The sequence below is a fragment of the Citrobacter sp. C13 genome (genome assembly GCF_014596815.2).
GTDB lineage: Bacteria > Pseudomonadota > Gammaproteobacteria > Enterobacterales > Enterobacteriaceae > Citrobacter > Citrobacter portucalensis.
This window is the reverse complement of the sequence record NZ_CP115026.1, coordinates 1-108,873: the sequence shown is the minus strand read 5'-3', so window position 1 is coordinate 108,873 and position 108,873 is coordinate 1. Positions and strand designations below refer to the sequence as shown.

Below are 108,873 nucleotides of genomic sequence, written 5' to 3'. Positions count from 1 at the left end.
TCCAAGTGTCTCTTTTTATTCGACCGCTTTGGTGGCCTTTGCTGATTACAGTGGATAGTAGCACTCATCACAGCGGTTATCCTACCGCCTATAGTGGTTTTTCTACTCTCTACAGTGGTTGGCTTGCTCTTCATAGTGGCTGATCTTCTCTCTATAGTGGATAGTGATCACCGCTAAAGCCATGTGGCACAACGGTTTGCGGGGTGCGGGGATCTTTTTGGGTCTTTGTGGGTCTCTTTGGTTCTCTTTGGGATCTGAATTACTGGATCGGGCCTGTGTATAAAAATCAGGTAATTGCAAAACCAGCCATCACTCCCCTTCTGGGGATAATGTGTGCTCGAAACAAACACGCCTGAACGCAAAACTTCCAATATCTCTTTGAATATCAGCCACCTGTCGTAGAAAAACAGGCACTGAGTTATCCAGTTAAGACAATGTCTCCTACTCACTACAGTGGATACCGACCACTCTCCAGAGAGGTTGTTTTGCTCTTCATAGCGGTTATTATGCTCTCTACAGAGGTTACTTTCCTCCCCATAGTGGATAGTAACCCCCTCTCAGGCCAGTAACCGCAACGGCTGGAGACGATCGGGGATCTCTTTTGATCTTCTGTAGGATCTCTCTGGGGATCTAATCATTGGATCGGTCCTGTGAATAATGGGTATAAGTAAAACAGGCATTTGCAAACATCGGTGCGCCTTGTCAGTTATCGTTGCCCCGGACAAAACTATTTGAATAAGAATTATGGATCTCAAACGCACGCGCTGGGTTCGCCGTCTTGAAGATGGCTCCTACACCATTGAATCGAACACTAGCCTGAACAAACAGAAGTTGCTCTGCGACCTGTGTGGCATTGCGTCGAAGTGCCCGATTAACGAAACCCGGCTCAAACTCCACGACGCCGGTGCGCACTTCCACCTGAACAGCTGCATACGTTACGTGCCACTGCTGGCATTTCGTAAACCGATCATCGGATTAGACGCACCCTACTTCAACACACTCCGCTCTGGTGTAACATGGCGAGACCGGGTCGAACTTGGCAAGCTCGTTTGTCTGGTTGAGGCTGATACTGGAAATATCATCCGGTTCGGGAGAGTCGATAAGGTCTACTCCGGCCCGGTGGATGAGATGCTGCGGAAACACAGCCGGTTTAACCATCTCTGCATGGGTGGAGAGAAGATCGAGAAGGTTGGCGAAGTGATCCGCAAATCCTACGGACACTTCCTGAACGACGACAGCCTTCTCACGGCCATCTACATTCGCCATGTCGATCGGGAGTTCGATACGGAGTATCACAGTGCTGAAGAGTTGAATCTTGTCGACCCTCGCCCAAAAGCTGGGGTAATCGACATCAGCGTAGCGCGTCAGAAGCCCCCTGAGACGTTTTAAACGTAAACTCATGGTTTTACCGGGGCATAAAATATGGTGTCTTAGAAAGACACTGAGAGCTTTAGGGATTAATACATGAGTGAATTTTATTCAAGGGCAGCAACTGTGGCAGACATGCCATTTATCATGGGTGAGTTCGAAGACGGCGCACGCAAGGGTCACTTCTACGAAGAGATCCTCACATCAAAGGGTGGTAAAACCTTTGAGAAGCAGACCAGCCTGGCCATCCAGACGAACGAGCAGGGCCAATACTCCGGGCATTATATCTACATCCTGCTGCGCCGTTCTGATGACAAAAAAGCAGGGCTAATCTGGTTCTGTGCCGCACTCGATCCAACCGGTGCGCCACGACTTGAACTCCGTGCCGTCAGTATCGTCAAAGAGCTGCGCGGGAAAGGCTATGGGTCAATGCTGGTGTCCGACATGATCGATTCAAACCCGAGCCAGCCGATGATGGCGAAGTGCTACGTCAAATCCTCGCAAATGGCCGACATGCTAAAACGCAGAGGTTTTCACCTTTTCGACACGTCCCCCAAAGGCACGCAGATGCTGTTTCGCGATCCGAAGTAATAAGCCCCCATACGGTTGAGATATTGTCACCACCATAAAAATAAGTAGGTATTTACTTATATATTTTGTCATAATCGTGTGCCTGTAGATTTTCTTCTGTGCCGTGTTGTCTGGGTTGCTCGCCTCTCAAACACGCTTAACATCTGTATCAAAATAACCACAAAGGAAAAGACACATGACATTGCCATACGGGGTGATATCAGATCCCCATTATCATCGTTGGGATGCTTTTGCGACAACAAACGCTGACGGGTTGAACTCTCGACTGGAGATCCAACTGGACGCCACGAAAGAAGCAGCCAAAGCCATGAAAGCTGCGGGCTGTAAGTACATGCTGGTGGCTGGTGATACTTTCCATGTTCGTGGTGCTATATCACCTTCCGTCCTGCATTTCGTGACTGAAACTTACGAGTGGATCATCAAAGAGTTGGGCCTCGAAGTGGTTATGCTGGCCGGCAACCACGACCTCGAAACCAACGATTCCGTATACAGCGCCAATGCAGCGGCCTCTCTGCGCTCAATCGGTGTGGAAATTGTCTGCGGCAAACGTCCTCACTCCATCAAAATGGGCGACGTAACCGTCCACCTGATTAGCTGGCGTAACAACCACGCAGAGCTTATTAGCGACCTCAAAACACTGCGTTCCGGGCTGGATGGCGACAATCACGATGTCGTTGTGCATACCTCGATCAACAAAGCGATCCCCACCATGCCAGATGTCGGCATCGACGCACAGGAACTGAAAGATATCGGCTTCCGTTTGTTGCTGTCCGGACACTACCACAACCACAAAGAAGTGCTGCCTGGAGTGGTTAGCATCGGGGCGCTGACGCACCAGAATTGGGGCGATGTTGGTTCGCTGGCTGGCTTCATGATCGTCAATCCTGACGGCACATTCACCCACCACGAAACCTCCGCACCCAAGTTCGTCAACCTTGAGGACGATGTGGAAGACGACCAAATTCGCGGTAACTACGTGCGCTTCCGTGCCGTTGTGGAGAGCGATGAAGAGGGAATCAAAATCCAGAACGTCCTGAAAACAATGGGCGCGAAGGGTGTCGTCTGCAACTTCATCCGCAAGGCATCGATGATGGAAGGCACTGCCAGTACTGCGGAGACCAGCAAAATAGACAGCCTGGGCGAGTCCGTCGCGGCGTACTGCAAGATTGTTCACGACACTGACGGCGGCTTCGACCTGAGCAAGCTGGACATGCTGTGTCAGGAGATCCTGACCGAAGCGGAGAGTGCGGAGGCAATGTGAGTACGAGCCATTCTGGGAGCTTTCGGGACTTCATCTCCACGATGAAAAGACTTGAACGAGGCCAGACGGTGATGTTCCACAAGCCCTACCCACCTGACGGAAACCCTGTGGCGTTTTATCTGGGAAGACTGAGCAAACAAGGCGTACTGAAACGCAGATCTTTCCCAGCCCACACGGAGTTTCAACTGCGAAAAGGCCAGCATTTGAATCAAAAAGTTAGAGGCATTGTATGAAATTTCTAAAGCTCCAGGTTGAGAACTTCATGGCGTTAGCCAGCGCCGAAGTTGAGTTAGACCAACGCGGTCTGGTGCTCATTCAGGGTGTTAACAGTGGCGACTCTTCCGCTGCCAGCAATGGCGCGGGCAAATCGACTTTGATGAACAGCCTGATGTGGTGTCTGTATGGCGAAACTGCGCATGGCGTCAAAGGTGACGACGTGCTCTCTACAGGCCACGAGAAAAACTGTCGCGTGATGGTGACTGTTGAGGATGAAGGAAAGCGTTACGCCATCATTCGCCACCGCAAACACAAAGAGTTCAAGAACCGGCTGATCGTTCGTGGCGAAGACGGTGATATGACCAAAGGCAAAGACACACTGACGCAGGAGTTCGTTGAACGCCTGATTGGTGCATCGAAAGAGGTGTTCATGGCGTCCATCTACGCCAGTCAGGAAGCAATGCCTGATCTGCCGGGTATGTCCGACAAGAACCTCAAAACCATCGTTGAAGAAGCCGCTGGCGTCGACCGGTTAACGCGAGCCTATGCCATTGCTCGCGAGCGTGCTAATGCAGCTGCCGCACGCATGGATGTTACCAAATCCAAAATGGACGCCTGTCTCACGCTTATCGAGACCGCGCAGTCAGAGATTGAGGCGGCCAAAGCGTCCTCTGATAGTTGGGAGCGCGATCGCGGCGAACGTCTGGACAAGGCCCGCGTCGATTTGGCTGGCGCGGAGGTAACGCTGTCTGAAGTCGTGATGGAAATTCGCTCGCTGCCGGAACAGATCCGGGATACGGAAAACGCGATTGCTGGCGAACGCAGCAAGCTGGCCTCCAAAGAAGAGCATGACGCCAAACTGCTGAAGGTGCGCGGTGCGATTACGGAGATCCGCTCAAGCATCCGCACTTCAGAAGCGGCACAGAACGAGTCCATGAACCGTGCTCGCTCGTTTAAAACCAAAGCAGAAGAGGTCAACACAAAGGTCGGAGCACCTTGTGTTACGTGCGGAAAGCCCTACTGCGAAGAAAATTTGTCCACCGTGAAGGAGAGTTTCATTGAACAAGCGCGTAATGAGATCGGCCAGGCGCAGGCATCAGCAGCGGCAGTGGCTCAACACAAAGCTCGTCTTGAGAAAGCGCTCGGCATCGAGTCTGCACTGGTCGCAGCCACACCCGACGTCTCAGAAATCATCGCCAGAATCGAACGCCTGACCAATGAGCTAAGTGCGCTGCGTCATCGAGAACGTGAAGTTGTGGCCGTCGAAGCGATGGTGGCGCGGGCGCGTACTGACGTGAATCGCATCATGGCAGAGGTAAACCCATTTCTGGCTGTCATTAAGCGCCATGAAGACAACCTGGCTGCCAATAAATCTAATCATGCAGTACTTAAAAAAGAGTTAAAAAGCATTCAGGAACAGGCTCTGTTGCTGGAGAAAGCTCGCCAGGTTTACTCCCCAGCAGGCGTGCGTTCACACATCCTGACGTCTGTTACGCCTTTCCTGAACATCAGGACTGCGGAGTATCTCAACACGCTGTCGGACGGCAATATCGTTGCCGAATGGTCGACAATGGAGACAACGAAGAAAGGCGAGTATCGCGACAAATTCAATATCAGCGTAACCAAAACAGGCTCCAGCAAATCCTTCCAGACGTTGTCTGGTGGCGAGAAGCGTAAGGTACGCATTGCGTGCTCTCTTGCCTTGCAGGATCTGGTTGCCAGTCGCGCCAGTAAGAATATCGAGCTGTTTATCGGCGATGAAATTGACGACGCGCTCGACACTGCCGGTCTGGAGCGTCTCATGGGGATTCTGGAAGCCAAAGCGCGTGAACGCGGCACAGTGATGATCATCTCCCACAAAGAGATGAAATCGTGGTTCCGGGAAACCATCACAGTCGAAGTCAAAGAGGGTCGCAGCTATGTCGTTTAACTTGAGCCGCACGCAGTTTTTGCAGATGTTTGCCGTGATGCAGTCTATAAAGCTGATAAACCACCATACGGCAAAAGCAGCTGCGCCTGCACTTTTGTGGAAAAACGAAAACATCAATGACGACCAGTTCTCGGTATTAACCAGTCTGTTGTCATCGACTCCGTTGATGCCGAGTTTGTCTATGCTGCCGTCAGGAAGCACTGCGCCGATCCTTATTAATCCATTTACGGAAGGTGGATATCTCCCACATTCTGGGCCGGGGTTCGTTGTGATTCCTGAAACCGGAACGCTGAACATCCAAGAAAATGCGCTCTTCAATGCGATGGAGACGCACATCAGCACCGCATTCACTAATCTGATTCGACACGCTAACGCACGCGCGGATCACGTTGCAATGCCTGGTGCTGCTTTCGCCAGCTTCTCTGTTGACTATGACCGACACGCGCCAATTTCAAAGCGGGCGAAACTCTGCTTTTACGAGGAGGGATGTGAAGTAGCGGTTATTGAAGTTCTTCTCCCCCATGTATTCAGCGCGAATGAAACGGCTGCACGCCATCTGATCGACATCATGCGGCATTTCATCGGCCAGAGCATGATTGATGCAGATATTGCTGCAGGCGTTCTAACCAACGATAGCATTCATGTTGTTAGCGACATTCCGAAGCCGCCAACTCGCGAGCCGGAGAAGACACTTGAACAGAAACTAATGGAATGCCCAACCTGGGCTACGTGGTAAGGAGACCAAAAATGAGTAAAACCATTCGTGTGGTCGGCGTCGACCCTTCAATGAGCAATTTTGGCCTGGCGATTGGCACGCTGGATCTGGAAACGGATAAGCTGGACATTCATGGCCTGACATTGGTGGAAACCAAAGCTGGTGGAAACAAGAAGACGGTTCGCGTTAACAGCGACGATCTGCGCCGCGCTAACGAAATCTGGCGTACCGCCAAGCCCATAATCGAGCAGGCTCATATGGTGTTTTGCGAGTTGCCGGTTGGTAGCCAGTCCAGTCGCGCACAAACCTCATACGGCATCTGCATTGGTGTACTGGCGTGCGTGGATAAGCCACTGATACAGGTCACGCCAAACGAGATTAAGCACTATGTCGGGAATAAGCTGACCACGTCGAAGGAAGAGATCATTCAGTGGGCTACGCAGAAGCAGCCAAACGCCCCGTGGTTGCGCCGGAAGCAATCTGGTAAGGAAGTGCTGGTGAATAAAAACGAGCACCTTGCGGACGCTGTCGCGTCGATTTACACCGGTATGCAAACTGATCAATTCCGTCAGGTTCGCGATGTTCTTGCAGGAATTTTATAAGTCGGTAATTGATAGGTAAGTACTTATCTATTAACATGAGGCCACTATATTTAGTGGCCTTTTTTATTGGGTGATACATGATAAGCATCGTAAAACGTAACGGTTCCACAGAGCCGTTGTCAGAGGAAAAATACAACCGCGTTGTGATGTGGGGAGTCGAAAACATTCGCAACGTTAGCGCGTCTGCTGTCGCTATGGGCGCCGCTGCCAGCATTTTCGACGGAATGACCACCTGCCAGCTGCATGAAGCGCTGGTGAAGTCCGCTGCCGATCTGATCTCTCCGGAAACCCCGAACTACTCGCAGGTTGCCGCGCGACTGAGCCTGTTCAAGATCCGCAAGGACGCCTTCGGGCAGTATGACTACCCGAATTTCTACAATCACATCGTCAGCAACGTCAGTCGTGGCGTTTACGATGAAGACCTTCTCAAGTACTACTCTCAGGAAGAAATTGCCGAGCTGGGCGTGTACATCAAGCCTAAGCGCGACGAATACTTCGGCTATGCCGCCACCGTGCAGCTGGCGAGCAAGTATCTCGTTCAAAACCGAGTAACTGGCGCTATCTACGAAGGGCCACAGCAACTCTATATGCTGGTCGGCATGTGCCTGTTCCAGAATTGGGAAGATGGCTGCGCCGGTAAGACGCGTCTGGAGATGGTCAAAGGCTTCTACGATGTGACCAGTACATTCAAGCTGTCTCTGCCAACGCCAATTATGGCCGGCGTGCGCACCCCTACTCGCCAGTTCTCCAGCTGCGTGCTGATTGAAGCTGCTGATAGTCTGAAAGGGATTAGCGCTGCGTCTTCCGCAATCATTGACTACGTGTCACGTCGCGCGGGAATTGGTATTGGCTTTGGGCGTCTGCGTGCGCTGGGAAGTGAGATCCGCAATGGCGAGGCCACCCACACTGGCGTTATTCCATTCCTGAAACACTTCCAGACAGCTGTGAAATCCTGCTCTCAGGGCGGTGTTCGCGGCGGCGCTGCTACAGCGTTCTATCCGATCTGGCACTTGGAAGTAGAAAGCCTGCTGGTGCTGAAAAACAACCGTGGCATTGAAGAGAACCGCGTTCGTCATCTCGACTATGGCGTGATGATTAACCGTCTGATGTATCGCCGCCTGGTGCGCAACGAAAACATTACGCTGTTCAGCCCACACGATGTGCCGGGCCTGTACGACGCGTTCTTTGTTGATCAGGACAAGTTCGAAGAGCTGTACCTGAAGTACGAAGCCGACGAGAGCATCCGTAAGAAATCTATCCCGGCCGTCGACCTGTTCTCTACGCTGATGCAGGAGCGTGCCTCTACTGGTCGTGTTTACATTGCCAACGTCGACCACATGAACGATCACGGCGCATTCGTTCCGGAAATTGCACCGGTACACCAGTCCAATCTCTGCATGGAGATCACGCTACCGACCAAGCCACTGGCGTTCACTGACGATCCGAACGGGGAAATCGCGCTTTGCACTCTGTCTGCGTTTAACCTGGGCGCGATCCGCACGTTGGACTCACTGAAAGACGTGGCGTTCTACGCTGTGGCGGCACTGGACTCTCTGCTCGACTATCAGGACTACCCGATGGCTGCTGCAGAAATCCCGGCTAAAGCACGTCGTAGCCTGGGCATTGGCGTAACCAACTTTGCCTACTATCTGGCGAAGAACGGCTTTAACTACTCTGACACTGCGGGCAACCAGCTGGTGCATGAGACCTTCGAAGCCATTCAGTACTACCTGCTCGATGCGAGCTGCCGACTGGCCGAAGCGAAAGGTGCATGTGATTGGTTCTCCCACACCAAATATGCACAGGGCCAGCTGCCAGTCGACCACTATCGCAAAACGCTGGATACCAACCCGGAGACCTCTTTCGAGCTGAAAATGCCGTGGGAAGAGCTGCGTGGCCGTATCCGTGAGCATGGTCTGCGTAACTCCACTCTGACCGCCCAAATGCCGTGCGAGACGTCCAGTCAGATCACCAACTCCACCAATGGTATTGAGCCGCCCCGCGGCCCGGTGTCCGTGAAGTCGTCCAAAGACGGCATCGTGAAGATGGTCGTTCCGGACTTCGCGCAACTGAAAGACCAGTACGAGTACCTGTGGGATATGCCGGACAACCGCGGCTATCTGACTAAGGTGGCCATCATTCAGAAGTTCTTCGATCAGGCCATCTCTGCGAACACCAACTACGACCCGACTCGCTTCCCTGGCGACAAGGTTCCAATGATGAAGCTGCTGGAAGACCTGCTGTTTGCGTATCAGCAAGGTGTGAAGACGCTTTATTACCACAACACGCGTGATGGCGCTGGTAAGCGTGATGACGACGATCAGGTGTCAGAACCTTCCGCTGCGGAGGTTGTTGAGCCAGAAGATGAGTGCGATGGTGCGTGCAAAATCTGATGAGCGTGGGGGGAAATCCCCACCTTTTCATTGAGTTGAGCACCTTGTTTAAACCAATAAGATAACAATTTGTTTAAAGCCACTCGATAACATTCAGAGGGAAACACATGACTTATTCTACTTTCCGTTTGGGCGCTAACGACGCAACGAAGGAACCTATGTTCCTCGGCCAGTCTGTCAACGTAGCACGCTACGATCAGCAAAAGTACCGTGACTTCGAAAAGCTGATTGAGAAACAACTCTCGTTCTTCTGGCGCCCTGAAGAAGTCGACATTACCACTGACCGCATCGACTTCAATACCAAGCTGCAAGAGCACGAACGCCATATTTTCCTGAGCAACCTGCGTTACCAGACGCTGTTGGATTCCGTTCAGGGTCGCAGTCCTAACGCAACACTGCTGCCGCTGATCTCCATTCCTGAGCTGGAGACATGGGTCGAGACCTGGTCGTTCTCCGAGACGATTCACAGCCGCAGCTATACGCACATTATCCGCGGTATGGTGGATGACCCGAGCATCGTTTTCGACGGCATCGTCACGGACGAAGAGATCATCAGCCGGGCTGTAAGCATCTCAAGCGAATATGACAGGCTGTACGAAATGACCTGCGCTCGCCAGCATCTTGGCGAAGACGAATTTGAACGGCTGTATGTCAGCGAGTTTGATGGCAAGCCCTACCCTCTCCAGCGCCAGCTGTTCCGAACACTGGTGTCGGTGAATGCACTGGAGGCGATTCGCTTCTACGTGAGCTTTGCGTGTACGTTCGCCTTTGGTGAGCGGAAGCTGCTGGAGGGCAACACGAAGATCATGCGCTTTATCGCGCGCGACGAGGCTCTACATTGCGAAGGTACTGAACGCATGATCCGCTTTATGCGTACCGGTCGTGAAGGTCTGATGTGGAAGATGATTGCCGCAGAAGAAGAGAGCTTCATCTATCAGACCATGATGGACGTGGCCGGGCAGGAAATGCGCTGGGCTGACTATCTGTTTAAAGACGGCTCAATGATTGGCTTGAATGCCGACATCCTCAAAAGCTATGTGAAATACCGCACCAACCTGGCAATGCGTCGTCTTGGGCTGCGACCGCTGTTCCCGGAAATCAAAGACGATCCACTGGTATGGATGAACAAATGGCTGCTGTCAGACACCCTGCAGATCGCTCCGCAGGAAGCTGAACAAAGCAACTACCTCGTTGGCCAGATTGACTCCGCTGTCGATCGCTCCGGCCTGAGCCAGTTCGCAGACCTTTAAGCCGAGTTTAACCACTTTGTGGCCTGGCGCTGCTGGGTCACAATTGACGTATCAAATGAAGTCCAAAGGAAAGAAAGAAGACATGAAATTTACGAAACTGACCGATCATCTGAAACTTGCCGCAGACAAACTCGTGGGATTTAAGCCAGAGCCTTACGAGTTGAATCCCGGTTTTGGCAAGGCAACGGAAAGCATCTACCTGATGGTTGACCAGTTCCACACACTGTTTCAGCACCCACGCCGTGCCATTCCAGATCCGGTACTACTGCGTCTGCGTGCCAAGCTGATCCACGAAGAAGCTGTTACCGAGGGCATCCCGGCAGCTAAAAACGGGGACATGACGGCGCTGCTGGATGCGATGGCTGACTTCCTTTACGTGGGCGTCGGCACAATGGTGGCCATCAAAGGCGGTATCTCTACAGGTATGAGCTACTACACCCAAGAGCAGAGTGTTGATCGCTTCATCCACACCATCATGGTTCCGGGCAACACGGTCTTTGACGATATGGCCATCCCGTTTGAAGAAGCAAAAGAAGCCGCATTAATGCTGAATGCGCTGGCTGACAAACTCGAAGCGAAGCCGATAAGCGATTCCGAATTGGTGCAGGAGCTGCGCCGCGTGATGAACAAAATCTACGTTGCCTGCATGATGACCTACCGTCTGGCTGATTTTCTCGGTATCGATATTGTTGAGCTGGTGGCAGAAATCCACCGTTCCAACATGACCAAGCTGTGGCCGGCTGACGGCGAAGAGCGTCGTGTGGCGGTAGAAAATTGCAAATACGACAAGGAAGACCTGGGCTTCCGCCATGCTGAAGGGACTGACATGATGATTGGATTCAGAATTTCTGATGGCAAGATCCTCAAATCCCCAACCTACAGCGATGTGGATCTGACTCGCTTTGTTGAGAAGGCGAAATCCTCATCTCTTTACGAGATGGTAAAAAAATAATTGTAAGTATCTACTTATCATTATATATTACCTGAGCGTGTTTTATTGTCCAAGTTCTTAATTGCTCATTGCAATGGTGGCCTAAGAGCCACCATTTTTTTTACTCCCCTCCTAGCCTTACACACTTCTGATAGATAAACTTGTATAAAATAATATGTATGCACTTACTTATCTTGTGTGAGGTTGATTTTGTCTATCCTACTGAATCGAGACTTTACGAACGGTCAGTTTGCCAGTGGTTCGTATGCCAAAGTGGTTGAAACAGTGCTCAACACTGGCGTTCACGCGGGTGATCGCACCGGAACCGGCACAAAAAGCGTTTCTTATGTCCCTTCCTTCTACATGCTGACGGGCGGCTCTGTTCCACTTATCTCCGGAAAAGCCGTCAATCTGAAGCCGTTACTAGTTGAGCTGGAGTGGTATCTCAAAGGAACGGGCAACATCCAGTTCCTGAAAGACAATGGCGTCAAAATCTGGGATGCCTGGGCTGACGAAAATGGCGATTTAGGCCCGGTCTATGGCAAACAATGGCGTCGGTGGGAAGACACCCGCATCGTGAGCCATAGCGAGTATTTGAGCAAAATCGACACGTTCCGTGTGCGCGGGTACAAGGTCGAGGGGTATCTGGGCGTAAGTGAAGATCGCGTTGTGTTGTCCCGTGAAATCGACCAGCTACAGCGTATCGTTCACACGCTTCGCACCAACCCGACAGATCGTCGCATCCTGCTGAATGCCTGGAATGTTGGTGAACTGGAAGATATGAAGCTGCCGCCATGCCATTTCGTGTTTTCACTGTGGAGTCGCGAGCTGGACTTTGAGACCCGACTGACGATGGCCACCGACATTGGCATTCAGCACAACCGCCACGGCCACGAGTCCATCTACACCCAGATGCTGTGTCTTCTGGAAAGAGATGGCGGCATTACGGAGAACCTGCTGGACGAGCAGGGCATCCCGAAACGCATCCTGAACTCATGCCTGGTGCAGCGCAGCGTCGATACCTTTGTTGGTATGCCGTTCAATATTGCCGGTTACGGCATTCTCACCCACTTCCTCGCGAAGATCACCGGCCACATGGCTGGCGCATTCGTGCATTTTGGCTTTGACGTTCATCTCTACGACAACCACATGGAAGGCGTTGAGGAACTGATGAAGCGCGAGCCGCCCAAAGAGTCCGACCCGGTTGTCATTTTTCCGCATGAATGGGCCGAACTGGACGACTTCAAATGGGAAGGTGTGCAGGTGTGCGGCTACAGCCCTCTTCCGTGGATCAAGGTTCCAGTGGCGGTGTGATATGGCCAGAGGGATGTATGTGTTGTGTGAAATTGAAGGTGTGCTGGCGAGAGCCAGCCATCGCAAAGCAGTGCCTGATGCAGATGCAGGCGCTCTCATTGCCGGTGATGAACTCATCTTCCCCACCAGCCGCATGTTGCGTGGTTTTGCTCGCTCCGGTGCTGAAGTGGTGCTTATCAGTAGTCGTCCGGAAGCGCTTGAAGGCCCAACCAAACGCTGGCTGAAGGACTTCGGCATTGATTATGACTGGCTCCACCTGGTTCCGCGCGGTGTCAGTTTTGAAACCCATATCAAGCGCACGCTGGCAGAGCACAAAGGCGACTTACTTATCGCCGCACTGGTTCATGATCCGCGTCTGCGTTCTGTGCTGGCAGATTCTCACCAGCGACCAACCATCTATGAGGTAAGCCAATGAAGATGATTGCAGCTGTCGGCCGCAACTATGAAATCGGCATTGGCAACGAACTTCCCTGGCGTTGCCCGACCGATCTGAAACTGTTCAAACAACTCACCAAAAACGCCACTGTCGTGATGGGACGTAAGACGATGGAAAGTCTCAAGCGCCCGCTGCCAGAGCGCCATAACCTCGTTTTGACGCGCTCTCGTGGCTATATCCCCAATGGGTTCTACCCCGCTGGCATCGATGACGTTTTGAGACTACCAGATCCGGTCTGGGTGATTGGTGGCGGGCAGATTTACTCGCTCTTTATGCCACACGTAGAAGAGATCTGGCTGTCGCATATTGGCGTGGATGTGCCGGGCGCGGATGCGTTCTTCCCGGCGCCAATGATGCGTTCTTTAGGGTTCGTACCAGTCGAAACGGCTTATACCCAACGTGCAAATGAGGATGAGCCTGGCTTTTTGCAGATCGTATACAGAAGGTCGTAATGGATTACCGGATTGGAATCACTGGCGCACAGGGCAGTGGAAAAACAACCCTGGCAAGGTACATCGATGCGCATTATGGCATTCCGTATGTGGATGCCGGCGTTGGTAAGCTGATGAGCAGTCTGGGGGTGAAGGTTGGCGAGCGTTTGCCCCTTTACGAACGTCTTCAGGTTCAGATGGAGATTGCCAGACACATCGAGATGATCACCCGCGGCGTTGAAGGTTTTGTTATCGACCGCACGCCAGCCGATGTCATGGCTTATACGCTTGACCTGGTCGGCCAGACCAACGAAGACCGCTGCATCGAGCTGGCTCTCGACATTGAGCAGTTTTGCCACAAAGCGGCCATTTCCAACTTCAATGCTATCGCAGGTCTTCGCCCGGGCGTTGAGCTTTCCAGCAAAGATCTCGCGCGTCCCCAGCGAGGATCGCTTGACCGTCTCTATGTTGCTCGAATCGATGCACTTATGTGCGGTGAGCTGACGAAAATCAACACGCTTCCCCAAACCGGCGATCTGCAGGTGTTCGTTATTTCTGAAAAGTGCCGCACGGTTGAAGCGCGAGCTAGATCGGTATTGCGAGTGCTGGACAGAGCCGCTGAAAACATCGAGCGCCGTATAACAGGACGAGTGACCTTCCACTGAATGTTGCTCCCCTGTTGGGCAGTGTGACAATAAGACACGCGAAATGAATCGAGGAAAAACAGAATGATAGACGAACTTCCCCTCTCGGATGAATTAGATCGTAAAGCGATTGAAGCACTGATCCGCATTGCCGACGAACAATCCCGCTCTTTGATGAGTGAACGTGAAGCACGTCTGGCTATCCGCGCAGTGTTTGAGTCCGTTCAAGGGCTTGTTGGGGAAGAGGTTGGCGAAGCCATCAATGTGGCGATGTCGCAGTTCAATGGCGGCACCAAGCGCCCTCTGTTTCCTATGCACCTCAAACTCTCAGGCGGTACGGTTCTGTACGTGTCCGTTTGCCTGGAGACCAACCAAATCCAGATCCTCAACACATCAACGGGCGAATGGCGCGAGCCGGTCGTCTGCGAAAGTGGCGAGGACGCACTGAAAAAGGCTGCTCAGTTTGTGCGTGGCGCACTGCTGAAAGGCGCGAAGAAGCTGTAAGGAGTACGAATGACCACGATTGTCGGTGGCGTCGATATTGAGTCCACAGGGCTGGACTTCACATCCGGCCACAAAATTATCGAAATCGCGATAACCCGTTATGAACTGGAAACCCAGAAGCACATCGACAGCCTTGAGATGCGCTTCAACCCGCGTCGCAGTATCGATCCGAAGGCGCAGGCAGTGCATGGCATTTTACTGGAAGATCTGGCGACGGAACCGCTACTGGCTGACCACGCAGGCAAGATTGCTGCGTACATGGGCGCATGTAGCGCGTTAGTCGCCCATAACGGAGAGGCTTTTGACCTTCCGTTCATTCGCCACGAGTTCGGTAGCTATGGGGTGAAATTGCCAGATATCCCTCTGGTTGACTCCATGCTAGATGGCTTGTGGGCTACCGAGGATGGGAAGCGCCCACGCCTGGAAGAGCTGGCGTTCTCACTTGGGTTCACTTACGACCGTGAGAAGGCTCACAGCGCTCTCTACGATACTGACCTGATGATGCAGTGTTTCTTCAAAGCCCGAGAGAAATACGGCTTCTTCAAACTCCCATTCGAAAGCGCCTGATGGCGCTTTTTCTTTGCCTTCAGTTCTTCTAACTGCCTGTAATTATGACTTTTCCGCCTGATAGGTTTTGCCAGAATACGCTCAACCAAAACGCGGAAACGCACCAACGAAAACATAAGGAGTTAAAAATGAGCGCAGTTACAAACACTGTTAAAAACGATGACCTGGACGAACTGACTGCAATGTTGCAATCTCTCGACGAACCAGTGCAGAAAGCTGCGAAAATGAGCGGTGTCGACGAGATCGACGATCTTCTCTCTGGTCTGGATGATGCAATCGCAAAACCAGTCGAGGCGGTGGCGGATGAAGTCATGAATGCCAGCTCTACCGGCGATCTGAGTAGCGTTCTGGAAGAGCTTGAGATTGAGCACGAATCGGTGAAGGTCGAGGAACCAGAGCGTGACCTTGTTGCGGAGATAGTGAACGAGCCAGCGCCTGAACTTGACGCTCGAAGTACTGAGACTACCGGTACAGATCCAACCCCTTTACCTTCAGTGGCGTCAGAGCCTAAACCTGAAGAAGAGCAGCCAAAACGCCAGAAGGCAAAATCAGAGCGTACCCCGGCCAAACCTCGCTTCACGCTGGAAGGTAAGGACGAATCGTTCTATGCGACAGCCGGTCTGGAAAGTGAGAGCTTTACTGCCGCATTCGAAGGGGCGCCAGTCAAAGCGAAAGACAAGATCTTAAACCTTTTGAACTGGTTTAGTGGTGGGCCGGAAATCAGCGTCTACACGGTAATCGCAATGCGCCATATCCTTGACGCGAACACGGCGACCAGCAATAGCATTAAACTGGCGCTAATGAGCAACCCGGAGAAACCATATCCGCTCAACACCGCTTCGACTCAGGCTGGCCAGATGATGGCTGTGTTTCCAGCTACTGGCATTGCCACCAGGGAAGGTGGAAATCTAACCCTTAATAAAGAGTCGCCGATCGTCAAAAAATTCATAGCGGAGTATTCCATTGGATGATGTTCCCCTACCCGATCTAAAGCCCCCTGACAGCTTTAGGACGCTGGGTAAGCTAATTGCATACCCAGCATCGATAAAACGCGCCAGAGAGCTTCCCGTTTGCGAATCTGGCGCGTTCTTCTTTGTTTGCTATCCGTTTGATTAAATGAAAAAATAGGAAAGTATTTACCTATCAGAGCAAAATAATGATCGCAGCCGAAAAAATCAAAAAGCGAGAGCGTGATGCCTCTCTTCGCGACCTTTGGCGCACACCGCAGTGGTTGTTTGTCGCCATCCAACGTTACATAGGCGTAAAGTTCGATGTGGACGTCGCCTGCAACAAAGATAACGCTCTCCTGCCGAACTTTATCGGTGTTGAGCGCGATGCGCTCAAGTGCTGCTGGGGAGAAGCTGGCACTGTGGCGTTCCTCAACCCGCCCTATTCCAAAATCACCCCCTGGATAGACGCAGCCATTCGCGAGCAGGCGCGTGGAGTGACGACGGTCATGCTGATACCACAATCCCTCGATACGCAGTGGTACGAGCGTGCGGCTGAATGCGCCAACGAAACCGTCATCTTGTCTGGTGGCCGCGTGGCGTTCGTTGAGCCAGATGTTGAATTTGGGCTGGTGGAGGTGAACATCAACCCTGGTGGCAGCATGTTGCTTATCTTCCGTGGCTACTGTCAGGAAGCTGGGCACACCATCAGCAAGATACCGCTGGCGGTGATGAAAAAGCTGGGTGGTTATGATCCTGCCAATGTTGTCAGGAAGAAGAGACCACGTAAAAAGGCAGCGTAAACACCAGTCTGGGAGTTAGTTTGAGAACCTGCTTCCGTATATATAAATAACTAAGTACTAATTATTAATATATACAGACGCAGGCTTTTTAAGACGTAATTTCCAAACAACTCCCAGACCGTTTTACACCTCCAGAACCCACTGGAACCCCTCTCCAGACGCTCTAGAATCGATTTTATGAACCACAGTAAGGAAAACTATCATGGTATACCCGACGAACGTCGTAGCGCTTGTTGAGAGCGATTTTCTGGCCAAAGTACGCGACATGATGAAAGATCGCGATAAGGCTTTCAATCTCTACGAATGGTCGCTCAAATGTCTTCATTCAGGCGAGCACAAAGAGCTGGTGGAGCAGCTGTTAGGGGAACTCATCAATGAGGTGTTTGCCCTGAACGTCCAGCTTCATGGTCGAGAAAATAATCAATCGAAATAATCGGTAAGTACTTACCATTTAAAACGCAAATCGCCAGTGATAAAATCTACCCGCTTTCCGGATTGATTCCGGCAGCTCGACCTGATGGGTGGGGGATAGCGTCACTGGCGTCAGGTTTAAAAAAGCTCACTACCAGCGTAGAACCGGCACCGTTTAGGGGTTGGGGAAGGGGGAACCAAAGTGAGCAGAGAGAAGGGTCACTTTATGATTGTCGAGTCTGGAGTGTTTCGAGAGGTTGAATCCAGTACTCCCCTTCATAAAGTGTGGGAAGATCTCGGTTCTGGGGTGCTGTCATCCATAACTTCCCAAGCCTAAGCTGGCAGTAGACTTAGGTCATAACTTTTCAGGTTATGTTACGACCAGGTTGGTGAGGAAATTTTGTACTCACCTCCCTGGGAGAGTATTACCTGAAAAGACAACCTCTCACTTCGTTCGAGGTGAACTTCACTCACTTCGTTCGTTCAGTTCAGATTTTAATAAAACCTGTTCTGGGAAGTAAGTTTTTATTTTCTAAACATTTTTAATATTTACGCGCGCGAGAGAAAAAAATCGCCCATCGCAATGTCTTCAATGTGCCAAAAGCGGAAGTAGCTAACAACAGCCTGTGTTGATTCACGGGGAACAGGTCACTGGGTTAAACTAATTATGCCCTTTTAGAACCTTTTTTCTTAAGTGAATATATTCTCACATTATTTTCTACTGCCTCAGTCATAAAGTTTATTTTTTGGCTTTTGACATCATGAGAAGAAAATATGAAGGGTGGCTCTTTATTCCTGAAGAATGGCTTGTTATATTAAAAACATCTTTTAGAATCGTAAAAGCTCCTGTAGCCAACGACACTGGGTTTGGTGCACCAATAAAACCTATCAATGATGGCGCAATGTTAAGAAAAAGTTCTTTATTACTTTTCCGCTTATAGGCCTGTATTTTTTGCTCAATATCCGTCAATCCTTCATCCCATACGCGCTCGACAAAATGTTGATTTATCAGTTGTCTCTTATATGGGTCACTTTCTGCTTCTATGTCATACGCAGCTTCACGTAGTACAGAGCGGAAGGCATTAAAACTCGACTCGTAGTCAGTTCTAATTTTGTAGAGTTCGCTTGGAGTAAGTCCCTCTAAAAATGGAACGTCAATAGAGAGTTTAACCCTCTGAACTTCATTCTTTTGATCAAGTTTACGGAGAATCTCTCCATGAAATGGGCAATATGCCCCCAGGGACGCTCTACATGAATGCGCTTGGTTAAGATCAGTAATAAGGTTTTTATAATGAAAGAGAACTGTACGGTTTTTTGCTCCCTGCACCCACCGTTCATAACTTTTTTTTCCGCTATGATTTCCCATGACAAGTTCCATAGACATGGTGCCGTCATCATTATCAATGGCATTTTTTATATGTTGATACATATATCCATTTGTATACGAGCTTTCGCAACCTTTAATTTCCAACATGATTTCATTCGTTAAAGCATTTTTGTTTAATATCCGTATTTTATTTGTATTGCCCAGACGTTCTATATTCTTTACGGATAGTCTATTTTCATACAGACGGGCAACATTAGGGGGGAGATATCGAAATATAAAATTAGCATCAGGGTTATCGTCTAAAATTCCATTAGCTCTCTCCGAATCTTTAATAGAAGATTCGCTTCGTACAAAAACGATAAACTCTCCACGGATAAGATCAAAATTTTCTTTAGCAAACCTGATAAACCTAGCAATTTCCTTCCTGAGATGTTCAGCCTTCTCATTGCTATCGCTTTCAAAAAATTTTTCAAATACGTTTTCTGAAAGATTCACCCTGTATTGTATGCTCAATGAATACAGAATGTCATCAAGAATGACTCTGTCCATTGAAAACAAACCACTCTTATACCTTTCAATATTACGATTCCCCGCCATGTAAACATTCAGCCGAGACTCCTGTACAGAATTTGTTTGTTCGATAATCAGTGAATCTATCCTTTTATTATATTCAGCTAACTCAATTAGCAACTCGTTCAATCCGATATTTTCATATTCCTGATCTAAAAGTCGATCAACCCAAAAAAGGCTTTCTGTGAGGGCATAGAGGTTGTTGTACATACTAGTTCCTTTTTACTAGGCTTCAGTACTGTGTTCCCAAAGTTTGTCAGTGGTTTCACACAGAGTACATATCATTTTACATTTAAATGTACTTCCAAGCATCCTGCTGTTAGTGCCGGATTACAGCATCTATCAACCGTATGTTTGGAAAACAAACTGCGCATAATCCTTGTGAGTTGTGATGTCCGCTTCACGCCCTGAGACATTCGACAAGCTTTTTATGGCTTCAGTAAGGGCGAGTGTCTCGCTTCGAGAGCCAGCAAATATTTCGCTTCGTCATAACAGGTTCTGGCCTTCCAGCAGCGGTAAATGATCCTTATCCATTTGAACGCCAGTGCCCGGATCGCAGACTGATGAGATTTGCCCTTTTCTCTGAGGCCCTGATAATACAGTTTGGCCCAGTATGATGAATTAACCGTCTTGGCAGCCCATTCAACAAAGGTCTGCCTGACGAACTTGGCACATTGCCATCGCCAGTGAACCCAGGATTTTTGGCCGCTTCGTTCGGTCACCGGTGCTATACCTGCGTAGTTTTGAATTTCTTCAGCGCTGTTAAACCGGTCACGGTTATCACCAAGTGCAGCAAGCATCCGTGGGCCCATGCACGGTCCCATGCCCGGAAGTGATTTGAACAGCCCCGCATCTGGCAATGTGTCAAACAGCGTTTCGATTCGTTCGTCATAGGTTTTGATGATTTCACTCACGACTTTAATTTGTGTCGCCAGTGCTGCTGCCATCAAAGCATTAGCCTCTATAACACTCGGGTCTGTAGTCAATGGGATCGCATTATCAATACTCGCAACACGTTGCTCGGTAAGGGCAGTAAGCGAATATCCGCATTGTCGGGTTCAATAGCTTTTATCTTCTGGGGGTAACGCAGCATTAACTCTAATGCCAGCTCGGCATCCTGCGGATCATCTTTAGCGCCGCTGGGCGAGAAGGCTTGCCGATAACGAGCCAGGGACAATGCGTGGACGGGGAAAACGGTGATAAAGGGGTATTTTTGAAGAGCATATACCACGGGGCCCTTCTTCAGTTCGAGAGCTATTGCGATTCTACCTTTTACTTTCTGGTGTAACTCAGTAAGCCAGGCATCAAGCGCTTCTGCTGTATGTTCAATCACATCGAATACGCGTTCACCGTTTTTAAACTGAACACAGACATCGTGTTTTTTATCAGCCCAGTCCAGACCAACGTGCGCAGCAAATTGATTAGTCACAGTCATCACCAACTCCTTTTTATCGGGGATTGGTATGCATTCCACGCTCTTCGAAAGAAATATAGCCAGCAGTTTATCTGCATGCCCTGAGTATTCGTTAGCGAACGTGGAGCACCTACTGGCTCGAAAGAAAAGCGGCGATCATCACATGATTCTCGCTCAATATTCGTAACCAGTAAGCGCATACCCTGAATCACTTCAAAGTGTAATTCTCAGGGTACGAATGACTATACCTCGCTCAAAGCCGACTTAATGTGTGATCGCCTGTCGAAGATCGCCGTCTACTCCGCAGCTGATATGCCTCACAAGCGTGATATTGGATTTTTGTCACAAAATGATAGGTAAGTATTTACCTATCATTTTAAATCAGGTATCTTACCGTTCGTCAGGATGACGAAGTACCGGTTAGGTACTGTTCCAGGATGGAACGCCAAAAGGCGGCTGGCCAAGCCAGCCGCAACTCTTTCTGACACTGAATGGAATCCAAATGGCACGTCAAACGCCTTTCACTTCTTTCAATAAACGTCCCCGTTCAATTCGCCTGGTTCTGGCCGAGCTGTTTAGCGGTCGTGTTTCTGCACGCCTTGCGGAACTGGAAGAACGAGTGTTTGAGCTGGAGAAGCGCATTGATGCGCAAGCTACCGCCATAGCAAATCTGGGTGCGACAGTAGGCATGGAGAAGGTGCGTGATTCCGTCGCCTCTCGTGTGTTGCGTGAATCCCAGACGCACAAGGACAGTTCTCATGGAAAATTTTCAACGAATTCGACTGAAGCCAATGGCCTACGGAGTAATTTTAGCAACCCTGGCAGCGGTAGCCGTACCAGCCGGTCAGAGTCTGTTGATACCGGACACAACTACTTCCACCACAACCTTGCAGACGACACCCCTGCCAGAACGACCTCCTGTCTCTCTGGATGGGATGCTGTTGGACACGATTCCAACTCGACCTGCAACTCCGGATCTTCCTTCTGCTGTGACTGAGGCTATTGCATGAAATGGACCTTCCGGAAAGTCACCGCGATGATTGTTGGCCTCGCCATTTTTCTACTTGGTGGCTGGATCATGAATCTGGTGAAACTCGTGAACGGTGGTGATCTTCAGTTTGATGCCGGAATGACACTTGCGCGTGTCGTGGGAATTTTCGTTGTTCCGGTGGGCAGCATTCTCGGGTTCTTTTGATGCCGAATCCATTTTCGGCACTGTTAAAACAAATTGTTTAGCCAATTAACCAATGAGAGTTAACAACAAGGGCCACTGACGGCCCTTTTTACACTGAATGGAGAATGTATGTTTGAGATGACTACTTTATCGATTCCCGGTGTGCTCCCGGACAGACCATTGATGTCCTCAAAAGAAATCTCAAAGCTGACCGGTAAACGACACAGCGACATTCTTCGCGACATCCGTAGCGTGCTGAATGAGCTGTATGCCGACGATTACCATAACGCAAAATTGCGTTATGAGAAAAATCAGTTGCTTACAATTGTTGAAGGCATTGTTGTCAACATCGATTACCGGGGAATGGAAGGCGAGTACATGCTCGACCGAAAGCATACCGATGTTCTCATTACCGGCTACTCGTTGAAGTACCGCGCTGCTGTCATTGAGCGCTGGCATGAGCTGGAAATGAGTGTTTCAAGCGGGGCGCTTTACGGTGCCTACCCCAGCATCCCGGAAACCTTTTCAGAAGCACTTCGACTGGCAGCCGATCTTGAAGAACAGCGTGCTGATCTTGAGCGCAAGCTGTCGGTGGCAAGGCCAAAAGCCATTCTCATGGACACCATTTGCGGCACTGCTGATGAGCTTTATGGGCTGAATGAAGCTGGTCGCATTCTCGGAACGTCCGGGGCTGTTCTGGGTGCGCTGATGGACTCGCTGGGTGATGTGTACGTTAAGCGCAAATACACCACTGTTAACCGCCAGTTCCTCAAGATCTTCATTGACCGCGGATATGGCAAAAACGTTGTCATCGGAAACGGACGCAACCAGGCCAAGTTCACCTTTAAAGGACTTTGCTTTGCTGCCGTGAAGCTAATTGCTGCCGGGAAAACTACCGCCAGCGCCATTGAGTATGAGCCGTGTCGTGAGCATGTCGAACGTGAAATGAAGGAATCCAAACGTCTTCATTAACCGTCAGTGTGGGCGTCCGCCTTTACGTAGCGTTTGCCCACCTTTTCAGTCACGCCACAATAACGCCATCGAGAAAACAACTTGTTTAAAAACATAAGGAAAAAACACATGTGCGAAAAATGCAAAAAAACTAATGCCAAAGTTGAAAACGTGATTAAAAAAGTTGGTGCGGCCGAACTGGTTGAGATCATGGGTCTTGTGGTTGGTCATGAAGACGACGCCTCCCCTATCGACCGCCTTTTCAGCGTTCTCAAGTTCTCAAGCATGATTGATGATCCGATTGAAATTGTGATGCTGGCGCGTCATTTCGGCGAAGCGTATCTGGAAGAGAAAGAACGCGCCGACAAACTTCAGGCAACTCTGGAAATGGTAAGCAAGCCGAAGTGCTCACCGGATTCAGTCAAGGCAGATGAAACCAACGCCAGCAAAGATCGCGAAATCGCCGGACTGAAGTCTTCTCTGGCGATGTTGCTGGCCGCCTTCAAACTGATGTCTTCCCAGGCTGGGTTCAAAATGCCTGATCTGAACAGCGACGATCCGATGGCCGTTCGCCAGCTGCTGGGGGCAATGGCCGACCAGCTTGACGACACCAAGAGCCGTCTTGAAGACATGATGCGCGAGCTGACCCATCGCCACGACCTGAACAAACAGCCGCACAAAACGCAGCACGTACACCACTAATTTCTCACCTGCCGACAGGGGGCGAAAGCCCCCTTTTTTACGCCTTAAATCAGCTGCAACGCCTGTGAATGCTGCTTTTACGCCTTTTCAACTTTGGGGGAATAACACCAACAAGAAAACAATTTGTTTAATGGTGCAATCATGAATACAGCCCTTTCCATCATTGACGCTATCACCCCAAACACTGATATCGACTACCGGCAGGAAATGAACGTCATCCACGAAATTGTGGCCGAGTGCGAGAAAGAGATCGCATTCATGCATCAGGTTCACGACTTCGTTTATGGCGACGAACGCCACTGGAATAAGTGTTTAAGATTTGTACTACGTACATTGGAGGTGGAAATTATTTGGTAGGGATATAAGATCATATCCCTAAGCTCTTTTAAGAAAAAACTGCTTAATAACCTAATGTAATTTAAATCCTTCCTCCAACCCCTTTAAATTTTTCGATAAACGCCCCAATTTTTTGGAATACGGTCTGCTTTTTCGTTTTGTACTGAGGATTCAGTGGACTGAGTTTTGGTAGCGTCTCATTTAACTCCGTTCCATTTTCGGTAGCATATTCCCGTTTGAGTGATGTACGGATATAGCGCCTTGCCGCCTCTTCATTGAGGTTTTCTTCCTTAATCAACGCTTCCGCTTCCCGCTGCTGTTCACGCTGAGCATAGGTAAAGAATGCATCAATGATACTGGCTTTATCCGGCATATCATCAAGGTTAGTTTGCTGAATAAAGTCAACAATCAGACCTTCTTTGGCACGGTTGCCCAGACTTGAGCGGATTAAGCGCCTGACCTCTTCAGTCAGGGCTTCTTTACCCTTTTTCTCTCTGTTGTGGTCGAAAATCAGGCCAAGAATGTAGTCCAGGTTAATTTCCTGCGACTTGAGCAGGTCAATTTCAAACACCACGTCATCCCAGTCTGTGGTTGATTTATCCCTGTCGTTTGCTGCTTTTTCGCGTCGCTGCCAGTCCCGGATATCATTGTATGCTGAGCGATAATCCTGAACTTTACGTTCTGCCGGGAGACGAATGGTTTGTAATTCAGCAAATTTTTCATCATCCACATAGTGCTCTGCTTTAAAGGTTTCTACCGCTTCCGGGTCACTAGTATCAACCTTCTGCAGGGCTTTCAGCGTGGCAAATTCATCGTAGTTTTGCAGGATGTTTTCTGCCCGCAGATATTCACCAAACAGTTTGACGAAGGCTTTTTTCTCTTTTTCACTGTCGATACTGGCCGGGTCAGGGAAGCGCTGCTCCAGCTCCGAAACAACAGCCATAAAACCTCGTTTAGCTTCGCCGGTTGCCGCATCGGTAAAGCCCTGCATGTACTCTTCGTAGCTTTTTTCCAGTACCACATTCTTGGTGTTTTTGTCGCCAAAAAGTGTGATGGCATCAATGGTCGGACGCTCCAGGTCCCTGAACGTCACGATATTGCCGAAGGTTTTGGTTGCATCATAGATACGGTTGGTGCGGGAAAATGCCTGCATCAGGCCGTGATAACGCAGGTTTTTGTCAACAAACAGAGTGTTCAGTGTCGGAGCATCAAAGCCGGTTAAGAACATTCCCACCACGATGAGAAGGTCGATATCCTGATTTTTCACTCGTTGAGCTAAATCGCGGTAGTAGTTCTGGAAGCCGTTACTGTCGGTACTGAAATTGGTTTTAAAGTGGTTGTTATAGTCATCAATGGCTGAATCCAGGAATTCCTTTGCGCTGCTGTTCATTGCGCTGGTATCAAAGCTTTCGTCGGTAATATCACCAATAGCGCTTTGCTCTTCATTTGCAGCAAAGGAGAAGATGGTTGCCACCCGAAGGCATTTATAGCTGCCAGATTTCTTCTCTGCTTCTTCCTGTAGCATTTTAAACGTCGTGTAATAAGCTTTTGCCGCGTCCACGCTGCTAACTGCTAACATGGCGTTAAAGCCCTTGGCTCCCGGGAAGGTTCGGTGCGTTTTCTGACGGAAGTTATTGAGAATGTATTGCGTTATTTCCTGGATACGCAGCGGGTGCAAAAAAGCCTGTTGGTTTTCAGCCGCGCTGAGTTTTTTCTCGTCTGTTTCCGTTTCAAGAGACTTAAAGTGTGGGCGGACATCGTTATAGTCCACCTTAAACTTCAGCACTTTTTCATCACGAATCGCATCAGTAATTACGTAAGAATGTAATTCACGCCCGAATACGCTGGCGGTGGTTTCTGCTCCCAACGCGTTTTCCGGGAAAATAGGCGTACCGGTAAAACCAAACTGATAAAAGCGTCTGAATTTCTTTTTGAGGTTTTTCTGGGCCTCACCAAACTGGCTGCGGTGACACTCATCAAAGATAAACACCACCTGCTGTTGGTAGACGGGCAGGTCAGCTTCAGATTTCATCAGGTTATTGAGTTTCTGAATGGTTGTGACGATGATTTTGTTATCGTCTTTATCCAGGTTTCTTCTGAGGCCTGCTGTATTATCCGAACCATTGACACTGTCCGGAGAGAAGCGCTGATACTCCTTCATGGTCTGGTAATCGAGGTCTTTCCTGTCGACCACGAAGAAGACTTTATCGATAAAGTCCAGCTCAGTAGCCAGACGTGCGGCCTTAAAGCTGGTCAGGGTTTTTCCTGACCCTGTGGTATGCCAGATAAATCCACCGCTTTCGGGTTTTGACCAGTTCTTCGCTTTAAAAGAGCTGTTGATTTTCCAGAGAATGCGCTCGGTGGCGGCAATCTGATAGGGGCGCATGACGAGCAGCGTCTGGCTGCTGTCAAACACGCTGTAATTAAACAGAACATTCAGCAGAGTATGCTTCTGGAAGAAAGTGGCGGTAAAGTCCTTCAGGTCCTTAATCAGAGTGTTATCCGATTTTGCCCAGTTCATGGTGAAATCAAAGCTATTTTTATCCCGTTTAGTGGTACTGGCAAAGTACCGGGTATCAGTCCCGTTGGAAATCACGAAGAGTTGCAGGTATTTAAACAGGGAGTTATCGCTGTTAAAGCTTTCCTTGCTGTAACGGTGTATCTGGTTAAAGGCTTCACGAATCGCCACGCCACGCTTTTTGAGTTCGATTTGCACCAGCGGAAGGCCGTTGACCAGAATGGTGACGTCATAACGGTTAGCGTGTGAGCCAGTCTGCTCAAACTGCTGAATGACCTGCACCTTATTGCGCAGCAGGTTCTTTTTATCTATCAGATAGATGTTTTCCAGACGACCGTCATCAAACGTGAAATCACAGATATAGTCGATATGGATTTTACGGGTTTTGTCCAGGCTGCTGTCACTGGGGCTATCGAGATACTGCTCTGCGAAACGCCGCCATTCACTTTCGTTAAACTCCACACCATTAAGACGCTGAAGCTGGTCCCGCACATTCGCCAGCATCGCAGTCGGTGACTTAAAGGATATAAACTCATAGCCCTGATTAAGAAGGTTCTGAATCAGTTCCCGCTCAAGGTCCAATTCGCTCTGGTAGCTGTCACCGGTATCCATAACTTTTGTGTATTTATCAAGGACGATAAAGTTATTGGATTCAGCAATGGTGTGTGTCTGTTGTGTCATGGTGCATCCTGTGCGTCATCTGGCAAAGTCCGGAAGGGTATCAGAAGCATCTTCCGGCATTCATAAAACCTGATACCGGGCGGGTGAGAACAAACCCTGCCGGTATCAATGGTCCGTCAGTTGCTAGTTGTTTCGTGCTTCGGGAAGCTGAACAACAAGTCGCGATAGTACTCGTATTGCTTCTGGCGTAGTTCTATTTCACGGGGTAAGCCTTCGGTGATAGAGCTTGTTAATGTGTCGAATTTATCGAGTATATTGACGATACGTAATTGTTCATTAAGCGATTTTTCAGGGTTTTCTGCAAAAGGGACCGGGATTTTTATATTTTTAACAATCTGCGCATTTATGTTCGTCTGGGAGCCAGTCCCAAGTGACTTAATATATGCGTACTGACTGCATAAGAAATGAAACACATATCTGTAATGTACAATTTCTTCGTCAAGTTGAATATTTGCGCATGCTTGATTAGTTGTCATTGGGATTTTATTAATGCCAATTTTACCAACAGTTGCTCCATACATAGCAATTATGATGCAATCCTTTGGTATCCATTTCGCGCTTGAGGTTTTCAAACCTTCTTCGGTGATTTTTATCTCCGTGTCCCATATCTCCCTAAAATCCACTTCTTGGGTTCTCAGCCAAGGGATAGTGCCATCATAATATTCAGTCACCCCAGTTTTTGGGGTTCCTCCGGATGAAATTTTTCTCGAAATTTCCCCCAATGTTTTCCACGCAACGTTACCCTCTTTGAAACTCAGTAATTGATCGCGATAGTAGTTGTACTGATTTTTTCGCATGGTAAGCTCAGCTGTAAGCTCAGCTGTAAGCTCAGCTGTAAGAGCAGTAAATTTATCCAGAATTCGGACGATTTCAGACTGGATGGTCAGAGACTTTTCTGGATTGTTTGAACTGGGAATTGGAATTTTAATTTTAGATAAATCGCCACTGGAAACCCGTCGGACTTTAGCTCCAGTAATATATTTCATTTTTTGTGTTTGAAATATTTCGGACTGGAAAAAATAGGCGAGATATTTAACATTTTGCTCGTGGCGAAATAACATCATATCTCCGGAAATAGCAACGTTATCGCCAAGCCAGGCTAAAGGTTTTACTACATCTTCATCGTTTTCTGATGTTGTTGCTAGCAATAAGTCATTTTTTTGAGCCTTTCTCAGCTTATTGGCTAGTTCTGGAAGCACGTAAGTAAATGTTTTATCAGCTGATAACCCATACCTTGTATAAATCTGACCGTAATGTATTGCTGGAAAACCACTTTCAACGAAATCTTTTTTCTGTAGTCCATTGCCACGTATGAAATCGCCAAGCTCTCCCAGTGACAACCATTCAACATCAACTCCATCCAGCAATTTGTTCAGAAAGTTCAACCCACTCATGATTGCGCCTCGTCACCTTCAATCTTTGCCACAATTGAGTCGATATCCTTACGTAACTGTTCGATTTTGCCGACGGTGATTTTTAGCTCGGCATTCAGTTTGGAAATATCAATTATTTCGCGAGTATTCAAGGCTTCGACGTAGCTGCTGACTGACAGGTTATAGTTATTGGCAGCAACTGTTTCTTGAGGTACGGTTTTCGCCAAATGGTCAACGTCTGTTTTGCTGGCAAAGACCTGCATAATCTGTTCAATATGACCATCAGTCAGGATATTGTTATTGGTTTCTTTCTTAAACAACCCGCTGGCGTCAATAAACTGAACACTTGTGTCGGTTTTGTGCTTGGACAACACTAGTATGTTAACGGCAATGGTGGTGCCGAAGAACAGATTTGGTGCCAGAGAAATCACCGTTTCAACATAGTTGTTGTCGACCAGGTACTGGCGGATTTTCTGCTCTGCTCCGCCACGGTAGAAAATACCGGGGAAGCAAACTATTGCTGCACGCCCTTTAGCTGACAGGTAGTTTAGTGCATGTAGCACAAACGCAAAGTCAGCTTTTGATTTCGGGGCCAGTACGCCAGCAGGAGCAAAACGCTCATCGTTAATCAGGGTCGGGTCATCACTACCAATCCACTTAACCGAGTACGGTGGGTTAGAGACAATAGCATCAAACGGTTTTTCATCGCCAAAGTGAGGCTCAGTCAGGGTATTCCCCAGTCTGATATCAAATTTGTCGTAGTTGATGTTGTGCAGGAACATGTTCATACGCGCCAGGTTAAAGGTTGTATGATTTATCTCCTGACCATAAAAACCGTCTTCAATGATATGGTTATCAAAGTGCTTCTTCGCCTGAAGCAGCAGTGAGCCAGAGCCTGCAGCAGGGTCATAGATTTTGTTGACATGAGTCTGACCGTGCATCGCAAGCTGAGCAATCAGCTTAGAGACGTGCTGAGGTGTGAAGAACTCCCCTCCAGACTTACCGGCATTCGCCGCATAGTTTGAAATCAGGAACTCGTAGGCATCACCGAAAAGGTCAATCTGGTGCTCATTAAAATCCCCGAGCTTTAGCCCCTCAACGCCTTTCAGAACGGCAGCAAGACGGCTGTTTTTGTCTTTGACGGTGTTACCCAGTCGATTGCTGGTCGTATCGAAATCGGCAAAGAGGCCTTTGATGTCGGCCTCGGACGGATAGCCGTAGGCAGAGCTTTCAATAGCGACGAAGATACTGTTTAAATCAGCATTCAGCCTGTCGTTGGTGTTCGCTTTAGCGGCAACGTTGCAGAACAGCTGGCTCGGGTAAATGAAATAGCCTTTAGTCCTGATGACATCGTCTTTGATGTCATCAGTAATGATGCTGTCATCAAGTGCTGCATAATGTATGCTCTCATCCCCTGCTTCCATGTAGCTGGAAAAATTCTCACTGATGAAGCGGTAGAAAAGTGCACCGATTACATACTGTTTAAAATCCCATCCGTCTACGGAGCCTCTGACATCATTGGCAATGGCCCAGATTTGACGGTGTAGCTCGGCACGCTGCTGAAGGCTTGTCATTTTGTATCCTGTTGTATGATTCTTAACTACTTTTATTGGCCCAATTTTATCGCAATTTCATATTGATGACAGGTTTTGTATGTCATGCGTTGCACTGAGAGTTCGTTTGCCCGGTTGTGTAGCCAACGTTCTTTCAGTCAGGCCAGTAGAAACGTTGCGCTGACGATAAATACTGAAGCCCCAACACTATCTGGGCTGAACGTTCAGTCGGTGAGAATTTCTTCATCCGTATCCATTGTGGATGGTGATGAATCTATTTTTGTTGTAAGAAGCACCCGATTCAGTAGTCTTTGCTTCAGGGCGCTTCTTCGCTGATTGTAGAAATCAGGGAAGCGACTGAACTCAATATTCTCATCTGAAACTAACAGCATTGATGGTGTATAGTTGTTTGATACATGAGATAGCCATTGTTTCAGGGAAGTGTTTTTCGTTCGGGTAGACTTGCATTGCGGATGCACAAAGTGATGAAACCTGTCTTGCTATGTTTTTACCAAAGTTAACAAGAAGTCCATGCTTTATCTTCTCGCTATCTGTTATGTCTGCCAGGTCATTACCAAACGTTACGCTGGCAGCTTTGTGACGCGTGATTTGGGGGGATGAAGCGTGGCTACGCGTACAGACTCCCAGACGACAGACTAATCAACGCGTTGACATTGGCGGTCACTAATTGAGGATTTCTATAAGAACTCGTTGATCGCCCCTCTTCCCTACCCGCCAACCTCATATACTCCAGGTGCGGCAAGGCTTTTACGCACATAACACCCACAAGAAAACAAATAAATAACACATCAATGAAAAGTCAACGCTTTACCCTGATTTGGTCTGAAAAGTTGATGTTTTCGCACGCCATCTCTTATACCCAAATTCCTGCGCACCAGAATCCATCTCCCTGCGACCAAAACGTCAAAAACGACTCGTGATACCACCCAAAAGCAGACACGCTCAGAAGCGCTCCCGTTGCGTTATGTTGGACATCTAAACAAGTTGTTTTCAGGCACAAGAAAACAAGTTAACCACACCCACAGGAAACCCAGAGACGCCATTACCTACAATCCCGGAAACACCCACCTCTTCCTGTCAGGCTACCGAAAAGACCCACCTCTTTGCCCCAGGCTACAGAGCACCCACCTAATCTCCCCAGGCAACCGTGAACGCAGCTCGCGCACGCAAACCCCTATATGCCATTACCCAATACACGGAGAAGAACAGCCAGAACGAAACCCCGGACAAACCCAGACCAGAACAGGAACCGTCGCAATCTCCTTTACCCACCATTACCCCGAAAGAGAGCGCAAATTCCTGAATAGCAGGAAACGCCATTACTTCATATGCGGAGAACAATAAAAGCGCCCTACTGCCATTACCCACACTTCCACCATTTCACGTAAACGAAGAGAAAAGTGCACCTGCCATTACTCCATACACGGAGAAGAACACTCACCAAAACGACGAGAGCAACCCAGACGAAAACACAGAGAAGAGCCATCTCAAGAACAACGAAACCACATACGCCGGTAGAGAGAACAAACCGCCCATTTCACCTAAAGGAATACTCGCCGTACAGAGCGTTATCAGGGGGAAGGTATATGCCCCCATAAGAGGGAAAATCCGCAGAGATTTAACTGGAGGTATAAGTGGGAAGGGGAAGAGAGTTATCGCTACTTTCTCCGTAGAAATTCAAGCCATAGTTTTCATCCCCCGTAACGTCCCTATCCACCCCTTCGGTCAGCCTTCGGGCCATCCAGGGAAAAGGTCATGTCCCTTTTCAGGAACGGGAGCGTCGCCGCAGGGAAAAGGCTGGAGGTTTTCAGGGAAACGGTGGGAATCCCGCTATACGAACCGGGAAAAGGCTGGCTGCCGGTCGGGAAACGGGTACATCCCGGTTCAGAGCGAGGGACGGCTGCGGGAGCATGCCTTTTCCTCATTCACCTGAATAGTGCGGGAATTGGTGAATCCCGCAGTTGAGCGTTGGAACCAGATCAGCTTCGCACGCTCATATCGGGAAGCCAGATCTAGTGTAAAGGGTTACGGGTTTTGGTGGTGAAATCGCCGAGGACGTTTATTCGAAAATCTCACTGCCCTGATTCGCATCGTCCCTGTTGTCCCACAAATCATCGAGCGCCTCTTCTCTTGTCCCGAAGGGGCCGGAGACGACAGGTGCGTTTGAACTGGTATCGTCCAGCTCTGTGTAAATCTGACCGTTAACCAAAATGACGCGTCCGACAGCGATGCCGCCATGTAGCAACTCGCCTCTTTCGGCGTCGATGCTGAAGTACCCGTCTGTGTAGTCTTTAGTGCTCATCACATTCCCTCTGAGTTAGCCAGATACATACATAGCAATAAATCGGCACAAGCACATCAGCCTTTAAGGAATTCTTTTTCCCCGATTTCTTATTGCGATAATAACACCAACAAGAAAACAACGTGTTTAGACAATGGAGAAACACATGTACAAGCATCTGAATATCAGCATCACCCTCTGTGGCGAGGAAGAGTCCCCCGAGTGTGAGATCTCCCTCGATGACGTTATCCGTTCCCAGGATGTTGCTGGTCGCGTGGCGACGCTCATCTCTGAAGGATATAGAAAAGGGACGTTTGATTTCCATATCGAGGACAACCCAATGTCCGTCGCGTGGAACTGCACGACGTCAGAAACGAAGTTAGGGTGAAGAGATGATTAAGATGCCTGTGATGGTTGAGGTGTGGGGCGTGGATTCACTGGCTGAGTGTCTGGATGCTGTGGGGCCGGAGTTGTACCGCAAGTTGTGGTCTTTCGTCCCGGCTGAAGGGGAATCACCCAAAGGGAAGGATATCTGGCATCTGCTCAGTGAAGATGAACAGCGGGAGCTGGTGGACGCGGTACACATCGAGTTCCCGGACGACGAAGATTAAGAGTGAGACCACCAGCACGGTGGCTTTTTGCTGTTTGCAACCTCCGGGGCAGCGCAGCACCGTAACGCTATGCTTTGTAGCCGTTTTCTCGCTGGTATTATTTACACCAACAAGAAAACAAGTTGTTTACGGAGTGAATTATGAAAAACGCGATGATCACCAAACTGAGCGCGGGCCAGCCACGTAAAGAAAAACCAACCGTAATGAGCCAGCTGACCCTGCTCGATATCATCGCCAACGGCACTGCTATTCGCCTGTTCAAAGAGACGCTGGTCTCGTTCGACAATGGTTCCCGCACGCGTTACGTAATGAGTGTGCGTCGCCAGAGTGGAAGAGGGTGGATGGCAAAACAGATCATCTGGCCGGAAGGAGAGCTGGAACAGGCGCTACTGGAAGCGAACAAAGTAGCCCAGCAAGAAATCCAGCGTGCCTCTCTCCTGGCGACAGCCTGACATGTGCAAAAGCGATTAGTCGTCCCTACGACAGCCCCGTCCATCCTTCGGGGCTTTTTTGCTTACCTGTATTGTAAGTGCTTACCTACGACAATAATATAATCAGGTCAACAACAGGGAGACCAAAAATGACTGTAATTCGTGAAAACCTGGTTCTTGATTTGTACTATGCGTCAGAAACAACCTCAGGCGGAAAAGTTGCAAAACTGACCGCTATTCTGCGTGACAGCACGAACGGGACTGAAGTGCTCACCACCACCCTGATCCGCACCGGGACAGAAGAGGATGGGGTGTACACCGTAGGCTTCCAGAGCATCAGCAACGCATCCGAACCAATGCTGCTGAAACTGGAAACGTATTTCCGCGGCGTAAACAAAGAGATGTTTGAGAAGATGATGGTGAAAGCAGACGAGCTGTACACCTCCTACTTGAACCCGAGCAACACCTGGCTTGGACAATACGGTCTGCGCATCGTGTCCAACGAACCGGTTGAAAACTACATCCCGGAAAGCGTATTCGCTTAATCCCTCCAATGGCGCGTACCCCGCGCCATTTTCTTATTCCCGATAACAAAATGTTTTTTGCCTTATCCACATTGCGATAATTACACCAACAAGAAAACAAGATGTTTACGCATGGAGGATATGCACATGACCGATTTCACCATCTCCCCTAAAGCTGAAAACGTATGGCTGGAATCCTGGCTCGACCTGTCGCCGGAAGAGCAGCAGGAAATGGATCACGTTGAACAGGACGAACAATGTGATGCCCGTTTCTTCCGCTTTGAGGACAGCGTTTATGACATTGCCGACTTCATGCGCGATGACCGCTTCCCGGACTGGCACGCAGGCTACCCACTAAATGCCTTCGCCATGCTGATGATCCGCGTGGATGGCTCCGGCGATACCATCGACGTCGGTTTGCTCCACTAAGAGAACGAGGCCACCCACGCTGGTGGCCTTAAATGACCATCCTGTTTCCCGCAGGCTAAAAACACCCACCTCTTGCCGCCAGGCTACCGAACAACTCTCCGACTCCCTGCCGGCCACCAGCTGCCGGAACAGAACGCTTGGACACCTTATGCGCGTAGCGATAATTAAACCAACAAGAAAACAAGTTGTTTAAAGGATTGATGATATGAATTTTATCGCTACTGTTAACACCCCTGCGCATGGCCATATTTCTGTGACGTTCTCTGATAACGAGAAAAGCGTGCTGGGCGCCTGGCGTGACAATGTAGCCATCGAGCTGTCCGGGAAAGAGAAACAGCAGATCACCAATGACATTATCTGCAACCGTCGCCATAAGCGCGTATTTGAGAAAGCGTATGTCTCCACCTCGGGATTTGGCGTATTCATCTTCGCGGTACGCAGCGGTCGCTTCTGCCAGTCAAAACTCATCGAGTTCGCCACGCAGATCGCGCTATGGGTTAAAACAGAATCCGGGTTCGACTTCAGCGAACAGGAAGCAGTGGGGGAGGGAATGCGCATCGCCAACAACGCCATCAAGTGCAAAAACGTCATCTATGAAGCAGGAATCGACTCGTGGAGTATCTCGTGCGGGGACTACGTGAAAGAGGTGTACGGAAAGAACCGCATTCACATCCTGGCTGGCAAGTAAGAGGGGAGGGGCTGGAAACGCCCCTTTCTTTTCGTCCACCAGCTGCCGCAGGGATATTCAGAAACGGCCAGAGGGCTGTCCGGGGAACCGAAGGGAAACGGCCAGGGAATTTTCGGGAAACGGCTGGGTTTGCCTTTATGTAGAAAACAGAGCGGGAGAAGCCCAGAATCCTGCCAGAAAATATCGCAGGGGCGCTGGGGTAGCGCTGGTGGGGTTTCAGCCCCTGAGCCATCCAGATAGCTTTCGCTATGTGATTATGTGAATCCGTGGGTAAACCACTGCAAGCGCGTACACGTCACGCCAACGTGCCAATGATACGCGAGCGCCCACGGATCATGCCAATATTGCCGACACGTCCCGAAGGATAGCGCGGATCACGTCGCCAGATATCGCCAGACGATCACGCCCACGACACGAAAAAATAAGCCACGCGCTAAAACGCTGTAAAACGCGCTATAACGTGTTTTTTATTGTGGGTAATGGGCATGTACCACCACACATAAAAACGCGTTAAATTGGCGCGTTTATGGCGCTTATTTTGGGTCTGTTTTGGCTGACTTCAGACAATAAAAAACGCGCCAACAATGGCGCGTTATGGTGTGCGGATCTTGAAACGAAAAAAGCGCCCACTATGGGCGCTATTGCTTAAATGCTGTTTTGTAGTTTTCCGATCATTTCAGACAAGCGCAAATATTCACGTTTGCGTTTACAGTCTCTTTTGCTGTTAAGCAAATCAGAAAACGTAAAATTTAATTTGTCACGTTGCGCTTTTAAGTCGTCGATTAATTCAAGTTTATAAGCGCGATATTTTGCGCGATACTCCGCGCGGATCTGGTCATAACTAATCATGATTTTTATCCTTAAAACTAGCGCCCATAGTGGGCGCTATATCCATCTAATTACGCTTTGAAAGCATCAGCCAGATAGTTATAAAAATCATTCTTGATAAAGCGATATTGTTGCGATCCGTTTTTCGCTGCGCCCATTCCTTTGATCTTCTCGACCAGTCCGAGACGCTCGCAAAGATTGATCAGCTGGTTGGCTTGAGTGTAGCCAGCGTCCAATTTAATTTCGTTGGCTTTTTTCGCTTCATTCATCAAATCGAAAACAGCGCCATTTGTGAATGTTTCTAATTCATCATTAATCATTTCGATTAATGCGAATACGCGAGATCCGGACATATCAGCGACGGAATAAACGCATTTACCAGACTTGATAGATTTAACCAGATAAACCAATTTTTCGAGTGAATAGCTATTGGTCATAGCTTCGCGGAAAAACACTTCTGGCGCTTGTTTGCTTGCTTTAATCGCGTAGTAAAAGACACCAGCTAATTTCTCATCATTAACAGCGTTTAAAACGTTGTTGGTGAAGTATGCAAGTTTGGTAGTCGCTGCAAGCATGTTAGCTTTATCTGCTTTTGTGTGCGTACCATTCTGATAATGATTGTTATAAGTCTGAGTAGCATTATTGGCTGCAACTTGTAATTCATTAGCGATAACTACAGCAGCGTCGATGATGGATTTTTTAGAGATAGCAACGTTAGACATGATATTAATCCTTATGTAATATTGATAACTTAATTTGTTATTTGTTTATCGTTAGCGTGTTCGCTTTCGATGTGACTAATTATCGATATACAGAAATTAAAATCAAGAGTTTTTTACACGGGAACGAAAAAAAAATTTTCTTCAACAAAAATCAAAGTCTTAGAAATAAATCGCGTTTTCTCGAAGGTGTTGCCTAAATAAATTCCCTATTCGGTCATTCACCCTTATATATTTAAAGTGGAATAGGGATTAGGGGAAATAAATATAACGGGAAGTGACACATAAAATAATAACCGGACTTAGCCGGTTATTACCCTTATAGATTTAAAACGGTAAAATCCGTTCGACCCAATCGAACATGACGACTGTCTTCCGACCGTCCCCCATGTTGAGCGTGACCTGGCAAGCGTCAACGCCTGAAGACACACCCTCAATTTCACGGCCATCCGCCATGTAGACCCTTATAGACTTCTGCATCTCATGAGCCTGGCGACAAATTTTGAAGAAATCACGGCGAGATGGCCGATTGTCCACATAGTCTGGGTGTACCGTTGTCCGACCCGTGAAATCGTGCGCAATGCTTTCTGTCACACCTGATTCAATCGTACTGATTCGCTCAAGTGGGAGCCTTATACGATTTTCTTTGTCGAACGGGGCAGGGCAAAGATCGACTTTGTTGCGCGACGACATGAGACCCTGAACGTACATGCAGAACACCTGACCATCTTCCATCGTGACCCTTACAGGAATGAGAGACTTACGCCAGAACATCAGCGCCTTCTCCACGTTGGTGTAATCGCGCGGCCAGACTTCTGCAGGAATCCCGTAGGTGATGTCAGTAATATTCGTCATATCGTCACAGTGTCGTTGGTAGGATATCGATGTCACCTGCGTTGCTGGTGAACACCCGGAAGACTTTCGTCTCGCCAGCTTTGGTGAAGGTCTCGCGTTCCTGACGAGCAGGGTTCAGTGCGCACAGCCCGGCGCCTTCCAGTGAAGCGCCAACAATCCATTGCCCGGCATCAAGATGGAACGTCGCTTTTTCACCGGTCTCAAGTTTCGCAACCGTCTCACCATTGATGAAGATGGATGCGTCACAGCCCGCACCTATCATACCTTTGTCCCTCATAACCACCAGCGTGGTTGGTGCAGACGTCTGGTATTTGAAAACTCTGGCCTGCGGAGCCGGTTTTGCATCAGCTACAGACACAGGGCGGGATGAACATGCACTCAGGAGTAAAACGGGGATGGTAATCAGTGGAAGTAGAACGTGTTTCATGGCTTGAACTAAATCCTTATCACTCAACGAACAAGGCGTCTTGCGACGCCCTTAATGCTTAATCGAGACGTTTGAGAATATCGGCCAGATCTTCTTTGGTCATGCCAGAGGATTCGTAAATCTTCATGACCTTTTCACGGGCCTTTGCAGAAGCCTCTAATGACGTAGCTGCCTTATCAAAATCAGCCATCGTCATGTTGGACAGCACCAGATTGATGATGTCTGCCTTTGACAGCTTAATATTGCGTTCACGCAGTCGATTCTGAAAGGTTTCCAGCTTGTCGTTTGCTTTTTCGGTTAACTGAACCTGGCAGTGTATAGCGCGTTTCTCGCTCATGCTTACTCTCTATTCAAAACAGTGAAATCGAATGTGCTACCCACCGGCAAAACGCCCTCGGCAAACCCAGGCGTCGTATCGATAATGTGCTTCCGCTCATATGAATGCGACATGAGATATTTGTTGCTCACGTCGATAAAGTCGGTAATAAAGCACACGTTAGCCTGATTCTTTTTGGCTCGAAGACCGCGACCAACACGTTGGCGCATCTCAACTTCGGCTTTGCCGCCACCACCCAGAATCACCGCCCCTACGCTTGGAACGTCGACACCAACATCCAGAATGGTTGAACCAATCAGAACATCTATCTTGCCTGCCGCCAGACTGTTGAGCTTTGCTTGTCGGGTAGTCTGGTTTGATTCTCCGTAGATGAAATCGACCTTCAGGCCGCTTTCCTTCATCATTTCCATCAAAATCTGACCATGACGCTTCAAACGAACCAGCGTCATACAGTTCAGACCGTGACTTTTGTACATTAACGCTTCGCGCACAATAGCCTCGTTGCGGCCCAGATTGTAAACGATGCCTAACTGATAGGCTTTCTGGTAAGCCGTACTCATTCCAACCCGAAAGTTCAGGTGTTTCGAAGCAAGTTCGGCCCTAATCCGCACCTCGTCTGGAGTGTACGCGATTTTATGATATAGAAAGTATGGTTTCGCTAAAATACCTCGATCGATCAAATATTTCTCCGTTACCTTTATCTCAATGCGACCGGCAACCGCCATGAGACGCATATTTGCTTCGGTCGAGTCCTTCATGAACGGCGTAGCTGTCAGCGCCAGACGGTAATCGGCATTGATGCACAACCGGGCGATATCGTAGAAGTTTGAACCAGATGATTCGTGTGCCTCTTCCAGAATCAGCAGAGAAACGCTGGACAGAAAGCGCTTAACCAGTTCCCGGCGCTTCAGGTGGTACTGTTTTTTCTCCGGTGATGCGTCGCGCGGTGGCTCTTCGAGAAAACTGGCCAGGGTCTGCACCGTGGCAACGTTGATATGGCGCGAGACCTGGAACTCACCAGATCCAATCACCCCAACTTTCTGACCTTTCAGCCACGGCTCGCCATTCTCCGCGCGGTAGTCGATGGATTTCTGGAAGTTCTCTGCCATCTGGAACATCAGAACCGAGCGCGTGGTTAAAAACAGCGTCATACGACCAATGCGAGCAGCTGCCTTACACGCTACGTTCGATTTACCGCCACCCGTCGCAATCTGGGCAATCATCATCCCTTCTCGCACCAGTGTTTCCACAGTCTGATCCTGATACGCATAGTCCGGGTTATACGGGAATGGGTTAACTACCGGGTTCGGCTTGCCAAGCGCGGGGGCTTTTTCCTTGCGCACATGCACGCATTTGATGCCAGCTTTCAGAAGGTTGGCTGCAACTGGCTTCGCAAACCCAGCCGGGAACGCGTTTTTGCTCCAGTTGAACATCGTGCTGGTTCCTTTCCAGTCACCAGCCTCCACTTCATAGCTCAACATCTCCTGAACGAGCCGTTTCACGTTGTCATCAGCGCCAGAAATCAGCGCATTGACTGCATTCGATACAATCCGAACTGTCATAAACCTCTTTCCTTCGTGCCTTTTGTATGGTAATTGGCTATTATAGTAAGTAAGTACTTATACAATGGATTGTATCAGAATTATGGATGTGAAAATTACGATTCTGCAGGTGGAAGTCGCGAACCTGCGTCCGAATCCCTGGAATACCAACTCCGTTGGGGCGCAAAACTTCGAAAAACTGAAAGGCTCGATCGAAAAATTGGGCTTTTTTAAGCCAATTCTGGCGCGGGAGCTGGACGGGGGCATTTTTGAGATCCTCGGTGGCGAACACCGCTGGCGTGCCGCGATGGAGCAGGGCATTTCAACGGTTCCCGTCATCTCCGTGGGCAAAATTAACGACCTGGTGGCCAAACAGATGTCTCTCGTCGATAACGAACGCTACGGCGAAGACGATCAGGTCGCTTTGCAGCGCTTAATCGAAGAAATCCAGTCTGAAATCGACTACCGGTTGTCCGATATCGCCCCGTATGACGACGAAATGGCGGCAACACTCGCCAAAGCGTCCGTTATCGATCTTGAAGCGCTGGAAGCGCTCTCCCGTGGCGATGACGAGCCGGTCGATGAGGACAAACGCGAGAAAACCGAGCGAGTCGGCGCTGAACACCAGACGATGCGCTTCAAAGTGACGTTTGATGCGTCAGATCGCGTCGCCGACACCATCAAAACCATCATCAAAGAGCAGGGAATCAATACCGGTAACGAAATGGAGAACGCCGGGGAAGCCCTGGTGTGGCTGGTCGACTACTACAAGGAGCGTATGTAATGACCAAAAACTTTGAAATCGTCTATCGAAACCCGGCAGAACTCATCCCGTATGAGATGAACGCCAAAAAACATGACGAACAGCAGATCCGCGACCTGGCGGCCGCCATCAAAAAGCGCGGTTTTGACCAGCCGATCACGGTCGACAAGCACGACGTCATCATTACTGGCCACGGTCGTCGCGAGGCGGCACTTCTGGCTGGTCTGGAGCGTGTGCCGGTCATCGTCCGCGACGATCTGAGCGAAGAAGAGGTGAAGGCGAAGCGTCTGGAAGACAACCGCCTGGCCAGCATCGACTACGACGCCATCAAATTGCAGCAGGAACTGGAATCCCTGGTGCTGGGCGACGTCGAGGTCTTCGGTTTTGAAGAGCGCGAGCTGAACGTGCTTGTCGGCAGCATGACCGAAGAGATGGAAACCGGCTCTCTGGTGCTCGATCTGGGCGAAGAGACAGAACGCCAGAAAGAAGAGCACACCGAGATCAGTCGTGAGGTGGCCTCTGAAGAAGTCCGCGTCATCGACGTATTGGGCTTTAAAACGCTCCCTGCTGGCTCTGCCATTGTGGTTGGGGATTTGCTTGCCCACATGGAAGAAATCACGGGAGAGAGCGGGGTAGACGCTTTCGTGGCATATGCGGAGAAAGTTTCTTCAGGGGAGCTGGCTGCGTGAGCAAATACACCATCAATGTATCGTTTCAGACCCGCGTGAACAAAACCACGCGCACGCTGGAGATTGCCGAATCGTTCGGTCTTGGCCTGGACGAAAAAGAGTGGACGCTTTACGACAATCTGGAGCTGGAAGTGAAGCAGGGCGATGTGGTGTACATCACCGGCCAATCCGGTTCCGGTAAATCCGTTGTGCTGCGCGAGCTGCAACGCCAGATGAAGGATGAAGGGCTTTCTGTAGCCTCCATCGATGATTTTACCTTCGACAATGAGGTTAACGTCATCGACCAGTTGGGCAAAACCACCAGCGAAGCGCTGGGGCTGCTGTCTATGGCCGGATTGAATGACGCCTATCTCTTTGTGCGCAAGCCATCCGAGATGTCTGACGGTCAGAAATACCGTCTCAAGATCGCCAAGCTGATCGAGTCAGGCGCCAAAGTCTGGGCAGCCGACGAATTTGGCGCTGTTCTCGACCGTGTAACCGCTCAGGTTGTGGCGTCGAACCTCCAGCGTGCCGCCCGAAAGGTTGGTGCGACGGTAATGGTGGCGACGACCCACGAAGACCTGAAGAAGGCGCTGCGCCCGGATATGCAGATCACCAAGCACTACAAAGAACGCGTGAAGGTGGAATATGCCTGATTTGAAGATCGTAGAGCTGAAGCCATCGAAAGAGGCTGACAACAACAACGTTGAAGTCATCCGCCTGCTGGAAGAGGCACTCCAGTACGCCAGAGAAGGCAAAAGCCAGAGCCTGGCGCTGCTGATGATCAACAACGACGGCAGTGTTCTGGATTGCTGGCATAACGGTGGGCGTCCATACGTCATGGTTGGGGCGATGGAATCGCTTCGCCTGGACTTCATCAATGCCAATATCGAGCGCAGGTGATCGACATGACAGACATCATCATCAAACGCTACCGCCCGGAAGAGTTCCCGCGTCATCTGGACTTTCTGGAGCGGATGACCGTTACCAAAGGTACGGTTGAAGACTGGCACGCGCTGAAGTCGCTGCACTACAAGACGGATGGTAAGCCGTTTGCGCCAACGTATTATCGCTGCGAACTGGACGACAGGCTGGTGGGCGTCGTGGTTATGGCTTACCCGAAACTGCTGCTGGCGCCTCGCCATCGCATGTTTCCTAAGCTGAAGCCAACCACCAATACCACCGTGGCCAACCAGTATTGGGGCCGGTACGTGAACAACAACTTTGCGGTGATCAGCCGTTCCGTTGTGGACACTCAGTACCGCGGCGTCGGCGTCTCCTATCGAATGATTAATCTGGTTAGCAGGATGCACGACCGGCCAATCATCGAGATCCAGTCGTCGATGAGCAAATACAACCCGTTCGCCATGAAAGCAGGGTTCCAGTTCATCCGTCCGGAGCGTCCGAAGAGCTATGAGAGTGCGTTGCGCGTCTTCCAGCGTCATTTCCGTTCCGACCCTGGCGACAACGAAGCGATCGTCAAAGAGCTGTTCTCCATGAGTGAGTCTCGCCGTCGTCGTGCGCTGCGTGATCTGGTCGCTGACTACCACAAGAACAGTTCCCTGGCCAAAGCCGGGCGTAATCGTGGCACGACGATTCAGGACATTGCCGACAGTCTGGTGGACGAGGCCAGCATCGTGAAGCTGCTCAAGGACATTCACAACCTGAGCTTCACGTCTCCGCTGTATGGCGTGTACCGAAACCCGGACTTTGGCCGTCAGCTGCCTGACACGCTGCCACTGCTGGCATTCGACAAACAGCCTTTGAATAAACCTCTTGAAATTGCATTACCGGCATAAGGATTTGCCATGACGTTGACCGACAAACAAAAAGACATCATCAAAACCATCAATTTAGGCCATGAGCGTGGGCATCTGCTCGATCTGGACGAGCTGCTTGAAGTGCTGCCGTACAAAACGACCAAACAGAGTATGCAGTTCTCTATCCGAGCACTGGTGAAAAAGGGGCTGGTGGAGAAAGGAATGTGCCGCCAGCGCGGTGATTCCGGCTACCACCGTCGCACGCTGGGACTGACCACGTTAGGTCGTGCCAGAGCCAAATTACTGGTGATGTAAGTCGGTCTGGGAGCCAGTTTGAGAGCCTGCTTCCGTATATATAAATACTAAGTGACTTATTAAATATATACGGAAGCAGGCTCTGAATACTCCCCAGCCCGGTTTTAAACACCCAGAAAACAAATTGGTTAGGCACAGAATTAAACAAGTTGTTTAGGAGCGCAAGGATGCGCTCTGAGTGTTTTAGAGGGATCTATGACTGTAGAAAAAGACGAGAGCAAAACTCGCCTGACGCCAGCTGAGTGGGCAGAAGCCGAAGCAAAGTGGACTTCCGGTGAATACACACTCTCCAAGCTGGAGGAAGAGTACGGCATTCGTCGTGAAACGCTCTCCAGACATTTCAAAAAGCGTGGATTAGAGAAAGGCGCGGACTCCGTTGGGAAGATGGTGCGCGAGTCGCTCAAATCCGACGCAGAGCTGCGTGCAAAGGCGCGTGCAGAGAAAATCGAAGAGCGCCGGACTCGTTACGACGATTGGGCGTTCGCACTCGGTCGAATGGTGATGCATGAGGTGGCCACAGCCAAGAAGGACGGCAAGCCACTGGCAACCATCGAAGATGACCTGAAGAGTCTCCAGCGTGCCAGCGGCACACTCGCTAAGTGCTTCGAAATATCCTCGAAAGCGCTCGGTATGGATCGCGCAGAGAACGAAGACGACGAAATCCCGAACCTGGTATTTGGCGAACTTACGCCTTCCCAGGTGGCGCAGCTGCGTAAGGAAGATGATGAGCCGGATCTGATTGATGACGATCTGCTTGAGTCGCTCGAAGAGGAAGCACTGAGCGAAGCAGAGGGCGATTCTGACGCGTCTGGTGATGAAAGTGATGGGAGCGTCTAACTATGGCCATCCCGTCGTCTCTGAGTCTCGTACAGCTGCATTCTGGGCAGATGCAAGTCTTCCAGTCACCACATCGTTTCAAAGTGGTGTGTGCGGGTCGACGCTGGGGTAAATCCCGGTTGTCGATCTCCACCATCATCCGCGCGGCAGCCAAAGAGAAAAAGCAACGTGTCTGGTACGTCGCACCGACTTACCAGATGGCTCGCCAGATCTTGTGGGATGACCTGCAGGAAGTTCTGCCTCGTAAATGGGTTCGTAAGAAAAACGACACCACGATGACCATTGTGCTGAAGAACGGCTCTGAAATCGCGCTGAAAGGTGCGGATAAGCCCGATACGCTTCGTGGTGTGGCACTGCACTTCGTGGTGCTCGATGAATTTCAGGATATGAAGCCTGACACCTGGTACAAGGTACTGCGTCCGACACTGTCCTCTACCCGTGGCGGTGCGCTGATCATCGGTACGCCAAAAGGCTTCTCCGAGTTCCACAAGCTGTGGACTATCGGTCAGAACAAAGATTTGCAACGCAAAGGGCAGTGGAAGAGCTGGCAGTTCGTTACGGCCGATTCTCCGTTCGTACCGAGCGCGGAAATCGAAGCGGCGAAGAACGATATGGACCCTAAATCGTTCGCGCAGGAATACCTGGCCAGCTTCGAAAACATGTCCGGACGCGTTTACTACCCGTTCGACCGCAATGTGCATGTGAAGCCACTCCAGTTCAATCCGAAACTGCCGATCTGGGTTGGTCAGGACTTCAACATCGACCCTATGTCATCGGTCATCCTGCAGCCGCAGCCAAATGGTGAGCTGTGGGCCGTGGACGAGGTTGTGCTGTTCTCTTCCAACACGGCTGAAGTGTGTGATGAGCTGGAGCGTCGTTTCTGGCGCTGGAAGTCTCAGGTCACTATCTTCCCTGACCCGGCAGGTGCGTATCGCCAGCACGCACGCGGTGAATCGGACGTCGATATCTTCAAGGAAAAAGGTTTCCTTCGAGTCGATTATCCGAAGAAGCACCCGCCGATCGCAGACCGTGTTAACGCAGTGAACCGCATGTTGATGAGTGCCTCGGGCGAAACCCGGTTGTACATCGATCCGAAGTGCAAACACCTCATCGACTCGCTGGAGAAGGTGATCTACAAGCCAGGCTCACGCGATATGGATAAGACTGGCGGCATCGAACACAGTGCGGATGCGTTGGGTTATCCGGTTCATCGTAGGTATCCGGTGAAAAATCGTGTTATTCTTGGCGGATCTAGATAGGTAAGTACTTACCTAAACGGAAAGGAAAAGCAAATGGAATTGACTGACAAGCAAATCAAAGACCTTGTGGCACGACGCCACCCTGAATATGAGAAGAAAAAAGAACATTGGGACTTCCTCGCCAGCACCTACGCTGGCGGGCGTGCCTGGTTCAACGACAATATCTTCCGTTACTTCAAAGAGGGCGATCAGGAGTTCAAAGAGCGCCTGGAACGCGCTTATCGCTTCAACCATACGCGCGAAGTGGTAAACCTCATCAACAAATACCTCTTCAAAGAGGTCATTCACCGCAACACTGATGAAGCACCGGAGCAGATCCGCAATTTCTGGAAGCGAGCCACGCGCCAGAACGCCTCCATCGATGCGTTTATGGCGGCTATCGATCTGCAATCATCCATTTATGGCCGTATCTGGGTTGTCGTGGACAGCACGATGAACGTCGATGTTGAGTCTGTTGCAGACGAGAAGAAAAATGATGCGCGTGCCTACGCATACTGGATTTCGCCGCAGCAGCTGCTTGATGTTGCCTGGGATGAAGACGGCAATATGTTGTGGGCGCTAATTGTTGAAATCGCGCGCGACGACGAAGATCCGTTCACTTCAACCGGACAGGAATACCAGCGTTACCGTCTGTGGACGCAAAACGAGTGGTATCTGTTCCGTGAAGAAGTGAAGAAAGGTTCCGGAAATAGCGGTCGCCGTCAGGCCAAAGTCGTTCTGGAGGATAGCGGCCAGCATAATCTGGGCGTGGTGCCGGTGTTCCCGGTGGATTGCATTGGTGAAAGCGAGTCTCCGTATTTCAGCCCGTCGTTGATTGACGATATCGCCTATCTTGATCGCGCCGTGGCCAACTACCTGTCGAACCTTGACGCGATTATTCAGGATCAGACATTCAGCCAGCTGGCGATCCCGGTTCAGTCATTGCTGCCGGGCGATGAAAACCACACCAAAGTGCTCGAAATGGGGACAAAACGCGTCTTCACCTTCGACTCTGAGAGCGGTAATCAGCCATTCTACCTGTCTCCGGACCCGAAACAGGCCCAGATGATTATCACCACGATTAAGACGGTGATTAACGAGATCTACCATTCCGTTGGCGTGGCAGGTGAGCGAACCAAGCAGGATAACGCACAGGGCATCGATAACTCTTCGGGCGCAGCGAAGATGTACGACTTCCAGCGCGTTAACAGTCTGCTGGTGACGAAAGCAGAACGTCTCGAAAGGGCAGAGCGCCAGATGATGCAACTGGCAGCGAAATGGATGGGTGTCGAACTGGATGAAGACCACTCTCTGATCGCATACCCGGAAAGTTTCGACATTCGCGGTCTGACTGACGAGTTTGCCGTTGCCGAGAAACTGTCGCTGCTTCAGGCGCCTGATTCTGTTCGTCGTCATCAGATGGAAATGCTCATCGAGAAGGTCTTCCCGAACATTTCCGATGCGATGCAGAAGGAATTTCAAAAAGATCTCTTGAAATTTCCTCCAAAAAATGATCTTAACACCCTTGAAAATAAGTCAGTACTTACTTATGATCAAGATACAGCCCAAGAAAGCGGGCATGATCAACCCCGAGGGAATGGGGACTCATCTACTCAAGAGACCGAGTGATAAGTAACGAAAAGGAATTTCTATGAATCTGTGGCAAATGCTTATGGCCCGTCGTGGCCTGATGGATGTAGCTGAAGCGCATGAGCGCGGAGGCGCTGGTGGCGGTGCTCCTGCTGGAGACAATGAGCAGGGCAATCAAGACCCAGGCAAACAGGGCGAGCAAAAAGAGCAACCGAAGGGTGACGACGACGAGTATGCCGGTATGACTCAGGAAGAGTTGCTGGCAGAACTGCGTAAGTCCAAGAAAGCCGGTGCTGACCTGCTGAAAGAGAACATGAAGCGCAAGGAGAAAGAGCGCACATTGGCCGATCAGCTGGCTCAGTACGGTGATATTGACCCGGCGCGTGCTCGCCAGCTTCTCGAAGCTGAACAAGCCGCAGAAACCGCACGTCGGGAGGCGGAGCAGGCTGAACTGGAACGCCGTGGTGAGTTCGATGCTGTGAAAAAGCAGATGATCGAAGCGCACCAGGCTGAACTGGCACAGCGCGACGAACGCTACTCCGCTCTGGAGAGCGAGAACGCCGCACTGAAGGCCCAACTGGTCGAAATGACTGTTGGCGCTTCCTTCAGCGGCTCTGCCTTCCTGCGTGACAAAGTTCTGATGACTCCGGCTAAGGCTCGCGTTATCTACGGCTCTCATTTCGAAGTGGGTGAAGACGGTAGTGTTGTGGGCTTTGATAAGCCAGCCGGTCAGAAAGAACGTGCAGTTCTGGTTGACGGTGAAGGCAAACCGTTACCGTTCGAATCCGCGATTGAGCGCATTCTGCGTGCAGATCCGGAAGCTGACGCACTGTTGCGCAGCGAAGCCAAGCAGGGTGCTGGTTCCAATAGCAAACCGACCCACAAAGTAAACCAGCCGAAGAGCAAGTCGACTATGGATAAGTTGACCTCCGGTCTGGGGAAAATCGGACTCAAGTAACATCTTAAATCATAGGGAAATGAAAGATGCCATTACTGCGTGATGAAGCTGAAAAGCTGTCTAACAACGAACTTGAGCAGGGTGTGATCGAGACCATCATCGATCGCGATGACCTGTTCGCTGTTCTGCCTTTCATGAAGATTAATTCTAAGGCATACCTCTACAACCGCGAAGCTACCCTGAGCGAAGCAACCTTCATTGATGTGAACGACACCATCACCGAAGGCGCTGCAACCTTCACCGAACACGTTGCGAAGCTGCGTATCCTGGCAGGCGACGTAGACGTCGACAAATTCCTGGCGACCACTATGTCCGACACCAACAACCAGCTGGCAATCCAGGTTCGTCAGAAGGTGAAAGGTCTGGCTCGCGCATTCCGCCGCAACCTGATTCTGGGCGACTCCAGCACCAACAACAAAGCGTTCGACGGTATTCCGAAGCTGATGCACGACGATCAGAAGATCGACATCGAAGGCGCTTCCATGACCTTCTCCATGTTCGACGAGCTGGTCGACGCGGTGAAAGATCTGGGCGCAGACTGCATCATGATGCGTTCCGAGCACCTGCGTGCTTATCGCGCTCTGCTGCGTACCGTTAGCCTCGGCCCGTCCGAAATCATGATGGAAAACTTCGGTCGTCCGATGCTGTGCCACAACGGTGTACCGTTCATCGTGAACGACTTCATCCCGACTGATTCTGGCAAAGCAAGCATCTACTGCCTGCACCTGTCCGAAGAGAACGGTGTGACTGGTCTGTATGGCGGTGAAAACGCCGGTATCGTTGTTGAGAACATCGGTACTGTTCAGAACAAAGACGCAACCCGTACCCGCGTTAAGTGGTACTGCTCTCTGGCGAACAAGCACGACAAGGCTATCGCCGCGCTGACCAACGTAAAAATTTGATCAGTATAGTAGGTAAGTAATTATCTACTGTTTAGGGGTGGGCTATACGCCCACCCTTTTTGTAGGAGCGAGAAATGCCAGAACAAAAGATGAAGATCACGGAAGAGGCGTTTGCGGATTTCACGGGGCATATGTGCCGGGCCGAATTCACCAATTCCATCTCCAACGAGCCTCTGAGCGAGCGCCAGCAGAATCATCTTGCGGCTTGCTTCCGGGCAATTCCGTTCACTCAGTCTGTCACCATTACACCGGCTGCGCCGTCCGTATTGGTGGGTAAAACCGTTCAACTTAGTGCAGGTATCACCATGAGCAAAAGCGCAGATTCATTCACCTGGACGTCGGCCAATGACCAGGTCGCCACAGTCAGCGGTACGGGTCTGGTTACTGGCGTGACTCCGGGAAAAGTGAAGATCACCGCCACCGATAAGCAGACTCAGCTTTCTGCGTCAGTCGAAGTGACCGTTAAGCCTGTCAGCGTGGAGTCCGTTACGGTAACGCCAGACTCTACCTCTGTTGAGAAGGGGAAATCGGTCAAGTTGCGCGTTGATGTACAACCGTCAAACGCAACCAATAAAAGAGTCACCTGGACTTCCAAAAATAGCGACAAAGCGACCGTTGACCAGAACGGTAACGTAGCTGGCGTAGCCGTTGGTACGGCAACCATTGAAGTGGTTTCGCAGGATGGCAGCCATAAAGCTACTGCTACGGTTGAAGTCACTGAGCCTGTCGTTGCTGTTACTGGCGTCTCTGTCGATCCGAGCACCACCAGCGTTGAAGCCAACAAAACGGTACAGCTGACCGCGAACATCGAACCGGCTGGCGCAACCAATAAGCGCGTAACCTGGGCGTCAAAAAATGCCGAGTTCGCGACGGTTGATAGCGCAACTGGACTTGTGACCGGTGTGGCTGCAGGTACTGCCACTATCGAAGTCACCACGGAAGACGGTAGCCACAAAGCCACTGCGACCGTTGAAGTGACCGCAGCACCGGCTGCGTAACCAACACATGGGCGGCGATGCCGCCCATTAAGTGAGAAGAAGAATGAAACCAGCAAAAATTCGTTTATTGGAGCCTCAATTTTTGGGGTACACGGGCATTCTCTGCGGTATCCAGTTTGTCGACGGCATCTCGGTTGCCGAACTGCCATTCATCGATCAGCAGCGGATTTGTGCCTCCATGCGTGCCACTACCGTTGAAGGCAAAAATGTATCTCCTTCTGCCGCGTACAGCAGCCGCAATGATTTAACTGCGGACGACATTGTCGAGACGGCGGCCCCGGATATTGTGCCAATGAAACGTGGTACGGCTGAAGTGGAAGCCAAACCGGTACAGCGCTTTACTCGTGAAGAGCTGGAGTCGATTGCGGACTGTGAAGGTATTGCTGGTCTGCGTCAGATCGGCAACCAGATTGGCGTGAAAGCCAAAGGTATCGTTGAAATGATCGAAGGCATCCTGAAAGCACAGGGCGGTGAGTAATGGCGCAGATCGACACGTACCGTAGCGGGGAAGCAGTTTCCCTGTCGTTTGCATTTAACGTTCTGGATATTGAGTCGGCCACGTATACCGTCAGAGATGGCGCAGGTGCGATCATCGTCGATAACGAACCTCTCGATATTACTGAGGGGCAGATGTCCATTCCGGTTGTCGTGTCGGCCGAACACAACCTTCTTTCAGATAAAGAGCGCGATCTGCGACACGTCATTGTCAAAGCGGTGGCATCCGGGCTGACGCATGAAGAGCGCAAGATGTACGTTCTGCTGAATAGCTTCGAGCTGTCAATTCCAGGCCAGTCATTCGCAACGGTCGCAGACGCCCAGATGCAAGCTATCGATATGCTGAACGGCGACACTCTGTTAGCTGATGGCGAAGGGCTGATGCGCAAACGTCTCATTGAGGCCACCAGACGCGTCAAAACGCTGCCGTTCTCAATCCGCAAAGTCCTGCGTATCGACTTCGACCGGTACGATCGCCCGCAAAACATGCTGAACGTCTATGACATTCCGTGGGGCGCTGACGGGGCATATCGTCACGATCTGATCGATTGGGAGCAGATGACGCCTGAGAAATTCGACGAGTTCCCGGACTACTTCAAACAGGCATTAATGCTGGCCGTGGTTAATGAAGCCTGCGAAATCGCTAACGGTAATGACGTAGCGGCAGCCCGCGAGGACGGCATTCTGTCTGAGTCCATTGGTGAAACGACCAATATGTACCGCACCGGCAAAGCGGCAAATGTGCATGTGGCTCGCAGTACCTGGCGACTGCTGGTCAGTTACATCAATAACCGCATGATTGTTCGCCGTGCGTAACGCCAGTCGCATTATTTACTTCTGGTCGAAAGGCTCAAGACGAGCAATCGCGCCTTCGCCTGGTAATGAGTGCGGCTGCCAACCACAGGGAGAGTGCATGAACATTTCATGGCAAGCAGAGATAGCGATTTACCGTCTGGGTTCGAAGAACGTCTACGGTGAAGCGCAATTGCAGTTCGTCAGGAAGACGAACGTCGGCGTCGTTAAGTTTGAGCAAAGTAACGAGAAATCATCGGTACGTGCGGACAGCTCCGGCAGTCGCGGTAAAGCGGATCTGGAATTGTTCGATGCTGTTCTGGTGATCCCACTTGAGGCCGCAGTACAGCTTGATGACGTTCTCATTCTGGAGGGGCAAAAGCTGAAGGTATCCAGCGTGCATCGTCGCTGGGGACTGCGTGGGTGCCCAGGGCATCTGGAAGTAGGGGCAAACATATGGGTCTGAAGTACGACGCGCATCAGTTTAAGCGTGCTGGCGACAGGCTCAATAACAGCCAGAAAGCCTTTAAGCGTTATCTCATCCGTGACATGGAGAAGCTGGCGCGTCTGGTTGAGCGTCTTGCGCGGGCAATGGCCCCGCTGGAGACTGGCTCACTCGAAAGCGCGATCTTCGCGAGAGTGGTCAAAGAAGGTTATACCGGGCTTCGTATTGAGTTATCGGTATTTGGAGCCAAACCACGCGAAGGGCATCCGGGCGTTGAGGTTGGCGATTATGCGGAGTACATGGAGTTGGGCAAGTATCGTCTCGGCTATCTCTCTCGCATGAAGAGCGTCACCAACCCGCCAGTCGCTGGTGTGAAGCCACGAGTTGGGCCTTTGTTCCTTGAGAGAGCCGTACAGATCAGTGAAAAACAGTTCACTCAGACGATAGCAGAAGCGGCAAGGAAAGCAGGTTTTACGAGAGGTTGATGTGTTTATTGAAGCATTTGCGAGCCTGATGCAGAAGGCGAAGATCGGTACAGTCGGCGCTGACATTTTCTGTCACTACATGCCAGCCAATGTGAAGTCCGGTGTTCTGTTGGTTAATCCCAATACGGGGATCGCTATTGACCATGAGTTGAAAGGCTTTTATCACGACTCTTTCACCGTCATCGTGCGTAATGCGACGATCACAAAGGCGGTGGCGAAAGCCAATAAGATCATGGATATGTTCCCGGTCGAAGAAACCGTGTCAGAGGGCGTTTACTTCCGGTTGGTTCGGCCAATGTCTATGCCGATCACTTATCCCAAAAACGAAGGCTCATTAATTGAAGCGGGTATCCCGATTGAATTTGCGGGCTATTTGTTGAATTAATAAAATAAGTAAGTATATACTTACCATTAGCGCCATGAAGGTGCTGATTTAACGGAAAAAGGAGTTTTCCAACAATGTCCAATACCCATGTAAAAAACATCAAACTTGGCGCCTGCAAAGTGTCGTTTGGTGGCGTTGATCTGGGTTACACCAAAGGCGGTGTTCAGGTTGAGGTTGCGACCGAAACTCTGAAAGTCACCGTAGACCAGCTGGGGCAGACCACCATCTCCGAGCTGGTGCAGGGTCGTAACATCACTATCACTGCGCCGCTGGCCGAGTCTGTGTTGCAGAATATGGTCGATCTGATGCCGGGATCTACCCTGAGCGAAGAAGATAACGCTGTGACCATCACTTCCGCACAGGGCATCAACCTGATCGACGTAGCCAAAGAGCTGGTTCTGACCCCGCAGGATACCACCGACTACGTTCTGACCATCCCGAAAGCTGCGACCGCAGGTAACTTCACCATGACCTACCAGTCTGATGATGTTCGCGTGTTCTCCGTTCAGTTCACCGCTTACCCGGATGACGACGGCGTGCTGGGGAAAATGAGCGGCCCAAAGCCGGTTAAAACCGTCTCTATCTCTCCGGAATCTCCGGAAGTTAAAGCCGGTGAGACCGTGCAGCTGACTGCCCAGATCACCCCTGCAGATGCCGGCGATAAAACCGGTGTGTGGGAATCCGACAATCAGGAGAAAGCAACCGTTGACCAGACTGGTCTGGTTCGCGGAGTAGCTGAAGGTTCGGCAAATATCTCCTTTACCAGCAATAGCGGCGGCAAGAAAGCGACCAAAGCAGTAACGGTTAATTCTGCCGAATAATCGCGACGTAACTAAGCAGAGGCTCAGGAAGAGCCTCTCTTTTAAAAGGACTTTAACCAATGACCAAATTACTCGATCTCGACTCCATTCTGCCTCCGAAGAAAAGCATCAAGTTCGGCGGTCAGGAATACCCCATCGTTGAAATGACTGTTGGCCTGTTCGTCTCCATCAAGCAGATGGAAGGCAAAGACCTTCAGAACATGTCGCCTGTTGAGCAGGTAACTGCTTACGCCGACCTGGTTCGCAAGGTCATCCCATCCGTGCCGGACGCTGTACTGGAAAAACTGACTGTTCCGCAGCTCCAGCAGATCTTCACCTTCGCTATGGAAGTGATTGATGAAGAGAACGAAAAAGCGGCTGGTGAAGGGGCAAAGTAATTTCCCGCGATGAATCCGGGGTAAAGACCGTATCGATAGATCTCGGATTCTATTTCAGTCGTGTAGTTGCTCACTACGCCGTGTCGCCATTAGAGCTGCTGGGCGTCCCTCTAACGATGTTCTGGATGCTCAGTCGCAACATCGACCGTCTGCGCGCGGAAGAGGATGTCCGCAACCTGCAAGTCGCTCGCGCTGCCCAGGCAGATGGCGAGGGCGTGAAGGCGTTCATGGAGGGTTTGCAACTCAGGATTGGAAGACCAGTCGTAACCGATAAAGTCTACGATCCACGCAAGGATAAGGCAGACCCTGACGCCAAAGAGCAACTGATGCAAATTTTTGGCAGAGGATGACAAGGGAATGTCACAAAACGTAGAGTTTATCCTGTCGCTGGAAGACAAGCAGTTTACAGCGTCAATCGACCGGGCGGGTAAGCTACTTACCAGATTCGGGGAGCAGGCCACAAAGCCCGCTCAGAAAATTAACAATCTGGAACGCTCGTTGGGTTCGGTCTCCCGCATCATCGGCGTTCTGGAGTCCAAGCTCGATGCCACGGCAGACAAACTACAGGATGTAGCTGCCGGCTTCGAGCTTGTGTCTGATGTTTCGCGCAAGACGCGAGGCAACATTACCAGCCTCAACTCAGGTCTCAAAACCCTGATTGAGCGCGTCGACACAACCACCTCATCCGTTAATAAACTCACCACATCGCTGCGCAAGGTTCAGTCTGAACTCAACGAGTTTTCCGATTGGGCAACGTTCGCTGGCAAGAGCGCCAGCCGCTTCGGTACGGAAGTAAAAGAAGCCTCTTCATCCGTGAGTGGCATGAATACGCGCCTTAACACCACGACGAAGCGTCTCAGTAATTGGGGCGTCACAACGAGCCAGGCTGCCGAGGGGCTGAAGAAAGTCCGCGATCAGATGGATGCCGTGATTGGCCGCCAGCAACTGATCAGCAAGCCGGTACGTGTGCGCACCAGCGGCTACGGTGAGGGCGGTGGTAATGGTGGCGGTGGTCGACGTGGCGGTACAAATGGCCACGGCGGGCGCGGTGCTGAAAATGGCATGTTCTCTGGTCTGCGCGGCAATATTTTCCTGCTGGGCGAGATTGGTGATGCGGCAAGAACGGTAACTGACATCCTGTTTGGCTGGCAGAAGCCAATCGTCGAAGCCGCCTCCGAAATGGAGCGTATGCGCGTCATGTTGCGCGGGCTGAACAAGGACAAGGCCAACCCTGGTAAAGCAGCCGCAGAGGATATGCAGTACATCGTGGATATGGCGCAAAACGCCCCGTTTGCGATGCAGGCGCTGACCGATTCCTTCGTTAAATTCCGCTCGGCAGGTCTCGATCCTACTGACGGATCGCTGAAAGCACTGGTGGACTCCGTTGCACGCTTCGGCGGCGATAGCGAGCTGCTTAAACGTGCTGCCGTGGCTGTCCAGCAGATGTCCGGTAAGGGCGTCGTGTCGATGGAAGAACTGCGTCAGCAATTAGGTGAAGCCGTTCCTAACGCGATGAAGGCGATGGCAGACGCTGCCGGTATCACTATGGGGGAACTGACCAAAGCAGTCTCCACCGGTACTGTGGAAGCGAAACAGGCGCTATCGCTGATGTTCGTTGGTCTGCGTGCGGAGAACGAAAACGCCGCCAAAGACATGATGCAAACCTACACTGGTGCGCTGGCGCAATTGCAAACCTCCTTTACGCTGTTTGCCGATCGTGTCGGTCAGGCGGGCTATCTGGATTCTCTCTCAAAGGGGATGAAAGAGCTGGCCTCCATCATGAATAGCGCAGAGGGCATTTCGTTCGCTAACTCGCTGGGTTCCGGACTTACCACCGCAATCGACAGCTTACGTGAGCTGGCGCAGTGGCTGGCGAAAAACCAGGAGTTGATTGTCAACCTGGGCAAAGTAGTGGCCGCTATGGTGGCGTTCAAACTGATGCGTGCGGGCATCATGGGCGTGATTGGCACTGCCGGGCAGATGGTTAACACGTTTGCGACGATGTCGACTGTCATCCAGGCGCCGTTCAATCTGGGCGCGACAGCTGTCACCCGCTTTAATCGTGCGGCTCGTATGGGTCTGGCTCCAATCCCATCGCTGATCTTCGCTATCCGTGGCGCGATCACGGGGTTACAGGGGGCATTCGCTGGGCTAACTGCGTTCATCGCAGCAAACCCCATTGGTGCAGCGTTCACCGTCGCTACCGTGGCTGTAGCCGGTCTTATCACGTATATGACCATGCTCCGCAGCGAAACGTCAAAAGTCGTTGACGAGATCCGCAAAATCCCGGAAGCGATGACGGCGGCCAAACGTGCGCAGATGGCAGAGCGTGCGGAAAAGCTCGAAAAAGAGATCATCGCAGACCAGCGAGCGCTCAAAACAGGCGAAAGCGTGAGCTATGTGTCCAACTCTGTTGGCGCTGTCACTCACAAAGAGTCAAAAGCCGATATCGAGGCTCGCCTGAAGAAGAATCAGGAAGAGTACCAGAAGATTACCGGCACCATTGCGCTGGGTGACGGGGCTGTAGCCAAACGTCTGGCTAAAGAGGCAGCAGAATCCCAGATTGAGAAAATCCGGGCCGACAATCAGGTCTTCTCTGCGACATTTGTGAAAGCACGTCAGGAGGCTCTGGACAAGATCCAGAAAATCAATGACGACAAATCACTGTCTGACGATGAGAAGAACAAACTTCTCGCACCGCTCCGTGAAACGGTGAACAAGTCATACCTGGAACCGGCGCAAAAACTGGTCGATTCACTGTCCTCCCGTAAAAACGCGACCGAGAAGCAGATTGCCCACTACAACGATCTGCTCGAAAAAGCGAAGAAAGAGGGCAATACCGAGCAGATTCAGAAGCTACAAGGCAGTATTCGAGGCTATCAGGAGCATCTGGAAGCTGTCGCTCAGGAGTTGACTCAGGCCGAGTTTGAGCGTGATAACGCTGCCAAAACTGGTAAGGGTGTCATGTCCAACCAGGGAACCGTTTTGGGGCTTGGTACGAGCGACAAGGCGGCCCAGAAAGCTCTGGCGCAGTACATGCGCAACCAGATGGACTCCGCAACCTATCAGCGCACGTTGCCAGACGGTACGGCGATGCTGGACTTCGAAGGTAAGCCGATCATTGGGCCGAAGCAGCTCAAAACCCAACTGAACCTGCAGAAAGCCTCCAGCGCCAGCTCTCTGGAGAAAATGAGCGACGAGGAACGTGCAGCAGCGATCGCCGCACTAACCAAAGCGCGTGAGCAGGACGCCGCAGCTGCGGAAAAAGCCGGGCAGCGTACTGCCAATGCTTCTCAGCGTGCCGCACGGAAGGAAGAAAATGCGCAGCGTAAGCTGGCGGCCGGCTACCAGAAAGCGCTGGATAAAGCCGATCAGCTTATGGGGCAGATGGGTGAAAGCTCTAAAGCGACCGTGTCGTTTGACCAGTCTCTACGCGATACCACCAAATCGCTGACCGAACTGGCCAACGCCGTACCGAATGAGTTCATCACTCAGGAGATGATCGACAAAGCCAAGTCACGCCTGGCTGACCTGGCTAACGCGAGCGACGACTATCGCGAGATGTTCAACCGCCGCAACGTCGAGCAGATGATCTCCACCTGGGCGCCGGAATCCGATTCCATCATCAGCGCGGGTTACAAGCCGTCTCGTGAAGAGAAGGTGGCCGATTTCAACGACACCTACAACCGTAACCTGAAAGCGTTGATGGATCTGCGTGACCAGGCTTCTGATCCGAAAATCGTGGCGCTTTACACCAAGCAGATTAACCAGCTGGTGGCGGCAGGCAACACCGCTCTCATCAAAGAGACGGGTACGGCGACACAGAAGCTGGCGCTTGAGTACGAGAATCTGGCCGATCAGCTGGAAAACAGCTGGAGCAACCTGTTCAGCAACATGACGGATACGCTGACCGACTTCGTCATGAAGGGGAAAATGGACTTCTCCAGCCTGGCAGAATCCATCCTCCGCGACATCACCAACATGGTTGTGAAGACGCAGATCACCCTGCCTCTCATGAACATGCTGGGGATGGGAACGACGGCAGCGGGCAGCTCTCAGAGCGGCAATCTGCTTTCTGGTGTCGCATCAGCGGTTGCCAACCAGGGCGTCCGGATGAATGCGGTCAACGGCGATAAGAGCGTGGGTGAGGCGACGAAAGAGACCTCCAGCTCGGTCTCCGGTCTGGGGCAGACCACTCAGCAGACGACCAGCGCGATTGGCTCTGCAACCAACGCGATCGGCAGCTGGGTGAATGGACTGTTCACCAGTACTGAAGCCAAAGACGCGGAAACCAAAGCGGTGAAGACATCCATCTTCTCCATGCAGAACCTTAGCTCTGTCACGGGGGCGCTTTCTGCCGCGTTTGCCATGCTGGGAGCAAACATGTCCGGCTCTGGCAATAAGTGGTTGAGCTTCGGCGCTACCATTGCCTCTGGGCTGGTGTCTGCCTGGGCTGGTGGTGGCTTCGACAACATCGGATCGGGTTCCTCCGGCTCTAACTCCGGGTTCAACAATCTCACCGGATCGGCATCTGATGGTACTGGCGGCATCCCGGCAATTCCGAAGTTCGCCAAAGGCGGCATTTTCGGGAAAGACGGCGTGGTTCCGCTGCGTGCGTACCAGAAAGGTGGCATCGCTGACTCTCCACAGCTGGCGCTGTTTGGTGAAGGGGATATGAACGAAGCCTACGTTCCGCTTCCGGATGGGCGTTCCATCCCGGTTACGCTCAACGCAGAGGGTGTTAAAGGCGGCGGTGGCGGCGTTTTCTCACCTGTCAGCATTGAGATTAACGTCAACAGCGACGGCAGTGTTTCGGAGAACAGCAATTCCGAAGGCGCATGGAGTCAGGCAGCGCAGCGCATGAAGGCGATCGCGCTTGAAACCATCGCTCAGGAGAAGCGGCCAGGCGGTTCGCTCAACCCTAACTCTCAACGTAACTAACCACGGCTGCCCCGGAAGGGGCAGCCTCACAAGGATGTGAGATGGAAAGACTGACTTTTAACTGGTATCCCGACTACGAGTCGGAAAAGACCGTGAAGCCTAACGTGACGGTGCTGAATTTCGGTGACGATTACGAACAGCGCCAGGCCAAAGGTCTCAATCGCATTAAAGAAGAGTGGAGCCTGACATTTACGCGCTCTTACGACGTTATTAATGCCGTCGATGACTTTTTGACGGCACGCGCGGCCGTTGAGTCGTTCTACTGGACGAACCCTCGTGGCAAAAAGATGGTTGTGGTGTGCGACAGCCATACTGTGAAGCGTTACCAGGGCTATCTCGTTCTCACTGCGACCTTCCGACAAATTTATGAAGGATAATTCAACCCACTAGATAAGTAAGCACTTATTTACTATTATCTATAGGCGCTGACAGGATGTTGGCGCCTCTTTATTTCAAGGAAGAAACGATGGGTATTAAAGCTGATATTCAGAGCTTGTCGCCCTCCGCGCTCATTGAGCTGTTCGAACTTGATATGTCGAACACCACCTCTGGGGGCAAGCTGTTTTTCCACGCTGGTACAAACGAACTGATGGAGCCAGTCGTTTGGCAAGGCGTGTCCTACGAACCGTGGCCAATCAAGGCGTCAGGCTTTGATAAGACTGGTCAGGGTACTTTGCCGCGTCCAAAAATCCAGGTCTCCAACTTTGCCGGAACTGTCTCCGCTGAAGTTCAGGCAAACGACGATCTGGTTGGCTGTCGCATCATCCGCAAGATGACGCTGGCGCGTTTTCTCGACGCGGCCAACTTCAAAGACGGGAATCCAACCGCAGATCCAAATCAGCACTTCCCGGATGAGATGTGGTTCATCGAACAGAAGACTCTCGAAACCCATGAGGTTGTCGAGTTTGAGCTGTCGAGTGTGTTCGATCTGATGGGCGTGCAGCTGCCGTACCGCCAGATCATCAAAAACACCTGCCCGTGGAAATACCGCGGTCCAGAGTGCGGCTACACCGGCCCCTATTTCGACAAAAACAACCAGCAAACCACCATGTCAGGCGCGGATTACTGCACGAAACGCTACGACTCATGCAACGCACGCCGTAACTACTTTGCCAATGGCGTAATCCACTTTGGCGGGTTCATTGGAGCAACGCGTTATGGGTAATAGAGCTTTCCCTGAGCTTGGTTCGGACGTTATGCAGGAAATCTATCTGACAGCCATCAAACGCTACCCGAACGAAGCGTGTGGCTTTCTGGTACGTACCACTGGCGAGAAATATCGCTTCATGGAAGCCCGGAACGTGTCGGAAAACCCGGAAAACACGTTTGTTATGCACGCTGACGACATTATCGCAGCGGAAGATGCGGGAGACGTGGTTGCCATCTGGCACTCCCACACTGACGAATCAGCTGAAGCGTCAGACGCCGACCGCGCCGGATGCGAGGCAACGGAAGTTCCGTGGCTGATTCTGGCTGTTCGGAAGAACGTCGAGGGCGATGCGCCATTTCACTTCAGTGAGATGAATGTGATCACCCCAGACGGCTTTGAGATGCCTTATCTGGGGCGGCCCTATGTGTTTGGTGTCTTCGACTGCTGGATGCTGTGCCGCGACTACCTGAAGCGTGAGTTCAACGTCGAGTTGAATCCAAACCCGCACCTGCATATTCCATCGTGGTACACGGGCGATACCGACATTCTCGATCAGAACTACCGCAATGAAGGGCTTGTTCGTCTGGCGCCGGGGACGGAACCCCAGCGTGGTGACGTCTTCTTCATTCAGTACGGAAAGATGCCTGACCACTGCGCGGTGTACATCGGAGACGGAATGATCCTGCACCACCAGATCGACCGTCTGAGCTGTCGCGCTTATTACGGTGGCATGTACCAGAAACACACGACGCACCACCTGCGTCACAGAGACTTACTCAAGGGAGATGAAACGTGTCTGAGTTAGTTCATGTGCAACTTGGTGGCCCGATGGCCAGACATTTCGGCCGCCACTGGCATTTAAAAGTGCGCAACACCAAACAGGCGTTGGATTTGGTCGAAGCCAACCGTCCGGGCTTAAAAGCCTGGATGAAACGCAACATGAAGACCTACGACAGTTACCACATCCAGATCACCAATAAGCAGGGGCATAAGTGGTCGGTTGATGAGAGCGAGTTTCAAATGATGGGGCAGTCCGACAACATCGCGAAGATCCGCATCACGCCGGTTCCTCGCGGTAGTGGCGGTAAGGCTTTTGGTTGGTTCCAGACAGTCGTAGGGGCACTCGTCATGGTTGCCTCATTCTGGTTCCCAGCGCTGGCCCCGCTCGGCTTGTCGCTAATGATGGGAGGTATTTCGCAGTTAATTTCGCCCCAGGCGACCAATGACAGCGTAAGGCAGGCAGATAACTCGAACTCGTTTTATTTCGACGGGCCACAAAACACCACTAACCAGGGCAACCCGGTTCAGCTCATTTATGGCGAGGAAATTCTGGTCGGCTCACAGGTTGTGAGTTCTTCGATCACCATCGACCAGCTTTAGTAAGAAGGGAAATTTTTGAACATGGAACAGTTCAAGAAGAAGAGACTGCCTCTCCTGATTGCAGGTGCTGGCGGTAAGAAAAGCAGTGGCTCCAGCCGCACGCCGGTTGAAGCCGACGATACCGTAAACTCGCGTGCTATGGCGTCCATCCTCGACCTGCTCGGGGAGGGTGTCATTGGCGGGCTGGTGGATGGCGCAAAGTCGATCTTCGTTGATGATCTGCCAATCCTTAACGAAGACGGGTCTCCAAACTTTAGCGGTATCACGTGGGACTTCCGCGATGGTTCACAAGACCAGACGCCGATGTCCGGGTTCGATTTCGTTGAAACGCCGAAGTCAGTCAACATCCAGTTGAAAAGAATGCACGACGTTACGATTGCCATCGATAACGATGAGGCAGACCGTGTCCGCGTCATTCTTAAGTTCCCGTCTCTGCGTAGCATCGACAAAAAGACCGGTGATACCAACGGTACGACCGTGAATTACAAATTCCAGATTGCCAATGGCGATAATGCCTTCAAGGACGCCATCGCAGAAGGGGAGAGCACTTCCGAAATTACGCTGACGGCAAAAAAGACGGGCGTCTACTACCGCAGCTATGAGCTAAAACTGCCCAAGCCAGGTCGTGCCTACAAGGTTCGCGTGCTTCGTCTGACCGATGACAGCAACACTCAGTACATCTTTAACGATACGTGGGTGGACTCTATCGGTGAGATTGTTGATACGCCGATGAACTACCCGAACTCCGCGCTGGTTGGTCTCAAGGTCAACTCAGAGCAGTTCGGCAGCTCGATGCCGTCTCGTTCGTATCTGGTGCGTGGCCTTAAGATCCGAGTCCCGTCCAACTACGACGAGCACACAAACACCTATATCGGCGTATGGGATGGCACATTCAAGCTGTTGTCATCTTCCAACCCTGCCTGGATTCTCTTCGACCTGCTTACCAACGCCCGTTATGGCCTGGGGCAGTACGTTTCTGAGTCCATGATTGACCTCGGGCAGATCTACCAGATTGGGCGCTACTGCGACGAAGAGATTGACGATGGTTTCGGTGGCAAAGAGAAGCGCTTCGCTATCAACACCCAGATCACCAGCCGTCAGGATGCGTACCGACTGATTCAGGATATCGCTGGCGCCTTCCGCGGAATGGTCTTCTGGGCTGGCGGCATGGTTAACGTCATGCAGGATAGTCCGTCAGATCCGGTCATGATGTTCACCAACGCGAACGTCAAAGATGGCATGTTCAGTTACAAGGGATCTGCGCGTAAAGACCGTCCGTCAGTGGCTCTTGTGACCTACAACAACAAGGAAGACGGCTACAAGCAGAACATCGAGTACGTCGAAGACCAGGAGGCGATGCGTCGTTATGGCGAGCGCAAAACCGAAGTGGTTGCGTTCGGCTGTACAAGCCGTGGCCAGGCGCATCGTGTCGGTCTGTGGCTGCTGTATACCGCACGCATGGAGTCCGACGTTATCAGCTTTACGGCAGGGCTGGATGCTTCCTTCCTGATGCCGGGCGAAACGGTGCTGATTCAGAACAAATACCGTGCTGGTAAACGCAACTCTGGCCGCATTGTGGCGTTCACAAAGAACAGCATCACTCTCGACGCACCGGTTACGCTGAATAAGGCTGGTAGCTACATCCGGATCTTGAATCAGGAAGGAGAAATCGTTGAGCGCGATATTCTTGAGACCGGGGAAGACATTACCAAAGTAACCTTCTCCAAAGCGCTCAATTCTGGTGATATGCCGGTTATGAATGGCGTCTGGACGATTACCGAGCCAGATCTGGAACCAATGCGCGTGCGTGTTATCAACGTTGCCCAGGGCGAGGCTCAGGGGACGTTTGACGTTACCGTTGTCCAGAATAACGCATCGAAGTACGAAGCCATCGACAACGGCGCGACGCTGATCCCCGAGAACAACACCGTTCTCGACCCGACTTATTCGAAGCCGACCAACCTGCAGGTGACGGAAGGGACGTATATCTCCAGTCCGGGCAACCTCTCAATCAAGCTCGTTGCCACCTGGGAAGGTAAGTCTGCGGAATATTGGATCAGCTGGCGTCGTTCCGATGAGAACAACGTCTCTAACTGGCAGTCCGCACGCGTTACCGAAGAGCAGTTCGAGATCCTCAATATTGCCGAGAATGGCCAATACGACATTCAGCTCTATGCGGTTTCGTTCAGCGGCAAGAAGACGGACATCATCAGTACCGTTTACCAGGTGAAAGGTACGATGACGCCGCCAGGCTCTCCTACCTCTCTGACGGCCGTTGGTGACTACCGCAACGTGATTCTGAATTGGGTCAACCCGGACTCAATCGACCTCGATCACATCAACGTGTACGCCTCCCAGACCAACGATCTGGAAACGGCAAAGTTGATTGCAGAGGCTGCCAGCACCACGTTCACCCATGCCGGTCTTGGGGATAGCGAGACCTGGTACTATTGGGTTCGCGCGGTGAACAAGCGTGGCATGTTAAGCCCGCCGAACTCCAATCTGGGTACGGAAGCGATGACGCGAGACGTCCTCTCATTCCTTACCGGGAAGATCACCTCTTCCGAGCTGGGACAGGAGCTGCTGGAGGAAATCGACTCTAAAGCCTCTCAGGATGCGGTCGACGCCATCAACAAACAGATGGAAGAAAGCCTGAAAGAGCTTGATCAGTCCGTTGCCGATCTGGACAGCAAACTGGAAGACACCAGCGGTCGGCTTGAACAGGCCCAGAACGACCTCAAAAATGAAGTCTCTGGCACGCTGGACAAGGTCAACGACGCGCTGCAACAGGTTGAGGACTCTAATGCGGCTCTGGTTGAGTTGCAGGAGACCGTTTCCGAGCAGGGCAAAGCCGTTGCAGGTGCTGTGGAAGCGGCACACGCTGCGCTCGACAATGCCTCCGCGCTGATTGCTGAAGAGCGTGAAGCCCGTGTCGAAGGCGATAAGGCAAATGCCAAACAGATTGAGGCAATGAAATCCTCCGTCGATGACAGCGTTGCCGCCGTCGAAGAGATGAAAAAGACCGTTGCCGAAGTCGAACGCGCCAGCGCGGAAGTATCGACCAATATCGAGGCTCTGGCTAAAACCAATATTGACCTCGCTCTGCGTCAGGATGAAGACCAGCACAAGCAAATGGTCAATAACGCGAAGATCGCCACCACTCAGAAGACGTTTGCCGACGATATGTCTGCAATGGCCTCAAAAGTGGAAGAGATCCGCGCAGAAATTGGTGAGGACATCCGGGCATCGATTCTGGAAGAGACAACGGCTCGCGTAGAGGCTGATAAGGCTATTGCGACGCATATCTCCAAGCTGGAAGCCCAGCTCAACGACGATATCTCAGCGGCCATTGTTGCTGAACAAGAGGCGCGTGCGACTGCGGACGAAGCGCTTTCTCGTCAGATCACCACGTTGCAGGCGAAAGTTGAAGGGGATATCAGCGCGGCACTCACTGAAGAGCAGATTGCCCGAGCCACAGCGGATGAGGCGCTATCGAAGCAAATCACCCAACTGAAGGCCCAGACTGGTGAGGACATCAAGGCCGCTGTCGACACGGAGACGAAAGCGCGTACAGATGCCGACTCTGCTCTGGCCGGGCAGATCACCAATCTTCAGGCTCAGACCGGCAAAGATATCAACGCTGCTATCACATCCGAAGCCACCGCGCGTGCAAATGCTGACGGTGCTCTCGGTAAGAGAATTGATACAGTTAAGGCTGAAGTTGATGGTAACTCGGCTCTCATCCAGGAGCAGGCGAAGGCCATTGCTGATACCGATAAGAAGGTTTCTGCTGCCTGGACACTGAAGATGGAAACGTCTACCAGTGGCGGCCAGAAGTACGTTGCAGGTATCGCGCTGGGTATCGACAGCACCGGTCTATCGCAGTTTTTGGTTCAGGCAGACTGTTTTGGTCTGGTCAACTCCGTAAACGGGAAGATCACAACGCCGTTTGTCATAGAGAACGGTGTTGCTTATATGAATGGAGCATGGATTAAAGACGGGACGATCAGTAATGCCAAGATTGGCAACGTGATTCAGTCAAATGACTATGTTTCAGGAAGATCCGGATGGAGTATTCGTAAAGATGGAACAGCCGAGTTTTGCAACGGAACATTCAGGGGAAATGTAGATGCTAATTCTGGCACGCTGAACCACGTCACTATCGCTGACACATGTATCATTAATGGCACGCTAAGAGCTGAAAAGATCATAGGCGATGTTGTTAAAGCAGCGGGTAGGGAGTTTCCTCACTTTAAAAACCCGACAACAGGGGAGTATTTATATGCTAACGGAAGTCTGACCGTCACTGTTCATGACGATCAATCTTTTGACCGACAGATAATTATTCCACCCATTTTATTTTCGGGAAGCTCATATGAAAGTAATACGAGTAACGATGTCTGGGATGAATGTACTTTTAAAGTTACTCATAACGGGTCACTGATTTATCAGGCAACAAGTTCAGGGAAGCAGGAATGTTATAATGCGATTTTTGACATGCCTGCAGGTCGTGGTGCCAAAACACTGACATTTACTGCAAGTACAAGAGGAAACAGTGGAGGTTGGCCTCGATCTCGTGTCAGCGACCTATTAGTGATAGTCGTTAAAAAGAGTACTTCAGGTATTGTTATTAGCTAACTCAATGCGTTAATTGTTATTTTATGCAGTGTAGAAATGCGTTTTTATAACAAGTAATATAGGTATGTACTTACTTATGGCGGGCATGGATGCCCGTCCTTTCAAGGAGAGAATATGTGGTACAGGGAAGGTACTATCACATTTACACAGGGAAGTGACGCACTTTCTGGTACTGGCACGTACTGGAATGTGACCGCCAACGGCGTTTTGCCGGGCATGATCGTCATCGGCCCTGACAACAAATTGTACGAAATTAAGCGCGTAATTAGCGACACAAGTCTGATTCTCGCGGAACCGTACACGGGTGAGACCCAGACGGACGTTCCGTGCCGCATCATCACAACCTATGAAGGCGACTTAACGCAGTTCAGCGCACGCTTTACCGCGCTCATGACCCGAATGTCAGCCGACTCGAAGATGATGCGCAGCTGGTTGACGGCAGTTGATGAGGTAACGCTTGAGCGTGAAGACGGTACGGAAGTGACCGTGAAGTCGCTGACGCAGATCGTCGATGAGCACAACGCAAACCAGAAATGGTATACGGATAACGCCGACGCCATTAACGCCGCTGGCGACAAGGCCAGGGAAGCTGCTGCCAGTGCTGCTGCCGCTACAGAAAGCGCCAATACAGCGTCTTCTAAAGCCACCGAAGCAAGCCAGAGTGCCGCGGCCGCGGCTGCATCAGAAGAAGCGGCGGCGGGCCATTCAGCACTTGCGGCAGAAAACGCCAATAAAACTGGTGAAGACAGGCAAGCAGCGGAAACGGCAGCCACCAGCACAAACGCAAGCAAAGAGGCAGCAGAAGCGGCTAAAACTGGCGCGGAAACAGCGCAAGCAGGATCCGAAGCAGCACAAGCAGCGGCAGAAACTGCAAAGGCTGGCGCGGAAACGGCACAGGCTGGTGCTCAGGCGGCGCAAACAGCAGCGGAAACGGCGCAAAGCAAAGCGGAAGTATCAGCGCAAGAGTCAGAACAGCACAAAAACGAATCCGCAAGCAAGGCGGCAGAATCAGCGCTAAGCGCAGGCACTGCCAAAACCGAAAAAGAAGCGGCAGAACTGGCGGCTGACGAGGCTGAACAGCACAAAACAGAGGCAGGACAATTCAAAGATGAATCAAGCCTGTATGCGGATCAGTCATTAGCGTCAAAGGATGAGGCCAAAACATTCAGTGATCAGGCGAAAGCGGCAGCAGAAACAGCGGCAACTGACGCAGCGCAAAAGGCAGCGGATAAAACAACCGAGGCTATTACGGTGACTGTAAATGACAGCGTTCAGAAAGCTGAAACCGCCGCGCAGGAATCAAAGCTACATAAAGAACATTCCAAACAATTCAGGGATGAAGCCAAACAATTCAGAGATGAGGCTGAAAGTTTTGCTGGCTCAATGGTTGTTGGTGACGCTTCATTAACGCAAAAAGGTATTGTGCAACTGTCAAGCGATGACGCGAGCGATAGCGAAACATTGGCAGCCACGCCAGCAGCAGTAAACAAAGTAAGGTTAGCCGCAAACGCAATCAATGATTCACTTAGCGCCGCGCTTGCTGGCAAAGCACCAATTAACAGCCCTGTATTTACGGGAACACCGCTGGCAGAAACGCCGGACGCGGCAACAGGATCCGAGATTGCAAACGCGCGTTTTGTAAGAAACCGGATCGCGGAGTTGCTTGATTCAGCGCCAGCCGCGCTTGATACGTTGAATGAATTAGCGGCTGCATTGGGTAATGATCCTAATTTCGCGGCAACTGTAAACAATAACATTGCCCAAAAATTAGATAAAAACCAGAACGGCGCGGATATTCCAGATAAAGACATGTTTTTGAGGAATATAAAATCACCAAAAGCCTTAGATATTGGCAATATAGGCGGGGGAGGTGAATGGACTACTGCCGAATTTATTTCGTGGCTCGAAAGTGTTGGAGCGTTTAATCATATTTATTGGGTGTGCAAAGGATCATGGAGCTATGCAAATAACAGGGTTATTACAGACACAAACGGCAACGGCAAAATCCCATTAGCCGGATCCGTTATAGAGGTAATGGGTTATCGTAGCGCGATGACTATACGCGTAACTACGCCGACAACCGTTATGGATGGCGTGGCAAATGCGCAATTTACTTATATTAACCACGGGAACGACTATTTACCAGGCTGGCGCAGGGATTACAACACCGCCAATCCACCACCAGCACAAGACCCAATTCCGGTTGGTGTTCCGTTACCGTGGCCCACTAATACACCGCCGAACGGGTACGCATTAATGCAAGGCCAGGCGTTTGATACTGGCGCTTACCCGCAATTAGCCGCCGCCTACCCATCCGGCACACTGCCAGATATGCGCGGAATGGTTATTAAAGGTAAACCGGATAACAGGGATCCGTTGTCATTCGAGGATCAACAGGTGATGTGGCATGGTCACACCGCATCAGTAGCAGCAACCGATCTTGGATCGCCTGGTACAAGCTGGTTCGACTATGGCACGAAAGGTACAGACGCGTTTGACTACGGCGCAAAAGGTAGTGATACACAAGGCAACCACTCACACGGTTTAAGGCGTTCTGGTGGCTCAGGTAGTTCTACGCTCAGAATTGACATTGACGCTAACTACTGGCGTGGAGAGTACAATTGGGATGCAATTTCCGCCGCTGGTGCACACGCGCACAGTACATACATCGGCGCACATAGCCACAGTGTAGGGATTGGCGGTCACTCGCATACAATAGAGTTAGGCGCACATAGTCACGGCGTAACGGTTGACGGCACGGGTGGTGAAAACATCGTCAAAAACCTGGCATTTAACTATATTGTGAGGCTTGCATAATGAACATCGAATTTTCAAGCGAAGAAAGAATAATCAACGTGTTTTTCTTTGATGAATCAAGCGGCATGTTTATTGACTCCGGTCCTGTTCATGTTGCGCCGTTTACCGGATTGCCACCAGGTTGCACGACCATTGAGCCGCCAGAAGAAAAGGAAAACACAGCGCTATGCTATGATCGGACTATCGACAAATGGCACTATGTTGCAGACTACCGAGGAAAAACGGTATGGAACAAGGAAACAGCGCAACCCTTTGTTGTTAACACGCTTGGCGATATACCGGAAGAATTCACAACAATTGAGCCTGATACACCATACGATAAATGGAATGGCGTGATGTGGGTAACTGACAGGGAAGCCGAGAAAAACGCCAAAACGTTCGAGCGTAATGCTAAAAGAGTCGAGTTAATGGAAGAAGCAGAAGCCAGGATCAAGCGGCTGGAACGGGCGAAGAAATACAGCATTGCAACCGAACAAGAGGGAGAATTGTTAGAGCAACTTGAAATATATACTGTAATGCTGGCAAGGGTTGACACAACAAAAGATGATTGCGAATTCCCGCCAGCGCCATAAACTATATCGCGGGGCCATTGCCCCGCTTTTTCTTTGTGTACCAAATGTTGACCAAATACAGGTTTACAAAGAAAAAGTTAACATAAGCAACTAATTTTAAACGATATTATTTTTTATTGTTCTTTTCGGATAATTGCCCGTTCAGTAGGTAGCAGCTTAAATTCATAATCAGCCAATTTCCCGTGCCGCTCATTATCAGCAGGATCGCGGAATATAACCAACTCTTTCCCATAACATACGATTTCCATAGGATGAAAATCCGGTTGCGCCCATTCGCTAGTAGCATGTTTATGTTTGATTAATACCGTTGCGCCCATCGGCGGCAATCCTTCACCGTCCCACAGCGGCTGTATTGGGTTGCACTCGCATTGCGGCTGTTCGCCTTGCTCATTCTCAATGGTGGCGGCGGGTAAGGCTGTCACGGGGAACGTGCCTACATGGACTAAAGTCGGTGCAATTTATGGTGCTCGTGTGTAAGTACTTACCTACCATGTAAGGGTGATTTGTGGTATAAAACAGCCATCCCGATTTGACGATTCATGGAGGAAATAATGTCGAACGAGATGGCAGGCGTAACGCCAGAGCAGGTAGAGCGCATTGCCGCTATCGTTGCGCGCGAAGTTGTCGGCAAATTAGGTAAGGAGCTACGTGAGGAAATTGGCCAGGAGGTCAATGATCAGCTCAGAACCTACTTTGGTGATATGACACCAGCGCAACACAGCATTCAGCACTCCAACCTGGACAAACTACTTAATCGGCTAGACGCCATCTCCAGTGGGTTCTTTGGCGGCATTATCTCAAAGATAACGTCGTTCCTGATTACCGCGCTGCTGCTGGGTCTGGCCGCTTATGGCGTGAAGAATGGACTGCAATAACAGGAGATCAAGGATGAAAACTCCGAGAGGCATTCGTAATAACAACCCTGGCAACCTCGACAAAGGTTCGCCGTGGCAGGGGTTAATTGACAACCCTGCCGAACCGCGTTTCTGCACGTTCAAAGATCCCGTATGGGGCATTCGAGCGCTGGCAGTAACGCTCATTACCTACCACGACAAGCGCCGCGCGAAGGATGGCTCCAGCATCGATACGATCCGCGAAGTCATCGAACGCTGGGCGCCTCCGCATGAAAACAACACCGTAGCTTACGTGAACGAGGTATCTAAAGCCGTTGGCGTGACCCCGGACATGATTATCGATCTGCACGACTACGACACTCTGCGTCCGCTGGTGGAGGCGATTATCCGTCATGAAAATGGCCGTGGCCCGCTCAAAACGCCGAACACCTGGTATGCGGCAGAAGTTATTGAGGAAGGTCTACGTCGCGCTGGTGTCGTTAAGCCGGTGAAAACCGTGAAGGCTGTTCCTGTAACCAAAGAAACTGCCGGTGCGACCGTTACGGCGGGAATTGGTCTGGCACAGCTGGCCGACGTCATGCCACAGGTCTCTGCGGCAATGGACAAGGCGCAGGGACACATCACCAGTGGTGATACGGTTCGGATCATCTTCGGTATCGCGACCATTGTGGTGGCTGGCTTTATCGCCTGGTCACAGGTGCGAAAACACCAGAACGGGATGGTCTGATATGACCGGCAGCCTATTTTCAAAGCTGAAGTTTGCTCTGATGACTCTGGCTGCCGTTCTTTTCGTGCTTGTCGGTGCTTATACGATGGGAGGTCGTGCGGCCCGGCAAGCAATCGAAGAGAGGGCCAGACAGGAGGACAGGAAAAGGCTTCAAAGCACAGTGGACGTCAAAAATGAGACACTTAATGAAGTGCGGCGGAAAGATGCTTCTGCTGTTCATCGCGAGCTGCATGATAAGTGGCTGCGTGATTAAGACACAGACTTCCGGCGTGCTGTTCTGCGATGCAGCAAACCCTATTTATGTCAGTAACGACGACTTTATGACCGAAGAGACGGAACGTGAGATCCTCTTCCATAACACGATGGGAGAGCGGTTATGCAACTGGCAGCCCGGACAAGCAGCGAGTTAGAAAAAGCCCCTCAATCGAGGGGCTTCTTTATTTTCCACCAAACAACTTCTCAATGCCTTTTGTGGGATAGAACAGCGAATTGGCGTTATCACCCGTAAGAGGGGTAAAGCCTAACTGCTTATAAAACCGCATCGCATTCTCATTTTTGGCGTCAACAAACAAAGCGTAGATCCCAACGGCCAGGGAAGCCCGGTATACCACTTTCATCGCATGTGCCACCAGCGTTTCCCCATACCCTTGTCGCTGGATACTTTTGTCTATTGCCAGACGACCGAGCGTAACGCTTGGGGCGTCGGAATAGGGGACTTTACGCTGTTGAGTGTTGGAAGGAAGCGTGTTTCTTGCAAAGCAGCTCCCGGACAACGTGTAAAACCCCATCACTTTCGGTATCGGATCTCTCGTCAGAAGCAGATATCCGCGTAATATACGCCCGCTGTGTTGCTGGGCGAGGCGATTGTTAAGAAAATCATTGAGAGACGTTTCTCCGCAGTCGAAGCATGAGAAATCATATACAGCCTCTTCTGAAAACATCTCAATGGTCAGGTTGGCCACGTCTTACTCCATGCTTTGTAGACGCTCGGCAGCTCGTTTCAGCCTATCATTCGGTGCAGGCGGGTTACTGATGGCATCCATCACTATATTCCATGACTCTTCGCTAAGAATCAGGCGACGATGTTGCTCTATCACTTCCGCAGCACGTTCAGAGGCACTGGCAACCATAAACTGAGTAATTGTCTGGTTGGTCATTGCCGCAGCTTCTTCGATCATGCTCTTGTCGTCGTCGGTTAATCTGAGATCGATGCGCTGTTTTTTCAGTGCTGACATGCTTGTACTCCTAGCCCCACGCCTTGACTCGCGAGGCATCTCTATAGTCGATTTTTCAGTTTTCAGTTTTCAGTTTTCAGTTTTCAGTTTTTCGATTTTCAGTTTTTCGCATTTAGTTTTGTAGACGGATTACGCCACTCTTTGTACGGCATCTTTCCGTACAAGAACTATAAAGCCAATCGAATAAACTTTCAACTGATTGTTTGTCCTGTGAGCCAACACCCGTACTGCCTATCATTTCACCTTTACACCGTAGCCGTAGGCATTTAGGCTATATCGCATATAAGAAAACAAGTTGTTTCATACGACAATAATTCACGCAAAGGGAACTCACCAATGACCAAGATCATTGTGGTTGGCGGCACAAAAGGCGGCCCAGGCAAATCTACCGTTGCCCAGCAAATTGCGGTATGCCTCAAAGTTAAAAAGAAAAAGAAGGTTCATGTAACCGATATTGATATTCAGCGCACAACTACGAGCTGGTGTGAAGACCGTCGCCAGAACGAAGATCTTGAGCTAATCCCGTTCGCATACGTTCAGGACGACATCGTCAAACATCTTAAATCACTTCAGGGACGCACCGATTATGTAGTGGTGGATGCTGGTGGCTTTGACTCCGAAATTCAGCGTCTGGCGATGCTTATGGCTGACGTGATTATCATCCCGCTGCGCCCTAAGCGTCGTGATTTGAAATCCCTGCGTGATATCGACCCGATTATCGACAACGTTCGCAACGTGAACGAGACTGTGAAGATCCGCGCGGTAGTGAACCAGTGTCCGTCACTGCCTTCCCAGGCGTCACGTATTCTGGCAGCGAAGGAAATTGTCGAGACATTCGGCATCGAGGCTGCGCCGGTTAACCTGTACAACCGTAACGTTTATGACGACGCGGAAGAGGCAGGTCGTTCTATCTTTGAAATGACTGGCGCCGAACGCGATAAGAAGGCAGAAGCCGAGTTCGAAGAGTTTGTAGATTACATCATGAGTCTGGAGGAAGAATAATGTCCATGAGAATGGGAGACCTTGCAAAGCGCAAAGATCCGGAAGAACCGGTAAAAAGCAGCACCCCAATGCGCCAGCCAGTCAGACCGCAGGGGCGTCCGACTCGTGGGAAAGAGAAGATTAAGAGCCGCACAATGTCGCTGGAAGACGAGTACTTCGATCTGCTGGAGATGATGAAGTTCATCCCTCGTTTCGAGAAATTCACCCGTTCTGACGTGATTCGTGCAGCCATTTTCCATCTGGCAGAGAAGTCACCGCAGGAAATCGAAGACATCGTGAAACTGAACGAGGCGATTACAGCTGCCGACGTCACGATGCGTACCGATGAAATCAAACGCGAGCTGATGAAGAAGAGTTGAGAATAAGGCGCCGGTTGGCGCCTTTATTTTAAAGTGGTTTATTTATTGCCAGACGGTAATACGTAGTAGCGGATTGTAGTACCCTCCATTTCAACAATCTTGAATGCCAGGTTTTTATATTCGACTCTTGTTTTCGCATCGGAAAGAGGCACAGAAAACTCGGTCTTAGTCTCATCTAAGCCTGGGTAGCTTTCAGCATAAATGAATTTAAGGTCGTCGCCGCTTTTACCATTATAAGAAATAGACTGTACAATCTTTTTTACCACATGGCAGGGGGCATTCTGTGTGAATTTGATAGATATTTCGGTGGCGTCGAACGTCGTGGTGTTAGGGGGTGATATAGTGTTTTTGGCCTTGTCATACTTGACGCTATCAGTATGGCTCACTACTTGCCCTGCAATGGTCTTAAGGCCCACAGCATTTGGGTCTTCAAAGTTGCGATAGACTCCACCACCAACGTGGCAATAGTTGCCTGCTTTAATCTCAGACATCGAACCCGAAGCGTTACCAAGAGTGACCATGTCGGTTTTTAACGTGGACACAAGCGTGTTATAAACGGCAAGGTCGCCCATTTTCGCCTTTGACTCTACGTTAGATGCCGGCGATATTTCTTGGGTTAAGATCGGTTTTACAGTGGTATTTTGTTGTGGGTTACTTTGCTGTGCGCAACCGGCTAATAATAAAACCAAAAGTGCCGCTGACTTATTCGTCTTCATTCTTAATTCCCTTTCTACGTGATTGGTACATCGTTTATTTCTGGACGTTTCTTAAGTTGTTGACGCTATTTTGTGTCTGGGTAATCTACAATAATTTGTTACATTTAACAATGTTGCAACCGTCTGGCGTGCAGGTGCTTCGAAGCAGATCTTAAGGCTGCATACCATGAGACTAAAACCAGGTCTGGTGGGTACTTTTGAACCTGCTTCCGTATATATAAATACTAAGTTACTTATTATTATTTATACGGAAGCAGGTCTTTCTTTGCTGACTTCCCAGACACATTCCCTTCTGTTACCACTTCCAAAAACTGTCTCCAGTCGCTATGATTCGCCCATTATGATAAGTAAGTAACTACCTATCGGCGGGGCACATGAGCCAGATCTTCTTTAACACTATTAACAACGACCAGTACGACTTCATGACCGAGTGGGACACCACAGTCATGGACAAGTGGGTGGCCGAGAATATTGGGCTGTCACGCTGCAAGGATGAGGCGGAGCTGTTCGAGACAAAGTGGTTTGATTACCGCGACATGCACCCGCTTATGGCCACATGCCTCTTCACTGAGGCATACAAGCGCCAGTACTCATACATCATGCTGTCGCATGGCCGCGAACACTATGAGACGGCCCAATTCACTACCGGTTTGAAACGTGTGCCGTATCAGGAGCTGTCGACGGCCAACAAAACATCTCTCTGGAAAGCACGCCAGTTTGCCGACCAGTACTGCTGCTCTTATGACTACTTCATTTCCACCGTTCTTTCCGCAGCTGCACGCCGTCTGTGGGACAAATTACCTCGCCCCCAGCATCTCTGGCAGCCCGAGCTGATCGAGATATTCGAAGAGAAGTTAGCCAAACGCGCTGTAACCCGTCTGGATGACTCTCTGGTGAGTTTTAAGCATCTGGGAGACATGCAGCACGACCCGATTCAAGAACGCTATTTTGAGTGGGTTCTGGAGCGTCTGCGTGGCATTACCCGAGACAAACGCGTCCGTATCATCTTCTCCGCTGTCTGGTTGATGGAAATCGTGCCTGAGCGTGTGATTTACGCGCACTTCCCGGAAGAACTGGAAGAAGCACGGCGATTCTGTTGATCCCCTATTTGGCTTTTTTAGTATTAGAAAACAAATTGTTTAAGCACCAAAGGAAAGCACATGACCGAACTTTGCCACACAGGACGAGGGTTGTCTGAAGAGTTCGACGACGACTTCCAGAATCGACTCGCAGCCTACTTCTGTCGCGACCATGAGTTTCTGACTCGCGCGGGTGATCTGGTTGCGCCAAACCAGTTCTCCAATGCGGCCAACGCCATTCTGGTGAACATGGTGTCGGGCTACTACAGAATGTATAAGAGCGCACCGTCATCGTCGGCCATCCTCGACATGCTCAAACGCGCCAAACGCGATAAGACGATCCGCGAAGAGCTGTTCCCCGACGTCGTTGAGGCGTTTAAGCGGATTCTCGCTGAGAAGCTGTCAGACACGGCGTATATGGTCGACCAGGTCGCGACGTTTGCCAAAAGCGTAGCGTTCGACGACGCGCTGATTAAAGCGGCTGAGATGAAAGAGAAGGGCGATTTCCAGGGCGCGATGGCAATCATGGCCAAAGTCCAGCAAATCGGCTCTAACGAAGCGACCGGCATTTACGATTACTTCTCTGAATCAGCAGAGCGTTACAAGGCGCGTGAGTATGAGGCGTCCGACGATTACGTGCCAAACAGCATCACAACGGGTCTACCGCTGCTCGACAAGCTGCTTTACCAGAAAGGCTGGGCAAAGCGTGAAATGGTGCTGTTCATGGGCTTCGCGAAGTCTGGTAAATCGACGGCGATGGGTGAGTTCTCCATCAACGCCACGCTTGCCGGTTACAACGTCCTGTATCTGTCGCTGGAAGTTCACACCTCCATTCTGTCAGATCGCTTTGACGCACGTCTGTCTGAGACCGAAATGTCCAGGCTGGTGGAGCGCCGCGACGACGTCCATCGCAAACTGGCAGAGCTGGGCGCGACGAAAGGCGTGGGGAGCTTGTGGATTGTTGAACGACCGTCCGGAAGCATGTCGCCTGCAGATCTGGATCGTATGTTGGGCAGCATGAAAGCCAATGGCATGATCCCCGACATGGTCGTGGTCGACTACGCTGACCTGATGCGTGCCAGCTACGACCTCCGCGACGACCGCGCCAACATTCGCAGCATCTACACTGACCTGCGTGCGCTGTACGACAAACACAACGTTGCCGGCATCACTGCATCGCAGACTAACAGGGAAGGTGGTGCTTCAGAGGTGGCCACAATGATGCACGCAGCGGACAACATCGAGAAGGTGCGTATCGCTGACCTCGTTATCACGATCAACAAAACGGAAGAGGAAGAAGCGAAAGGCGAAGCGCGTCTGTACTTCGCTGGTTCACGTAACCAGAAAGGCGGCGTAAGCATCCGCGTTAAGCAGAACCTCGAACAAATGCGATTCATCGAACGCATTATGGACGTCCTCTAAAAAAAAGAAGGCGTGGAGAAACGCTCTCCACGCCGGTCTCCATAAGAGAACAAATTTTCTCTTTTGCCAAAGCCACAAAAGAAAAAACACATGAGCCTTTATGGTATTCAAATACCGAGGCTTATCAAGATATTACCTGCAAAAAGTAGGATTAAGAACGTGAGCGACTTGAAAGAATTACTGACCGAGCTGGATTTTGAGCAATGGCTCGATATGGAAGGAATCATCTACCGTCGTGGTGGCGTCAGTACGCGTGGACGAGAGGTCAACATCAAAGAGTGCCCGGTATGCGGCAGCTCGAACTGGAAGGTTTATTTCAATCTGACCAATGGCGTCGGCAAATGCTTTGCTGGTGATCATCCCGAAGAGATTCAGTTCAACAAGCTGGTCTTCCTCAAGCACTACAGCGGAAAATCCCGTCGTGATTTTGAAGAGTACGTCCAGAACGCGCTGATCTCACAAGGATGGGCGCCGAAGAAGGAAGAGATCGTGCTGGCCAGCAAGGTTGAACTCGAAGGGCCAGTAGCTCTCCCGCGACATTACGAACTCCCCATTGACGGTCGTATTCCTGATTATCTGGTGGAGCGCCATATCTCCCCGGATCTGGCCAAATATTTTGATCTGCGTTACTGCGTCGAAGGCAAGCACGCATACGTCGATCCGTACACAGACCAGGTCAAAGGGCAGGTGTTTGATATGCGCATCCTGATACCGGTTTACGATCTGGATGGCGTGATGAAGACCTTCCAGGGGCGTGACATTACCGGTGCAGCAGAACGCCGTTACCTCTTTCCGATGCAGCTGCCGGCGTCGGGTAAGTTTCTCTACAACGGCCACAATGCAGTCGGAAAACAAACGGTCGTTGTGTGTGAAGGGGCATTTGACGTAATGGGCGTGAAGCGAGCCATCTTCGACGAAGAGACGCTGCGGGATTATGTAGAGCCAATTGGCACGTTCGGGATGCACTTGTCCGGAAATATGAATGAGGACGCTGAAGATCAGTTAGGCGCGTTCCTGACGCTCAAGGCGCGTGGATTACGCAACGTCATCATGATGTGGGACAGCGAAAAGCAAGCGATCCGCAACACCATGTCGGCGGCCAAACGTCTCACCAGCATCGGACTAAATGTCAAAGTGGCCTGTCTGGGCGAGGAAGGTCTCGACCCTGGCGACGCGACGCCAGAGCAGATCCTCAAAGCCTATTATCGTGCCAAGCCGTACTCCAGACAGTTGGAGCTACAAAGCAAGGTACTCGGCATTAAAGCTCTTGTATAAATTGCACGCCGCTAATGATAAGTAGATACATACTTATTTTTCTGTAAGAATATGCGCGAAGAAGGAATTGAGGAACCTTTATGAAAGCAGATATTCAGAAGTCCGTTACCGAAATTATCGACAAATCAAGCGTAGAAATTGATACAGGAGAGCGCCAGAACATTATCGATGAGGCGATCCAAACTGCGCTGGAACACATCGCCACGTCTGTTAGTACCGCACCTCTTGCGGAAGGCTCGAAGTACATGCAGGTCTGGGTTCGTTTTGGAGAGTCCCCGGAGCTGCCTGGTGTTAAGCAGAAACGCGCGGCACTCGTCACGTTCACTCGCGAGATGAAAGATGCAACGATAGAAGTACGCGCCGGTGCATGGTACGACGGCCGCGTTGTCTACACCAATCAGGCGGTGTGCGATGAAGGTGAACGGTTTGAGGATATTGTCGACGCGACTCTTCGCGCGATCAAAGGCAGAGCCAGTGTAGATGATGACCCGTCCATCGCGGCGTTCCTGAGCATTGTCGAACTGCCTGAAGTTACCGAACGCGTTACAGATCTGACAACACCACCTGGTTTGCTGGAGTTGGTGGTCAGTGGTGATACCAAAAAAGCCGTTGAGCGCATTCGTGAGGTGGAATACGGCATCATCTGCGATATGTGCCGCAGCGACTTAGACCTGGTGCGCATCATTGTCGACGCGGGTCAAGCATGTGACGGTGTACTCGCCAGTTTTGCAGGGCAGGTGGCACGCCTGGCCAACGAGCTGCCGATGATTAAACAGGAGGCAAAATCCTACGCCGTCCACCATGCCAACGATTTATTGGAGCCATACCGGTTCGAAGCCGCTCAGGACAAAATGACTGGCTGGGCGACCTGGTAAGCCTCGATAAACCATTTAGCCCCTGGTGGGGCTTTTTTAAACTGCGCTCAATAAGTAAGTACACGACTATGGTTAGAAGCATCTCCACAAGAACAGATTTGTCGAAAATCCCGTCTATCTCCGGAAACAACGGTTATTCGCTGCGCTGCCCGGAAGTGAAGATCAACGGCCATGAGGCCCATTGCAGCTATACAGTCTGCCAGCACACCATCCTCGCCTACAAAGAGAAGCGTCTCCCGGCTACATCGTTCCAGTCCTGCGCTGCGGCCATTGCTGCTGGAAAATGCCAGGCGCTGAAGATGATGGTCGAAGAGATCCGCAAAGGCGAACAGCTCTACTTCATCGATATGACTGCGCTTATCAAAGAAGTGGAAGAGCAAAACGACCATGCCAGAACGCTCACCCGGAAGCGCAACACCATGACGATTAACAGTCTGGTTAAACGCACGAAGAAAACAGAACCAGCCAAACCCGAAACCACGTCCACCGATTCACTGGCGCCCGTCACTGATGTGTACGCGGCACTCATTGAAGAAGCAACCAAAGAAAACACATGAAAACTCCCGAGCGACCGATGGAGGTTAAACACTAATGGAAAAACTGATCGCCCTAAAGCACAAGCTGGATGCCATAAAAACGATGGGAACCAACGCCAAGAAAGAGGCACTGGCCAACCTTGATGAATTTGAGCAGAGCATGATCTCGCTAATGCTCAACCCATTCATTCGATTCGGTGTGAAGAAGTACAAAGTGGCCGAGCCACTCGATACTTCCGTACACAGCGACCAGAAGGTAGTCGAGCTGCTGGAGAAGCTGGCGGCGCGCGAACTGACCGGGAACGCGGCCGTTACTGCTGTCGAATCACTCGTTGCCTCAATGTGCGCTGACGGGCAGGACGTGTTTCGTCGCTTCCTGCTGAAAGATCCGAAAGCCGGTGTCGGTATCAGTCTGTGCAACAAGGTGTTCGAAAACCCAATTCCGAAGTTTGAGGTACAGCTGGCGTCTCCGTACAAGGAGAAAGGCGACAAATACCCATTTAAACCAAATCCAAAGGCCAAGTGGCCAATGATCGGCAGCCTCAAACTCGATGGTCTCCGGGTTATCTGCGAAGTCATCGTTGACGAGGAAGAGGTGAACTTCCTGACGCGTACCGGCAATCCGATTACGTCACTCGATCACCTTAAACCGGCCATGCTGGAGCGAGGCAGACTCTCCGGTTTCAAGCACATCTTTTTCGATGGTGAGGGTACTGCAGGTACGTTCAACCAGTCCGTGTCGGCGCTTCGCAAGAAGAACGTGACAGCCATTGGTGCCGTTTACCACATCTTCGATTTCTTCTTACCGGAGTGGCGTGCTCAGGCAAAAAGCAAAGAGTACCTGAAGACCGGCATGAAGCTGAAAGAGCGCCTGGCTATGCTGGTGGCGTTATTCCGCAACACTTGCGGGGAAGATTACGCGCAAGATATCCACCTGCATCCGTTCTACATCATCCATAGCCATGAAGACTTTATCGAACGCTTTATGAAGCGCCTGGACGAGAACGAAGAGGGGGAGATGGGCAAAGATCCGGATTCTGTTTACGAGTTCAAACGCACCCGCAGCTGGTGGAAGCTGAAAGACGAGGATTCCGAAGACGGTGAAATCATCGACTTCGAGCCAGGCGACCCGGACTCTGGCTTTGCGCATACGCTGGGCAAGATAGTGATTCGTCTGGAGAACGGCGTCATCGTTCGTGCCAGCGGTATTAAGCATAAGTACCTGGATGAGATCTGGAACAATCAGGAGAAGTATCGTGGACGCATCGTCGAGGTTCACTGCCATGAGAAAACGCCAGACGGTAGCTTACGCCACCCACGTCTGAAGTGGCCGAAATGCCTGCGAGATATCGAAGATCGTATTGGAGATAAAGACTGATGCTCGGCTGGATGATGGTATTTTTGGTCGTCGGCATTGTTATCGGCAGTCTGGTTATGTCCAGCTGCATCAACGATTACGTAAAAGCCGGTGTCATGCAGAGGCGCGGCCGCATTTACCGCATTGTAGATATCACGTACACACTGAAGGAGATTAAGGATGATCATGTTAAGTAAACGGGAGAAAGAAACTCTGCGTGAAATCAGCCAGTGGAAAGAGTTCTACGCCAACTGGAAGCCAAAGACCCGCGCCAAACTGGAACGTATGAATCTTGTCGCTAACGTTTCGCCAAAGGGATGTGTGGAGAATTATCAGCTCACTGAAAAAGGACACTCACTCTTGCAGCAATTGACTGAGGCGGGGGCGTTCTGATGATTCCATACATCCTATTATCTTTTGCTGGGGGCGTGGCCCTCGGCTTCAGTATCTGTCGCGACCTGGTCAGGCAGGAACTGAAAACCAAAACGCTTCGCATCGGTAAGCGTCTGTATCGGGTTGTTCACGAGACGGGAGTGCAGAAATGAGCAATTTGACCTCTTTCGACTGGTGGCTGGCAACCTACCTTGTGGCGGCCGGCGTCGGATATGCCTTTTACATTGGTCAGTTAATCGTAAAGCTACTGCTGATCAGATTTGCCAGCCATAAACGCATAGACGACGGTCTGTGGCGCCTGGGTTCTCTGCTGGAGACTCACTACGGCGAACTGAATGAGAACGAAACTATCACTATTCAAGCGAAGCGTTTTACGGCCATCATCACGAGAACGCCGGAACAGAAGGTGAGTTTGATCAAAAAGATAGCAACTGAACGAGTTACAGAAAAATAAGTATTTACTTACCTATCTTATATGTATAAGATTCACTTGTTTTCGTTGAGACGCGACTGTTTGAACGTTAAATATAACTGCAAACGAAGATACGTACCTGGCAGTAGCCTAAGAAGCCAAACACCAGCGAGGTCAGTTTCCAGCCTCGTCACCAAAATGGGACACACTGAGCGAGTGTGATTGCAGAACGCAGGATAGGGCATGTTGCACCACCCATGCCCTATTCGATGAAGTAACAGGATGGGCGGTTGGTTTTCCTCATTCCATTCCATCATCCCGGTTTCAGCCAGCTGACCGTCCATCCTGTTACGTCATTTCCATTACTTATGTCGTTTGATCTTGGGTTAAAAGCGGCGACGTAACCCGGCTGGCTTGGTTAGCCAGCGCACAACGTTGAGGTCACTGTTTTTATTTTAATCATACAGGTGATTCCACAGAGCTGTAGTGACTGATCAATATGTTGGGTCGAACATAAATCGGTTCAGTGGCCTCAACGTTGTGAAAGCAGGATTCTTTAACCCTCTGGTGAAATCATTGTTGCCTATGTAGCCCCTGGTTTCACAACATGGATGATTCCATACATCCAATAAGATCGAAGAATCTGGCGGCCGTCAACCGCCGAGAAGGATTCCAGATCTTCGCTCTATGTGAGCGAGCCATAAGCCTCGTCTGGCACTAACGTAAAGTGCAAGTTGCGGGAAAGTTCTTGGTTGCCTGGTTGTCCATGAACAAGTACCGCCGCGAAAATGATGGTGTAGCTCAGTGGTAGAGCGGTTGACTGTTAATCAACTGGTCGGTGGTTCGAGTCCACCCACCATCGCCAACATAGCGCTGAACGGTTTGGAGTTCGCCACCACCGTCCGAACGGAAAGACTCCGCAAAATGTCGCCAGACCGTTCAGCGCTGTGATAGACACGGCAGACGTTCTTAACCATTGCTTCTTAGCATCGTAGCAACACTTTTTTCAGCGCAAATAATTAAAGGGGCTTCGGCCCCTTTTGTAAGATTAGCAAAAAAGAACAATATTACTTGAAAAAAAAGACAAAGTTAGTCAATTTCATTTAATAACACCAATGTCATAATCGAGGACCTTGCTCCTCTGCTTAATTAAACCATTACCTGTTAAGTTTAATTTGAATAGCCAATTCTATCTTTTCTCTGAATTTTTTTGCATTTCCCTGTAAGTAAGGGTCCATTCGTTTGAATATCGATAGAAGCTTCCTACGATATGTTAAACTTGTAGAGTTAAATTCCCCCGTTGTTGTGTGTATCAATAATGCCTCACCTATATCATTAATCTGCCTTTCTTCGAGCCTGGTGTAACAGGTGACAACCATCTGTAATATGGATACTTTTGAGTACCCCTTCAATTTCAGGCTAGGAATAACATGCTCTAACATAGAGCCTAATACTTTCGTCGCTTCCTTAGGGATATACCTACTATCCTCCTTAGAATTATTAACTGTTTTTATATATGAACTTTGTTCTGCCCAATCTATAGCAATACCGAATAGGCGACATAGAAGATAGTGATATGGTGTTTGATGTTCTGCGATTGAGTCAATACTCTGAACTTTCATTTGATATAATATTTTTTCAGCAAAGTGTTTGAAATAATGCAGCCAAAGATGATCTTGCAATCTTTGATGAATACCTTGATGCACCATAATTTCGAACATTGTTATTCCAGAATTAATAGGACAACTAAATCTACTTTGCTCACGGTAAGAGCCAAGGGGCTTGTTTAGTATTTCTGATAACTTACTGTCTTCATCTAAACGCCAGCAAACAGATTCACCTATAGCTCTATATATGCCACTTTTACTTGCATACACTGAGTCGGCAAAGAAAAAGTGAAGCAAGCGGTTGGTTTCAGGTATCGCAAGACGTCCTCCAGTACATGTATTTTGGTTATTTTTAAGTTCTACATAAAGACGACTACCAGGTGAGTCAAGCAGCGAATTAATAAATCTATCAATGAAATCAGAACGAACGACCTCATCAGCACCAATAAGCCTCAAACAAAAATGAGGATATGCAAGTGAAAGATGCCTTGTAAGATCAGGAGAAGTTAGTATATTCAGCAAAACCTCTCGGGCTTTATCACTGGCTTCATAATTTGATGATAGCTTTTCACGCAAAGGACTTAGTAGGGAATATAGACCTTTCACCAAGACATTTCGTTCTTTGGGTTCTTCTCCATTCAATAACGCATTTCGATCGGAGCCGCCATATAGCTTATCAATCCATTGAACAATAAGGTTCGGTTTTCCATTAGCAAGGGATATTATTTCGTCTAACTGAGGCTCAACTAACAATACTAACTCATCATATTTTTTGGTAAGATGTAAACTCTCAATTAGCTCAAGAAATAGTGTTATTTTACCTCGATTTAATGTTGGCGATTTTAGCCGAATGAAAAGATATGAGGCAGCCAAGAGAAACAATAGATATACTGCACTCGAACTATCCAATCCCCATATCCACGGTCCGAAACTGTAATACAGTCCAACTTGTCTTAATGCAGGTGCAAAAACCAAATAATTAGCTAGTATAAAAATCAGCCCAATGATTAGTAGGTCCCACCGAGTCATACAAAAACGAAATCGCAGTCTGCTGGTAGGAGTAATTATTGCCCATACGGCAGCGATCACTCCAAGTATAGTGAGTAAATTAGTGGTATCTATTTTGGCTGGTATCGTCATAATAATTTCAGTATTCCTTTAGTAGACGCACTGGCAAGCTTAAACTGTATCACATGACCGCTTCATAGTAGTCATGATTGAAGCAAAGCGCCTATCCTATAATAACTAAAAAAACTTTATTTTCCCCCTTTAATACCGTAAAAAACTTTGTTGAAGTCATTCTGATAGGTAGGTACACACTTATCTTTTTTGTGTTTCTAATGTATAGTACTTTCAGTTACTCACTTGAAAGGACTCAATATGGGAAACAAACGTAAACAGACGCGTCGCGCAGTTCGTCAGGCTCTGAAGTCAAAACCACGCATCCACGGCTACGAAATTGACACAATCATTGTTGACGAACTGGCTGCCGCCCCTGCTCTGCCTCCGAAACCGAAGCGCGACAACTCTCCTCTCGAAGCGCGAAACGAGGCCCAGGCCCACTATCTCATCTCCCTCGATACCAAAACGCTAACGTTCGCCACAGGCGAAGCTGGCTGCGGCAAAACGTACCTGGCAGCTGCCGTCGCAGCGCAGCGTCTGCTGGATAAGGAAGTCGGGAAGATCATCGTGACGCGTCCGGTATTGCAAGCAGAAGAAGATCTGGGCTTCCTTCCGGGCGACATGAGCGAGAAGTTCGCTCCGTTCTTCCGGCCCGTCTATGACGTGCTACAGAAGCGTTTGGGTGGCTCGTTCCTTGAATATTGCTTAAAGCCAGAGGTGGCCAAAGTAGAAATTGCCCCCTTCGCTTACATGCGTGGGCGCACATTCGAGAACGCTGTAGTCATTCTGGATGAGGCGCAAAACGTTACAGCGTCACAAATGAAAATGTTCCTGACCCGTATGGGCGAGAACGTAACCGTCATTGTGAACGGAGATGTGACGCAATGCGACCTGCCAGGCAATGTTAAGTCTGGTCTGGAAGATGCACTGGAGCGTTTTAAACCTTCCTCCCATGTTGGCCTTATTGAGTTTGCGACCGAAGACTGCGTGCGTTCTGAGCTATGCAAAGTCGCACTGGAAGCCTATCAGTAAGGAAAGCCAATGACCAAAGAGTACCTGCCACACCAGAAACGTGTCATGGATGAACACGAAGAACTGTGTAGCCGCATAAAAGAACTGGAGGCATACATTGCCGGCGACGAGTTTGCTCGCCTGCTGTATGTCGACCGCATCATCCTCATTAAGCAGCTGGACACGATGAAGGCGTATGACCTGATTATTCGTGCCCGGATCGCTCAGTTTTAACGTAAGGAAACCAAAATGACCGATATGGATATCGAAAAAGAGATTGTGGCCAAAGGCAAAACGGCCGCGCGTGTTACCCCGGAACGCATTGAAGCTGTTATCTCAGGCGAGTTTTACTTTACCGGCGCGGACGGATATCGCAGCTCACCGTTGTGGCTGAAGCAGGAAGAGCCTGAACCGGCCCCGCTCGAACTGCTGACCTTCTGCGTTCTTGTGCTGGAGAACGGCTACACCGTAACCGGCGAGTCTGCGTGCGCCAGCCCGGAGAACTTTGATCCGGAGATCGGACGTAAAATTGCACGCCAGAACGCGATTGCCAAAATCTGGCCCCTGGAAGGCTATCTTCTCAAGCAGCAGCTGCACGAGGTGAAGTGATGAAGGTCGTTATCTACGGACGGGATAATTGCTCATACTGCAAACGTGCGGTCGAGCTGGCGAAGCAGCTGCACGGCCACGACTTTGGTGATTACGAATACATCGATATTGTGTCTGCCGGGATCGACAAAGAGAAGTTAAGCGACCTGGTTGGCAAGCCGGTGGAAACCATACCGCAGGTGTTCGTAAATGGTGAACCTATCGGCGGCTATACAGAATTTGCTGCTTTTGCGAGCACTCTGTAATACAATACGGCTCCTTTTGGGGCCGTTTATTATTTGTCGCTTTCATCAACACAGCGTACACTTAGTTACGAGCCATTGAGTAGTTAAGAGGTTTTATGCGTTTAGAAAATTGCCTGGAAGATATGAGTGTCATTAGCAATGCCCTTGCTACTGTGACCTCTAACGCTTCGCGCTTTTCAAATGCAAAGCCTAAAGCTAAATCTGGGCGTGTCTTTATTGAGCCGCTTGGATATCGACGCTTCCGTGGCACGGTGAAGCACTCTGCAAAATTCGCAGGATTCAAAGAACAAACCTATGTGAGAACCGCAGGTATCCCTGTTCAGGAGAACGGCGATGCCGCACAGCTGGCAGAGATCGAAAGCAAGCTCGCAGAATTGACGGCGAAACACGTTCGCCTGGCTAATGCCATCTCTGGATGGAAAGCGGAAAAGATTCGCAGCAGCTTCGGTGAAAGCCGTTACGAAGAACTGAAGAACGTTGACCTGACCATTCGTGGTTTGGAGGGATTCGTTAACAAGTTGATTCGTGACTCTGAGCAACCTCATCCATACTTGAAGCGCCTGAGCGATTCTGTAACTGAGTATCGTTTGGCTATCTCTGATCTGCTATTGATTTTAAATCAGTGTTTTAACGACGTAGACGTCATCGAATCGCAGACTGGCCTCATTGATGAGGACGTCTTCGCCAACTTCTCATTCCATTGAGGTTGAACGATGAAGGTCACATGGAACAGTGATAGTTACGCCCAATTTTTACAGCCGACCTTCGATATAAAGCCTGACTTAAAGATCACGTTACTCGACGATTTCACGTCGCTTAAACAAGGCATGTGCCCAGCCGTATTCGGCAAAGATGGCCCGTATACGGCTCCGGGTGCTATCGTGTCCTCCCGCGTTTATCACGTTCATCTCTTGTTCACGAAGCAAGAACGAACCAGCAGCCGCAACAGATTCAATTGCACAAGCGACCGCGCACTCGTTTACAGTCAACATGCACATTTCCAAGATGTGTATAGCCTATTGGCAATCTTCCCTAACAACGCACATCAGTATGCGAAAGATCCAAAAATTATGGCCGATATCGCTGCATACGCCGCTGCATTTCAAGCGCTCACTAATCCGTGACAATCACGCTAATAAAACCTCAGAATTTAAATTTCCGCCCTTTAATGATTCCATACCTAGTAAGTATGGAATCATTGTACAAAACAGGCTATTTTATGGTTGATCATACAGAAACTTATGCCTAATATACTGTTTATACATACAGTAAAAGGGCTTCACTCAGTGAGTGGACGATGAAAAACACCTTTGATAAAGCACGCGCAGCAGAAAACACCTCTCGGGAAGCCATCGAGTACCTCGAACGCGCTTCCGGTTTGTCGGCAATGTCGACCGCCAAATTCGACGGAGACATGTCGTTTTCTTCCGCCTTCATGTTATTCACTCGCTTATCTTTACTGATAACGAGGCGGCGACCTGAAATAGCTGTTCATTGTGTTTTGATACATGTAATGCCGCATATCTCTGAAGTAAAGGTAAGTGATATAAGTAGGGTCTTGGTTAACCAGCTGGTGAACCCGCTGATACTGGAAGGCAAGATCGTCCAGGGCAGACGTGTGTTCTCCCTGATGAAACAGTTCCTGAGCTGGTGCGCCTTTCAGGGGCTGATTGATACATCACCGTTGAATGATATGTCGCTCAACAGAGTTGCCGGTGGCGCAAAGCCAGTACCGCGCGAACGTAAGCTGACCGACGCCGAGGTCTGGGTATTCTGGAACGTCTGGGATTACTTCAATGTGTGCGAAGGCACAAAGTGGGCGGCCAGGCTCTGTCTTGTCGCTGCCAGACGCCCCGATGAAGTGCTCCGAGCCAGAAAGGATGAGTTCAACCTTCAACGTGATGTATGGAATCAAGGTACGCGTAACAAATCGGCCAGACAGCACGCGCTGCCGTTAAGCCCATTAATGCGCAAATGCGTGGAAGAGTTGTTTGAGTACGGGAAAGACAGCCAGTGGCTCGTTCCTTCGAATAAGAAGAAGGGCGTGGATACGCCAATGTCTAAGGTGGCCATTGCCCAGGCACTGAGAAGGATACTGGAACGACCTGAGTTGATGGAGGTTGAGTCATTCACCCCACGCGATCTGAGACGTACAGCGCGTAGTTATTTCCCTGCTCTAGGGATTAACCAGGAGGTGGCTCGTAAGATTATGAACCACAGTCTTGAAGGGATAGATCGCGTCTATGATCGCCACGATTATATGGATGAGATGCGAGACGCCTTGAACAACTTCTCAGCGTACATCGCATCTATCGTTAATCAAACAGACTTAGACGAGATAGACCACAAATTCAAGGGAGATCGTCTAGCCACCGAGCTTATTCGTGTAAATTTCTCACAGTGACTTGATGGCCTCGACCACCTTTTCTGATGCGCCCTGCTGACCGTTAAAACGGTTACGGAACGCTTCTAGAACAAGTTTTTCATCAGCGGAGAGAGGCGCAGTTCCCTCTTCGCGAAAAAATTCGAGCAACTCAGGGTGGCGTTCTTCCAGAACCATCAGCATCAGTCGAACCGGGTCTGCATCTAGCGCTTTAGCTAAAGCTCGAACTTTATCTACCGGCAGCGGGATTTTGCCGCTTTTAATGAGGGAGAGATTGTTGGCGTTCTTGTACCCAACCTCTTTGGCAATGGTGGCCTGACTTTTAGGCGAGATTGTGATTAACGAGTCAATATAAGCTGCGTAGCGACCTTGTTTGATCTCTGTTTCGTTGGTAGCCATGTAGTAAACCTTGCGTGTTTTGTTTATCTCTGGTAAGTGCTTACTGATATTACAGCAAAGGCCAGGGTTGTAAAGACTTATCTATTTAATTTCGATAGGTACTAATCCCCTGGGACACCGCTATTATACTATGTTTTTTAGGCAATTTGTCACTATTAGCTTACAGGCAAAAGTAATACGTATCTGATATAGACTCATTCCATATTGATACAATAGGTAGTAGTATTGACAAACTTTCAAATGTGTTCAGTTGGATGATATGAAATGAAAAATATAACTTCTAAATTGACCGCCCTTGAGGTTGGACACGCGTATGCGATTGGACTGGATGGCGTGGCGACGATCCTGACGGAATTGGAATCCGAAGAGCTTCCCGTGGAGATGGTTGATACGACGGTTTTCACTTTTGAGCTAAAAAATAAACATTTCACTCTCATCAATACTGGTTGCGGCTCTCTTGCCGTGAGAACCATTTAAAACACATTCCTGCCGATAGAAGCCTGTACGAACAGCTTAGTCGCCTGTTCGTACAGTGATAAATTACGCACATCAGAAAACAAATTGTTTTAATAACAAGGAAATTCTCATGTCCAAAGCCATGACCAGATCTGTGCTGAAAGAGGTACAGGACTTCCGCGACTGCGTAAAACGAGTTGTAGCGATGCTTTCAGGTAAACAGATACCTGTTGCAGAGCGAGGCAATGAAGCATATGTCCGCTACAACCGGCGCGGCGAACCAGTGCTGGTAAATATCCCATCTATACCTGACGACGCATCGCCAACCCTCATGAACGCAGTGCGTGGTTTTCTCGACCATGAGGTAGCCCATATCCTCTTTACTGATCCGAAAGTCGCAATGAAGATGCGCGAGAAAGGAAAGGCTCCGTCTACCGGGCTTTGGAACGCGCTGGAAGACGTTTTTATTGAACGCAGAATGGGACAGGTATTCAACGGAACTCGTCGCAATTTGCTGGCCACACATAACCTGGTGATCGACAAATACTTCAAGGGCAAAGTGTCAGAGGCGGTTTCAATCTGCCACGGCAACCAGCGTGAATTGTTCCTGAAATTCTTCCTTTGCCCGGTCGTCCGCGCCTGGGATGGCCAAAGCCCTTTCATCGACTTTATGGAAGAACACTGGCACCTCATCGATAAGCCTGTAGCCTTGCTCAAAGAGCATGGGATCGACGTGGCCGTTCGCAATATGTCGAACACAGAAGACTGTGTGAAGGTCGCAGCTGCTATCGCCCAAATCATGCAGGATATGAAAGACAAGCCAGAGGGCAAATTACCAGAACTGAAATCGTCTGCTAGGAAGCCGTCGAAGAGTGAGGACGAGTCAGAGGAAACCCCAGAAGCCGGTGATGAACCGACTCATAGTGAATCAGCGCCAAAGCGTACCAAAGGCGAAGACGACGACAAGGAAGAGCAAGAAGATGATGCCTCAGAAGAGGAAGAGTCTGGGGATTCTGATTTGCCTGAATCAGTAGATAAGGACTCACCTACAGAAGATAAAGAAATTAGTGATACAGAAAGTAAATATACAGAAGCAGGCGAAGAGGAATCAGGAGACACCCCAGAATCCGATGATGCCGGCATGGAATCAGGTGATTCTGATGACGAAGGTGGTAGTGATGACACTGGTTCTCCAACGCCTGGTGATGGCATTCGCGATGACGCCGATGACTCCGATGGTTATGGCTCTGGCGCCGCTGGCGATGGCGATGGTGATAGTGATGACGGCGAAGACTCTGATGCTGGTCACGGGGAGTCCGAAGGAGAAGGCGAAGAGGAAGATGACGCCGCCGATCACACAGACGGCGAAGGTAAAGAAAATGAGGATGCCGCGGAAGCGCCTGAAGACAGTGAATCAGGCTTTGTTCCTGCTCCGGATGAAATGACTCTGGAGGACGCACTCAAGGCGCTCGACGAGATGGAAGACGGAACAGGCGAAATGACCGAAGACGCACTGTCGGCCACCATCAGCAAAGAGCTTATGAGCACCTCACTTTCTGAGTATCGCCCATACGATCGTTCATACGACTTTATCGGGTTGATTGATGAGGCTGAAGAGCATGTAAAGCGCACCAGAAAGACGTTCGGCGCAATCCCAATGCACTCACCGGTCGATCGCTACCGCATGGTTCCGGAAGGCAGAAAGCTCTTTGAACTGAAAATCGAAAAACATCTGTCAGCAGGCGTTTCTTCGACTCTGGCCAAAGACCTGGAGCGAGCTATCGCCAGCCGCAACCGAGTTCAGTTGATCCCAGGCCAGAGACGTGGGCGGATACATGGCGCGAACCTGTATCGTCTGGCAATGAACGACGACCGCGTGTTCCGCAAGAAAGAAGACCACAGAGCGGTGAACGCGTGCGTCCAGCAGGTGATCGACTTGTCCGGCTCAATGGGCGGCAGGAAGATTCAGCTGGCACTCGCAAGCGCCTACACCATTGCGGATGCTCTGGATCGTATCAATGTGCCTAACATCATCACCGGCTTTACCACGTTTGGTAGCCCAGATTATGAAACCATGTCGAAGCGCGGGTTTACTCGCTTCGAGGCGCTAATGCTGCCCATTATCAAAAACTGGAATGAGAAAGCTAACTCTCCAGAGATCCGCGCCCGCATGGGCTGCGTGTGTGAGACGTTCCCCCTGCTCAATAACGTCGATGGTGAGAGCGTCGCGCAGCTGGCGACTCTGTTTGCGGGGCGAATGGAGGACAAGAAGATCATGCTGGTTATGAGCGACGGGGCGCCATGTGCTGCAGGCGATGGGTTCCATCAGCATTTGCGAACCGTCACCAAAGAAATTGAGACGTTGAGTGACATCGATTTGATGGCTATCGGCGTTCTGACCGACGCACCACGGCGTTACTACAAAAATTACGCATTGGTAAACAGCGTAGAAGAGTTAGGGCCGTCAGTCGTCACTGAGCTATCTCGTATCATTCTTGGGTAATATCTTTACCCGTAAAAATAAGTAATCACTTACTATACAGCCTAATATATTTATATAAGATATACCCCACGAACGACAAACAGTAAGGAAAAACACATGACCGCTACTGCACTACAGCAAGAAGAACATTTGCCGGAAGCCATCGTCTGCAAGTGGTGTGGCAAATCCTTTCATTACCTGAAATCCCATATCTCTATGGGCCGTTGCGAGAACATCCCTGAGTCCGCGAAGGGTCTGGACGTGGACGAAGTGGTGAAAATGTACACCTCTGCGTTTCCGGATGAACCAACGATCTCTCGCACGGCACTGGCCAAACTCAATGAGAAGCGTGCCGAAAAGCATTCAGGCGAAGGAAAAGTAGCGGAGATTAGCGCACATCCGGGCTACGCAGGAACGGTCGAATACAAGACTGAACTGGTGGCCGCGCACGAGCTGCTTGGCGTAACGATCAAAGAGCTGAGAACGCCACGCGGAAAACCACTACAGGTGACAGTCAACGTCAACACGCCATATCCGGAGTTCGTACCGGAAGCGAAGAAGAACTATGTGTATGGCGACTTCGACCTGATTAAAGACATCTTCATGATGCTGGAAATCGGAATCCCAGGCTATCTCTGGGGTCATGCAGGAACCGGTAAATCTTCTCTTCCTACGCAGCTATGCGCCCTGCTGAATCGACCACTGATCCGCGCCCAGCATACGGCGTCTATGGAAGAAGCGCACGTTACAGGCCAGATCCTCGCTCGCGATGGCTCCACCTATTTCGAGCCTGGTTTGCTGGCACTGGCTATGAAAAATGGCTGGGTGTACCTCGCTGATGAATATGACTTCGCGTTCCCGCAGATTCTGGGTGTGTACCAGCCAGTTCTTGAAGGAGAGCCGCTGATCATCAAAGAGGCAACTCCGGACTGGCGCCGTATCACTCCGCATAAACGCTTTGCCTTCATTGGCACTGGCAACACTAACGGCTCTGGCGACGAAACGGGTCTCTATCAAGGTACGAACATCCAGAACGCGGCGAACTTCTCGCGCTTCGGCATTGTTTCGAACGTGAAGTACATGAGCACTAAGGCTGAAGTCAACATGCTGGCTGAGGCTGGTGTCATCCGCGAATACGCCGAGAAGATGGTGAAATTCGCGAATCTTGTCCGTGAAGGTTATGAACAGCATCTGATCAGCCAGCCAATCGGCCCTCGCGAGCTGCTGCTGTCCGCAAAAATCGGAATGATGCGCGGTGATTTCTCTGCCGGCATCGAAAAGTCGTTTATCAATAAACTTCCATCCACGTCTGCACAGGCAGCGCGTGAAGTGGTTCAGAAGATCTTCGGTTAATCGTGCGTAAAGGATGTTTCGGCTCTCTTATCGCAGCGTCTGAAACTGGCCGGGCTTGTCTGGCGTGTCCGGATAGGCCCGAGTGCCACCAGTCAGCCAAAGAGGTTGCGATTTCGATGTATGGGAAGTTCGTTGGCTTCCCCAATGACAAAATCAAGAAAACCAGAAAGGTAAAAACACATGAAGGCTCTGATGGTCAGAACTGACTTCTCCCTGGGAGAGTCGGCTCTAAAAGCAGAAAACGCGGTGAAAATCGCGAGAGAAGCTGGCTACACCGCTGTCATTTCCGCTGACAGCATGAACATTGCCAGTGTGATCCCCCTGCAGCGTGCCGCTGGCGACGACATGGCGGTTATTTGTGGTGTTAAGCTGAATGTGGTCGACGATCCGACATACGAGCACCGCGCCCGCCTGGCGAAAGAGTCAGGGGGATGTATGGAATCATTGGTGCGTGATCGCAGCTACTGCTTCACTGCACTGATAAAGAATGAGCAAGGTTATCGCGACGTGTGCGAACTGATGACCTTAGCGAACAAGCGCGAGCAATTCTACTTTGTCCCGCGTCTGGCACTTGACCAGCTGGCGGCCGCATATGCCAAAGGCAACATCATCCTGCTGACGTCCGACATTGGCAGTGTATTCCAACGCCGGGACTTCGCAAAGATTATCGGGACGCTGGTGACAGCTGGAGGACGCGATAACTTCTACAGCGTGGTTTATCCGCACCCTACCCCATTCTACGACCAGATTAACGTCCGGGCGATGAAAGTGGCGAGCGCACTGAAAATAGAGCCAGTGGCGTTCTATCCCGCTTATTACGAAGCTGTCGACGACGCTGATATTAAAGACATTGCGCACATGGTTACGAACAACATCAAAATCGACCAGCCGCATCGTCTGCGTATTCCCCACCAGCGAGATAACGCCGTTAATGGTCGCCGCCATCTCCTTGAAGCGCTGAAAGTCTTCTCCGTTCGCATGGATGTGCCGGTAACAGCTGCAATGGCCTCAACAACGCAGGACACCATTATTGAAGCCTGCACATGGCGCTGGCATGAATTGCCACCAGCACTGCCCAAGATGGCAGACGACGAGCCTGCAACGCTGATGAAGCTGGCTGTCGCGGGGCTGCGCAAGCGTCTTACTACCAAAGAGTTTGGCTACACACCACCGGCTTCTGAGCACCGTGTGTATGTTGATCGCCTGAAGTACGAAATGGACACACTGACCCGCCTTGGCTTCTGTGGTTACTTCCTGATGGTGCGCGACCTGATGAATCACAGCCGTGAAACTGGCATTCCTGTCGGGCCAGGTCGTGGTTCCTCTGCCGGTTCTCTGGTGGCGTGGTGCATAGGCATAACCAACGTCGATCCTATCCGTCACGGTCTTCTGTTTGAGCGTTTCATCAACCCTGAACGTCTCGACTTACCGGATGCGGATTTGGACTTCAGCCAGGCACGTCGTCATGAGGTGATCGAGTATCTGAATGAACGCTATGGCGAAGATTACGTTGCCGGTATTCCGAACTTCACCTATCTGGGCGCTGCTTCGGCGCTGCGTGACACTGCTCGTATTTACGGTGTCGACGCTGCGGATATGGCGGTATCCAAAGAGTTCAAGAATCTGGAAGACGATAGCCTGTCGCTGGAAGAGCTGCGCGAGCAACTGGCCAGCCTGGACAAATACGCCACGAAAAACCCGGAAGCGTTCAAAGCGGCGTGTAAGCTGCAAAGCCTGATGCGTGGTTTTGGCCGTCACGCAGCGGGGATGATCGTCGCTGGCGTTCCACTGGTAGAGCGCACGCCCGTCGAGCTGCGTGGCAACGCTCGCTGTATTGCATTCGATAAACGTTACTGCGAGGCGATGGGGCTGATTAAGTTGGACGTTCTCGGTCTGGCAACGCTCGATCTGCTGGATAGCGCGAAACGCTACATCAAAGAGAGCACCGGGGATGACATCAATCTCGATGCGATCCCACTGGACGATCGCAAGGTTCTGGATGGGTTCGCTGCAGGGTACACGCAGGGCGTATTCCAGCTGGAGTCCGGCCCCATGCGCAAGCTGCTTAAAGATCTGGGCGGCGGCATTGAACCAATGAGCTTTAAAACCGTTGTCGCCACGACCGCACTCTTCCGACCTGGCCCGATTCAATCCGGCATGTTGGACGACTATGTCTCCGTGGCCAAAGGCTTCATGGCTCCACAGTCGCTGCACCCGGTACTGGACGAACTTACCGCGGAAACCAACGGCGTGATTCTGTATCAGGAACAGACGATGAACGCGACACGATTGCTGGCCGGCTTCACGATGGCCGAAGCAGATGGTGTGCGTAAAGCGATCGGTAAAAAGGATATGGAAAAGATGAAGAGCATGGGCGAGAAGTTCGTCGTTCAGGCTCAAGGTGGTTGGATCGATGTTGAGATGGAAGACGGCACCACGCAGCGTATTCACCGCGCGGAACACTTCAAATGTGAGGACGGCGCACTGCGGACGGTCGAAGAAGCGCTGGAGGCAGGTGTGAAATTGCCTATGGCTGCTGTACGAGTTACAGGGTCACAACCGGGCTTGTCTGAGACGAAAGCTAAGGAGATCTGGGATGCCTTCGAGAAGAACGGTGCGTATCAGTTCAACAAATCACACTCCGTTGCCTACTCGCTGATCAGCTATCAATCTATGTGGTTAAAGACACATTACCCTGCTGAGTTCTTCGCTGCTGCGCTCACCATTCTGGGCGAGGATAAGCACCAGGGGCTGGTTAAGGATGCGCTGACCTATGGCATTCGAGTATTGCCACCAGACGTTAACGTGTCATCTAACCGAATTGAGATCCGCACGCTGGAAGACGGCAGCCAGGTTCTGTATGCGCCATTCTCTGCTGTGAAAGGCTGCTCTGAGAATGGTTGCCAGGCCATCATGAGAGCGCGAGAGAAAGTTGGCGGCAAATTCGAGTCACTTGAGCAATTTGAGGAAGCGGTCGAGAAGCGTGCATGTAACAGCCGGGTACGCGAATCACTGCAAAAAGTAGGTGCGTTCGCATCGATTGAGCCTGGCAGTCTGCCAGCGACAGATCCGGAACGACTGCGCGACCAGGCAGAGTTGATGGGCAATCTGGTGATCGACGCTGTAAAAGCCTCTCGACCGTTCGAGATGAACCCTAAGCGCTCTGCCGAGGTGAATGTACTGATGACTCGCATGGCGGCCGAAATGGGTCTGGGAGACGACCTGATCCGCCCAAGCATTGGCATTAAGCCGAAAATCATGGTCATTCTGGACAACGCGAACGGCAATGATGGGCGTACCGGCTACTTCATGGAGAACGGCTACGACGACTTTAAGGCGAAGTTGCTTACTGCAGGCGATCTGCGCATGGGCGATCTCTACGTCACAGGCGTGTGCAAAAAGGTGAAGGACAAAGAGAAGGACTACACCAAAGACGAGATCGGCCAGTTCACCGACTTTATGCGTGAAGAGATCAATCTGGTGCGTCCGACCTATGTGCTGACGTGTGGCAGCCGGGCGACGTCACTCTTCAACAACAAGAGCAAACCATCCGACCTGGTTGGACGCAAAGAGTATCTGCCAGAGCTGGATGTGACCGTTTTCTACGGATTTAACCCGAACATTTTGTACTTTCGCCCAGAGGAAGGCGAAAAGCTGGAAGCAATTCTGGCAGAGGTAGCGGAGACTATTAGCAAATGAATAAAGAGAACACCATGAACGAGGCACAGAAGATTGCACAAGCGCTGGCGGCTATCCCAGCGGATTTTCAGGATAAAGCAGTTGCGGCCACCATGCGGTCGCAGTTCTGGGAAATCATCGACTGCCCGGTCACGTTAGATCTGGCGCTGGCGTTCGCCGGGCTGGATGGTGCCGATAAAGTCAGTCGTTTGCGTAAATGTGCCAGAGCGCTGGCGCTCAAAACGCAAGATCCGAAGGCGTGCCAGTATCTGCTGGAGATCTACGAATCGGATAACCCAGAGGAACATCTGGAGGCGTTCAAATTGTTCCGCAATCGGTTGGTACTGAAGGTGGCCAAAGAGTTTATGGAAGTGAACAAGATTGGCGATGTGAGACAGTACAGACTGAAGCGCCAGACCAGAGTCACGCTATCGAGAATTTTTGGTAAGAAAGTCGCATAATAGAGAAGCCCGCCGAACGGCGGGTTATATGATCTAAATTATTCCGGTTTGAAGCCTTTGAACCGAACGAATGCTGTGCACAAATCTGTCGGCAAAATAATACCGCCGTCAAACCCGCCATTGTTTTTCCCCAACCCAGCATTAACAAATGAGAGTAAAAGCGCTTCATCTGATATTTGATGATGGTTGTTTTCATCGTATTTGGAAAAAGTATCTAACTCATCAATCTCAAAGGAAGGGATACGCTCAAGCGCAACCATTAAGCGACGTAATGTAATAAAATCAATGTATTCAAACGCAAACGCTTTCAAGAATGCTGCTGCAATTTCTGGCTTATTTTCACTCTCCATGCGGTCAATGATTTCAATCAGTCTGTCGCCAGCCTTACCCGCAAATTTGTCATTTTCGTTCAACCGATTGGCCATATTTATTCGTGTAGCATCGTCTAGATCGGCGAAGCCAGAGATGAAACGAATTAACTTTTCCGTGAACCGACGATCATGCACTGAGCTGGCTGTCTTGAAAATTCCTACGAGAGTATTGAGTAAAGGAATCGACTCAAGCGTTCCCGATTCAAGGGCAGAGTCAATAACTAGCTCACCGTAATCCTTGAACAGATCGGTTACATCATCAGATTTTATAACCTCAACCAATGCACTACCACGTTTGGAGTCTTGGGCCATAATTCCTCAATTGCACATCGTTATTAATATTAAATGGAGGGGCAGTAAGACCAAACGCGTAAGGACTATGAAATAGTTTTACGTCGACGTTCGATTAGTGCTGCCGCTATTGACTCAACTTCTTGAAAATCTTTTGAAGCGCTCGCACGTAAGGCAAGGTTCCATTTACTCAGCACACGAGCGTTAATTACCAGGTCGCTATTATCTTTCAATCTACCGTTCTTTAGTAACCATTCGGCCACATCAGCCCAATCCCAGAGTGGAGACTGACCTTTAATGCGTTGGACAGGGCAAGGGAAGTCACCGCTACCGCGAGTGCCATCTTTCAGCATTGCAATCGCCTGTCGGGACATTTCAGTAATTTCCGCAATGTCGCTCAAGCCTACAAGAGCAGAGTCGACAGATTCAACAATAGCGCCGATTCCGGCTGATTCGATATTGTCGACCGCTGATTCAATTGCTGCATCGAGCGATTCAGCTTCGCGGTCGAACTCAACATATACGGAGTTTCCATATGCGCAAATCAGCGCATCGTCACAGCCGCTTCCGTACAGCGCGTCTTCCAGTCCTTCGGTCTCATACGTTACGCCTGAGAGTGTCAGAGTGAAGTTATAAAGCGCCATAGTACCTCTTCGTTTAGTATTCAGAGTATTCTCTTGTTGATTCGGTAAGGAGTTGTTGTAGCAACTCCTTACCGGGCAAAATCAATCGCAGCGATCAACCATACGAATGATTTGCTTGGCATGGTTTTCAGCACTTCTCGGTGTCGACCATACGCTCATCTGGTGATCTCGGTGTTCACCTTCTGGACTGCCGCAGCGCAATTTGCAAAAACAGTGTGCAGAATCGCCTGGTGGAACCCAAACCCAGCCTTGAGTTACAGCATATTCAATGGCCGCTTGAATGTGCTTATTAGTATGTTTCTTCAGATACAATTTATCTCCGGCATATTATATGTTCGATGTTGACAACTGTCAACGGCGAGTGAATTCCATCCGTCCGTGTCTCCACCACATTGTCGTACGCTGTCTACGGCCAGCTTTTAACGGGGCATAGAGTACCAGAACCACCTGATTTTTCACTGGCTTACCTATCTCATAACCTCCATTTCATCATGTCATAATCTCCTCCGCCTGATTCCTCCATGATAAAATTGATATACATAAATAAGCAGGTAATTAACACCATGAGCACCGATATCTACGAAAAAATCATGTCCGATCTGGAGTTCGACCGCGACAATCTGGAGGAAGTCTGGCGTCAGCAACCGCGCCTGTTGATGGAGTACGGCTCTAAGCTGGCGCGGGCAGAACGCGAAGTCGCAGATGCAAAACTCTCCCTCGATGCGATTGAGGCGAAAATCTACGACAATGAGCGTAAGAACCTGAGTATGAACGGTATTAAGTTCAATGAATCCGTACTGGAGGCGAAGGTAAGAACCAACCCGCAATACCTCGCAAAGCGCCAGAAACTCGACGATGCCCGGCACATTGCAGATCTGTACAAGCACGCTGTAGCCGCCTTCTCCCACCGCCGCGACATGATTGTCCAGGCGTCCAAAATGGCTATCGTGGAGATTGAACGTTTGGGCGCCGAACGTTTCCACTCTCCCCGTTAATTTATGCTAGATCATAAGTAAGCACTGATCTATCATCCTTCTCGCTCGAAAGAGCCACGAATAAACGAACGCCCAACGCGCATAGCGCCAATGGCCACAATCACAACAAGGAGAAATACATGTCTAAGTCATTACTTGATCTGCTTAACAAGACCCGTGGCGATATTGCTTCTAAACGTGGCAATAACGTTGATTTGACCCGTCTGAAAGACGGCAATAACTATCTGCGCATTTTTCCGAACAAGGACGACCCGAATGGCGTGTTCTTCCAGACTTTCGGTATGCACTACGTTAAGCATCAGAATGAGGAAGGCAAAGATGTAACCACCGCCTACATCTGCGAACAACACACCCACGGCCACGCTTGCCAGCTGTGTGAGATGGTTATGGAAGGTCGTGCTCGCTTTAAGGGCAACAAAGCGATGGAAGAGCGCATTAACAGTATGCGTGCTACACCTCGTTATCTGGTCAACGGTGTTCTGTCTGCGCGTGAAGACTTTGCGGACGCAGAGAAATGCCAGCTGATTGAGCTGCCGTCTACGGTCTTCGACGATATCTGCAAAGTGATGTCCGAAGATATTGCGGATGATATCGGCAACCCACTGAGCAAAGAAGAAGGCTATGCGTTCCTGATTAAGCGTACCGGTTCCGGTCGTGACACCAAGTACGACGTATCCCCGAAACGTAAAGTCTACAAAGGCGACATTCCTGAGAAGCTCTGGACTACCCAACACGATCTGATCGCATACGCGAACCAGGCTGACGAAACCCGTCTGCTGTCTACGGCTCGCACTATGGGTCGTCTGATTGGTATCGCGGCTCCGGCAGCAACAATGTCCTCTCCGGCCATTTCTTCCGCTGCAAAATCAGCTGCTGCTGAACTGCCAGGCTTTGGCTCTATCACTGGTCATACGGAAGGTGCAGCTGCTGTCGCTACAGCACACACTCCGGCTCCAGAGTCCACCAGCCTGGTTGATGAAGAGATCCTGCGTGCCGCTGAAGCTGAGTTCAAGCCGGAAACTAAACCGGAAGAAGTTAAAGCTCCGGAAGCCGCCGCAGCTGCAAGTGCTTCAGCATCTGCTGCCACTGCATCTGCACCAGCTGACGAAGGTCTCGACGACCTGCTGGCTGAACTGGACGCTCTGTAATCCCATAACGTGACCAGTAAGGCGTCTACGGACGCCTTACTTTTTTGGAAGGAGTGTACCGGTGAATTATCTCTTTGTGGACGGTAACAGCCTTGGCTATTACCACCAGCAATCCGACAAATTACACAACGGCGAGATGGAAGTTCAGGCGGCTTTTGGCTTCGTGAAGAACGTTCGTCGTTACGCCTCAATTCTCCATGCCCGCCCAATGATCTTGTGGGATGGATTCAGCGACAAACGTCGCGACTTCTACCCGGAGTACAAAGCGAATCGCGATGACGACCCGGATATGAAGAAGATGAAAGAAGGCTTTGCCATCCAGAAGCCGTACATCTTGAAAATGATGACCGCGCTGGGCGTTAACCAACTCATTGCAAAGGACGCAGAAGCGGACGACCTGGCTGGAATGCTGGTCTCTCGCCTGGCTCCGCAGCCGACCGTCGATCACATCTACCTGCTGACTGGCGATGGCGACTGGCTCCAGCTGGTTCGCGAGAATGTGAGCTGGGTAAGCCTGCGTGAAGATGCCAAGCACAAGCAGGTGAACTTCGAACAGTTCGCAGAGCTGACCGGTCTGCCAACGCCACGCGCGTTTCTGGAAGCGAAAGCGTTGCAGGGCGATAACTCGGACAACATCAAAGGCGTCGGTGGCATTGGTGACGGTGGCGCGAAAGAGTTACTTCATGAATGGGGAAGCGTGGCCGCAATGGTACGCGGCATTAACGACGGCTCCATTGTCATCAACAAAGGTCGCTATAAGACGGCATTCAACAAGCTGGCAAAGAACGCCTTCAACGAGAAGACGGGCTGCCGGATGCTCGAAGCCTTTAAGCGCAACATGATGCTGATGAACCTTATCGACACAAAATTCCCACCCAGCGAAATCGAGTCGATTAAAGGCGCACGCGACATGAATGCCTTCGAACAGATGTGTTACGAGCTGAACTTCCGGTCGTTTCTGGAAGATCTGGAAGTGTTTGTTCTGCCGTTTGAGAGGTACTGCTGATGCTGAAATCCATCATTAATGGCGGGGCAACTACGCCAACCATGCTGGCTAAAGAGATTGTCTTCTGCCACGGCGAGCACGCTGTGGTGGCGCTGCCGAACATTCTGGGCGCTGCTGGCATTTCTGCTACTGAGCGTGAGTTCGCGCTGGTCAGCGAGCAGGTCGTGAAGATCATCGCTCGCGTCGCCAAACACCTGAACCACGACGCAATCAAGTTTGACGAAGCCGCTGCTTCGAAGCGAATCAACGAATCAAAAGGAGCCTAATCATGGCAAAAGGCAAATCCGCACTGGCACTGGCGCTGAAAAAGAAAATCGGCAGCAATGACGAGATCCAGAAGGTCTCCCACTGGATTGACTCCGGTTTCCCTCCACTGAACAAAGCCATTTCCGGACGTTACGACGGTGGTTTTCCGTGTGGGCGTATCGTTGAAGTCTTCGGGCCGCCAAGCGCGGGGAAATGTGTTACCGCAGACACCATGCTGCTGACGGAGCGTGGAATGGTAACAGTGAAAGAACTGTTTGAGATTGAGGGGCACAAAGCAACATGCACTACTCGCGATGTAGAGCATAACGTTGGACTCATCAATGAAAATGGCGTGATAGAGAAGACCTCACACCTGACATGGAACAACCGTCGCAAATTCAAGCGCATTAAGCTGGCATCAGGGGGTTACATCGAGGCTACGTTCCGTCACCCAATTCGTGTGGTTGACGACTTAGGCAATATCGTCTGGCGGTATGCTGAAAAAATCAGTGTAGGCGACACGATTCCTTCAATGGTTGGCACACATCAATTCGGCGATCAGCACTTGGATGCCAATATCGCAAAACTGATGGGCTATTTAATTGCTGATGGATACGTGGCCTCTGAAAATTCTGTGCATTTTTCTAACACAGATCCATTCATCAAGGATGAGTACTACCGCCTCATTTCGCTGGTATCAGACAAGATGCCAGTTACGAGAAAACATAACGGCTCGGAAGACCATGTGCTGTTTAGCAAAGAGGTGCGTTCGCTGCTTTTTAAAGAATATGGTCTGGAGTATGAGAAAGCTGCTGGCAAGCAGGTTCCGTTGAGTGTGCGTCGCGCCAATAGCGAGGCTCAAATTGCATTCCTTCGCGGCTACTTTGAGCTGGAATGCCACGTCAATGATGGTCGCTGCATTGAGGTTGTGAGCGCGAGTGGGCTGCTGCTACAGCAAATTCGCCTCATGCTCCTGAATCTGGGGATTACGTCAACTATCTCTGAAAAACACGTCGCAGGTTATAAAAACATATATTACCGGCTGTCATTCAGTGGCTCTAACTACGACCTTTTCCTGTCAACGATTGGGTTCGAGTCTCCGGCTCGTTTAGCAGTGGCAACCAAACGGGACATTAGTTTTGACCGCACTTATTTAGGCTACGTTACGCACATCAGCGGCTTAGTGAAATCACTCTACGAGTCACTCACCAAGACCTCTCGTAAAGACTACGTTCTGGTAGATCACGTTATTGGCCGCGGCGATCGTGTCGGAATAGACAAACTGCGAGAAATCTATGTCTCCTTCATTGGCAGAAAGAATCGTTTTAACGAGCATCTGTTTGCACAACTGGCAGCGGTAATTGACTCTAACTTGTTCTACGACGAAGTCGTGGCTATTGAGGAAGGTGAAGCACCAACGTTCGACGTAGCGATGCCGGAAACACACTCTTTCTGGTCTAACGGGATTATCAGCCACAACACATTCCTCGCGACGGCAGCGATGGTGTCAGCACAGAAACAGGATGGTCTGGCCGTGTTCCTTGACCACGAAAACAGTTTCGACGTTGGTCTGGCGGTAGCGAACGGACTGAACGCCGACGAAGACGACGGTCAGTGGGTCTACAAACAGCCGGATACCTTCGAAGACTCCGTAGAGCTGATCGGCACAATCCTCAAGCTGGTGCGCGACGAAGAGCTTATCCCGGAAACAGCTCCTATCTGCATCGTTGCCGACTCTCTGGCGTCGATGGTTCCGAACTCGAAGGCTGAGAAGTTCGACAAGATGGCAGAAGGTACTGCGAAGGACAAAGATCAGCTGAACATGAACGACAACACGGCGCTGGCGCGCGCGACGAGTGCGAACTTCCCTACTCTGGCGCTTTGGGCGCGTAAGTACAACGCGTGCATCATCTTCTTGAACCAGGTGCGTACCAAAATTGGCGTGATGTTTGGCGATCCGACTACGTCTCCGGGTGGCGACTCTCCGAAGTTCTACGCGTCGGTGCGCATCCGTCTGGGTGCATCCGTCATGAAGGATGGCAAAGAGAAGATCGGACAGGACGTTGGCGCCGAGTGCATTAAAAACAAAGTCGCACCTCCGTTTGGCAAATGCTCATGGAAATTCTACTTCGACCCGACTCGCGGGCTGGACGTCATCGAATCTCTGGTTGAGTACATGCTGGAGGAAGGATACCTGCCCAAGAACGCCAGCGGGCGTGTGGAAATTGGCGATAAGAAGTACACCAAATCGCAGATCGTCGAGATGTACCGCGAGAAGCCACTCCCGGAAATCATTGCGGCACTCCAGGCGATAGACGAACGGCGAGCGAAAGAGTCGTCCCCAGCAGAGACAGAAGAAGCGTAATCACAAGGCGTCCGTTGGGCGCCTTTTTTATACTTGAAAATATATAAGTACTTACTTATCATTCCTACACCAAAACGACAAAAGGAAACACATGATTAAGGGTTATCTCATGGCTGTTTCAGCAGTGGTATCAGTCTGCTTTATCTACGGTTTGCTGGTTCCATCGCTTATATCAGCTAAAAGCGATCTGGCCTTCTTTATCGGACTTGCCATCGCTTTAATCTTCCCGGTTGCCTTGTTAAAAGCTGGCCGCAGGTATATCAACTCACTCAATAAAACTAAGGAGAAGTAAGTAATGAAAAAAGGTTTACTGGCGGTGGCTTTGGCTGCTATTTGCACAATGGGTCTGACCGGCTGCGATCGCGTGGAGCCGGGATACGTTGGCATTAAGGTAAACAAATTGGGTGAAGACAAAGGTATCGGTGAAGTTGTCGGCGTTGGCCGCCAGTGGACTGGTCTGAATACCGAGCTGTACACCTTCCCCACTTTCAAACAGATGAAAACCTACGATGAGCCGTTCACATTCCAGATGAGCGACGGTACAGCCATCGGCCACAAAATTGGTGTGGCATATCTGGTTAATCGCGACAAAGTAACTACCGTATTCCAGACCTATCGCAAAGGTGTTGATGACATTACCGACACTGATCTGCGCCAGAAGATTGCGGACTCACTGAACCGTCTGGCCAGCCGCATGACTACCGACACGTTCATCGACGGTGGCAAGGCGTCTCTGCTCGACAATGCGCTGAAAGACATTCAGGCAGAAATGTCACCGGTAGGTATTGAGGTTATTAGCCTGTCATGGGTGGGCAAACCAGACTACCCGGACACTGTCATCGAATCTATCAATGCCAAAGTGACCGCGAACCAGAAAACGCTCCAGCGCCAGCAGGAAGTTGAGCAGCGCAAGGCAGAAGCGAACATGCTGCGTGAACAAGCCGAAGGTGAAGCCGACGCTATCCGCAAGCGTGCTCAAGCAGAAGCTGATGCCATCAAGTTGCGCGGTGAAGCATTACGTCAGAACCCGAACGTCATGGAGCTGGAAGCCATCAACAAATGGAATGGTCAGTTGCCTCAGTACATGACTGAAGGGGCTAATACTCCGTTTATCGCGTTGAAGTAACAGCCTTTTCAAAGATACGGCGTCCACTTGGACGCCTTTTTTATTTCCGTATTATCACCAACGAGAAAACAAATTGGTTACTAATACGGAATTACCATCCGTAGAAGTACAAAGTGACAACGCCACATAGTTGTTCGGCAACGGATGAGAAGGAGATCGGGAATGAAAAATTACAGCGAGATGACGGACTTTGAGATTAACTGCCTGGTCGCGGAAGCCACCGGCCATCGACCGCTTATCTCACAATATGGCTGGAAAGGCTCACAGGAAGGCGATTACACAGCAGTGGTCGCCATCGGCCCGAACGGAGCCGGAACCTTCGACTGGTGTAACGATCCGGAAGATGCGTGGGACATTATTTACCGACACAGAATCGGCGTAATACCTGCCAGACAGCCTGGCGAGTGGAGAGCGGCCCACAGAAAGGTGGATAGCTCAACGCCACAACATCTGATCCAGAACCCTAACCCTTTCAGAGCGGCAATGACCGTGTTCCTTTTAATGCAGGAGAAAAAGCGTGAAGAAACTGTATGACGCGGCCAACGCTGCGCTGGATGTAGTGGATACCGAAATTGCCCAGGGCTTCCCGGAGCCAGAATGGGCGACGCAGCTGCGTGAGGCGATTGCGGAGATGAACGCACCGGAACCTTCAGAAGATGAAGCCGACTGGCAGCGTTTCATCAGAATGTACGCGGAAGAGATTGGCCCGACGCCAACCGCTGAACAGGCCATGCTGCTCAAGTACTTCAAGGAAGCTGGAGAGAATCTGCCGGTTGATGATACACCGCACTGGTTTCACGCCGCCTGGCGTAAGTTCGACGTGATCTACACCCGCAGCCTGGGAAACAAAGATATGGTCGTCTGGCATCTGATGCACATTGATAAGGCTGTCGACCGCACGCTGGAGAAGTTCTTTCCTCCAGCCTGAACACAATGATTGTGCGCCGCATGGCGCACATTAATATAAATAAGCACTTACCAATAAGGAGAAAACACATGAAGATTTTGGTTCGCATTTCAGCCAGCACCGACTATGACGTTTACCCGTTGTTCATGGTCAAGTGCGACGGTCTAAGCGATGAAGAAATTCAAGCGGCAATTGAGCGCAATCTCGTTGAGTACACAGGCATGGATGCAGATTCAGTGCATGTCGATGATGACGGTGTTTGTTGGCACAACGGTAGTTGCTGGTACGTTGACGACACAATGCCGGTAAACGATGAAGACGCGGCTCATCTTGAGCGTATCTTAGGCATCAGCACTTTTGAGTGACATTTACAGCAAAAAATATATAAGTTAGTATCTACCTATCATGAAAACTGTATTAGACACTTTATTACTTATTGTCTCGATAGCTTTTGTGCTCGATTGCATCTTCACCGGAGCAATCCGTAAAGCGCTGGCGCCTGTTAATGGCGCGATGGTTAATGCGCTGGCCGTAGTGCTGGTATTCGACTCAGCATTCGGCGTTATCAAAGGAGTCGTGGCATGAAGAAAATAGCCCTGGCTCTGGCGCTGCTCTCCCTCCCTGTCTACGCGGACACGCACGTCTATGAGTGTGAGATGTCAGTGGCCGAAGTGAAAAACGACGTGATCCGCAATGTTGTCAAAGCCAGCTACGGCGCGATGGTTGTGGACAGCGGCGAACAGTTTTATGTTGTGCGCGATGATCGCGTCCTGTCTTCCCCCTATCTCACCAAACGTAACGGCAAACTGTCTGGCGTGGGTGAAGATAAGTTCGTTTACAACAAATCAGGTGATGTCTACGGCGTTCACGCGAAGAACGCCAGCTACCTTTTCGATGACTGCAAGGAGGTTGGTTGATGGCGGTTACACTGGCAGGTCTGGAAATCGAAAAAACAAGCGGCTACTGGCGTGCCAAAGGGTTTAAGCAACCCGGCGTGCTGGAACGTCTGGAACGTGAGGACGGTGTCATTGTCCACCAGCATCGCGAATGGCGCATGTACGATCCGGAAACAGGTAAGCTCACGACGAAGGCCGGGACACTCTGGGGTCTGCTGAAGAAAATCCACTGATAACACTAACCACTGCGGTGAGTAGCCAGCTCACCGCGTGCGTATCCGACCCATAACCACTGTAGTGAGTAGAACACCCTTCAGGTATGCAATCCAACCACTGTAGTGAGTAAAACGACTGCCGTGATATCCGGTATCCACTGTAGTGAGTAAAGTGGCGATTATCGACGTCGCTATCCACTGTAGGGAGTAAACAGGCGTTCATTCGCAGCAAACAACCACTATAGCGAGTGATGGAATGCGCTCTCCAGCGGGTATCCACTATGGAGAGTAAACCTTCACTGTTTTGAGCGGATATCTACTCACTACAGTGGTTAGTAAACCCAGCCAACCGATTCTGCTCTCCACAGTGGATAGCCAATAACGAAGGGAACAACGATAACCACTATAGAGAGTGGATTTAACAAGATACCCAGTGACCACTAACCTCGCAGCCCTTGATTCATCTAGGTTTGTAACCACTAACATTTATTTCGTTGTTTGCGTGCCACTGCCTACAGTGGTTACTCTTCGGTTGCTGTTACTCACGACAGTGGATAGCGGATTCCAGATAAACAAAAGGCTCACTACAGTGGATAGTGAGCCTTTCTACTCTCTACAGTGGTTGGGCTATTTACGAGTTTTAGCCTTGCGCAGCTCTTCAAGAATCGCCAGTTCTTCCTTGCTCAACATGACCATCTCACCGTCTTTTTCTTCAGGAACAACATCGATAATGTCCTCCGAATCATCACCAGGCAAGATATCTTCTGGTTCTTCCGGCGCAGCTTTAACTGGTGGCAATGCCGGGCGTAACTTCGGCCGCCTATAGTGGATGATGAAGTAGACCGAGCTGCCGCGCTTCACTTCGGTGTAATCGAGATAGCCGATCTCCCGCAGCTGCTCCATCGCCTTCCTGACTGTCGCATTCTGGGTAATGGTGCGGCTGGTTAAGTTAAGTCTGGCGCGTAAGCGAGCCAACGAGATTGGTGCCGGGTCAGGTGGCAAACTTTCGATGAAGGTGTAGAGCGCCTGCGCGGATTCTTTTCTGGAGAGTTCGTTGATTGCCCGGAGTTGCAGAAGAACCTTTTTGTCGAACTGATAGAGTTCGAAAATCTTAGGATCAGCCTGCAGCGAGACCGTGTCGTTCTTTGTGCTGTACTTTGCTGTCTGCACAAGGTGTGTCACGTAATACTCATCAGAGCCTTTACTGCGGAATGAGATAGTGTTTGTGGCAATACGAGTCAGAGAACTGTCCAGGCGCTTACGTAACTTCGCGGACGATCTGGCCGTTGGTATGCCACAGAGCCTGACGAACTCGACGAACGGTAACGTGACAGTGTCGCCAACAACCTTGTGCTTGGCGAACGCGTGGATGATGCCTACCCACGTTTTGAAGTCGTTATCCATATCCAGACGAACGCCGGAGATCCTTATGTCCTCGTACCCTTCGGCTTTGGCCAGAGACAGCTGTTTGAGTTCAGCAGAGGCGTCCATAGAGACCATTTGCCCCTTTCTGCCCCTGGCGGTCGATTTCAGCGTCGGAACGAAGAGACCAAGACGCATCAGAGCAACGGGCTGAACTGTGTTGTTGGTGTTAGGAACTAACGTAACAACTTCACCGGACTTTTTGTCTGTTTCTGAGAATGCTTCAACGATCGCTATGTTTTTATTGCCGTTTTCGCTCAT

At 50.5% G+C, this 108,873-nt stretch carries 121 protein-coding genes, 1 tRNA gene and 3 pseudogenes; 102 read left to right on the top strand and 23 right to left on the bottom strand.

From position 1 onward, the window contains the following. The first annotated feature begins 744 nt into the window (after positions 1–744). The 19 genes from IB222_RS25640 (at position 745) to IB222_RS25550 (ending at position 17,336) form a co-directional block, all read left to right on the top strand. Positions 745–1,389, top strand: coding sequence for a hypothetical protein (locus tag IB222_RS25640; protein ID WP_100151328.1), 645 nt, complete (start codon positions 745–747; stop codon positions 1,387–1,389). Between the two features lie 75 nt (positions 1,390–1,464). Next, on the top strand, positions 1,465–1,959 hold the full coding sequence (locus tag IB222_RS25635; RefSeq protein ID WP_149384921.1) for a GNAT family N-acetyltransferase: 495 nt from the start codon (positions 1,465–1,467) through the stop codon (positions 1,957–1,959). A gap of 175 nt (positions 1,960–2,134) precedes the next feature. Beyond that, positions 2,135–3,220, top strand: coding sequence for an exonuclease SbcCD subunit D (locus IB222_RS25630; RefSeq protein WP_006812554.1), 1,086 nt, complete (start codon positions 2,135–2,137; stop codon positions 3,218–3,220). Then, positions 3,217–3,453 carry a hypothetical protein gene (locus IB222_RS25625; RefSeq protein WP_050194537.1) on the top strand — a complete coding sequence of 79 codons (237 nt, stop codon included), beginning with the start codon at positions 3,217–3,219 and terminating at the stop codon, positions 3,451–3,453. The genes IB222_RS25630 and IB222_RS25625 overlap by 4 nt, the downstream gene beginning before the upstream one ends. Then, entirely contained in the window at positions 3,450–5,366 is a 1,917-nt protein-coding gene (locus tag IB222_RS25620) for an AAA family ATPase (RefSeq protein WP_149384920.1), read from the top strand. The genes IB222_RS25625 and IB222_RS25620 overlap by 4 nt, the downstream gene beginning before the upstream one ends. Continuing rightward, positions 5,356–6,102 carry a hypothetical protein gene (locus tag IB222_RS25615; RefSeq protein ID WP_006812552.1) on the top strand — a complete coding sequence of 249 codons (747 nt, stop codon included), beginning with the start codon at positions 5,356–5,358 and terminating at the stop codon, positions 6,100–6,102. Before IB222_RS25620 ends, IB222_RS25615 begins: the two co-directional genes overlap by 11 nt. Positions 6,103–6,113: 11 nt before the next feature. Then, positions 6,114–6,683, top strand: a complete 570-nt coding sequence (locus tag IB222_RS25610; RefSeq protein ID WP_002214145.1) for a hypothetical protein — start codon at positions 6,114–6,116, stop codon at positions 6,681–6,683. 77 nt (positions 6,684–6,760) lie between these two features. Further along, a complete protein-coding gene (nrdA, locus tag IB222_RS25605) occupies positions 6,761–9,076 on the top strand; it encodes a class 1a ribonucleoside-diphosphate reductase subunit alpha (protein ID WP_022649913.1) in 2,316 nt (771 codons plus the stop codon). Between the two features lie 107 nt (positions 9,077–9,183). Continuing rightward, complete coding sequence (gene nrdB / locus IB222_RS25600) at positions 9,184–10,326, top strand: class Ia ribonucleoside-diphosphate reductase subunit beta (protein ID WP_002231164.1); 1,143 nt, start codon at positions 9,184–9,186, stop codon at positions 10,324–10,326. A gap of 82 nt (positions 10,327–10,408) precedes the next feature. Further along, positions 10,409–11,278, top strand: coding sequence for a phosphoribosyl-ATP pyrophosphohydrolase (locus IB222_RS25595; RefSeq protein WP_149384919.1), 870 nt, complete (start codon positions 10,409–10,411; stop codon positions 11,276–11,278). A 189-nt stretch (positions 11,279–11,467) separates the two neighbouring features. Next, the gene (locus IB222_RS25590) at positions 11,468–12,571 is read left to right on the top strand and encodes a thymidylate synthase (protein ID WP_188055398.1); all 1,104 of its coding nucleotides are present in this window, start codon (positions 11,468–11,470) and stop codon (positions 12,569–12,571) included. Positions 12,572–12,590: 19 nt separating this feature from the next. Then, positions 12,591–12,986: a hypothetical protein gene (locus IB222_RS25585; RefSeq protein WP_162493218.1), complete on the top strand. Its 396-nt coding sequence runs from the start codon at positions 12,591–12,593 to the stop codon at positions 12,984–12,986. Next, a complete protein-coding gene (locus IB222_RS25580) occupies positions 12,983–13,459 on the top strand; it encodes a dihydrofolate reductase (protein WP_000781812.1) in 477 nt (158 codons plus the stop codon). The genes IB222_RS25585 and IB222_RS25580 overlap by 4 nt, the downstream gene beginning before the upstream one ends. Then, on the top strand, positions 13,459–14,103 hold the full coding sequence (locus tag IB222_RS25575) for an AAA family ATPase (protein WP_000386471.1): 645 nt from the start codon (positions 13,459–13,461) through the stop codon (positions 14,101–14,103). The genes IB222_RS25580 and IB222_RS25575 overlap by 1 nt, the downstream gene beginning before the upstream one ends. 63 nt (positions 14,104–14,166) lie before the next feature. Continuing rightward, positions 14,167–14,586, top strand: coding sequence for a hypothetical protein (locus tag IB222_RS25570; RefSeq protein ID WP_004109992.1), 420 nt, complete (start codon positions 14,167–14,169; stop codon positions 14,584–14,586). 9 nt (positions 14,587–14,595) lie between these two features. Beyond that, the gene (locus IB222_RS25565; protein ID WP_149384917.1) at positions 14,596–15,153 is read left to right on the top strand and encodes a 3'-5' exonuclease; all 558 of its coding nucleotides are present in this window, start codon (positions 14,596–14,598) and stop codon (positions 15,151–15,153) included. Between the two features lie 128 nt (positions 15,154–15,281). Beyond that, entirely contained in the window at positions 15,282–16,124 is an 843-nt protein-coding gene (locus IB222_RS25560) for a hypothetical protein (protein ID WP_023180903.1), read from the top strand. Between the two features lie 185 nt (positions 16,125–16,309). Continuing rightward, entirely contained in the window at positions 16,310–16,903 is a 594-nt protein-coding gene (locus tag IB222_RS25555) for a phage N-6-adenine-methyltransferase (protein WP_149384916.1), read from the top strand. Between the two features lie 202 nt (positions 16,904–17,105). After that, positions 17,106–17,336 (top strand): hypothetical protein, encoded by a 231-nt coding sequence (locus IB222_RS25550; RefSeq protein WP_046340541.1) that lies wholly within the window; start codon positions 17,106–17,108, stop codon positions 17,334–17,336. A 717-nt stretch (positions 17,337–18,053) separates the two neighbouring features. Here IB222_RS25550 and IB222_RS25545 read toward each other — a convergent pair. Together IB222_RS25545 and IB222_RS25540 are read right to left on the bottom strand one after the other, a co-directional pair. Next, on the bottom strand, positions 18,054–19,421 hold the full coding sequence (locus IB222_RS25545; RefSeq protein ID WP_223240854.1) for a hypothetical protein: 1,368 nt from the start codon (positions 19,419–19,421) through the stop codon (positions 18,054–18,056). Positions 19,422–19,639: 218 nt separating this feature from the next. Further along, positions 19,640–20,646 (bottom strand): annotated as a pseudogene (locus IB222_RS25540) (transposase). A gap of 481 nt (positions 20,647–21,127) precedes the next feature. Here IB222_RS25540 and IB222_RS25535 point away from each other — a divergent pair. The 5 genes from IB222_RS25535 to IB222_RS25515 all read left to right on the top strand — a co-directional run bounded on the left by IB222_RS25535 (position 21,128) and on the right by IB222_RS25515 (position 23,809). Continuing rightward, on the top strand, positions 21,128–21,622 hold the full coding sequence (locus tag IB222_RS25535) for a hypothetical protein (RefSeq protein ID WP_149384953.1): 495 nt from the start codon (positions 21,128–21,130) through the stop codon (positions 21,620–21,622). A 9-nt stretch (positions 21,623–21,631) separates the two neighbouring features. After that, the gene (locus IB222_RS25530) at positions 21,632–21,820 is read left to right on the top strand and encodes a hypothetical protein (protein ID WP_063946408.1); all 189 of its coding nucleotides are present in this window, start codon (positions 21,632–21,634) and stop codon (positions 21,818–21,820) included. Between the two features lie 108 nt (positions 21,821–21,928). Next, entirely contained in the window at positions 21,929–22,771 is an 843-nt protein-coding gene (locus tag IB222_RS25525) for a Rha family transcriptional regulator (RefSeq protein ID WP_149384952.1), read from the top strand. 108 nt (positions 22,772–22,879) lie between these two features. Next, positions 22,880–23,452: a hypothetical protein gene (locus IB222_RS25520; RefSeq protein WP_000333240.1), complete on the top strand. Its 573-nt coding sequence runs from the start codon at positions 22,880–22,882 to the stop codon at positions 23,450–23,452. Between the two features lie 141 nt (positions 23,453–23,593). Further along, positions 23,594–23,809 (top strand): DNA modification methylase, encoded by a 216-nt coding sequence (locus IB222_RS25515; protein WP_094310249.1) that lies wholly within the window; start codon positions 23,594–23,596, stop codon positions 23,807–23,809. A 61-nt stretch (positions 23,810–23,870) separates the two neighbouring features. On the opposite strand, the gene IB222_RS25510 is transcribed toward IB222_RS25515, so the two are convergent. The 5 genes and pseudogenes from IB222_RS25510 to IB222_RS25490 form a co-directional block, all read right to left on the bottom strand. Continuing rightward, on the bottom strand, positions 23,871–26,987 hold the full coding sequence (locus IB222_RS25510; protein ID WP_149384951.1) for an HsdR family type I site-specific deoxyribonuclease: 3,117 nt from the start codon (positions 26,985–26,987) through the stop codon (positions 23,871–23,873). 116 nt (positions 26,988–27,103) lie between these two features. Beyond that, positions 27,104–28,381: a restriction endonuclease subunit S gene (locus IB222_RS25505; protein ID WP_149384950.1), complete on the bottom strand. Its 1,278-nt coding sequence runs from the start codon at positions 28,379–28,381 to the stop codon at positions 27,104–27,106. Further along, complete coding sequence (locus IB222_RS25500) at positions 28,378–29,934, bottom strand: type I restriction-modification system subunit M (protein WP_149384949.1); 1,557 nt, start codon at positions 29,932–29,934, stop codon at positions 28,378–28,380. Before IB222_RS25500 ends, IB222_RS25505 begins: the two co-directional genes overlap by 4 nt. A 203-nt stretch (positions 29,935–30,137) precedes the next feature. Then, a pseudogene (locus tag IB222_RS25495) lies at positions 30,138–30,362 on the bottom strand (hypothetical protein); the annotation flags it as partial. Between the two features lie 1,631 nt (positions 30,363–31,993). Continuing rightward, positions 31,994–32,236, bottom strand: coding sequence for a hypothetical protein (locus IB222_RS25490; RefSeq protein WP_059305651.1), 243 nt, complete (start codon positions 32,234–32,236; stop codon positions 31,994–31,996). A gap of 145 nt (positions 32,237–32,381) precedes the next feature. Between IB222_RS25490 and IB222_RS25485 the strand changes: the two genes are divergently transcribed. The 7 genes from IB222_RS25485 (at position 32,382) to IB222_RS25455 (ending at position 35,547) form a co-directional block, all read left to right on the top strand. After that, the gene (locus IB222_RS25485) at positions 32,382–32,603 is read left to right on the top strand and encodes a hypothetical protein (RefSeq protein ID WP_032655918.1); all 222 of its coding nucleotides are present in this window, start codon (positions 32,382–32,384) and stop codon (positions 32,601–32,603) included. A gap of 7 nt (positions 32,604–32,610) precedes the next feature. Next, complete coding sequence (locus IB222_RS25480) at positions 32,611–32,826, top strand: hypothetical protein (RefSeq protein WP_188055415.1); 216 nt, start codon at positions 32,611–32,613, stop codon at positions 32,824–32,826. A 140-nt stretch (positions 32,827–32,966) separates the two neighbouring features. Continuing rightward, the gene (locus tag IB222_RS25475) at positions 32,967–33,278 is read left to right on the top strand and encodes a hypothetical protein (protein ID WP_006812530.1); all 312 of its coding nucleotides are present in this window, start codon (positions 32,967–32,969) and stop codon (positions 33,276–33,278) included. 128 nt (positions 33,279–33,406) lie between these two features. Beyond that, on the top strand, positions 33,407–33,802 hold the full coding sequence (locus IB222_RS25470; RefSeq protein ID WP_130715055.1) for a hypothetical protein: 396 nt from the start codon (positions 33,407–33,409) through the stop codon (positions 33,800–33,802). A gap of 126 nt (positions 33,803–33,928) precedes the next feature. After that, a complete protein-coding gene (locus tag IB222_RS25465) occupies positions 33,929–34,210 on the top strand; it encodes a hypothetical protein (RefSeq protein ID WP_023180884.1) in 282 nt (93 codons plus the stop codon). 205 nt (positions 34,211–34,415) lie between these two features. Beyond that, positions 34,416–34,898, top strand: a complete 483-nt coding sequence (locus tag IB222_RS25460; RefSeq protein WP_149384947.1) for a hypothetical protein — start codon at positions 34,416–34,418, stop codon at positions 34,896–34,898. Positions 34,899–35,424: 526 nt separating this feature from the next. Next, positions 35,425–35,547, top strand: a complete 123-nt coding sequence (locus tag IB222_RS25455) for a hypothetical protein (protein WP_256435245.1) — start codon at positions 35,425–35,427, stop codon at positions 35,545–35,547. Here IB222_RS25455 and IB222_RS25450 read toward each other — a convergent pair. The 6 genes from IB222_RS25450 to IB222_RS25425 form a co-directional block, all read right to left on the bottom strand. Then, positions 35,544–35,747 (bottom strand): hypothetical protein, encoded by a 204-nt coding sequence (locus IB222_RS25450; protein WP_016051712.1) that lies wholly within the window; start codon positions 35,745–35,747, stop codon positions 35,544–35,546. The two genes, IB222_RS25455 and IB222_RS25450, sit on opposite strands and share 4 nt — an antisense overlap. Positions 35,748–35,797: 50 nt before the next feature. Beyond that, the gene (locus IB222_RS25445) at positions 35,798–36,448 is read right to left on the bottom strand and encodes a hypothetical protein (protein ID WP_000072873.1); all 651 of its coding nucleotides are present in this window, start codon (positions 36,446–36,448) and stop codon (positions 35,798–35,800) included. A 324-nt stretch (positions 36,449–36,772) separates the two neighbouring features. Then, positions 36,773–37,300 (bottom strand): transcriptional regulator, encoded by a 528-nt coding sequence (locus tag IB222_RS25440; RefSeq protein ID WP_131405971.1) that lies wholly within the window; start codon positions 37,298–37,300, stop codon positions 36,773–36,775. Between the two features lie 4 nt (positions 37,301–37,304). Further along, positions 37,305–37,727: a hypothetical protein gene (locus IB222_RS25435; protein ID WP_131405970.1), complete on the bottom strand. Its 423-nt coding sequence runs from the start codon at positions 37,725–37,727 to the stop codon at positions 37,305–37,307. Positions 37,728–37,785: 58 nt separating this feature from the next. Continuing rightward, positions 37,786–38,064 carry a hypothetical protein gene (locus IB222_RS25430; protein ID WP_001291547.1) on the bottom strand — a complete coding sequence of 93 codons (279 nt, stop codon included), beginning with the start codon at positions 38,062–38,064 and terminating at the stop codon, positions 37,786–37,788. A 2-nt stretch (positions 38,065–38,066) separates the two neighbouring features. Beyond that, positions 38,067–39,626 (bottom strand): DEAD/DEAH box helicase, encoded by a 1,560-nt coding sequence (locus IB222_RS25425; protein WP_006812522.1) that lies wholly within the window; start codon positions 39,624–39,626, stop codon positions 38,067–38,069. A gap of 59 nt (positions 39,627–39,685) precedes the next feature. Between IB222_RS25425 and IB222_RS25420 the strand changes: the two are divergent. The 28 genes and pseudogenes from IB222_RS25420 (at position 39,686) to IB222_RS25285 (ending at position 68,932) form a co-directional block, all read left to right on the top strand. Beyond that, positions 39,686–40,389, top strand: a pseudogene (locus IB222_RS25420) (ParB N-terminal domain-containing protein). Continuing rightward, on the top strand, positions 40,389–41,057 hold the full coding sequence (locus IB222_RS25415) for a ParB/Srx family N-terminal domain-containing protein (RefSeq protein WP_000164561.1): 669 nt from the start codon (positions 40,389–40,391) through the stop codon (positions 41,055–41,057). The pseudogene IB222_RS25420 and the gene IB222_RS25415 overlap by 1 nt, the downstream one beginning before the upstream one ends. Beyond that, the gene (locus tag IB222_RS25410) at positions 41,054–41,692 is read left to right on the top strand and encodes an ATP-binding cassette domain-containing protein (protein ID WP_149384946.1); all 639 of its coding nucleotides are present in this window, start codon (positions 41,054–41,056) and stop codon (positions 41,690–41,692) included. Before IB222_RS25415 ends, IB222_RS25410 begins: the two co-directional genes overlap by 4 nt. Then, a complete protein-coding gene (locus tag IB222_RS25405) occupies positions 41,685–41,939 on the top strand; it encodes a hypothetical protein (RefSeq protein ID WP_001113021.1) in 255 nt (84 codons plus the stop codon). The genes IB222_RS25410 and IB222_RS25405 overlap by 8 nt, the downstream gene beginning before the upstream one ends. Positions 41,940–41,944: 5 nt before the next feature. Beyond that, positions 41,945–42,835 (top strand): hypothetical protein, encoded by an 891-nt coding sequence (locus IB222_RS25400; protein WP_175538513.1) that lies wholly within the window; start codon positions 41,945–41,947, stop codon positions 42,833–42,835. 9 nt (positions 42,836–42,844) lie between these two features. Continuing rightward, positions 42,845–43,111, top strand: a complete 267-nt coding sequence (locus IB222_RS25395) for a hypothetical protein (protein WP_000176291.1) — start codon at positions 42,845–42,847, stop codon at positions 43,109–43,111. Positions 43,112–43,306: 195 nt separating this feature from the next. Continuing rightward, entirely contained in the window at positions 43,307–43,948 is a 642-nt protein-coding gene (locus IB222_RS25390) for a hypothetical protein (RefSeq protein ID WP_023180879.1), read from the top strand. Between the two features lie 2 nt (positions 43,949–43,950). Further along, on the top strand, positions 43,951–45,207 hold the full coding sequence (locus tag IB222_RS25385) for a phage terminase large subunit (protein ID WP_002211787.1): 1,257 nt from the start codon (positions 43,951–43,953) through the stop codon (positions 45,205–45,207). Between the two features lie 33 nt (positions 45,208–45,240). Further along, positions 45,241–46,815: a hypothetical protein gene (locus IB222_RS25380; RefSeq protein WP_131381285.1), complete on the top strand. Its 1,575-nt coding sequence runs from the start codon at positions 45,241–45,243 to the stop codon at positions 46,813–46,815. Positions 46,816–46,837: 22 nt separating this feature from the next. Then, positions 46,838–47,734, top strand: coding sequence for a DUF6651 domain-containing protein (locus IB222_RS25375; protein WP_045339224.1), 897 nt, complete (start codon positions 46,838–46,840; stop codon positions 47,732–47,734). A 26-nt stretch (positions 47,735–47,760) separates the two neighbouring features. After that, positions 47,761–48,636, top strand: a complete 876-nt coding sequence (locus IB222_RS25370; protein WP_006812514.1) for a major capsid protein — start codon at positions 47,761–47,763, stop codon at positions 48,634–48,636. Between the two features lie 74 nt (positions 48,637–48,710). Further along, positions 48,711–49,634, top strand: a complete 924-nt coding sequence (locus tag IB222_RS25365; RefSeq protein WP_131405968.1) for an Ig domain-containing protein — start codon at positions 48,711–48,713, stop codon at positions 49,632–49,634. Positions 49,635–49,677: 43 nt separating this feature from the next. Further along, a complete protein-coding gene (locus IB222_RS25360) occupies positions 49,678–50,112 on the top strand; it encodes a hypothetical protein (protein ID WP_000801184.1) in 435 nt (144 codons plus the stop codon). After that, positions 50,112–50,945, top strand: a complete 834-nt coding sequence (locus IB222_RS25355) for a hypothetical protein (RefSeq protein WP_000057119.1) — start codon at positions 50,112–50,114, stop codon at positions 50,943–50,945. Before IB222_RS25360 ends, IB222_RS25355 begins: the two co-directional genes overlap by 1 nt. Before the next feature lie 97 nt (positions 50,946–51,042). Then, complete coding sequence (locus IB222_RS25350; protein ID WP_131405967.1) at positions 51,043–51,387, top strand: hypothetical protein; 345 nt, start codon at positions 51,043–51,045, stop codon at positions 51,385–51,387. After that, positions 51,378–51,851 (top strand): hypothetical protein, encoded by a 474-nt coding sequence (locus IB222_RS25345; protein ID WP_131405966.1) that lies wholly within the window; start codon positions 51,378–51,380, stop codon positions 51,849–51,851. Before IB222_RS25350 ends, IB222_RS25345 begins: the two co-directional genes overlap by 10 nt. A gap of 1 nt (position 51,852) precedes the next feature. After that, on the top strand, positions 51,853–52,236 hold the full coding sequence (locus IB222_RS25340; RefSeq protein ID WP_057102242.1) for a minor capsid protein: 384 nt from the start codon (positions 51,853–51,855) through the stop codon (positions 52,234–52,236). Positions 52,237–52,310: 74 nt separating this feature from the next. Continuing rightward, entirely contained in the window at positions 52,311–53,057 is a 747-nt protein-coding gene (locus IB222_RS25335; RefSeq protein ID WP_131405965.1) for an Ig domain-containing protein, read from the top strand. 59 nt (positions 53,058–53,116) lie between these two features. Beyond that, positions 53,117–53,434, top strand: a complete 318-nt coding sequence (locus tag IB222_RS25330; RefSeq protein WP_000163862.1) for a hypothetical protein — start codon at positions 53,117–53,119, stop codon at positions 53,432–53,434. Between the two features lie 125 nt (positions 53,435–53,559). Further along, entirely contained in the window at positions 53,560–53,784 is a 225-nt protein-coding gene (locus tag IB222_RS25325) for a hypothetical protein (protein WP_000952684.1), read from the top strand. Positions 53,785–53,791: 7 nt separating this feature from the next. Continuing rightward, entirely contained in the window at positions 53,792–58,375 is a 4,584-nt protein-coding gene (locus IB222_RS25320; RefSeq protein WP_131405964.1) for a tape measure protein, read from the top strand. Between the two features lie 41 nt (positions 58,376–58,416). Further along, on the top strand, positions 58,417–58,752 hold the full coding sequence (locus tag IB222_RS25315) for a phage tail protein (protein ID WP_000440566.1): 336 nt from the start codon (positions 58,417–58,419) through the stop codon (positions 58,750–58,752). Between the two features lie 89 nt (positions 58,753–58,841). Continuing rightward, complete coding sequence (locus IB222_RS25310) at positions 58,842–59,540, top strand: phage minor tail protein L (protein WP_016051624.1); 699 nt, start codon at positions 58,842–58,844, stop codon at positions 59,538–59,540. Next, positions 59,533–60,330, top strand: coding sequence for a C40 family peptidase (locus tag IB222_RS25305; protein ID WP_071692144.1), 798 nt, complete (start codon positions 59,533–59,535; stop codon positions 60,328–60,330). The genes IB222_RS25310 and IB222_RS25305 overlap by 8 nt, the downstream gene beginning before the upstream one ends. Then, a complete protein-coding gene (locus IB222_RS25300; RefSeq protein WP_023316017.1) occupies positions 60,318–60,905 on the top strand; it encodes a tail assembly protein in 588 nt (195 codons plus the stop codon). Before IB222_RS25305 ends, IB222_RS25300 begins: the two co-directional genes overlap by 13 nt. A gap of 21 nt (positions 60,906–60,926) precedes the next feature. Beyond that, positions 60,927–65,543: a phage tail protein gene (locus tag IB222_RS25295; protein ID WP_188055412.1), complete on the top strand. Its 4,617-nt coding sequence runs from the start codon at positions 60,927–60,929 to the stop codon at positions 65,541–65,543. Positions 65,544–65,657: 114 nt separating this feature from the next. Next, positions 65,658–68,360: a phage tail protein gene (locus IB222_RS25290; RefSeq protein WP_188055409.1), complete on the top strand. Its 2,703-nt coding sequence runs from the start codon at positions 65,658–65,660 to the stop codon at positions 68,358–68,360. Beyond that, positions 68,360–68,932: a tail fiber assembly protein gene (locus IB222_RS25285; RefSeq protein ID WP_149384943.1), complete on the top strand. Its 573-nt coding sequence runs from the start codon at positions 68,360–68,362 to the stop codon at positions 68,930–68,932. Before IB222_RS25290 ends, IB222_RS25285 begins: the two co-directional genes overlap by 1 nt. Before the next feature lie 113 nt (positions 68,933–69,045). Here IB222_RS25285 and IB222_RS25280 read toward each other — a convergent pair whose 3' ends face one another. Next, on the bottom strand, positions 69,046–69,354 hold the full coding sequence (locus IB222_RS25280; RefSeq protein WP_188055418.1) for a hypothetical protein: 309 nt from the start codon (positions 69,352–69,354) through the stop codon (positions 69,046–69,048). Between IB222_RS25280 and IB222_RS25275 the strand changes: the two genes are divergently transcribed. The 5 genes from IB222_RS25275 (at position 69,329) to IB222_RS25255 (ending at position 70,923) form a co-directional block, all read left to right on the top strand. Then, entirely contained in the window at positions 69,329–69,409 is an 81-nt protein-coding gene (locus tag IB222_RS25275; protein ID WP_223145831.1) for a hypothetical protein, read from the top strand. The two genes, IB222_RS25280 and IB222_RS25275, sit on opposite strands and share 26 nt — an antisense overlap. A 74-nt stretch (positions 69,410–69,483) precedes the next feature. Further along, a complete protein-coding gene (locus tag IB222_RS25270) occupies positions 69,484–69,807 on the top strand; it encodes a hypothetical protein (protein ID WP_149384942.1) in 324 nt (107 codons plus the stop codon). Between the two features lie 13 nt (positions 69,808–69,820). Beyond that, a complete protein-coding gene (locus IB222_RS25265; protein WP_006812500.1) occupies positions 69,821–70,513 on the top strand; it encodes a membrane protein in 693 nt (230 codons plus the stop codon). 1 nt (position 70,514) lies between these two features. Continuing rightward, positions 70,515–70,766: a hypothetical protein gene (locus tag IB222_RS25260; protein ID WP_188055407.1), complete on the top strand. Its 252-nt coding sequence runs from the start codon at positions 70,515–70,517 to the stop codon at positions 70,764–70,766. Then, entirely contained in the window at positions 70,759–70,923 is a 165-nt protein-coding gene (locus IB222_RS25255; protein ID WP_348926042.1) for a hypothetical protein, read from the top strand. Before IB222_RS25260 ends, IB222_RS25255 begins: the two co-directional genes overlap by 8 nt. Before the next feature lie 27 nt (positions 70,924–70,950). Here the strand turns inward: IB222_RS25255 and IB222_RS25250 are convergent, their stop codons facing one another. Both IB222_RS25250 and IB222_RS25245 read right to left on the bottom strand, forming a co-directional pair. Further along, entirely contained in the window at positions 70,951–71,475 is a 525-nt protein-coding gene (locus IB222_RS25250) for a GNAT family N-acetyltransferase (protein ID WP_006812498.1), read from the bottom strand. A 3-nt stretch (positions 71,476–71,478) separates the two neighbouring features. Next, positions 71,479–71,748, bottom strand: a complete 270-nt coding sequence (locus tag IB222_RS25245; protein ID WP_006812497.1) for a DUF1778 domain-containing protein — start codon at positions 71,746–71,748, stop codon at positions 71,479–71,481. Positions 71,749–72,084: 336 nt separating this feature from the next. Between IB222_RS25245 and IB222_RS25240 the strand changes: the two genes are divergently transcribed. Together IB222_RS25240 and IB222_RS25235 are read left to right on the top strand one after the other, a co-directional pair. After that, positions 72,085–72,750: an AAA family ATPase gene (locus IB222_RS25240; protein ID WP_149384940.1), complete on the top strand. Its 666-nt coding sequence runs from the start codon at positions 72,085–72,087 to the stop codon at positions 72,748–72,750. Positions 72,751–72,755: 5 nt separating this feature from the next. Beyond that, entirely contained in the window at positions 72,756–73,109 is a 354-nt protein-coding gene (locus IB222_RS25235; RefSeq protein WP_162933659.1) for a hypothetical protein, read from the top strand. A gap of 38 nt (positions 73,110–73,147) precedes the next feature. Here the strand turns inward: IB222_RS25235 and IB222_RS25230 are convergent, their stop codons facing one another. Beyond that, positions 73,148–73,825, bottom strand: coding sequence for a hypothetical protein (locus IB222_RS25230; protein WP_081365267.1), 678 nt, complete (start codon positions 73,823–73,825; stop codon positions 73,148–73,150). Positions 73,826–74,199: 374 nt separating this feature from the next. On the opposite strand from IB222_RS25230, the gene IB222_RS25225 reads away from it, so the two are divergent. The 11 genes from IB222_RS25225 to IB222_RS25175 all read left to right on the top strand — a co-directional run bounded on the left by IB222_RS25225 (position 74,200) and on the right by IB222_RS25175 (position 82,039). After that, positions 74,200–74,925, top strand: coding sequence for a hypothetical protein (locus IB222_RS25225; protein ID WP_006812583.1), 726 nt, complete (start codon positions 74,200–74,202; stop codon positions 74,923–74,925). A 60-nt stretch (positions 74,926–74,985) separates the two neighbouring features. Next, complete coding sequence (locus IB222_RS25220) at positions 74,986–76,326, top strand: DnaB-like helicase C-terminal domain-containing protein (protein ID WP_149384939.1); 1,341 nt, start codon at positions 74,986–74,988, stop codon at positions 76,324–76,326. Positions 76,327–76,485: 159 nt separating this feature from the next. Beyond that, complete coding sequence (locus IB222_RS25215; RefSeq protein ID WP_188055401.1) at positions 76,486–77,601, top strand: DNA primase; 1,116 nt, start codon at positions 76,486–76,488, stop codon at positions 77,599–77,601. A gap of 80 nt (positions 77,602–77,681) precedes the next feature. After that, complete coding sequence (locus IB222_RS25210; RefSeq protein WP_004110185.1) at positions 77,682–78,476, top strand: hypothetical protein; 795 nt, start codon at positions 77,682–77,684, stop codon at positions 78,474–78,476. A gap of 80 nt (positions 78,477–78,556) precedes the next feature. Continuing rightward, positions 78,557–79,033 carry a hypothetical protein gene (locus IB222_RS25205; protein ID WP_072105575.1) on the top strand — a complete coding sequence of 159 codons (477 nt, stop codon included), beginning with the start codon at positions 78,557–78,559 and terminating at the stop codon, positions 79,031–79,033. Positions 79,034–79,067: 34 nt separating this feature from the next. Continuing rightward, the gene (locus IB222_RS25200) at positions 79,068–80,390 is read left to right on the top strand and encodes a DNA ligase (protein WP_149384937.1); all 1,323 of its coding nucleotides are present in this window, start codon (positions 79,068–79,070) and stop codon (positions 80,388–80,390) included. Beyond that, positions 80,390–80,566, top strand: coding sequence for a hypothetical protein (locus tag IB222_RS25195; protein WP_149384936.1), 177 nt, complete (start codon positions 80,390–80,392; stop codon positions 80,564–80,566). The genes IB222_RS25200 and IB222_RS25195 overlap by 1 nt, the downstream gene beginning before the upstream one ends. Next, positions 80,550–80,762, top strand: coding sequence for a hypothetical protein (locus IB222_RS25190; protein WP_004110177.1), 213 nt, complete (start codon positions 80,550–80,552; stop codon positions 80,760–80,762). Before IB222_RS25195 ends, IB222_RS25190 begins: the two co-directional genes overlap by 17 nt. Next, positions 80,762–80,914: a hypothetical protein gene (locus IB222_RS25185; protein WP_000613550.1), complete on the top strand. Its 153-nt coding sequence runs from the start codon at positions 80,762–80,764 to the stop codon at positions 80,912–80,914. Before IB222_RS25190 ends, IB222_RS25185 begins: the two co-directional genes overlap by 1 nt. Next, positions 80,911–81,216: a C-type natriuretic protein gene (locus IB222_RS25180; RefSeq protein ID WP_149384935.1), complete on the top strand. Its 306-nt coding sequence runs from the start codon at positions 80,911–80,913 to the stop codon at positions 81,214–81,216. Before IB222_RS25185 ends, IB222_RS25180 begins: the two co-directional genes overlap by 4 nt. Before the next feature lie 748 nt (positions 81,217–81,964). Further along, positions 81,965–82,039 (top strand) — tRNA-Asn (locus IB222_RS25175). 292 nt (positions 82,040–82,331) lie between these two features. On the opposite strand, the gene IB222_RS25170 is transcribed toward IB222_RS25175, so the two are convergent. Continuing rightward, positions 82,332–83,921: a hypothetical protein gene (locus IB222_RS25170; RefSeq protein ID WP_059306398.1), complete on the bottom strand. Its 1,590-nt coding sequence runs from the start codon at positions 83,919–83,921 to the stop codon at positions 82,332–82,334. Positions 83,922–84,161: 240 nt separating this feature from the next. Between IB222_RS25170 and phoH the strand changes: the two genes are divergently transcribed. The 7 genes from phoH (at position 84,162) to IB222_RS25135 (ending at position 88,172) form a co-directional block, all read left to right on the top strand. Then, complete coding sequence (gene phoH, locus IB222_RS25165; RefSeq protein ID WP_149384934.1) at positions 84,162–84,935, top strand: phosphate starvation-inducible protein PhoH; 774 nt, start codon at positions 84,162–84,164, stop codon at positions 84,933–84,935. A 9-nt stretch (positions 84,936–84,944) separates the two neighbouring features. Next, positions 84,945–85,148: a hypothetical protein gene (locus IB222_RS25160; protein WP_149384933.1), complete on the top strand. Its 204-nt coding sequence runs from the start codon at positions 84,945–84,947 to the stop codon at positions 85,146–85,148. Between the two features lie 15 nt (positions 85,149–85,163). Then, the gene (locus IB222_RS25155) at positions 85,164–85,523 is read left to right on the top strand and encodes a Gp49 family protein (RefSeq protein WP_130715032.1); all 360 of its coding nucleotides are present in this window, start codon (positions 85,164–85,166) and stop codon (positions 85,521–85,523) included. Beyond that, positions 85,523–85,768, top strand: a complete 246-nt coding sequence (locus tag IB222_RS25150) for a GrxA family glutaredoxin (RefSeq protein WP_130715031.1) — start codon at positions 85,523–85,525, stop codon at positions 85,766–85,768. Before IB222_RS25155 ends, IB222_RS25150 begins: the two co-directional genes overlap by 1 nt. Before the next feature lie 95 nt (positions 85,769–85,863). Further along, positions 85,864–86,472 carry a hypothetical protein gene (locus IB222_RS25145; RefSeq protein ID WP_165501434.1) on the top strand — a complete coding sequence of 203 codons (609 nt, stop codon included), beginning with the start codon at positions 85,864–85,866 and terminating at the stop codon, positions 86,470–86,472. Positions 86,473–86,481: 9 nt separating this feature from the next. Continuing rightward, the gene (locus IB222_RS25140) at positions 86,482–86,892 is read left to right on the top strand and encodes a type II toxin-antitoxin system YafO family toxin (RefSeq protein ID WP_042863510.1); all 411 of its coding nucleotides are present in this window, start codon (positions 86,482–86,484) and stop codon (positions 86,890–86,892) included. Positions 86,893–87,065: 173 nt separating this feature from the next. Further along, positions 87,066–88,172, top strand: coding sequence for a site-specific integrase (locus IB222_RS25135; protein WP_149384932.1), 1,107 nt, complete (start codon positions 87,066–87,068; stop codon positions 88,170–88,172). On the opposite strand, the gene IB222_RS25130 is transcribed toward IB222_RS25135, so the two are convergent. Next, positions 88,164–88,550, bottom strand: a complete 387-nt coding sequence (locus IB222_RS25130; protein ID WP_000224608.1) for a transcriptional regulator — start codon at positions 88,548–88,550, stop codon at positions 88,164–88,166. The genes IB222_RS25135 and IB222_RS25130 overlap by 9 nt on opposite strands. Positions 88,551–88,814: 264 nt before the next feature. Between IB222_RS25130 and IB222_RS25125 the strand changes: the two genes are divergently transcribed. The 5 genes from IB222_RS25125 to IB222_RS25105 all read left to right on the top strand — a co-directional run bounded on the left by IB222_RS25125 (position 88,815) and on the right by IB222_RS25105 (position 96,980). Continuing rightward, a complete protein-coding gene (locus IB222_RS25125) occupies positions 88,815–89,027 on the top strand; it encodes a hypothetical protein (protein WP_004110118.1) in 213 nt (70 codons plus the stop codon). A gap of 109 nt (positions 89,028–89,136) precedes the next feature. Continuing rightward, positions 89,137–91,509 carry a porphyrin biosynthesis protein gene (locus IB222_RS25120; RefSeq protein WP_149384931.1) on the top strand — a complete coding sequence of 791 codons (2,373 nt, stop codon included), beginning with the start codon at positions 89,137–89,139 and terminating at the stop codon, positions 91,507–91,509. Positions 91,510–91,605: 96 nt separating this feature from the next. Continuing rightward, the gene (locus tag IB222_RS25115; protein WP_149384930.1) at positions 91,606–92,841 is read left to right on the top strand and encodes an AAA family ATPase; all 1,236 of its coding nucleotides are present in this window, start codon (positions 91,606–91,608) and stop codon (positions 92,839–92,841) included. Positions 92,842–93,021: 180 nt separating this feature from the next. Beyond that, complete coding sequence (gene dnaE / locus IB222_RS25110; RefSeq protein WP_149384929.1) at positions 93,022–96,540, top strand: DNA polymerase III subunit alpha; 3,519 nt, start codon at positions 93,022–93,024, stop codon at positions 96,538–96,540. Next, positions 96,537–96,980 (top strand): hypothetical protein, encoded by a 444-nt coding sequence (locus IB222_RS25105; RefSeq protein ID WP_149384928.1) that lies wholly within the window; start codon positions 96,537–96,539, stop codon positions 96,978–96,980. Before dnaE ends, IB222_RS25105 begins: the two co-directional genes overlap by 4 nt. A 38-nt stretch (positions 96,981–97,018) precedes the next feature. Here IB222_RS25105 and IB222_RS25100 read toward each other — a convergent pair whose 3' ends face one another. From IB222_RS25100 to IB222_RS25090, 3 genes are all read right to left on the bottom strand, one after another. Continuing rightward, positions 97,019–97,663 carry a hypothetical protein gene (locus IB222_RS25100; RefSeq protein ID WP_149384927.1) on the bottom strand — a complete coding sequence of 215 codons (645 nt, stop codon included), beginning with the start codon at positions 97,661–97,663 and terminating at the stop codon, positions 97,019–97,021. Positions 97,664–97,728: 65 nt separating this feature from the next. Continuing rightward, entirely contained in the window at positions 97,729–98,286 is a 558-nt protein-coding gene (locus tag IB222_RS25095) for a DNA-binding protein (RefSeq protein ID WP_149384926.1), read from the bottom strand. 81 nt (positions 98,287–98,367) lie between these two features. Continuing rightward, positions 98,368–98,592, bottom strand: a complete 225-nt coding sequence (locus IB222_RS25090; RefSeq protein WP_071785734.1) for a hypothetical protein — start codon at positions 98,590–98,592, stop codon at positions 98,368–98,370. Between the two features lie 257 nt (positions 98,593–98,849). On the opposite strand from IB222_RS25090, the gene IB222_RS25085 reads away from it, so the two are divergent. From IB222_RS25085 to IB222_RS25025, 13 genes are all read left to right on the top strand, one after another. After that, positions 98,850–99,281, top strand: a complete 432-nt coding sequence (locus IB222_RS25085; protein WP_000102109.1) for a hypothetical protein — start codon at positions 98,850–98,852, stop codon at positions 99,279–99,281. A gap of 119 nt (positions 99,282–99,400) precedes the next feature. Continuing rightward, positions 99,401–100,429: a regulator gene (locus IB222_RS25080; RefSeq protein WP_071684166.1), complete on the top strand. Its 1,029-nt coding sequence runs from the start codon at positions 99,401–99,403 to the stop codon at positions 100,427–100,429. 61 nt (positions 100,430–100,490) lie between these two features. Next, complete coding sequence (locus IB222_RS25075; RefSeq protein ID WP_022649902.1) at positions 100,491–101,435, top strand: 5'-3' exonuclease H3TH domain-containing protein; 945 nt, start codon at positions 100,491–100,493, stop codon at positions 101,433–101,435. Further along, positions 101,435–101,701: a hypothetical protein gene (locus IB222_RS25070; RefSeq protein WP_000920226.1), complete on the top strand. Its 267-nt coding sequence runs from the start codon at positions 101,435–101,437 to the stop codon at positions 101,699–101,701. Before IB222_RS25075 ends, IB222_RS25070 begins: the two co-directional genes overlap by 1 nt. Positions 101,702–101,703: 2 nt before the next feature. Next, positions 101,704–104,046: an LAGLIDADG family homing endonuclease gene (locus IB222_RS25065; RefSeq protein ID WP_149384925.1), complete on the top strand. Its 2,343-nt coding sequence runs from the start codon at positions 101,704–101,706 to the stop codon at positions 104,044–104,046. Positions 104,047–104,137: 91 nt separating this feature from the next. Beyond that, positions 104,138–104,338, top strand: a complete 201-nt coding sequence (locus tag IB222_RS25060) for a hypothetical protein (protein ID WP_016051664.1) — start codon at positions 104,138–104,140, stop codon at positions 104,336–104,338. 3 nt (positions 104,339–104,341) lie between these two features. Then, positions 104,342–105,172, top strand: coding sequence for an SPFH domain-containing protein (locus tag IB222_RS25055; RefSeq protein WP_004110049.1), 831 nt, complete (start codon positions 104,342–104,344; stop codon positions 105,170–105,172). 162 nt (positions 105,173–105,334) lie between these two features. Next, positions 105,335–105,706, top strand: a complete 372-nt coding sequence (locus IB222_RS25050; protein ID WP_004110046.1) for a DUF2591 domain-containing protein — start codon at positions 105,335–105,337, stop codon at positions 105,704–105,706. Beyond that, positions 105,690–106,100, top strand: coding sequence for a hypothetical protein (locus tag IB222_RS25045; protein ID WP_149384924.1), 411 nt, complete (start codon positions 105,690–105,692; stop codon positions 106,098–106,100). The genes IB222_RS25050 and IB222_RS25045 overlap by 17 nt, the downstream gene beginning before the upstream one ends. Before the next feature lie 68 nt (positions 106,101–106,168). Further along, positions 106,169–106,444, top strand: a complete 276-nt coding sequence (locus tag IB222_RS25040) for a hypothetical protein (RefSeq protein WP_149384923.1) — start codon at positions 106,169–106,171, stop codon at positions 106,442–106,444. A gap of 40 nt (positions 106,445–106,484) precedes the next feature. Continuing rightward, positions 106,485–106,664, top strand: a complete 180-nt coding sequence (locus IB222_RS25035) for a hypothetical protein (RefSeq protein WP_004110036.1) — start codon at positions 106,485–106,487, stop codon at positions 106,662–106,664. Then, positions 106,661–106,996, top strand: a complete 336-nt coding sequence (locus IB222_RS25030; protein WP_016051670.1) for a hypothetical protein — start codon at positions 106,661–106,663, stop codon at positions 106,994–106,996. Before IB222_RS25035 ends, IB222_RS25030 begins: the two co-directional genes overlap by 4 nt. Then, on the top strand, positions 106,996–107,208 hold the full coding sequence (locus IB222_RS25025; protein WP_080201279.1) for a hypothetical protein: 213 nt from the start codon (positions 106,996–106,998) through the stop codon (positions 107,206–107,208). The genes IB222_RS25030 and IB222_RS25025 overlap by 1 nt, the downstream gene beginning before the upstream one ends. Before the next feature lie 609 nt (positions 107,209–107,817). Here IB222_RS25025 and repA read toward each other — a convergent pair. Further along, entirely contained in the window at positions 107,818–108,873 is a 1,056-nt protein-coding gene (gene repA / locus IB222_RS25020) for a replication protein RepA (protein WP_149384922.1), read from the bottom strand.

Bases quoted from the DNA above. Each gene is read 5' to 3' on its own strand.
- IB222_RS25640 (WP_100151328.1), top strand. From the start codon at position 745: ATGGATCTCAAACGCACGCGCTGGGTTCGCCGTCTTGAAGATGGCTCC.
- IB222_RS25635 (WP_149384921.1), top strand. From the start codon at position 1,465: ATGAGTGAATTTTATTCAAGGGCAGCAACTGTGGCAGACATGCCATTT.
- IB222_RS25630 (WP_006812554.1), top strand. From the start codon at position 2,135: ATGACATTGCCATACGGGGTGATATCAGATCCCCATTATCATCGTTGG.
- IB222_RS25620 (WP_149384920.1), top strand. From the start codon at position 3,450: ATGAAATTTCTAAAGCTCCAGGTTGAGAACTTCATGGCGTTAGCCAGC.
- IB222_RS25615 (WP_006812552.1), top strand. From the start codon at position 5,356: ATGTCGTTTAACTTGAGCCGCACGCAGTTTTTGCAGATGTTTGCCGTG.
- IB222_RS25610 (WP_002214145.1), top strand. From the start codon at position 6,114: ATGAGTAAAACCATTCGTGTGGTCGGCGTCGACCCTTCAATGAGCAAT.
- nrdA (WP_022649913.1), top strand. From the start codon at position 6,761: ATGATAAGCATCGTAAAACGTAACGGTTCCACAGAGCCGTTGTCAGAG.
- nrdB (WP_002231164.1), top strand. From the start codon at position 9,184: ATGACTTATTCTACTTTCCGTTTGGGCGCTAACGACGCAACGAAGGAA.
- IB222_RS25595 (WP_149384919.1), top strand. From the start codon at position 10,409: ATGAAATTTACGAAACTGACCGATCATCTGAAACTTGCCGCAGACAAA.
- IB222_RS25580 (WP_000781812.1), top strand. From the start codon at position 12,983: ATGAAGATGATTGCAGCTGTCGGCCGCAACTATGAAATCGGCATTGGC.
- IB222_RS25575 (WP_000386471.1), top strand. From the start codon at position 13,459: ATGGATTACCGGATTGGAATCACTGGCGCACAGGGCAGTGGAAAAACA.
- IB222_RS25570 (WP_004109992.1), top strand. From the start codon at position 14,167: ATGATAGACGAACTTCCCCTCTCGGATGAATTAGATCGTAAAGCGATT.
- IB222_RS25565 (WP_149384917.1), top strand. From the start codon at position 14,596: ATGACCACGATTGTCGGTGGCGTCGATATTGAGTCCACAGGGCTGGAC.
- IB222_RS25560 (WP_023180903.1), top strand. From the start codon at position 15,282: ATGAGCGCAGTTACAAACACTGTTAAAAACGATGACCTGGACGAACTG.
- IB222_RS25555 (WP_149384916.1), top strand. From the start codon at position 16,310: ATGATCGCAGCCGAAAAAATCAAAAAGCGAGAGCGTGATGCCTCTCTT.
- IB222_RS25550 (WP_046340541.1), top strand. From the start codon at position 17,106: ATGGTATACCCGACGAACGTCGTAGCGCTTGTTGAGAGCGATTTTCTG.
- IB222_RS25545 (WP_223240854.1), bottom strand. From the start codon at position 19,421: ATGTACAACAACCTCTATGCCCTCACAGAAAGCCTTTTTTGGGTTGAT.
- IB222_RS25535 (WP_149384953.1), top strand. From the start codon at position 21,128: ATGGCACGTCAAACGCCTTTCACTTCTTTCAATAAACGTCCCCGTTCA.
- IB222_RS25530 (WP_063946408.1), top strand. From the start codon at position 21,632: ATGAAATGGACCTTCCGGAAAGTCACCGCGATGATTGTTGGCCTCGCC.
- IB222_RS25525 (WP_149384952.1), top strand. From the start codon at position 21,929: ATGTTTGAGATGACTACTTTATCGATTCCCGGTGTGCTCCCGGACAGA.
- IB222_RS25520 (WP_000333240.1), top strand. From the start codon at position 22,880: ATGTGCGAAAAATGCAAAAAAACTAATGCCAAAGTTGAAAACGTGATT.
- IB222_RS25515 (WP_094310249.1), top strand. From the start codon at position 23,594: ATGAATACAGCCCTTTCCATCATTGACGCTATCACCCCAAACACTGAT.
- IB222_RS25510 (WP_149384951.1), bottom strand. From the start codon at position 26,987: ATGACACAACAGACACACACCATTGCTGAATCCAATAACTTTATCGTC.
- IB222_RS25505 (WP_149384950.1), bottom strand. From the start codon at position 28,381: ATGAGTGGGTTGAACTTTCTGAACAAATTGCTGGATGGAGTTGATGTT.
- IB222_RS25500 (WP_149384949.1), bottom strand. From the start codon at position 29,934: ATGACAAGCCTTCAGCAGCGTGCCGAGCTACACCGTCAAATCTGGGCC.
- IB222_RS25490 (WP_059305651.1), bottom strand. From the start codon at position 32,236: ATGAGCACTAAAGACTACACAGACGGGTACTTCAGCATCGACGCCGAA.
- IB222_RS25485 (WP_032655918.1), top strand. From the start codon at position 32,382: ATGTACAAGCATCTGAATATCAGCATCACCCTCTGTGGCGAGGAAGAG.
- IB222_RS25475 (WP_006812530.1), top strand. From the start codon at position 32,967: ATGAAAAACGCGATGATCACCAAACTGAGCGCGGGCCAGCCACGTAAA.
- IB222_RS25470 (WP_130715055.1), top strand. From the start codon at position 33,407: ATGACTGTAATTCGTGAAAACCTGGTTCTTGATTTGTACTATGCGTCA.
- IB222_RS25465 (WP_023180884.1), top strand. From the start codon at position 33,929: ATGACCGATTTCACCATCTCCCCTAAAGCTGAAAACGTATGGCTGGAA.
- IB222_RS25460 (WP_149384947.1), top strand. From the start codon at position 34,416: ATGAATTTTATCGCTACTGTTAACACCCCTGCGCATGGCCATATTTCT.
- IB222_RS25455 (WP_256435245.1), top strand. From the start codon at position 35,425: ATGGCGCTTATTTTGGGTCTGTTTTGGCTGACTTCAGACAATAAAAAA.
- IB222_RS25450 (WP_016051712.1), bottom strand. From the start codon at position 35,747: ATGATTAGTTATGACCAGATCCGCGCGGAGTATCGCGCAAAATATCGC.
- IB222_RS25445 (WP_000072873.1), bottom strand. From the start codon at position 36,448: ATGTCTAACGTTGCTATCTCTAAAAAATCCATCATCGACGCTGCTGTA.
- IB222_RS25440 (WP_131405971.1), bottom strand. From the start codon at position 37,300: ATGACGAATATTACTGACATCACCTACGGGATTCCTGCAGAAGTCTGG.
- IB222_RS25435 (WP_131405970.1), bottom strand. From the start codon at position 37,727: ATGAAACACGTTCTACTTCCACTGATTACCATCCCCGTTTTACTCCTG.
- IB222_RS25430 (WP_001291547.1), bottom strand. From the start codon at position 38,064: ATGAGCGAGAAACGCGCTATACACTGCCAGGTTCAGTTAACCGAAAAA.
- IB222_RS25425 (WP_006812522.1), bottom strand. From the start codon at position 39,626: ATGACAGTTCGGATTGTATCGAATGCAGTCAATGCGCTGATTTCTGGC.
- IB222_RS25415 (WP_000164561.1), top strand. From the start codon at position 40,389: ATGACCAAAAACTTTGAAATCGTCTATCGAAACCCGGCAGAACTCATC.
- IB222_RS25405 (WP_001113021.1), top strand. From the start codon at position 41,685: ATGCCTGATTTGAAGATCGTAGAGCTGAAGCCATCGAAAGAGGCTGAC.
- IB222_RS25400 (WP_175538513.1), top strand. From the start codon at position 41,945: ATGACAGACATCATCATCAAACGCTACCGCCCGGAAGAGTTCCCGCGT.
- IB222_RS25395 (WP_000176291.1), top strand. From the start codon at position 42,845: ATGACGTTGACCGACAAACAAAAAGACATCATCAAAACCATCAATTTA.
- IB222_RS25390 (WP_023180879.1), top strand. From the start codon at position 43,307: ATGACTGTAGAAAAAGACGAGAGCAAAACTCGCCTGACGCCAGCTGAG.
- IB222_RS25385 (WP_002211787.1), top strand. From the start codon at position 43,951: ATGGCCATCCCGTCGTCTCTGAGTCTCGTACAGCTGCATTCTGGGCAG.
- IB222_RS25380 (WP_131381285.1), top strand. From the start codon at position 45,241: ATGGAATTGACTGACAAGCAAATCAAAGACCTTGTGGCACGACGCCAC.
- IB222_RS25375 (WP_045339224.1), top strand. From the start codon at position 46,838: ATGAATCTGTGGCAAATGCTTATGGCCCGTCGTGGCCTGATGGATGTA.
- IB222_RS25370 (WP_006812514.1), top strand. From the start codon at position 47,761: ATGCCATTACTGCGTGATGAAGCTGAAAAGCTGTCTAACAACGAACTT.
- IB222_RS25365 (WP_131405968.1), top strand. From the start codon at position 48,711: ATGCCAGAACAAAAGATGAAGATCACGGAAGAGGCGTTTGCGGATTTC.
- IB222_RS25360 (WP_000801184.1), top strand. From the start codon at position 49,678: ATGAAACCAGCAAAAATTCGTTTATTGGAGCCTCAATTTTTGGGGTAC.
- IB222_RS25355 (WP_000057119.1), top strand. From the start codon at position 50,112: ATGGCGCAGATCGACACGTACCGTAGCGGGGAAGCAGTTTCCCTGTCG.
- IB222_RS25350 (WP_131405967.1), top strand. From the start codon at position 51,043: ATGAACATTTCATGGCAAGCAGAGATAGCGATTTACCGTCTGGGTTCG.
- IB222_RS25345 (WP_131405966.1), top strand. From the start codon at position 51,378: ATGGGTCTGAAGTACGACGCGCATCAGTTTAAGCGTGCTGGCGACAGG.
- IB222_RS25335 (WP_131405965.1), top strand. From the start codon at position 52,311: ATGTCCAATACCCATGTAAAAAACATCAAACTTGGCGCCTGCAAAGTG.
- IB222_RS25330 (WP_000163862.1), top strand. From the start codon at position 53,117: ATGACCAAATTACTCGATCTCGACTCCATTCTGCCTCCGAAGAAAAGC.
- IB222_RS25325 (WP_000952684.1), top strand. From the start codon at position 53,560: ATGCTCAGTCGCAACATCGACCGTCTGCGCGCGGAAGAGGATGTCCGC.
- IB222_RS25320 (WP_131405964.1), top strand. From the start codon at position 53,792: ATGTCACAAAACGTAGAGTTTATCCTGTCGCTGGAAGACAAGCAGTTT.
- IB222_RS25315 (WP_000440566.1), top strand. From the start codon at position 58,417: ATGGAAAGACTGACTTTTAACTGGTATCCCGACTACGAGTCGGAAAAG.
- IB222_RS25310 (WP_016051624.1), top strand. From the start codon at position 58,842: ATGGGTATTAAAGCTGATATTCAGAGCTTGTCGCCCTCCGCGCTCATT.
- IB222_RS25305 (WP_071692144.1), top strand. From the start codon at position 59,533: ATGGGTAATAGAGCTTTCCCTGAGCTTGGTTCGGACGTTATGCAGGAA.
- IB222_RS25295 (WP_188055412.1), top strand. From the start codon at position 60,927: ATGGAACAGTTCAAGAAGAAGAGACTGCCTCTCCTGATTGCAGGTGCT.
- IB222_RS25290 (WP_188055409.1), top strand. From the start codon at position 65,658: ATGTGGTACAGGGAAGGTACTATCACATTTACACAGGGAAGTGACGCA.
- IB222_RS25285 (WP_149384943.1), top strand. From the start codon at position 68,360: ATGAACATCGAATTTTCAAGCGAAGAAAGAATAATCAACGTGTTTTTC.
- IB222_RS25275 (WP_223145831.1), top strand. From the start codon at position 69,329: ATGGTGGCGGCGGGTAAGGCTGTCACGGGGAACGTGCCTACATGGACT.
- IB222_RS25270 (WP_149384942.1), top strand. From the start codon at position 69,484: ATGTCGAACGAGATGGCAGGCGTAACGCCAGAGCAGGTAGAGCGCATT.
- IB222_RS25265 (WP_006812500.1), top strand. From the start codon at position 69,821: ATGAAAACTCCGAGAGGCATTCGTAATAACAACCCTGGCAACCTCGAC.
- IB222_RS25260 (WP_188055407.1), top strand. From the start codon at position 70,515: ATGACCGGCAGCCTATTTTCAAAGCTGAAGTTTGCTCTGATGACTCTG.
- IB222_RS25245 (WP_006812497.1), bottom strand. From the start codon at position 71,748: ATGTCAGCACTGAAAAAACAGCGCATCGATCTCAGATTAACCGACGAC.
- IB222_RS25240 (WP_149384940.1), top strand. From the start codon at position 72,085: ATGACCAAGATCATTGTGGTTGGCGGCACAAAAGGCGGCCCAGGCAAA.
- IB222_RS25235 (WP_162933659.1), top strand. From the start codon at position 72,756: ATGAGAATGGGAGACCTTGCAAAGCGCAAAGATCCGGAAGAACCGGTA.
- IB222_RS25230 (WP_081365267.1), bottom strand. From the start codon at position 73,825: ATGAAGACGAATAAGTCAGCGGCACTTTTGGTTTTATTATTAGCCGGT.
- IB222_RS25225 (WP_006812583.1), top strand. From the start codon at position 74,200: ATGAGCCAGATCTTCTTTAACACTATTAACAACGACCAGTACGACTTC.
- IB222_RS25220 (WP_149384939.1), top strand. From the start codon at position 74,986: ATGACCGAACTTTGCCACACAGGACGAGGGTTGTCTGAAGAGTTCGAC.
- IB222_RS25210 (WP_004110185.1), top strand. From the start codon at position 77,682: ATGAAAGCAGATATTCAGAAGTCCGTTACCGAAATTATCGACAAATCA.
- IB222_RS25200 (WP_149384937.1), top strand. From the start codon at position 79,068: ATGGAAAAACTGATCGCCCTAAAGCACAAGCTGGATGCCATAAAAACG.
- IB222_RS25195 (WP_149384936.1), top strand. From the start codon at position 80,390: ATGCTCGGCTGGATGATGGTATTTTTGGTCGTCGGCATTGTTATCGGC.
- IB222_RS25190 (WP_004110177.1), top strand. From the start codon at position 80,550: ATGATCATGTTAAGTAAACGGGAGAAAGAAACTCTGCGTGAAATCAGC.
- IB222_RS25185 (WP_000613550.1), top strand. From the start codon at position 80,762: ATGATTCCATACATCCTATTATCTTTTGCTGGGGGCGTGGCCCTCGGC.
- IB222_RS25180 (WP_149384935.1), top strand. From the start codon at position 80,911: ATGAGCAATTTGACCTCTTTCGACTGGTGGCTGGCAACCTACCTTGTG.
- IB222_RS25170 (WP_059306398.1), bottom strand. From the start codon at position 83,921: ATGACGATACCAGCCAAAATAGATACCACTAATTTACTCACTATACTT.
- phoH (WP_149384934.1), top strand. From the start codon at position 84,162: ATGGGAAACAAACGTAAACAGACGCGTCGCGCAGTTCGTCAGGCTCTG.
- IB222_RS25160 (WP_149384933.1), top strand. From the start codon at position 84,945: ATGACCAAAGAGTACCTGCCACACCAGAAACGTGTCATGGATGAACAC.
- IB222_RS25155 (WP_130715032.1), top strand. From the start codon at position 85,164: ATGACCGATATGGATATCGAAAAAGAGATTGTGGCCAAAGGCAAAACG.
- IB222_RS25150 (WP_130715031.1), top strand. From the start codon at position 85,523: ATGAAGGTCGTTATCTACGGACGGGATAATTGCTCATACTGCAAACGT.
- IB222_RS25145 (WP_165501434.1), top strand. From the start codon at position 85,864: ATGCGTTTAGAAAATTGCCTGGAAGATATGAGTGTCATTAGCAATGCC.
- IB222_RS25140 (WP_042863510.1), top strand. From the start codon at position 86,482: ATGAAGGTCACATGGAACAGTGATAGTTACGCCCAATTTTTACAGCCG.
- IB222_RS25135 (WP_149384932.1), top strand. From the start codon at position 87,066: ATGAAAAACACCTTTGATAAAGCACGCGCAGCAGAAAACACCTCTCGG.
- IB222_RS25130 (WP_000224608.1), bottom strand. From the start codon at position 88,550: ATGGCTACCAACGAAACAGAGATCAAACAAGGTCGCTACGCAGCTTAT.
- IB222_RS25125 (WP_004110118.1), top strand. From the start codon at position 88,815: ATGAAAAATATAACTTCTAAATTGACCGCCCTTGAGGTTGGACACGCG.
- IB222_RS25120 (WP_149384931.1), top strand. From the start codon at position 89,137: ATGTCCAAAGCCATGACCAGATCTGTGCTGAAAGAGGTACAGGACTTC.
- IB222_RS25115 (WP_149384930.1), top strand. From the start codon at position 91,606: ATGACCGCTACTGCACTACAGCAAGAAGAACATTTGCCGGAAGCCATC.
- dnaE (WP_149384929.1), top strand. From the start codon at position 93,022: ATGAAGGCTCTGATGGTCAGAACTGACTTCTCCCTGGGAGAGTCGGCT.
- IB222_RS25105 (WP_149384928.1), top strand. From the start codon at position 96,537: ATGAATAAAGAGAACACCATGAACGAGGCACAGAAGATTGCACAAGCG.
- IB222_RS25100 (WP_149384927.1), bottom strand. From the start codon at position 97,663: ATGGCCCAAGACTCCAAACGTGGTAGTGCATTGGTTGAGGTTATAAAA.
- IB222_RS25095 (WP_149384926.1), bottom strand. From the start codon at position 98,286: ATGGCGCTTTATAACTTCACTCTGACACTCTCAGGCGTAACGTATGAG.
- IB222_RS25085 (WP_000102109.1), top strand. From the start codon at position 98,850: ATGAGCACCGATATCTACGAAAAAATCATGTCCGATCTGGAGTTCGAC.
- IB222_RS25080 (WP_071684166.1), top strand. From the start codon at position 99,401: ATGTCTAAGTCATTACTTGATCTGCTTAACAAGACCCGTGGCGATATT.
- IB222_RS25070 (WP_000920226.1), top strand. From the start codon at position 101,435: ATGCTGAAATCCATCATTAATGGCGGGGCAACTACGCCAACCATGCTG.
- IB222_RS25065 (WP_149384925.1), top strand. From the start codon at position 101,704: ATGGCAAAAGGCAAATCCGCACTGGCACTGGCGCTGAAAAAGAAAATC.
- IB222_RS25060 (WP_016051664.1), top strand. From the start codon at position 104,138: ATGATTAAGGGTTATCTCATGGCTGTTTCAGCAGTGGTATCAGTCTGC.
- IB222_RS25055 (WP_004110049.1), top strand. From the start codon at position 104,342: ATGAAAAAAGGTTTACTGGCGGTGGCTTTGGCTGCTATTTGCACAATG.
- IB222_RS25050 (WP_004110046.1), top strand. From the start codon at position 105,335: ATGAAAAATTACAGCGAGATGACGGACTTTGAGATTAACTGCCTGGTC.
- IB222_RS25040 (WP_149384923.1), top strand. From the start codon at position 106,169: ATGAAGATTTTGGTTCGCATTTCAGCCAGCACCGACTATGACGTTTAC.
- IB222_RS25035 (WP_004110036.1), top strand. From the start codon at position 106,485: ATGAAAACTGTATTAGACACTTTATTACTTATTGTCTCGATAGCTTTT.
- IB222_RS25030 (WP_016051670.1), top strand. From the start codon at position 106,661: ATGAAGAAAATAGCCCTGGCTCTGGCGCTGCTCTCCCTCCCTGTCTAC.
- IB222_RS25025 (WP_080201279.1), top strand. From the start codon at position 106,996: ATGGCGGTTACACTGGCAGGTCTGGAAATCGAAAAAACAAGCGGCTAC.
- repA (WP_149384922.1), bottom strand. From the start codon at position 108,873: ATGAGCGAAAACGGCAATAAAAACATAGCGATCGTTGAAGCATTCTCA.